Below are 115,343 nucleotides of genomic sequence, written 5' to 3'. Positions count from 1 at the left end.
GAAGCCTCGGCACTTTTACTCGGCGATGAAACCGAGGCCACCGGCATGCCGATCGGCAAGGGGATCGCCGTCCGCCTCGAACGATGTTCGTCGCCGGCGCGCGATGCGAAGCAAGTTGCCGCCACATCGCCGATTGCTGATACTTCGCCGCGCGCACACGCGAGCTCACTCACGGTGCTGGAAGACGCCGTCTGCCCATTCTGCAGTTGCACGTGTGATGACCTCACGTTGCACGTGGCGCAGAACGCGGTCGTCGCCGTCGATCGGGCGTGCGAGCTTGGCCGCGCCGGCTTCCTGCACGCGGCAAAACTACTGCCGGCCGACGACGAGCCGGCCTGTCTCGTGCGCGGCAAGCCGGCGTCGCTCGACGAAGCCATCGACGCGGCCGCCGCCATTCTGGCCGACTCGCGCTACCCGGTGGTCTTCGGCCTGGGCGACACGAACTGCGAGGCACAACGCGCCGCCGTCGCGCTGGCCGATCAACTGGGGGCGAATCTCGATACGACGACCAGTCTCTGCCATGGACCGTCGGCCGTGGCCCTGCAAAACATCGGCGAGCCGACGGCCACGCTGGGCGAGATTCGTCACCGCGCGGACCTGGTGATCTTCTGGGGGTGGAACCCGGCCGAAAGTCATCCGCGCCACTTCGAGCGCTATAGCCTCGATCCGGCGGGCAATTTTCTCCGCGATGGTCGCCGCAGCCGCACCGCCGTGCTGGTGGACGTGCGCCGGACGCCGACGGCGGAGGCCGTCGATCGCTTCCTGCGCATCAAGCCGCATCGTGATTTCGAGGCCCTGTGGACTCTGCGCGCCCTTGCGCAAGATCTACCGCTCGACGCCGAGCAGGTCGAACGCGACACGGGCATTTCGCTCGCCGAATGGCAATCGCTGATGTCCCAGATGCGCCGCGCACGTTTCGGCGTCATTCTCTTCGGCCTGGGCCTGACGACCACTCGGGGCAAGCATCTGAACGTCGAGGCGATGATGGCCCTCTCGCGCGACATGAATCGCCACACGCGATTCATCTGCAAACCGATGCGCGGCTACAGCAACCTGACCGGCGCCGACAACGTGCTCGCCTGGCGCTGCGGTTTTCCCTTCGCGGTGAATTACGCGCGCGGTTATCCCCGTTTCGGACCAGGCGAGTTCACCATGGCCGATCTTCTCGCACGCCGCGAAGTCGACGCGGCGCTCGTCGTCTCGGGCGATCCGCTGACGCAATACAACGCCGAGGCACGCGAGCACCTGCGCGGCATTCCCACCGTCGTGCTTGATCCTCGCGAGACGGAGACCTCGCGCGCGGCAACCGTCTCGTTTCGTACCGCGATCTTGGGCGTGCAGACAGGGGGCACAGTTTATCGCATGGACGAAGTTCCCTTCACGCTACGTGCCGCCACCACGTCGAAGTTGCCGAGCGATCACGAGGTGCTCGTGCGCCTCGAGCGTCGCCTGCAAGAAGGGCGCGCCGAGCCAAGGCAGGTGGCCTGTCCATGACGACGTCGCTGCTCAAGATCGCCGGCGGCACCCTCTACGACCCGGCGAACAACATCGATGGTGAAGTACGCGATCTCTGGATCCGCGAGGGGCGCATCATCGCCGCGCCGCAGGACCCCAGCACGCGGGCCGACCGCACGATCGACGCACGCGGCATGGCCGTCATGCCGGGGGGCATCGACATGCACTGTCATATCGCCGGGCCGAAGGTGAACATGGCCCGCAAGCTGCGCCCCGAGGAAAAACGCCGCGGCGTCGCCGTGCCTCGTACGGAGCGAACGCTGAGCGGCCTGCTGGGAAGTTCTCCCACCACGTTCGCGACGGGCTACAAATACGCCGGCCTGGGTTACACCACCGCGTTCGACGCGGCGATCCCACCCCTGTTCGCGCGCCACGCGCACGAGGAGCTGGCCGACACCCCCTGCCTCGACAAGGGCTTCTTCGTCCTGGTGGGCAACAACCATTACGTGATGGAGTCGCTCGCCGCCGGTGAATACGAGCGCACGCGCGCTTACCTCGGCTGGCTGCTCGGCGCCACGAAAAGTTACGCCTGCAAGCTGGTCAATCCCGGCGGCGTCGAAATGTGGAAGCAACACGCCTCGGGCAACGTCGAGGGGCTCGATACCGTCGTCGATCATTTCAACGTCACGCCGCGAACGATCCTGCGCGAGGTGGCGCGTGCGGCCGATGAATTGCGACTGCCGCATCCCGTTCACATCCATGCCAATAATCTCGGCTTGCCTGGCAACTGGAGCACGACGCTCGAAACGATGCGGGCGTTGGAAGGTCACCGCGGCCATCTCACGCACATTCAGTTCCACAGTTATGCCGGCGGCGAAGGGGACGAGACGACCTTCGGCTCGCGCGTCAAGGAGCTGGCCGAGTACGTGAACGCGCACCAGAACATCACGGTCGACGTCGGACAAGTGATGTTCGGCGAAACGACGAGCATGACCGGCGACGGCCCGCTCGGCTATTACCTGCACCAGGTCTACGGCACCAAGTGGTTCAGTGCCGATACGGAACTCGAGGCGGGCTGCGGTATCGCGCCGATCGAGTATCGCCAGAAGAGCCTGGTCCACGCCTGGCAATGGGCGATCGGTCTCGAATGGTTTCTGCTGGTGGACGATCCGTGGCGCGTCGCGCTGAGCACCGACCACCCCAACGGCGCGTCGTTTCTGGCCTATCCGCAGATCATTCGTCTGCTGATGGACCGCACCTATCGTCGCGACGCCCTGGCGCAAGTGAACCCCAAGATCCGCGCCGGCAGCGTACTGGCGGAACTGGATCGCGAGTACACGCTGGGAGAGATCTGCACGATCACCCGAGCTGCGCCTGCCCGCATGTTGGGCTTAAAGCACAAGGGGCATCTCGGACCGGGCGCGGACGCCGATATCACGATCTACACGCCGCACGCCAACCGGGAGGTGATGTTCTCCTTGCCGCGGCTCGTGATGAAAGCGGGGCAGGTGATCGTCGAAGAGGGGGACATCCGGGCTCCCCTGGCCGGACGCACGCTCTACGTAGCGCCGGACTACGATCGCGAGGCGGAGCGCGAGATCGCGCGTTGGTTCGACGAGCACGCCACGATGCGCTTCCGTAATTACCCCGTCGCCGACAGCTATCTGCACGGGGCGGAAGAGATCGACTGCCGGGCGGAATAGCCCCGCGCAACGATAAGCCCGTCGGCTGCGTCTCAACGCAGCCGACGGGCTTTGTGGGTCTCCGAGTTGGAGTTTCCTGCAATCTCGTGAGTATCGTGGGTTAGCGAACCGAGGGACGCCAGTCGTCGCCGGTGGCCGTGTTCGCGCTCGTGGTCGGGGTGGCGCGCTGCGACTGCAACCAGGCCGGCACGTCGGCCGGGACCGCATTCGAAACCGGACGCACCATCCAGGCACGCTGCACCGGCGCCGACGTCGTACGCGACGAGTCGGGGGGCGTGATGCTGGGGCCGAACGTCGCGCCACTCGTGCTGCTGCTCGATTGCGGAATGGGCGACAGCGGAGCGTTGGGATCGATCGTCGTGCTCGATTCGGGACGGCCCGATTCATACGTGCTAGGAGGCGTGGTCGTGTTGGGCGCGGTGGCCGGCGGCGAGCTCAAGGTCGGAGCCGGAGCCGAGTAGACCGGGGCCGGCGACGTCGGAGTTGCGTAAGTCGTGGCAGGAGCGCTATACGACGCGGGAGCCGCGCCGCCACCGCAGCAACTGCCGGTGCTGGGGGCGACCGTCGCCGGAGCCGACATGACAGCCGAGGTCGACGGTTGATAGTAGTAGGTCGAAGCGGCCGGCATCGCGGTCGCCAGCGGCGCGCCACAGCCCGTCGCACAGGGACTGGGCGTCGTGTACACGATGCGATAGGTCGTGTAGGGCACCATGCGCACTTGCTGCTGCATCACCGTGACGGGGCGCATCGTGGTCGTGGTCGTCGGGCACCAGGTGCAGGGGTTGCAGGGATTGCACGCGCTCATGCTGCACGAAGTGACCGGCTGAAACGTCGTCACCGGTACCGCAACGGTTTCCTGGCGATAGCACGTCGTGGGGACGTACTGCGCCGTCTGCGCGCCGCACGGATTGCAGTTCACCGCCGGTTGAATCGGCGCGTAGGTCGTCTGCGGACGGCAGCAGTTGCCGAACCAGTGGAAGATCGCCTGGCTCTCCGACGGCGTCGACAACACCGTGCCGATCACGCCACAGCAGATCACCGCACTTCGTACATAGGACTGGATCATCGGACTACTCTTTTTTTCTCGCGGGAAGAAAATGTCTTTGTAGATCTGTTAAACAGTTGCGTTTCGTGAGTGTCAACTAGTCGTGTGCGTGGCTGACCGATTTGGTAAAGCTTTTCGTCTGGGTCGTCTGTCACTGTTGCGTGCTTGCTAGCAATCGCGAAGTGTGTGCCTCATCCGCGCCAGCAATGCGGGCGCGCTCTCGCGCACCCTCAAGTCTCCGCAAATGTAGGTCGTGCTTTGCCGCACACGGCGCGCCCGCGATCAGAAAAACGCGCGCGATGCTAGCGGCCGTAGCGTCTGCCCCGCCGTGGCGCGAAAGACGGGGTCGTAATGATTGTAGCGCCTGGAACGATGGCGTCACGGGTGCGTTTGGCTGGCGCCGTCGCCGCGCGAATCAATGGCCCGACGGCCGCTCGCAGTGGTCGTACAGCTCGAAGAGCATCTCGCGCAGATCGCCCCCTTGCGCCGTGAAGGCGCGTTCGATCTGCTCCGGCGTCACGGCCTCGGGGCAACGCTCGACCAGCCGCGCGACAATCTCGCGCGCAAGCGCCAATGTGGGACGTGTTTCCCACAACAAAGGAAGACCGGCCGCCTGATGGCAGGTGACTACGAGCTGCAGCCCACGCCGACGCCGCCAGGCGGCCAATCGCCGACGATTCCACCAGCCAAGCTGTTCGTAGCCGTCGATCGCGACGAACGTTCCCCGCGGAGAGTTCTGCAGTCGCGCCGCGAACTCCGGCGGCAACTGACGTTGGCCGTCGTGCAGCTCGGCCAGCTCGACCAGGTGTCCCGCTGCGCGCAGCGCCTCGACCAGCGTCGCTAGCAGCGTCGATTTGCCGCTCCCGTGCGGACCGCGAATCTCGGCGCTGTCGCCCAGCTCGTGCAGGCGCGCCACCAGTTGCTCGGCACTGGCGCCGGGCGGAAAAAGAAACGGCAGCGCGCCGGGACGTATAAACCGGCTCGCGAACGGATTCGTGCGGCCGGCGTCACCGGGCAGGTCGGCGCTCATGGCAGCACCGCGCGCGCGGGCGCAACCAGGCCCAGGCGGAAGGGGCGCTCGGCGACGATATCCTTGCCCCGACCGTCGAACACGCGGATGCGCACGCACCAGCGAATCTTGACGATGACCCCTTCGTAACTGAGGGGCGAGTTCGGCAACTGCGTGCTGAAGCGACCCGAATGATAGGGCGTATGCGTGCCCACGCTCGAAATATCAAAGCGATTGAACAAGTGGACCGAGAGATCCTCGTCCCCCTTGCCTTCGGTGTGCCACAGCACGGAGACTTCGAGCGCTACGACGTCCGGCGTCTCGCTCATATCGAAGCGATACCCGCCCGAGAGGATCTCGCCCGGCTGATACGCCTCGCGATGGCCGTCGAAGTGGATTTCCAGCGTCGAGGGTTTCATGCGTCCCCCTCGCGTCCGTGGGGCGGATGCACGACGAGCGGAAAGTGCCGCTCGAAGTCGGGCCAACCTTGCACGTTGCCGCGCACGATCATGCGCCAGAACACTTCGTTATGGGGCGCCTTGAACGAGTGCATGGCGAGGGCCGGAATCTGGAATTTGAGTCGCGCCGCCAATGGGGCGCCGGGCAGAATCTCGAACTCCTCGTGGCGATGCAACTGTTCTTGATGCACGCGCCGCACCTCGGTGCGCGTGTTCGTCCCCTGCTGGAACGTGGCCTTCTCGTCGCACACCAGGAGCAGCTCGAGCAAGTTCATGCGCAAACGCCCCGCCTGCGAGAGATAAACCTCGTACTCCCGGCCGGGGAGTAGCGGATGATCGGAGATCTCGACCAGCGTCGGTCCCACGCCCGTGGCAACCAACACCTGCCGTGCCATATACACCGCCAGGAAGATGGCCACCGGCGTGCCGACGCCCGAGAAGAGCGTGAGCACCCAATCGTGATCTCCGGTGAAATGGCCATGAATGCCGACGAAGAGAAAGTAGATCGAGACGGCGCACGCCACGAGCGCCACCGCCAAACCGACCACGAGCGCCCAGGTGGGCGCCGTCTCGAGCGGGAGCCGAAAGGCCAGGGTCGTACCGGGACTGTTCGTGAGATTCGTATCGCGTGGCACGAAAGGATAGTCGCTCGCCGTGTCGCGCAGGGTGTCGAGAAAATCGAGACTTGATGAAATGCGGCCCGGCGCCGCGCGGCGTTCGGCCGACTTGCCGGCATTCAGCAGCGTATACGCCAAACCGCCCCCTCCCACCACGACAAAGCTGAGGGGCAGCAACAGCATCAGCCACGAACCCCAACTGTAGCCGCGCACCAGCACGGCTTGCGAGGGATCGTGCGGGTTGTACCAACAGGGATACTGCTGGCCGATCACGAAGCGATCGAGAATCTTTTGCTGCTCGTCACGGTTGCTCGCATAGTTGCGCGTGACGTCGTAGCTCCACGTCTCGTAGGCCTCGTCTTCTACCTGGTAGCGGATCAGGATCTCGGGCCGATAGGCGGCGTCCGCGCTGGTGCTCTCGCCGATGCGTTTCTTGAGCACCACGGCACGAGCTTCCAGAAACTGGTGGTTCGCGGCCCATTCCGGCAGGGCGATCTCGACCAGCAGCATGACGAACAGGCCGACTCCCACCGCAAACAGCGCAGCGAAGAAGAGCCCCAGCCCCAGGCCACCGAGCGCTGGCGAACCGGTCCGGCGGCCGCGCCGCTTCTTGACGTAGAAACGTGTTCCAAGCCAGCGGGCCAACGCAGTTACTTTCCCAGAATAAGAATCGCCTGATGTTACCGAAACGGCCAAGTCTACCGCACAGCCATCCCTGCCGACTATAATCCCCAGCCAGACAATCTGCCCCAGTGGCAGCGTTCCGCAGCAGTTCTGGTACTCGACCACCATGTCATTCTTGCCCCTGCGACGATGCCTCCTGCTCGTGGCAGTTGCGTTCGTCCTGTGCGGCGGCGGTTGCCACGAAGCGATGGAGCCTGTGGCCGCACCCGGCGCGCCCGCGCACGCTGGGGACGAGCCGACGCCGCAAGCGTCGCCACCAGCAGGGCATTCCGCCGAACGCCCCGCGACCTCCCAGGGTCAATGGCCCGGTTGGCGAGGACCTGGCGGACGAAGTATCGCCCCCGCGACGAAGCTTCCTGCCGAATGGCCCTCGGGCAAACTCGCGCCTCGCTGGAGCGCAGCGCTGGGCAGCGGCTGGTCTTCGCCCATCGTCGCCGACGGCCGCGTGTTCGTCACCGACCGCGAGGGTAATCGCGAGCGGACCTTGGCCTTCGATACCGATACCGGCGAGCCGTTGTGGGAATCGAGCTCGCCGGTCGATTTTGAACCGCACGACGTGGGGCAACGCCACGGCAACGGTCCCAAGAGCACCTGCTGCCATGCCGAGGGCAAGGTCTACAGCCTGGGAATCGCCGGACGGCTAAAATGCCTCGAAGCCGCGACGGGAAAGATCGTGTGGGAGAAGCTTCTTCCGGCGGAGTTTGGCCAGAAAGCTCCCCTGCCCCGCGGTCGCGCGTACGTCAACGGGACGGAAAACGTGATCGTGCCGATCGGTGATGGCCAGGGGGCGCCCGTGCCGCTGTTCGGTTACACCGGGTCGCCCACGATCGCCGGACGCCTGTTGATTCTCGAGGTGGGGGGCGCGCGGGGGGGCACGCTCATGGCCTTCGACCGCCACACGGGCGAAGTCGTCTGGAAGTCGCTCGAGGAGAATGTGTCGTACAGCTCGCCCATCGTGGCCGAACTGGCCGGCGTGCCGCAAGTGATCGCCATGACGGGCCCGCGCATCGTGGGGCTCGACCTGCGCGACGGTCGCCTGTTATGGAGCCATCCGTTTCAGATCCAATACGACGAGAGCATCAGCACCCCCGTGGCCGCGGACGACATGGTCTTCGTCACGGCCGATCATCGCCCGCTGACGGCGTTGCGCCTCGAGCGCGACGGCGACGGCATGCGCAAGAGTGTGGCCTGGGAAAACCGTGACCTGTCGAGCTACCTGTCGTCGATGCTGGCCCATGCTGGCCACATCTACGGCATGAACGACGGCGGCGAATGGGCCGCGGTTCGCATCGCCGACGGCAAGACCGCCTGGGTCGATGGCGACCACGGCTACTACTGTTCGCCCGTGTTGGCGGGCAACGTGCTGCTGGGGCTCAATGAAGATGCCTCGATCCAGGTGATCGCGGCCACGCCGGACAGTTACCAGGAACAAGGGGAGTTCATCGTGGCGAAGAAAGCCACCTGGTCGGCCCCGGCGCTGGTCGATGGCCGTCTCTACATTCGTAGCGAAGATACGCTGGCGACGTTCGACCTCGCGCCGTGAGAGGCGGGCTGTCATGGACTGACGCCTCGCCGTAGCGCGCGAGTTCTACCGAGTTGCTCTGTGATGCGGTATCTCTTCGCGGAATGACAACCCGAAGCGTCAGCGAGGGAGCTCTTTGCTCGATGTGCTTCGCAGGAATTGCCTCGCTGACGCTTCGGGTTAGGGTGGCCGATTCGCCGAGGAGCGAGAAACAAAAGCGGCCGGCGACACCGAGATGTCACCGGCCGCGGCGCTGGTCGTGTTGGAAGGAAGCGATCCGCCAGTCGTTCAGACGGCCATCGCGACGGCAGCACGGCGGGGTCGCAACGTGCGATAGAAGCCGATTCCTTCGAGCGACTTGTAGACTTCTTCCAGCGTCTTTTCGCCGAAGTTCGAGATGCTGAGCAAATCGTTCGGCGTGCAGTTCAACAGGTCTTCGACCGTAAAGATGCCGCGTTCCTCGAGGCAGTTGGTCGTGCGGACCGAAAGTCCGATCTCGGCCGTGCTCATCTCGAGGCGCATCTTCAGGCTGTGTTCGTCCCCCTCGCTGCGATTCAGCGGGATACGTGTCATGCGTGGGTTCCTTCCCGACAGACTACGATGCTAAACAGGCGACAGGCGCCACCGGCATTTACTCCCTGGCCGGCGGAAGCTGAGTATAACGAGCGGCCGGCTTTTTTCCAGGCATTCTGCGAGCGCCGCGCGAATTGTTCATCTCTCGGATACACAATTCGGCTGCTGTCTGCTGGCGCTAGCATGCATTGCTATCGCCCGCCTGCTATCGTTCGCGAGGGGCACGCGCGCGTCCCGCTCATGCGCCCCGCGCGGCCACCAGGCTTCGTCGCTCGAAGGGCTTTTGCCCGGAATAGTTCCGCGAAAAGGCGGGCCGGCGCTGCTCCCTCCCGGGCCGCGTGCATCTCCGTATACTTACGAGGAGAGACGCCGCATCCGCCGGCCGTCCGCTTTCCAGACCTGCCTGCAACCAACCCGTGGACGATCTGCTAGCACATCTCACCAGTGCCCAGCGCGAGGCGGCCGAGCATCGCGAAGGCCCCCTGCTCATCCTCGCCGGACCGGGCAGCGGCAAAACGCGCGTCGTCACGCACCGCATCGCGAACCTGTTGCGTTCGGGCGTGCCGGGCTGGCAGATCCTGGCCCTGACCTTTACGAACAAGGCGGCGGGTGAGATGCGCGAACGGGTCGAAGCGCTCGCCCCCGGTTCCGACGTCTGGACCAGCACGTTCCACCGCTTCTGCGCCAAGCTTCTGCGCAAGTACGCCTCGCACGTCGGCCTGCCCGAGAACTACACGATCTACGACACGGCCGACGCGGGCAAAGCCCTGCGCAACACGCTCGAGGACCTGCAGCTCGACGAGTCCCGTTTCACGCCCGACCAGGTGGCCCACGCCATCAGTTGGGCCAAGAACAACCTGATCTCGGCCGAGGAATACGAGCCCCGCCCCGGCCATCCGCTGGGGAAGATCGTGGCGGTCGTCTATCCCGCCTACCAGCAGAAGCTGCTCACGAGCGGGGCGGTCGACTTCGACGACCTGCTGCTCCACGTGGCCCGCATGCTGCGCGACAACGCCGAGTTGCGCGCCACGCTCGACGAACGCTTTCGCTACATCATGGTCGACGAATACCAGGACACGAACCTGGCGCAGTATGCGATCGTGCGCGCCATGTCGATCGATCACCCGAACCTGGCGGTGACGGGAGACCCCGATCAATCGATCTACGGCTGGCGTGGGGCGAACCTGAGCAACATTCTCGATTTCGAGCGCGACTACCCCGATGTACACGTCGTGCGGCTCGAGCAGAACTATCGCAGCACGAAGTCGATCTTGCGCGTGGCGGCGGCGCTGATCTCGCACAACCGGCGTCGGAAGGAGAAAGCGCTCTTCACCGAGAACGACGAAGGAAGCCTGGTCCGCTTCACGACCTATCCCACGCAGCGTGAAGAAGCGCTCGCCATTGCCAGCGAGATCGCCGACCAGGTGCGCGCCGGCCATCGTCGTCCGCGCGACTTTGCCATCTTCTACCGCATGAATGCGCTGTCGCGTTCGCTCGAGCTCGCCCTGCACGAAATGCACGTCCCCTACCAGATGGTCAACGGGCTCGAGTTCTACAAACGGCAGGAAATCAAAGACGTGCTCGCGTACCTGCAATTGTTGAACAACCCGCGCGATGAGATCGCCTTTACCCGTATGGTGAACACGCCCCCGCGGGGTATCGGCAAGTCGACGATCGCTCGGCTGCGCGAGCACGCGGAAAGGCGCGGCATCCCCCTGCTCGAGGCGGCCCGCGAAAGCGGACTGGTCGAAGGGCTGCCCAAGCGTGCCGCGGTGGCCGTGGCCAGGTTCGTGGCCATGTTCGATCGCTTCGCCCTGCTCGCCCAAGGACCGGTCTCCCGGTTGATCACCAGCGTCCTGGCCGAATCGGGCTACCGCACCAAGCTCGAAGAATCCGATTCGGAAGAAGACCAGGAGCGTCTGGCGAACGTCGAGGAATTGCTCACCGCTGCCCACGAGTTCGACGAGAACTACCACGGCGAGAATCGACTGGAGACGTTTCTTGAAGACGCCAGTCTCGTCAACGAAACCGACGCCTGGGAGGTGAGCGACGACCGCGTCACGCTGATGACGCTGCACGCCTCGAAGGGGCTCGAGTTTCCGGTCGTGTTCCTGCTGGCCGTCGAACAGGGGTTAATCCCCCACGAACGCAGCCAGGAACATCCCGATCAGCTCGAGGAAGAGCGCCGGCTGTTGTTCGTGGGCATGACCCGCGCCCAGGAAGAGCTTTGGCTGAGCCGTGCCGAGTTTCGCGACTTTCGGGGCCAGCGGCGGATGTCGATCCCCAGCTCGTTCCTGCTCGAGATTCCGCAGGACGCGCTGGAGTTTGCCGGGGCCACGCGGAGCGAATTGCTCGCGCCACCCCCCGCCTCGAAACTGGGCTCCGATCGCGCCAGCCTGCTGGCCACGATGGCGGCGCGTGGCACGGGCATACGCCTGACCACGGCGGCACAACTGGCCGGTGGCGAAATGGGCGAAGGTCCGCGCCACGATCCACTCGCCTTCGAACCAGGCATGCTCGTGTGCCATCCCGTGTATGGCTTGGGCACGATCGTCGATCTCAGCGGCCAAGGTCGCCATCGCCGCGCGGTGGTCGAGTTTGTGCCCGATGTCGGTCGGCGCAATTTCGTGTTGGTGAACAGTGATCTACAACCGGTGAAGTCTGGCGGTTCGTCCTGACATTGCGTCGGATCAGTTTGCCCGATCGGGCATTGCGTCCTCTTCTGCGGTAACCGGACAAGGCGTCGAACCATCGCAAGCGCGTCGTTGCGCTGGCGGAACTAGATAGTTGACGCCGTTTGTCGAGCAGGCTCTGGACTGGGCCTAGTGACCGTGTAGAATTGCGAGGTTTCCTCACAGCCGAATTCTTTGTTCGGCAAGGGTGCAGCTATTCGATCGAAATTGACTCAGCCCGCCCGCACGAAAACTCATCTGGATTGACAGGGAACGTGAATCCAGCTTCCGCGTCCTTGAACAACAGCATATTGCCCGGCGGTGGATAGTAACCGCCAAGCGATCGCGGTACGAAGGAAACTGTATTGGCAACACCAGATAACCACAATTGATAAACTGGGAAACATAGATAAAACACAGGCCATTCTGAGTCCTTCGGAGTTGGTCATTCGCGCGGCTGCGTGTCGGTTGCGTGAGAGTGAAATGAAATTGGTGTTAGAATTTGTTGGCCTTTGCTGCGGTGAGTGGAGATAATTGAGAGCCCAGACTGTGTTGCGTAACGAAGCCGTGCTTGCCATCCGGATGGCCGACGTCCCACCCACTGCCATCGGGGCACGGAGCAGTTCCTGCCGCGCGCACTCTCGTAGCCTCGTCTCCGTGGCGAAGCCCACCCCCCTGAACAGGTAATCTCCCCCCGGTTCACCTGAGGAGTGCAAACTTGTACGACGCCCTGTTGGACGACCTGGAAGACGAACGCACGCCCCACGCCGACGATTCGGAAGATGTTGTTGCCAAGAGCGATGACCTGACCGAAGCCGACGAGGATGCGGATGACCTCGACCTTGCGGTACGTGTTGACCTCGATGGCGACTCGGACCGCAATGGCGAAGAAGGCCCGTTGGCGGCCGAGTTCGAAGACAGTGAATCGTGGTCCGATGACCCGGTGCGCATGTACCTGACCCAGATGGGCGAGATTCCGCTCCTCACGCGTCAGGAAGAGATTTCGCTGGCCAAAGAGATCGAGATCACGCGGCGTCGTTTTCGCCGTATGCTGCTCGAGTGCGACTACGTGATCCAGGCCGCCGTGAAGGTGCTGCGCCGCGTGTTCAGTGGCGACCTGCCCTTCGATCGCACGGTGCAGGTCTCGGTGACCGATCGGTTGGAGAAGGACCAGATTCTGGGTCGCTTTCCCCACAACTTGAAGACGCTCGAGACGTTGCTCAAGCGGAATCGCCGCGACTACCGCATCGCCACGAGCAAGTCGTATCGCATGGCCGAGCGTCGCGCCGCCTGGCGTCGCCTGGGGCGTCGCCGCAGCCGCGCGGTGCGCCTGGTCGAAGAGCTCGGTCTGCGCACCCAGCGCATCGAGCCGATGATCAAGACGCTCGATGACTTCAGCCGCCGCATCGACCACCTCAAGGCCCGGATCGACGATCACCGCAAGCTGCGTGGCCCCGCCGCCGAGCGCGAACCGCTGGTGGCCGAGTTCCGCAACCTGCTCCGCGTCACGCAAGAGACCCCCACCAGCCTGCGAAATCGCGTGCGCAAGCTGAAGGAGATCTACTGCAAGTATCAGAAGGCGAAGCGGGGCCTGTCCGAAGGCAACCTCCGCCTGGTCGTGTCGATCGCCAAGAAGTATCGCAATCGCGGCCTCAGCTTCCTCGATCTGATTCAGGAAGGGAACGCCGGCCTGATGCGTGCCGTCGACAAGTTCGAGTATCGCCGCGGCTTCAAGTTCTGTACCTATGCCACGTGGTGGATTCGCCAGGCGATCACCCGTGCCGTGGCCGATCAGAGCCGCACGATCCGTATCCCGGTCCACATGGTCGAGACCATGTCGAAGGTGCGGAACGTTTCGCGCAAGCTGCTGCAAGAGCTCGGCCGCGAGCCGACGATCGAAGAGACCGCTCGCGCCGCGGGCACGGCCATCGACGAGACGCGCCGGGTGCTGGCCATGAGCCGCTACCCGATCAGCCTCGACCGGCCGGTCGGCAATAGCGAAGACAGCCACTTCGGCGATCTGTTGCCGGACGGTGCGGCCGAAAGCCCCGCCACCGGCGCCGCGCAAGAGATGTTGCGTGGCCGGATCAACAAGGTGCTCAAGACCCTCAGCTACCGCGAGCGCGAGATCATCAAGCTCCGCTATGGCCTGGGGGATGGTTACAGCTATACGCTCGAAGAAGTGGGACACATCTTCAAGGTGACCCGCGAGCGTATTCGCCAGATCGAGGCCAAGGCCGTCCGCAAGCTGCAGCAACCCAGCCGCAGCCAGGAATTGGCAGGCTTCCTCGACTAAGCGAACCCGATGAAGCTCGAAGTTTGACGCAGCGAGCCGGCGATCCCAACCAGGAAGCCGGCTCGCTGTGTTTTTGCGCCAGACAAGCTTCTCGCGCGATACCAGTAAACAAAGTGGCACAGGTCGCCGGCCTGTGCATTCTGTGTTCAATTGCATTCTGTGTTCAATTCCCCACCTCACCGGCTGGCAGCCGGTGCCACGGGATGGGTGGGCGAGAACGACACCATCGGGGCGCTCTACGGCATCAGCGCCGGGAAGGGATTCGGCATGAAGCACAGAATGGGAATCGAGATGCTCGACAACAGTCCGATCGACCAGCGCAGCGGACCGAGCTTTACGCGATCGTTCGCCGTCGGCGGGTGATCGCAGCCGATCAGCGTCACCAGGACGAACATCAGCGTCCAGGTGAAGTTGCCGCTGATGACGATGTACGCGCCCGAGAACAAGAGGAACCCACGGGCAATCCAGCGGCTCGCCGGGCCGAACAACGCATAGATCACGTGCCCGCCGTCGAGCTGACTGACCGGTAGCATATTCAGCCCGGTAATCAGCATGCCGACCCAGCCCGCCATCAAGAGCGGGTTCATGTACAATTCACTGTTCGCGGGCAGTTCCGGGCGCAAGAGTTTGATGAGCGCTTGAAAGATCAAGGGATCGGCGAAATCAGACGGTCGATTGGGATGGATGATCGTGTGGGCCGCGATCCAGACACCCACCATCGTGATGGGAATCGCCACCAGGAGTCCGGCCAGTGGCCCCGAGAGTCCAATGTCGAAGAGCTGCTTCCGATCGGCGCGCGAGCCGTGCATGCTAATGACGGCCCCCATCGTCCCAATGGGCGAAAAGGGCATGGGGATAAAGAAGGGGAGGCTGGCCGGCACGCGGTACCGCAGTGCCTGTAGGAAATGCCCCATCTCGTGGGCGAACAAGATGCCCATCACGGCCGCCATGTAGATCAGGCCGTCGATCACCCGCCCGACTTGCGTTCCCAGCCCAAAGGCGCGGCCGGCAAACGACAAGCTTCCACTGGCGCCGGCGATATAGGTCGAATAGCAGGTAGCCAGGAACAGGGCCAGGGGCAGCAGCACGCGGTCTAGTCGAAAGCCGGTGGGCTCGACCACGGCACTGGGGGCCGATTCGACCCCCGGGATTTCAGCCAATACCGGCAGACCGGTCGCATAAGGGTCGTCGCCGTGCGGTGCTGGAACAGGTTCGTGCGACATCAACGACCGAGGGGACCTATGCGACGGCAGGACAAACCAAGGGGCAGCGTGCGGAACCGTTCCGGAGTTGGCAGGACAGATTCTTCACCTGCCAGGATACCAAATCGTTCTACGGCTCGACCACGCCTAATGGCCGCTCGGCCGTAGACGAATTCTGCTGGGAGCTTGCGCTTCGACCGGCTAGATCTCGATGCTCTTGACGCTGTCTCCCCCGGAAGTGCGGGCCCCGTAGAGACAACGGTCGGCGGCGTCGACCAGCGACTGCGGTTGAAAGTTCCTGGGTGGTAGCGAAACCGTCGCCGCGCCCACGCTGACGGTGACGTCGGGCGAGTCCTCGCCGACTCCTGCCGGCGCCAGGCTCTGCACGGTACGCGCCACCTCGCGCCCCAGCCGAGCCGCCTCGCGCCGATCGCAATCGAGGAGCACGATGGCGAACCGCGCTTCGCGAATCTGCAGCGAGTTGGCGAGCGGATGGTCGATCCGCGCGCACACCTTGTGGACGCGATCGACGAGCTGTTTCGCACCGGTCAATCCGTGCTGAAACACGAGCTCGCTGTACTGGTCGATCTCGACCAGGAGCAGACTGAGGGGTTGGCGTGCCTGACGTGCCGCGGTGACGCCCGCCCGCAACCAGCCCCACAAGGCCGGATCGTCGTTCGTGGCTAGCGTCGGCGGATCGGACAGCCCCACACTGCCCGCAGACTGGCTGCTGCCCGAGTATTGTCCCCCCCCACCGACGTGGCTGGTCACCGCGGCATAAGAGGCGACCGGCATCGCGGCTCGCACGGGGGGAGCTACCTCGACTTCACTGGCGCGCCGGGCGATCGCCGCCACGGCGGCCGAGACGACGCGCATCTGCTCGACCGTGGCCGGATCGGCCACGCCAGGACCGCGCGCGGCAAGCTTCATCAACTCGCCGGCGGCGTCGGTCGCGGCGTCGATCAAACGCGTGTGCGCCGAGCGCAAGATGTCGTCGTAGCTCAGACCGATCGGCAACTCGAGCGATAGCACCTCGGCCAGTTGCTCGACTTTCGGACGCAAGGCGCCGATCAACTGGTCCCATTGAGCCTCGGTGATGCCGCGATACTGCTGGCCGAAGTAGAGCAGCGCCGGCCAGGCAAACTCCTGATGACCGGCCAGCAGCTCGGCCAACAACTCGGCCAAGTGCAGCACCTGCGCGAGCTTGCCCGTGCGGAGTTGATCTTCGAGCGCGTCGTCGGCATGCGCGCACACGGCGACCGCCTCGGAGAACTGCGCGGGGAGCCCCCAACGATCGAGCAGCCGCGCCGTCAGCTCGGTGTGGTTGAAGCCCATCGTCTGCTGCTCGAGATCGAGCAGGCTGTGCCGCTCGCCGGCGGCCACGCGGGCAAAGCGAATGTACGGGTCGCCCACGCTTTGCATCAGCACGAGCGAGCCCAGATCCTGCAGCAGCCCGGCAATGAACGCCTCGTCGGGGGGAGCGTGGATGAAGGTCTCGGCAATCTCGCGCGCGGCGACGGCCTTGGTGAGCGTGTGCTCCCAGTAGGCGTGCAAGACCTCGCCGGCAAGCTCGGCAAAGAGCCCGTCGGGCAGACTGAAGCCCAGTACGAGCAGCTTGAGCGGTTTGACCCCCAGCAGCGCCAGCGCCTGGTTCAGATCGGAGACTTCCTTCGACAGCCCGAACAGCGAGCTGTTCACGACTCGCAGAATCTTGCTCGTGAGTGCCGGATCGGTCTCGATGCAGTTCTTGAGGGCCGGGATGTCGATGCGCGGATTGTTCGTGAGGTCGAGCACTTCGACCACCACGGACGGCAGGGAGTAGAGCGAGACCATCTCGTCGACGAGGCGGTCGATCGCCCGGGCGGGATCGTAACTCATGGAAGTGCGCGCAGGGGGAACGCCATCGTGCGCGGCGTCGCGCCCAATCGGCGTCGAAGCTCGCCCCGCACGATATCTCAAGCCTAGCTCGCGCAGGGAGTTCCGGTGGTGCGCGGCAGGAACTGCGGCAAGATTCCTGCACCCCGCGCTCGTGGCACGGAGACGGCAAGGCCGCTACGGCCGGCGCAATCTGACGCACCAGAGGTGGGAAGTATCGTCGACCGGCTAGTCGAGCGCGACGGTTTTGTACTCGCCGCGGCACCAGCGGGGAATATCGCTCGTGTACCAGCCCGAGAAGCGGCTTTCGCTGGGGCCGCCCGGCAGATTCGTCTCGATGCGATCGGTGCCGAAGTCGGTCACGAAATGGTACGACGGTGCGAAGGTCGTCTCGCGTTTAGCCACCCGCAACAAGTGCCCCTGAAAGGGCGTGGCGTGACAGCCGGGCATGGGGAGATCGCCCGTGCTGAACCCCAGCGCCCAACCGACGAACTGGCCGCCGAAGAAGCGATTCGAAAAGCGGAAGGCATTCGTCACCGACCAGGGTTGGTCTTTCTCGCCCTGCAGCTTGAGCGCGGCGAGACGGATCAATTCCGCCTTGTCGCGCCCCTGCCACCAGAGCGATTCTTCCTGGGCCAACAGCCGATCGAGGCAGGTAATGACCATCGACGAATAGCCGACGCGCGAGCTGAGATACAGCATGCGTCGCCAGCCGATGCCGCTGTCGTGGCCAAAAATCTCGAGCAGCACGTTGCGATACAGCCGCGAGAAGAGCGTCGCCTCGAGACTCTCGGGCGTATAGCTGCAATCCCAGGCCGCCAGTCGCTTGCGCACGTCCCCCTCGGGCAGATGGGGCAGGAAGATCGCCAACAGATCGCGGGCCTGCAGGCTGACGACGTCGTACTGCAGTTGCTGCATATCGACGACGGTCGCATGCGGCAGTTCGTGCAGCCGCTCGTCGATGCGGCGTTTGCGATAATTGGGAACCGGCAACGTCACCAGTTGCAGCCCCGAGCCAGGGCTGATGTCTTCGTTGGCAGTCGCGACGAAGCCCTCGGGGGGATCGTAAAGGCGTGGCAAGTGGCGACTGGGAATCCAACCTTTCCAGTGGTTGGCCGGATCCCAGGCCGGCACCGGCAACAGACCCGAATTGCCGCTCCGCCGCTCGGGAAACCAGCCGCTGGCCTGCTGGCCGACGTGTCCCTCGCGGTCGGCAAAGATCCAGTTCAAGGTCGGCTGCGGGCATTCGCGGACGAGATCCATCGCCTCGAGCGTCGTGCGGCATTCGATCAGCCCCAACCAGGTGTGTATCGAACGGCCGACCCCTTCGTGGTCACCGGTCCAGGAGACGAGCAGGTGATAGCCCGGTCCGTCCTGGTCGGGATCGCCACTGAGGGTGCCCTGCTCGTTCGAGAGCACTTGCATGACTTCGGTCGGGCCCCCTTTGCGAATGATTCGCTCTTCGCGCAGTTGGAAATCGTACCACTGCTCGCTGCGGCGATACTGCCAGCCATTCGGGCCCTGGCGACAGTCTTCGATGAAGTAATCGCTGGTATCGCCCTTGAGATAGGTCACGCCCCAGGCGACGTTCTCGGTGCGTGCCACGCCGAACAGGGGACAACCGGGGAGCGTGGCCCCCATCACGTAGTGACCGTCCCACTGCAGGACCGCCTCGTACCAGATGGCGGGCAAGCGGTTCACCTCCAAGTGCGGATCGCTCGCCAACAGGGCGTGCCCCGTGGCGCTGCGTTCGGGCCGCACGGCCCAGGCGTTGCTGCCTGCCAGGCGCGGCAGATCGGTAATCAGCTCGAGTGCCTCGTCCGAGAGCTGGCTGGCGATCTTCACCTGCCGTAGCAGATCGAAATCGGCGTTGTCGAGCGAGGGGGCAAAGAGCTCGCGGAGCTTATCGTCGTCGATCCCGGCTTGAATCAACTCGAGCAACAGCCGTTCGTTCTGCTGCTGTCCGACGGCGAGCCCACCAAAATTGAGCAGGTTGCCGATCAACATGACCGACGTCTGGGTCCACGGCTGGGGCTGAAAGCCCGTGGCCCACATCGGCAGCGAACGACCGTAGTGGCGCAACGAGTCGTTCACCCCCTCGCAGTAGGCGGTGAGGTGGCCGAACGTGACGTCATCGAGCGCGTTCACCTCGCGGTCGAGGGGCAGGTAGAGGCCAACCTTGCGGAAGAATCGATCGGTTTCGAGCAGTTCGGGCTTGTCGGCAATGCGCTCGGCCGAACGGCCATATGCCAGCGCCCGCGCAAACAACATCTGCGTGGGGCGATCGAGCGCATGCAGAAACCCCAACCCATAGAGGGCATCGCGCCACGTCTGCGCCGAGATGTGGGGGACGCCGTTATCGTCGCGGGCAGCGGTAAAATGCCGCCTCGCATGCTTGATCTGCAGGGGCTTCATAGAAGAAAGGATAGATTATCGTGGGGGCCCCGCGGCGCGAAGCTCAAGCTGCGCCAGAGCCAATTCCCGCTAGCACTTGCGGCTGGAAAGAGGAGGTCGGGCGGTTCAGGTCAGGAGCTCGTCCACCACGCGGCCGTAGCTGAGGGGGAGCGGCCGGCCCTGTAAATCGTGCATGGTTTGCTGGGGGTCGATCCCCAGGGCGTGCAGCACGGTGGCCGAAAGATCGTCGGGACGCACGGGATCGGACGCCGGCAGACCACCATCGCGATTGCTGGCGCCATGCACGTAGCCGGCACGGATGCCGCCCCCCGCCAGCCCGATCGACTGGCAGAAGCCCCAATGATCGCGTCCCGCCAGGCGATTGATCTTGGGCGTGCGGCCAAACTCGCCAAACCAGGTGACGAGCGTTTCGTCGAGCAGGCCGCGCTCGGCGAGATCATCGAGCAGCGTGGACATCGCGCGATCGAATGCCGGCAGCAGATGCTTGCTCAAGCGGCGATGTTGGTCCTGGTGCGTGTCCCAACTCTGGTCGTCGGTATTGCGCGGCGAGTTCCAGTAGACCGTCACCAGCGGCACGCCCGACTCGACAAGCCGCCGCGCCAGCAGCAGTGCCTGCGCAAAATGGTGCTGGCCGTAGCGCTCGCGCAGCTTCGCGGGTTCGCGCGCAAGATCGAAGGCGGCTTCCGTGTCGCGCGACTGGAGCAGGTCGAGCGCACGGCGATAGTAGGCATTCACCGTGCGAGGTTCTTGAGCCCGGTCGAGATAGGCGGCCTGCGCGTCGATTACGTCGCGCAATCCCACGCGGGCAGAGAGCCGACCTCGCGAGACTCCGTTGGCGAGCGCCAGCGCCGGCACGCGAAAGCCCGGCTCGGTCAGGTCTCCCAGCACGGTGAAGGGCTCGTGTGCCTCGCCCAGGAAACCGGCCCCCTGCCCTGGCACGGGCAACCCATCGCCATCGTTGACGATCGACGGCAGATGGACGTACCCCGGCAAGTGTGCCGGATGCGCCAGGTACCGCGAGGCGCTCGCGCCGAGATTCGGCACATCGTCCGGCTCGGGATGCCGGAGCGTGCCGGGACTGCGATGCACGTGCCCGGTGAGCGCGTGGTAGGCGCTTGTCCCGTGATTGACGCCTTCGTGCGTGAAGCTGCGGACGATCGTATAGCGGTCGGCCCGCGCCGCCATCTGCGGCAGGTGCTCGCAATAGAACACGCTGGGAAGCGCCGTGGAGATCGGTCGAAAGTCGCCGCGGACGCCGTCGGGCGCGGCGGGCTTGAGATCCCACGTTTCTTGCCCACTGGGGCCACCCCACAAAAAGCACTGAATGCAGGCCTTGGCGGTAGGAGAACGTTTGCTCCGAGCCGAAACGTTCCCACGCTCGGCGGCCTGCAGCAGTTGGGGCCACGCGGCGCCCAGCGTGCCCAGCGCGCCGACCTCGAGCCAGCGGCGGCGCGTCAGCCCGTCGCAAAGCCGCACGCCCGTGTGCTCGAGCCGCAACATGGCACCCCACCACGGAAAGAGGCCGCGTGAAACCGTGGCCGCATTGTACGGGGGTGCCCCCCAGGCTACCAAGCAGTTTTCACCGTGTGGCCACGCGCGAAAAGACTAGGCGGCGTCGACCGGAATCAGCTTCGGCAGGCGATAGTGCGTGCCGTGGACCGTGGTATGGCGCCGGCACAACTCGTCGAAGTCGTGCCGCAAGAAGTCGAACGGCGCGAGGTCGGGCTTCCTCGCCAGCCAGCGATCGACCAGCCGCGCGACCTGGGCATCGAACGAACGCTGCGAACGCCCGTGGGCGAAACAACGCCCGGAAAAACGGCGCAGATCGCCGTTGAACTCCGGGCCGATGTGCCACATTTCGTGGACGATCGTCAGGAGCTTTTCCCGCCAGGGGTTCTCGCAGAAGCGTGGCAGGTAGAGACTCAACACGTAGAGCAGCTCTTGGCCCGACTCGTCGAGACAGCGCTCGACGCGATAGTGCCGCCCGCGACGCCGGCCGATGCGTGCGCCACCTTCGAAGCGTAGCGGCGTGAGCGTGGCCTGCAAACCGAAACGCCCTTCGGCGCGGCTACGGCAAAGACTGACCCCCACGCGCCGCATATCGATATGCGCAAGCTCGTCCACCTGGCGGGCGAGCTCGCTACAAAGACGGCGCACCTCGGCCGTAAAGTCGAGCCCGAGCGTTGCGCGTGCATTCGTCGAACTGGTGCGCGCCACGAGGTCCTCCTGACCAGGCCGACACCTCGTTACGAACGAGCGGGCAGAACTAGTTCTTGCCGGCCGGTTCTTCGCTGAAGCTGGGAGCCTGCGACTTCTGAGCCGTGCGATCGCGAACGCCCACGAACTCGATGATCGCACGCGTGCCGGCATCGCCCAGGCGGGGCTTGGCCAGACGCAGGATGCGGGTGTAGCCCCCCGGTCGATCGGCGAATCGGGGCGCCACGGTCGAGAACAACACGCGGACGGCCTGCTTGTTGCCGAGCAAGACCAGGGCCCGGCGACGAGCGGCCACCACCGGCGCCATGGCCTGTGCCCACTGGCGCCACTGCGGGCTCTTGCGCCATTCGCGCCACTGGCTGCTACCGCGCTCGGCCGTGGTGCCGAACTGGGCGGCGGCCTCCATCTGCGGCAGCGCCTTGCGGGCGATCGTGATGCACTTTTCCACGCGCGGACGGACTTCCTTGGCCTTTTCGAGCGTCGTGATGACGCGGCCACGGACCTTCGGCGCGCCGACCTGGTCCTCGTCCTCGAGTTCGGTCAGGAACAGGCTGCTGGCCAGATTCTTGATCATGGCCCGCATGTGAGTGGGAGTGCGGCCGAGAATGCGGCCTCGTCTGCGATGTCGCATGGCAGTTCTTGTCAGTGGCTAGTGGTCGGTAGTCTGTGGACAGTCAGGCACTTTTCTCAGGCCGACGACGACATGGACGGCAATCGCATGCCGAGACGCAAGCCGAGCTCGGAGAGCTTCTCGCGTACTTCGTTGAGCGTCGTCTCGCCGAAGTTGCGCACTTCGAGCAATTGATCTTCGGACCGGGAGACAAGATCGCGCACGGAGTTGATATTTTCCGACTCGAGGCAGTTCGTGGCACGCACGGAGAGACTCAACTCGGCAATGCTCATGTTGAGCTTGGCCTCGAGCGCCGCGTCCCCCGTGCCCGACAGGCCGCGGGCCTGCGTGTGGATCGACGAGCCGAGCTCGTGATACTGCACGAACGGATTCAGGTGCTTGCGGAGAATCTTGGCCGCCTCGACCAGCGCCATCTCGGGATGGACCGTGCCGTTGGTCCAGATCTCGAGCGTGAGCTTGTCGTAATTCGTCTTCTGGCCGACGCGCGTCTCCTCGATCTCGTAGCGCACGCGGGTCACGGGGCTGTACACGGCGTCGATCGGAATGATGCCGATCTCCTGCACGTTCGCGCTGTGCTCGGTGGCGGGAATGTAGCCGCGGCCGTTCTCGATCACCATGTCGATCTGCAATGGCACGTCGGCCGTCAGCGTGGCGATCACGTGATCCTTGTTGAACACCTTGACCGATTCGTCCTCGATCACGTCGGCGCCCGTCACCACGCCCTTGGTCTTGCGGTCGATCTGGATGACCTTGGTCTGCTCGCTGTAGTTCTTCACGATCAGCGACTTGATATTGAGGACCACGTCGGTCATGTCCTCGACGACGCCGGGCAGCGTGGTGAACTCGTGCTGCGCGCCGTGGATCTTGATCTGCGTGATGGAGCTGCCCTCGAGGCTCGAGAGCAGAATCCGCCGCAGACTATTGCCGATCGTCGCCCCAAAGCCGCGCTCGAAAGGCTCGGCAACAAACTTTCCATAAGTGGAAGTGAGGGTCGAACGGTCGCACGTCACGATACTGGGAAGTTCCAGACCGCGCCATCGAATACGCATGGAAAGCCTCCGTGAGCAAACAGCGGCTCAAGTAAAATCCACCGGTAAAGTCGGGCGGGGGGCCGGTGGCGATTCGTTCCTGTTTGTGGGCGGGTCGCGGCGCTCGCGCCACGTTCCCGTTGCGCCAGGGCGGCGCTACTGCGAGCAAAGCTCGATGATCAACTGCGTCTGCACGGCGATCGATACGTCGTCGTTCTCCGGCAGGCGGTTCACGCGACCTTCGGGCAAGTCTCCGTCGACCCGGCTGAGGAAGTCGGGCACCTGACGTTGACTCTCTGCCAGATTCGCGTGAACCAGATTCAAACTCTTCGTGCGATTCTTGACGCGGACGACGTCGCCCGGTCGCACCAGGTAGCTGGGAATATCGACGCGGCGGCCGTTCACCGTGATGTGGCCGTGCGACACCAATTGGCGCGCCTGGGCGCGGCTCTGGCCGAAACCCAAGCGATGCACCACGTTATCCAAGCGGCGCTCGAGCAGGCTCATCAGCGATTCGCCGGTGTTGCCCTTCGAGCGGCTGGCTTCCGCGAAGTAGAGGCGGAACTGCCGCTCGAGCACGCCGTAATAGTGCTTGACCTTCTGCTTCTCGCGCAGGTGGGTGCCGTAATCGGTCTGCTTGCCGCGGCGCGATTGCTGCTGTCCGGGGGGGGAGTCGCGGCGTTCAACCGCACACTTCGGCGTATCGCAACGCGTTCCCTTGAGAAACAGCTTGATGCCCTCGCGGCGGCAGAGGCGGCAGACTGCTCCAGTTTGTCGAGCCATGCGTAATTCCGGTTCGTCTCAGTGATCGTTTCTAGTGCGATTCCGTCAATGTGCTACAGCCAGTGTGCGGTCGCGGCGAGACCGCACGACCCTACACGCGCCGCTTCTTGGGGGGACGGCAACCATTGTGGGGCAACGGCGTGATGTCTTCGATCGATTTGATTGTCAGCCCGGCGCTTTGCAGGGCGGTAATGGCGCTCTCGCGGCCGCTGCCCGGCCCCTTCACCCTGACCTCGACCTCTTTGACGCCAAACTTCTGCGCCTTCTCGGCAGCCTGTTGCGCGGCGCTCTGTCCGGCGAAGGGGGTGCTCTTGCGGCTCCCCTTGAAGCCACTGGTGCCGGCGCTGGCCCAGCAGAGGGTGTCACCCTTGGTATCGGTGATGGTGACCGTCGTGTTGTTGAACGTCGCCTTGATGTAGGCGATGCCCGCGGTCACGTTGCGGCGTACTTTGCGGCGTTTGGCTTTACCCACGTTGGGCGTGCTCCTCGTAAATGAATTGGCGGGGGGGTCAGGGGGCGGGCCGGCGGACTAACGCAGGTCCTTCACACCCTTCTTTCCGGCGACCGTCTTCTTTGGACCCTTGCGGGTGCGGGCGTTGGTGCGGGTGCGCTGACCGCGAACCGGCAGGCCGCGGCGATGACGGACACCCCGATAGCAATTGATGTCGCGCAGGCGGGCGATGTTCTGCGCGGTCTGACGACGAAGCTGCCCCTCGACGACGTAGTCCTTGTCGAGCAAGGCGGCCAGACGGCCGAGCTCGTCCTCGTGCAGCTCGCGTGCCTTGGCCTGGGGGTTGACCCCGGCCTTGTGGCACAACTCGCGCGCGACCTTCGGGCCGACGCCATAGAGGTACGTCAGCGAAACGATCGTCGGACGATCGTTCGGAATATCAACACCCAACAAACGCGGCATGTTTAGAAATCCTGTACGTAATCTCTCGTCGAGGTAGCGACGAGTGGCGCCGGCGTGCGCGGTAGCGCGAACGGCGGAAAATCAGCCCTTCGGCGAGCCCGACCGAACCCAGGGGCGGGAAGCACACGCGTGGCAGATCATCCTTGGCGCTGCTTATGGCGGGGGTTTGAGCAGATCACGTAGACGACGCCCCGACGGCGCACAATCTTGCAGTGCTCGCAGACCCGCTTGACACTGGCGCGGACTTTCATGGCGGCTCTTCTGACTATCGCTTCCGAGTTTGGTCGAAAGCGCCTAAGTATAAGCGTCTTTGAGGCCGGTGTGCAAGCCACCCCCGGCACGGAATTTGCCCCGATTTTGGACCGCGGACGGCCCGTCCTCGTCGTTACACCTCTTCGCCCTCGCGCGGAGGGCCGGTCAGCACGAACGGCCCATCCTCGGTCATGGCGATCGTATGCTCGAAATGAGCACTGGGGAGCCCATCCTGCGTGGCTTGCGTCCAATGGTCGGACAGCTCCCGCACCCGCTTCGTGCCCATGTTCACCATCGGCTCGACCGCGATGACCAGCCCCGGCTCGATCCGGAAGTCGCTCGAATGCCGCAGCGAACTGCTGGCGAAATTCGGTACCTGCGGATCCTCGTGCATCTCGCGTCCGATGCCGTGGCCGACGAAACTCTCGACCACGCTGAACCCCGCCCCTTTGACGTACGATTCCATCTGCGCGGCGACCTCGCTCCAACGGCTCTTCTTGCCCATCAGATCGATCGCCAGCTTCAACACTCCTTCGGTGATCGTCAGCAGGTTGGCTACCTTCGGCTCGACCTGGCCCACCGGGTGCGTATAAGCCGAGTCGCCACACCAGCCGTCGAGACGGCAGCCCGTGTCGATGCTGATCACATCCCCCTCGCGCAGCACGCGCGGGCCGGGAATGCCGTGTACCACTTCTTCGTTGACCGAGATGCAGCTCACCGCCGGGAAGGGCACCTTGCCCGGCACCCCCTTGAACAGGGGCACCGCATGCTTCTCGGCAAAGAACTTCTCGATGGCGGCGTCGATCTCGCCCGTCGTGACCCCCGGACGCACCATCTGCGCGGCGATCTGGTGGGCGCCCCACACGACGAGGCCCGCCCTGCGCATCAGGCCGATTTCACGAGGAGAACGCAGATTCGTCACTTGGCGCCCTCTCCTCGCTCGTGGCTCTGCACCGCTTCGATAATGCGTTGAAAGACTTCGTCCGGCGTGCCGCCCCCGTTCACCGCCACCAGCAAACCGCGGTCGCGATAGTAGTCGGACAAGGGCTTGGTCTGATCGCGATAGGCGCGGAAGCGCTCGCGGATCACCTGCGGGTGATCGTCGGCGCGGCCGCGCTGCGCGAGACGTTCGAGCAATGTTTCCTCGGAGACTTGCAACTCAAGCACCAGGTCGAGCGGTGTTTTCAAATCGGACAAAAACTTGTCAAGCGAAACAGCCTGCCCCTGCGTGCGGGGAAAACCGTCGAACAAATAACCCGTTTCGCAGTCGGGCTTCGACAGACGCTCGCCCACCAACTGCAGGATCAACGGATCGGGCACGAGTCGACCGCTCGACAGGTACTCGGTCGCCAACGAACCGATGCGTGTCTTCTGTTGAATCGCCGCCCGCAACATGTCGCCGGTCGAAATGTGCGGAATGCGAAGATGGCGGACGATCCGCTCGGACTGCGTCCCCTTGCCAGCGCCCGGGGGACCAATAAGCACGATACGCATCGTCCGAGTCTCCGCCGCAGCGCGGCCGGGGAACTCCCGCGCCCCCCGGCTCCCAGCTTGTCTGGGCGTCACTTTTCCAAGAGGCCACGATAGTTTCGCATGACAAGGTGGCTGTCGATCTTCTGCACGAGGTCGAAGGCAACACTCACCGCGATCAGCAAGCCCGTTCCACCGTAGAAGCTGGCCACCAACGGATCGATGCCCATCGCCGCCGAAACGATCGTCGGCGTGATGGCCACGAGCGCCAGGAAGCCCGCCCCCACGTAAGTAATGCGCACGGTGACTTTTTCCAGGTAATCCGCCGTCCGCTTGCCGGGCCGATAACCGGGAATGAAGTTGCCGAAGTCCTTCAGATTGTTCGCCATATCCTTCGGATTGAAGGTAATCGCGGTCCAGAAGTAACAGAAGAAGTAGATCAGCAACACGTACAACAGGTTGTACATGAACGACGTGCCACGCGAGAAGGAATCGGACAGCGTCCGCCAGATCGGCGAAGCCGTGTAGTTGGCCAACAGCGTGAAGAGCATCTGGGGGAACATGAGCAGACTGCTGGCGAAGATGATCGGCATCACGCCGGCCTGATTCACCCGCAACGGCAGATACTGGCGTCCGCCCGAACCGAACACCCGGCGTCCACGCACGTGCTTGGCGCTCTGCATCGGAATGCGACGCTGGCCCTGGGTGATGAACACCACCCCCACGACCACCGCCACGAACAACGCGGCCAGGACGAGCAAGGTCTCGGGGCCAACCCCCGTGCCCCCCAACTCGAAGCCTTCCTTCACCAGCGGGCCGATCAAGCGCCAACCGGCGGCCGGCATCTGAGCCAGAATGCCCGCCATGATCAACAAGCTGATGCCGTTGCCGATGCCATACTCGTCGATCTGCTCGCCCAGCCACATCAAGAAGACGGTGCCGGCGGTCATCGTCAGAATGGCGACGATCCACCAGGGGAACCAGAGGCCGCCACTGGCGTTGAGGAACATGTCATCCTGGCGGATGAGCTGATAGTCCTGCAGCCACTTCACGTAGAACCAGCTTTGCCCCAGGCAGATCACCACCGTGGCATAGCGGGTATATTCATTGATCTTCTTGCGCCCCGTCTCGCCTTCTTTCTGCAACTGCTCGAGCGGCGTCCAGACGCTGCCCAGCAACTGGAAGATAATCGAGGCCGAGATGTAGGGCATGATGCCCAGGCCGAAGATGGTGGCCTGATTCAACTGCGTGGCGCTAAAGACCGCCACCTGTTGCATCATCGCGCCGAGACCCTGGTTGGCCTGCGACGAGAAGAGGGCCTTCATGGCCGCCGGATCGGCGACCGGCAGCGGTATCCACCAGCCGACCCGATAGATGGCCAGCAGCATGAGCGTCAGCAGGATCTTCTGCCGCAACTCGGGAATGGTAAAGACGACGCGAAGTTTCTCGAGCATGAGTCGATCCGTCCTGGGGCCCTCTGGCCGAAACCGCAAAACGCCATCCGTGCCGTGGCGAAATCCGGCCTAAGTGTAACCGCTCACGGCCCTTGTCGAAAAGGCGACTCCGCCCGTCGATTCAGACTCTCGTCCCTGCCAGACTGCCTGTCTGGAATTCCAGGTCTGGAACTACTTCTTGGCGGCCGCCTTGCGCTTCTCCCCCTTCACGACCGGGGCGGCGCCTGGCAACTCGATCACCTCGCCCCCCGCCTGCGCGATCTTGTCGCGGGCCGATTGGCTGAAGCGATGGGCCGAAATCTTCAATTTCTTCTTCAATTCGCCGTTGCCCAGGATCTTCAACTGGTCGAAGCGCCCCGTGGCCAGCCCCTGCTCGCGGACGGCGTCTGGGGTCACCTCGGCGCCCTGGTCGAAGGCGGCCTCGAGTTGGCTGACATTCACCGCCGCCACGACCAGCGCCCAACGGTTGTTGAAGCCGCGCTTGGGAATCCGCCGAGCCAGGGGGAGCTGACCGCCTTCGAAGGCCGGGTGCTGGCTCCAGCCGGCAAGCTGGCCCTGACCCTTGTGGCCGCGCGTGCTCGTCTTGCCACGGCCCGATCCCGTGCCACGACCGATGCGCTTGCGACGCTTGTGCTTTTTAATACCGCGATGGACTTGATCCAAATTCATGACAAGCTGACTCCGCGCAGGCGTTCCACTTCCTGGCGGGTACGCAATTGCTGCAGGGCGGCAATTGTCGCTTTCACCAGATTGACCGGATTGCTACTGCCAAAACTCTTCGTGAGAATATCGTGGATACCGGCCGCTTCGCACACGGCGCGAACGCTGGCGCCGGCAATCACGCCCGTACCCGGGCTGGCCGGCACGAGCACGACGCGAGCCGCGCCGTACTGTCCCTTGACGATGTGGGGAATGGTGCCCCCTTCGAGGGCCACCTCGAACATATTGCGGCTGCCGTCCTTGACGGCCTTTTCGACCGCCGGCGGCACTTCGTTGGCCTTGCCGTAGCCCCACCCCACCTTCGCCCGGCCGTTGCCGACGACCACCATCGCCGCGAAGCTGAAGCGGCGACCACCCTTGACCACGGCGGCGCAACGCTTGATCTTCACGACCTTGTCAATCAACTCTCCGCGGTTCGATTCGCTCGACACGATTGGATGGCTCCGCAAAATAGGGCGATCGCCGGGGGCGCTCGCCTGGTCTGGCCGCCCGTCACCGGGCCGCCGGGGGGATACGTCTTAGTTCTCTTCAGGTAATTCGTCGTCCCGTCGGGCTGCTTAGAACGACAAACCGGCGCCGCGGGCCGCATCGGCCAGCGCGGCCACGCGGCCGTGGTATTGATATTCTCGGCGGTCGAAGCAGACCTGCTTCACGCCCGCGGCCAAGGCCTTCTCGGCGATCGCGCGACCGACCACTTCCGCCGCCGCCTTGTTGCCGCCGTACTTCAACGTGCCACGCAACGAGCCATCCTGCGTGCTGACCGACATGAGGGTCCGCCCCTCGCTGTCGTCGATCACCTGCGCCGCGATGTTCTTGTGGCTGCGATACACGGCCAGGCGGGGACGTTCGGCGGTCCCCTTCAGGCGCTTGCGCACTCGAAAACGGCGTCGCTTGCGTTGCCGGAAAATCGTCTTGTCGTGATTCACTGGAGTCGCCTCGTTGTCGTCGGGGCTCGTGCGACGCCCACCGGCGTCGGGCCGCTCGAACGTCGGGATCGATTGCTTACTTCACCACTGCCTTGCCGGCCTTGCGACGGACCGCTTCGCCTTCATAACGCACGCCCTTGCCCTTGTAGGGCTCTGGCTTGCGAATCGAGCGAATCTCGGCCGCAAACTGACCGACCAACTGCTTGTCGATGCCCTTGATCAGCACGTGCGTCTGATCGGGGCAGGTCACCGTCAGCCCCGGTGGAATCTTCGTGTGGACTTCGTTCGCGAAGCCGACACGCACCTGCAGCACGTCCTTCTGTACGGCCGCCAAATAGCCGACCCCCACGATCTCGAGCCGCTTCTCGTAGCCCTGCGTGACGCCGACGATCATGTTCTGGATCATGGCGCGAGTCAGGCCGTGCAACGATCGCGAGAGCCGGTCCTCCGACTTGCGCGAGACGCGCATTTCGTTCGCGCCGGCGTCGGCCTCGACCGTCACTTCGGGACGGAACTCCCAGGAGAGCTTCCCGAGCGGACCTTCAATCGAGACGGTGCGTCCCTCGATGCCGGCCTTGACGCCGCCGGGAATGGAAACCGGTTTCTTGCCGATACGGGACATGACGAATGAGCCTTGTCGTTACGTGTTCGTGTTTGCTACAGGCGGGTGCGTGCTGCTGGCAACTAGTACAACTCGCACAACACTTCGCCCCCCAGCTTGCGCTGTCGCGCCTCGCGGTCGCTGATCACGCCGCGGCTGGTGCTGATGATCGAGATGCCCAGGCCGTTCAACACCGGCCGCAGCGTGCCGTGGCCGCTGTACACGCGGCGCCCCGGCTTGCTGACGCGGCGAATGTGCCGAATGACGCGCTCGCCGTTCGGTCCGTACTTGAGGTGAATGCGCAACTGCTTCACCGGCTGGGATTCGACTTCTTCCCAGTCCCAGATGTAGCCTTCGCGCTTGAGCACCTCGGCGAGGCCGCGCTTCACTTTGGAAACCGGCATCTCGACATGAGGGCGTTCGACGCGCACCGCATTGCGGAGACGGGTCAACATGTCGGCAATCGGGTCGGTCATCATCGTCGTGCGGTTCCCTTACCAACTGGCCTTCTTCACGCCCGGAATCAGGCCATCGTTCGCCAGATTCTTGAAGCAGATGCGGCAGATTCCGAACTTGCGATACACGGCACGCGGCCGGCCGCACAACAGACAGCGACGCACGAGCCGAGTGGAAAACTTCGGCTTCCGCTTCGCCATCGCGATTTTCGATTTGCTGGCCATCGAATGTCCTGTTCGTCGTTATGTCCCGCGGCCGCCATTCGACCCGGGCAAGTCAGTGATTTCGCTCACGCGCTTCCGCCACTCAGGCGGCGCCGGCCTTTTGACCCTCGGGCGCCTTGAAGGGCATGCCAAAGCCGCGGAGCAATTCCCGCGACTCGTCGTCGCTATTCGTCGAGATGACCATCGTGATGTTCATCCCCTGCACGCGGGTGTACTTGTCCGGATTCAATTCCGGGAACACGAGCTGCTCGGACAGCCCCATGTTGTAGTTCCCCCGGTGGTCGAAACCGTCCGGATCGAGACCGCGGAAGTCGCGCACGCGCGGGATCGCGACCGAGATCAGTCGATCGAGGAACTCGTACATCCGGGCGCCACGCAGCGTGGCCTTGCAGCCGATCTGCTGGCCTTCGCGGAGTTTGAACCCGGCGATCGAGGTGCGGGCCTTCGTGATCACCGGCTTCTGACCGACGATCTGTGTCAGGGCCGACACCGCGTCCTCGAGATGTTTCTTCTCGCTGATCGCGCTGCCCACTCCCATATTGACGACGATCTTCTGCAACCGGGGCAGCGAATGGCGATTCGTGCGGCCCAGCTTCGTGGCGAGCGCCGGAAGCAGTTCCTTCTCGTAGCGTTCTTGCAGACGTGGTTTCATGGCTTATCTTTCGCCGGCGCGTCGGCCGGCCGCGCTTCCGCGTTCCTACTTTTTCTGGGCGTGGGCAGCACGAGCGGGAGCAAGCTGCCCCGCCGCGGCTCCGCACTTCTTGCAAAATCGTTCCTTGCTGCCGTCGGCCAGGTAGCGGGCACCGGTCCGACTGGGCTTGCCGCACGAGGGGCACACCAGCAGCACGTTCGACAGCGAGATCGGCATCTCCTTCGAGAGCCGCCCTCCCTGCGGATTGCGCTGGCTGCGACGGACGTGCTTGTACACGCGATTCACGCCCTCGACCACCAGCTTGCCCGCCGCGCGATCGACCACGAGCACCTTGGCCCGGGCGCCGCGATCGTCGCCGGTGATGACTTCGACGGTATCGTTGACTCGAATATGCATGGTTAAATCACCTCGCTCGCGAGGCTCACAATCTTCATGAAATTGCGTTCACGCAGCTCGCGGGCCACCGCGCCGAAGATGCGCGTGCCACGCGGGTTCTGGTCGTTGTCGATCAGCACCAGGGCATTACTGTCGAAGCGGACGTAGCTGCCGTCGGGCCGACGCGTCGGCTTGCGGCAACGCACGATCACCCCCTTGACCACGGCACCTTTTTTGATGTCGCTGCCGGGAATGACGCTCTTCACGCTACAGACGATGATGTCCCCCAGCCCCGCCGTGCGACGGTGGGTACCGCCAAGGACCTTGATGCACATGACTTCCTTGGCACCGGTGTTGTCGGCCACGGTAAGCCGCGTTTGCATCTGGATCATGGTTCACGCACCTAAACTCTTCGTATCGTTCTTGCCTGCTCGCACTCGCCGCGAGGCGAGGAGCGCACGTCCCGCTATTTCTGCTCGGCCGCCGCTGCTGCTGCCGCCGCCGCCTCGGCCTTGGCCGCGGCACGCATGGCCGCGATATCGACCGCCCGGCTCTTGCTCACCACGCGTACCAGCTCCCAGCGCTTGTTCGCCGAGCGGGGCCGGCACTCGACGATCTCGACCGTGTCGCCCAGGTGCGACTCTTCCTGCTCGTCGTGAACGTGGCAGCGCGTGCGGCGACGCATGTACTTGCCGTACTTCGCGTGCTTGACGAGCCGCTCGATCGAGACGCGCCGCGACTTCGGGGCACTGTCGCTCGTGACGACTCCGATGACGACTTTCTTCGGCATGGTGATTCTTTCCTGCACTCTCGGGCATCGACCGGCAGCGGAGAGGCCACCTGTCGCCGACGCGACACGCTAGTTGCTGCTCGCCGCCTTGGCGGCACGCTGGCCTTGAATGGTCTTGATCCGGGCAATCAATCGACGGTAGGAACGCTTCTCGCTCGAACCGCTGGTCCGTTCGGTGTGCGAGCGCACCCGCAGGCGAAACAAATGCTCGACCGCATCCTTGAGCGTCAGCCCCAGTTGCTCGTCGCTCATGTCCCGCAATTCTTTGGCCTTGGCCATCGCTTCACACTCACTCTCGAAATCTGTCTCGTCTCGTCGTCCGGTCCCGCCGGCCTGGCCTACACGGCCCGCCGCCGCACGAATCGCACGCGCACGGGCATCTTGTGCGCCAGGCGCTGGAAGCACAGACGCGCGGCCTCTTCCGCGACCCCGGAGATCTCGAACAGCACGGTGCCCGGCTTGATCACCGCCGCCCAGAACTCCGGCTCCCCCTTACCCTTACCCATGCGGGTTTCGAGCGGGATCGACGTGATCGGCTTATGCGGGAACACGCGGACGTAGAGCCGGCCCTCGGTGCGCAGGTACTGCTGCGCCGCGATACGACCCGCCTCGATCGTCTGGGCGCTCAGCCATCCGCCCTGCGTCGCCTGCAAGCCGAAGTCGCCAAACACCACGCGATTGCCGCGCTGGGCTTCACCTCTTATACGCCCTCTTTGGCTTTTTCGGTGCTTGACTCTCTTGGGCATCAGGGCCATCGAGCGTCTCCTGATCTTCGTGATACATGCCTTGGTTGACCCACACCTGGACGCCAATGTGTCCCTGCGCGGTCTTCGCCTCGGCGAAACCGTAATCGATCTTGGCGCGGAGCGTCGAAAGCGGGATCGAGCCCGCATTCTGCTTCTCGCACCGCGACATCTCGGCGCCACCCAGGCGGCCAGAGAGCTGAATCTTGATCCCCTTGGCGCCCGCTTCCATCGTCTGCTCGAGCGACCGTTTCATCGTCCGGCGGAAGCTGGCTCGCTTGCCCAACTGCTCGGCGATGTCCTCGGCCACGAGCTGACCCTGAATCTCGGGTCGCGCGACCTCTTCAATCTTGATGTTCACGCGGCGGTGAATCAGCCCCTGCAAACGCTCCTGCAGACGCTCCACTTCCTGCCCCTTGCGGCCGATGATCACACCGGGCCGGGCCGTGAAGAGCACCACCTTCACCTCGTCCCGCGTCCGCTCGATCTCGATCTTCGGAATGCCCGCGTAGCGGTATTCCTTCTTGATGAACTTGCGGATCTTGTGGTCTTCGACCAGCAGTTCCGCGAATTCGCGCTTCGACGCGAACCAGCGGCTCTTCCAGCCCACCATGATGCCGGTGCGAAAACCAACGGGATTGACTTTTTGTCCCATCGAACTTGTTCCTGGCGGTTCACCCGGTGCGAGACCGGGCTCGACTCATTCTTGATCGGGCTCACCCACGGAAACACGAATGTGGCACGAACGCTTCTTGATGAGAAACGCCATGCCTCGCGCTCGCGGACGCACGCGCTTCAGCATCGGACCACCATCGACGCGGGCGTCGGTGACGATCAGGTTGTTCACGTTCTGGGCGCGGCGATCCTCGGCGTTGCCCAAGGCACTCTTCAGCACCTTCTCGACCAATCGCGCCCCTCGCTGCGGCTGATAACGCAGCAGATCGAGCGCCTCGTCGGCATGCTTGCCGCGAATCAGATCCGCCAGCGGACGCACCTTGCGGGCACTCATCCGGGCGAAGCGATAGGTCGCTGTGTAGGCCATGGCTTTCGTCCTTACCGAATCGACTGACGTGTATTCCAACCGGCCGGACCCCAGCCCGGCGCGCGCCCCGCGCGACTAACGCTTGCCCTTGCTGCCGTGACCACGGAAAGTGCGGGTCGGGGAAAACTCGCCCAGCTTGTGCCCCACCATCTCCTCGGTCACGAAAACGCGCTCGTGATTTCGGCCGTTGTGGACCATGAACGTATGCCCGACGAACTCCGGCACGATCGTGCAGGCGCGAGCCCAAGTCTTGATCGGTTCCTTCGCCCCCGTTTCGTTCAATCGCTCGACCTTGAGGTAGAGCTTCGGGTCAACGAACGGTCCCTTCTTGAGCGAGCGTCCCATCGGTTGTGCGACTCCGCCGATCTTGCGACCGGCCACAGGTTCTCGTTGGTTCCATCGCGGGCAGCCGGATGGCCGCCACGAACTTCATTCTCGTTACTTGATCAGCTTCAACAGGCCATAGCGGCGCGAACGGCGACGACGCACGATCGCGGCATTCGATGGCTTGCGGCGGTTACGCGTGGCACCACCCTTGGCCGACTTGCCGGTCGGACTGACCGGGTGACGCCCACCCTTCGTACGGCCTTCACCACCACCGTGCGGATGGTCGATCGGATTCATCGCCGTGCCACGCACGTGCGGGCGGCGACCGAGCCAACGCGTGCGGCCCGCCTTGCCCAACACCACGTTCATGTGGTCGGCGTTGCCGACGACCCCGATCGTGGCGCGGCAGTTGGCCGGCACGCGACGAATTTCGCCGCTCGGCAGCGTGATCTGCGCCCAGTCGGCATCGCGGGCAGCCAGCGTCGCCCCCACACCCGCCGAACGACAGAGACGAGCACCGCGACCAGGCTGCAGCTCGATGTTGTGAATGGCGATCCCCAACGGAATGTTCTTCAGCGGGAGGCAGTTGCCCACCGACGGGGGCGCCTCGGGACCGCTCATCACCTCGACGCCGACCTCGAGACCCACCGGGGCGACGATGTAACGCTTCTCGCCGTCGACATAGTGCAACAGGGCGATTCGGGCACTGCGGTTCGGATCGTACTGGATCGAGGCCACGCGGGCCGGCACGCCATCCTTGTTGCGGCGGAAGTCGATCAGGCGATACATCCGCTTGTGACCACCACCACGATGACGCGCGGTGATCTTGCCCTGGTTATTGCGACCCCCCGTCTTGCGCTTCGGGACGAGCAGGCTCTTCTCCGGGCGCGCGCCCTTGGTAATCTCGGCGAAGTCACTGACCGAAGCGCCGCGTCGTCCGGGCGAGGTCGGGTTGTAGCGTCGAATTCCCATGGCACTCTCGTTTCAAATCCGTGTGTTCTGCTTGCGGCTATCCGGCATCGAACAGCCACTCTTGGCCCCGCCGGCGCTTCACCGGCTTAGAAGAAGTCGATGCGATGCTCCGAATCGAGCTTTACGATCGCCTTCTTCCAATCGCGGGTGCGGCCGGCGCGAAACCGGCTGCGGCGAGCCTTGCCCTTGCGGTTCTGCGTGTTCACGCCGATGACCTTCACCTCGAACATCTCTTCGACGGCGCGGCGGACATCGTCCTTCGTCGCCAGTCGATTGACCTCGAAGGCATAGGCATTGTGCCGCGACGAGCGATGCACACCTTTTTCGGTCACGAGCGGACGGACCAGCACCTGGTGCGGCTCGAGCGTGAGACTGGTTTCATTGACTTGGCGGGCCATCGTTCTTCCTCTGCGTGCCCAGGCGGCACGGCGTAGCCATTTTCGTTATGCCTTCGACTTCGCACGCAGCGCGTCGAGCGCCGCCTTGGTGACCAGCATGCGGCGGGGGGACAACACATCGAGGGCATTGAGCTCCGCAGCCGGCGAAACCGATACCCGGGCGATGTTGCGAGCGCTGCGATAGACGTTCGCGTCGTGCGCCGCCGTGGTGACCAGCAGGCTGCCACCTTCGAGCTTCAGGGCCTTGATGATCGCGGCCATGTCCTTCGTGCGCGGCGTCGAGAACGACAAATCGTCGATCACCGTCACCTGCTGGCTGCGAAGCTTCGAAGCAACCGCCATCCGCGTCGCCGCCTGCAACATCTTGCGCGGCAGGCGATAGCTGAAATCGCGCGGACGCTTGGCGAAGATGTGACCGCCGCCACGACGAACACCGCTGCGACGCGAACCGGCCCGGGCATTGCCCGTACCCTTCTGGCGATACATCTTCTTCGTCGAGCCGGCCACCTCGGCACGGCTCTTCGAGCGGAACGAGCCCTGGCGGAGATTCGCCTGGTACATCACAACCGCATCGTGCAGAAGCTGCTTGTTGATGCGCGGAGCGAATTCGGCGGGGTCGAACTCGTAGCGACCCACCTCTTTGCCCGCTCGATCGAAGACTGGCAAGCTGACCATGATTTCCGTCCAGTGCCCGGGGCACCCAATTTCTCGTTCGCTGCGGCCCACTCGGGGCACGACCCTGGCCACACGCCTGGCGGCGAAACTACACCTTGTTCGTCGTGCGAATGACCACAAAACCGCCGTTCGGCCCGGGCACAGCGCCGCGGACGAGCAGCAAATTATTTTCCGTATCGACCCGCACCACCTTGATGTTGCGCATGGTGCTCTTGGCATTGCCGTAGCGACCGGCCATGGGATGGCCCTTCTGCACTCGGCTAGGGAAGGCACTGCGGCCAATCGAGCCCGGCATACGGTGACACTTCTTCACACCGTGGGTAGCCCGCTGACCGGCAAAGTTATGCCGTTTCATGACACCGGCGGTACCGCGCCCCTTGCTCGTGCCGGTGATGTCGACCGACTTGACGTCTTGCAGAACGCCGACACCAACCTCTTGGCCCACGGCAAGCTCCCCCGCCGCGCCGCGAATCTCGCGGACAAAACGCTTGGGCTCGCAATCCGCCTTGGGGAGCAACTCGACCCCCGCGGCGCCACGCTTCTTGGTCCGCTTGCTGTCGAGCTTGGCGACATGACCGCGCTGGCTGCGAATCGCCAGGCGACGAGGCTTGTCGGCGAAGCCGAGCTGCACGGCCTCATAGCCGTCGCGCTCGGCAGTGCGAATCTGGAGCACATGGCAGGGGCCGGCCTCGATCACCGTCACCGGGACGACATGCCCTGCTTCATCAAATATCTGAGTTGTCCCGACCTTGCGGCCGAGTAGTCCAATCGCCATCGCCATTCTCGTCTTGGTCTGTCGCCAGGTGGGATTCCGAAGCCGAAAGGCCTCGCACTACCCACATGGCATCCGTGACATAGCTCTCTTCCAAGTCAAACTGCGCGTGAAACGCCACCCCAGCAACGGAGCGACGACAACCGCAGGACGCGAGCCCCGGCAGCTACTAATGCCGACTCGACGCCTTGATCTTGATATCCACCCCCGCCGGCAAGCTGAGCTTGTTCAGCGCCTCGATGGTCTTGGCCGTCGACTGCACGATGTCGATCACACGCTTGTGCGTGCGAATCTCGAACTGCTGCCGGGCCTTCTTATCCACGTGCGGACCCGAGAGCACCGTGTAGCGCTCGATGCGGGTCGGCAAGGGGATCGGTCCGTGGACCTCGCTGCCCGTACGCTTGGCCGTATCGACGATTTCCGCCGCGCTCTGGTCCAAGACCGCATGATCGTAAGCTTCCATGCGGATGCGGATCGTTTCACTCGAATGACCAGACACGCTGCAACCCTCGCTCGACGACGCTCAAATGCCAATTGCACAGTCAACTCGCCCGGAAAGGGGCGAACCGAAGAATTTAGACCGATTCCGACCCCGTGTCAACGGGGCCTCTCGCGACTTTCCTGCCAGAAAACTTTTCTGAATGTGGCCGGCGAGTTCAGGGCCCCGTCGGCGCGCGCCATGAAGTTGCTTCCACCTAAAAGAAGCTCTCCAGCACCTCTGGTGGGGCCGGACCGTACGCGGCCGGCTCCATCGAGCAGCTCGCCCTGCCCTGGCTCAGGCTCCGCATCGCGTTCGAATATCCGAACAAGTTCGCCAGTGGCGCCTCGGCCTCGATCACCGTGTTGCGTCCGCGCGCCTGCGTGTCCTGAATAATCGCCCGACGCTGCTGCAAATCGCTGACAAAATCGCCCAGATTTTCCTCGGGCGTGACGATCTCCAGCCGCATGATCGGTTCCAGGAGCACAATGCCCGCCTCCTGCAAACCCTTCTGAAACGCGTCGGCCGCCGCATGCCGGAAGGCCAACTCGGTCGACTCCCCTTCCCGCGTTTCGCCCCCCAAAATGGTGAACTTCGCCTTCATCAACGGGAACCCCAGCGATCCGCCGCCGGCGGCCTGCTCACTGAGCACCTCCAGGGCCGCCTTGAGGAAGTTCTCTCCCAGCTTTTCGCCCACCTTCGGCTCGGCCGTCACGAGAACCGGTTTGTCGGGGGACTCGAACGGCTCGATCCGCACCCGCAGCTCGGCAAAGTGCATGGCGCCGGCCAACTGCCGATGGCATTCGCCCGTGACCTCGACCCGCTTGCCGACCGTCTCGCGGTAGCTGACGCGCGGCTTGTGAACGCGCACGTTCAGGTTGAAGTCGCGCAAAAGCTTGTTCTTGATGATCTCGAGATGCAGCTCCCCCATGCCGCTAATCAGCGTCTGGCCGGTATCCTCATTCTCGCGGGCCTGAAACGTGGGATCCTGCCGCTTCATCATCTCGAGCGTTTCGGCCAGCTTCTTGCGTTCGGCCGAACTCTCGGGCTCGATCGCCATGGCGATCACCGTCTCGGGGAAGGCGATCGATTCGAGCAGGATCGGGTGCTGAGCGTCACAAATCGTGTCGCCGGTGACCGAGCTGCGCAGCCCGATCACCCCCACGATATCGCCCGCCTCGACGCTTTCGACCTGTTGCCGGCGATCGGCCTGGATATGCCAGAGCTGGCTGATGTTTTCTTTCTTGTCCTTGCCCGGGTTGTAGACGCGTTTGCCCGCCGCCAGCTCGCCCGAATAGACGCGCACGAAATGCAAGTCGCCGTGCTTCTCGGCCTCGATTTTGAAGACCAGTCCGCAAAAGGGCTCGCCGACGCTCGGCTTGCGCTCGATGACCGCCTCGGCCTGCTTCGACTTCGGGTTCTTGCCTTCGACCGGTGGCACGTCCGCGGGGCTCGGCAGATAGCGCGCCACGCCGTCGAGCAGCGGCTGAATACCCACGTAGTCGAGCGCCGAGCCGCAGAACACCGGCACGATCAATTGGTGCAGCGTCGCCTCGCGCAGCACGCGGATCATCAACTCCTGGGGCACCGGCTCTTCGGCCAGCATCAATTCGGCCAGCTCATTGCTGTAGTTGAACAACTGGTCCAACATCTGCGAGCGCCACAAGTCAGCTTCATCGGTCAACTCCGGCGGAATCTCGCTAACCTGGATATCCTTGCCCAACGATTCCTTGGGGAACGTGAGCAATTTCATCCCGACCAGATCGACGATGCCGCGGAAATGCTCCTTGAGGTGCGGCGGCCCCGCGCCGACCGGGATCTGCACGGCAATCGGATTCGACTCGAGTCGGGTGCGAATCTCCTCGAGCGTGCGTTCGAAGTCCGCCCCCTCGCGATCCATCTTGTTGATGAAGGCGATGCGCGGCACGTGGTACTTGTCGGCCTGGCGCCAGACCGTCTCGCTCTGGGCCTCGACCCCTTCGCGCGCGCTGAAGACGACCACGCCGCCGTCGAGGACGCGGAGGCTACGTTCGACCTCGGCCGTGAAGTCGACGTGCCCCGGCGTATCGATCAGGTTGACGACCACGCCCCCCCAGGTGAACGTGACGCACGCCGCGTAGATCGTGATGCCGCGCTGCTGCTCTTCGGGGTCGAAGTCGGTGTTCGTCGTCCCCTTGTCGACCTCGCCCATCTTGTGGCTGGCGCCCGTGTAGTAAAGCATCCGCTCGGTGACGGTGGTCTTGCCGGCATCGATGTGGGCGATGATGCCGATGTTGCGCAGGTTTTCGAGCTGGCGAGCCATCGCAGGAGCTCTTCGGCAGGACGTTGTCGGGGGGCGGGTCGGGTGGGCGCAAGACAACGCCGCACCGGACCAACCGTGTCCGGCGCGGCGGTAGTGTTCGTTCGTCGGGTTACCAGGCGAAGTGAGCGAAAGCCTTGTTCGCGTCGGCCATGCGATGCACGTTCTCGCGACGGGTGACGGCGGCGCCTTCGCGGTTGTAAGCGGCCACCAGCTCGTCGGCCAGCTTCTCCTCCATGGCGCGTCCCTTCTTCTCACGCACCGCCAGCAACAGCCAACGAATGGCCAGCGACTGCTGTCGCGTGCGATTCACCTGCATCGGCACCTGATACGCGGCGCCACCGACGCGGCGTGAGCGGACTTCGACCGACGGCTTCACGTTCTCGACCGCCTGGGTGAAGACCTCGATCGGCTCGACGCCGGGCACGCGCTCGCGGACACTTTCGAGCGCGTTATAGAACACGCTCTGGGCAACGCTCTTCTTGCCGTCGTACATCAGGCAATTGATGAACTTGCTCGCCAACAGCGACCCGTAAAGTGGATCGGGCGTAAGCTGTTTGCGACTGGCGGTAATACGACCCATGTTTCGCTGGTTCCCTTCTGCAGACCGGCGAGCCGTGCGGGGCCCGCGCCCGGTCCGATGCTGATCTTCCGGTTAGCTCTTCTTGGCGCCGTACAGGCTGCGCGATTGCTTGCGATTGGCCACGCCCAGGCAGTCGAGCGTGCCGCGGACGATGTGGTAACGCACGCCCGGCAGGTCGCGGACACGGCCGCCGCGCACGAGCACGATCGAGTGTTCCTGCAGCGTGTGACCTTCGCCCGGGATATAGACGGTGACTTCCTTCCCGTTCGAGAGCCGCACGCGCGCGATCTTGCGGAGCGCGGAGTTCGGCTTCTTCGGGGTCATCGTCTTGACCTGCAAGCAGACGCCCCGTTTTTGCGGACACTTGTCCAAGACGGGCGACTTGCTGAACTTGCGCGGCTGGCGACGGCGATTCCGCACCAATTGATTGATCGTCGGCATAATCTCTCTCACACGCGGCGGCGCCGGCTCACACGAGCGGGCACCCCGCGCTCCATTGGCTGTGGGGTGGAACCCCTTAAGCTACAGGGTCACCGTGGGTTGTCAAGCCGACCAGACCCCAACCGCCGGCACTCTTTTCGAGCCGGGCAGTCGGAGCGGGGTCGAAGGCTGTTTTCCGTCGAATCGTTACTCGCTGGCCCCCTCGCCCCCCAGCAGGGCGTCGAGCGAGCTGGGCGTGGCCGGAGCCGAATCGCTCCGTTCCGCCGGGGCGGGGCCACCGTTCGTTTCGCCGTGGGCCCCCTCGGGAGTGGCGGAATCGAGCAGCGGGAAGGCACGCGTGAGCACCCTCTGCTTCTCGACCGCCAGCGCCTCGAGCGCCTCGGGTCGAATGCGGACTTCGGCCTCTTGGAAGGTCCGGAAACCGGTACCGGCCGGCACCAGGTGCCCCAGGATCACATTCTCTTTCAGACCCACCAGGCGGTCGACCTTGCCGGCCAACGCCGCCTCGGTCAGCACCTTGGTCGTTTCCTGGAAGCTGGCCGCCGAGATGAAGCTCGAGCTTTGCACCGCCGCCTTGGTGATGCCCAACAATTGCGTGCTGGCCGTGGCCCCCTTGGGCTTCGTCCCGCGGGCCGCCTCGCCACCGAGCGCCTCGATCTGGGCGTTCACCTGCTCGAGCGCGTCTTTCGGCACGATCGAGCCGGCGGCAAAGTCGCTGTCCCCCTTCTCCGTGATCCTCACGCACTTGAGCAGGTCCTGGTTCACCTTGCGGAACTCGAACCGGTCCATGATGCTCCCCGGCAACAGGCCGGTATCGCCCACCGACTCGATCCGCAGCTTCCGCAACATCTGGGCGACGATGATCTCGATGTGCTTGTCGTTGATCTCGACGCGCTGGCTGCGATAGACGTTCTGAATCTCGCGGGTGAGGTACTGCTGCACTGCTTCTTCGCCCGAGATGCGCAGAATGTCGTGCGGCACGAGCGGGCCATCGACCAGCGCCTCGCCGGCCCGCACGAAGTCACCCGCGTGGACGCGCAAGTGCTTGCCGTGCGAGACGAGATGTTCGCGTTCGATGCCGCTTTCGCTGCGGACGATGATCGTACGCTTGCCGCGGCGTTTCTCGCCGAGCAACTCGACGACGCCGTCGATCTCGGCGATGACCGCCGGTTCCTTCGGCTTGCGTGCCTCGAAGATTTCCGTCACGCGCGGCAGACCGCCCGTGATGTCCTGCGTACCGGACGCTTCGCGCGACTGCTTCGCCACCAGCGTACCGGCCGAGATCAGATCCCCCTCGTTCACCTCGATGTTGGCTTTTTCGGGCAGGTAGTAGAAGTCGAGAATCTTGCCCGAGGTGTCTTCGATGATGATCTGCGGATGCAGGTCCCCCTTGTGCTCCATAATCAGGCGCCGCACGTGACCGCCCGGATCCTTCTCGAGACGCATCGTTTCGCCTTCGATGACATCTTCGAAGCGGACCTTACCGGCCACCTCGGCCAGGATCGGGATGCTGTGCGGGTCCCACTGGCAGAGGACGACGCCGGGCTTCACCTCGGAGCCTTCCTCGACCATCAGGTTCGCACCGGCTGGAATCTCGTACTTCTCCAGCTCGCGCCCCTTCGGATCGAGCAACAGGATTTCGCCGTTGCGGCTGAGCACCACCTGCTGGCCGGCGTCGTTGCGCACCACCTTCAAACGGGTACACTGCACGACACCACCCTTCTTGGCGCGGATCTCGCTCTCTTCCACCGCGCGGGCGGCCGTGCCACCGATGTGGAACGTACGCATCGTAAGCTGGGTACCCGGCTCGCCGATGCTCTGGGCCGCGATGATGCCCACGGCCATCCCCTCTTCGACCAGCGAACCGGTCGAGAGATCCATGCCGTAGCACAAGCGGCAGCAACCGAGCGAGGCGTCGCACGTCATCGGGCTGCGAACCTGAATCTTTTCGAGACCCAGTTCCTCGATGCGGCGGCCGATCTCGATCGTGATCAGATCACCTTCTCGCACGATCACCTCGTCGGTGATCGGGTTGACGATGTTCGTACGGCTGACGCGGCCGCGAATCGAGTCGGCCAGACGTACCTCGACCTTTTCGCCGCGGTAGATGACCCCCTTCGTGATGCCTTGCGTCGTGCCGCAGTCTTCCATCGTGATCACGACGTTCTGCGCCACGTCCGCCAGCTTGCGGGTGAGGTAGCCCGAGTCGGCCGTCTTGAGGGCCGTATCGGCCAGACCCTTGCGGGCACCGTGCGTCGAGCTGAAGTACTCGAGCACCGAAAGGCCTTCGCGGAAGTTCGCCTTGATCGGCGTTTCGATGATCTTGCCCGACGGCTTGGCCATCAAACCACGCATGCCGGCCAACTGACGAATCTGCTCGACGCCACCGCGGGCACCGGAGTGCGCCATCAGGTAGATCGAGTTCACGAAGCCGGGCCGGCGGTAGTCGGTCTCCAGCTCGCTCATCATTTCAGTCGTGATGCGCTCGCGGGCATGCGTCCAGGCGTCCAGCACCTGGTTGTAACGCTCCCCTTCGGTGATCACGCCCTTCTGATAGAGCTTGAGAATCTTGAGCACCTGGCGCTCGGCCTCGCCGATGATCTTCCCCTTGTTGGCCGGGGTGATCAGATCGTCCGTGGCGAACGACAGACCGCTGCGGGTGCTTTCGCGGAAGCCCGTGCGGTTGAGCTCGTCGAGCAGGTCGATCGTCGCGCGGCGACCGAGCAACTGGTAGCAGTCCGAGATGACGCGCGACAGCTCGCTCGATCGCATCGGGATGTTGTAGAAGGGCATTCCCTTGGGCAGCGTCGAGTTGAACATGACGCGGCCGACGGTCGTGTTGATGATGGCGCCCGGCGCGGAGCCCTCGGAGTCGCCATCTCCCTTCAAGCGGCGATGCGGCGGCAGCTTGACCTTGATCTTGGCGTGGGTGCCGATCTTGAACAGCGAGTAGGCGAGTTGCACCTCGTCCATCGAGCTGAAGATCATGCCATCTCCCCGGTCCTCGGGCAGCGACATGGTCATGTAGTAGCAACCCATCACGATGTCCTGCGAGGGACTGATGATCGGCGCGCCGTTGGCGGGGCTGAAGATGTTGTTCGTCGACATCAACAGCGTGTGCGCCTCGACCTGCGCCTCGATCGACAGCGGCAGGTGAACCGCCATCTGGTCGCCGTCGAAGTCGGCGTTGAAGCCCTTGCACACGAGCGGGTGCAGCTTGATCGCGTTGCCTTCGACCAGCACCGGCTCGAAGGCCTGAATGCCCATGCGGTGCAGCGTGGGAGCACGATTCAACAGCACCGGGTGATTGTGAATCACCTCTTCGAGAATATCCCAGACTTCCTCGTCCTTCCGCTCGAGCATCTTCTTGGCGCTCTTGATGGTATCGGCGTGGCCGAGTTCCTTCAGGCGGCGGATGATGAACGGCTGGTACAGCTCGAGCGCGATCTTCTTCGGCAGGCCGCACGAGTGCAGACGCAGGCTGGGACCCACGACGATCACGCTACGGGCCGAGTAATCGACGCGCTTGCCGAGCAGGTTTTCGCGGAAACGGCCCTGCTTGCCCTTGATCATGTCGGTCAGCGACTTGAGCGGGCGGTTGCTCGAACCGAGCACCGGGCGCTTGCAGCGGTTGTTGTCGAACAGCGCGTCGACCGACTGCTGCAGCATGCGCTTTTCGTTGCGAATGATCACTTCCGGCGCGTTCAGATCGACCAGCTTCTTGAGCCGGTTGTTGCGATTGATGATGCGGCGGTAGAGATCGTTCAGATCGCTCGTGGCAAAATTGCCCGAGTCGAGCAGCACGAGCGGACGCAGATCGGGGGGAATGACCGGGATGACGTCGAGCACCATCCACTCCGGCTTGTTGTCGCTGTCGCGGATCGACTCGACGATCTTCAGCCGGTTGATCAGGTCCTTTTGCTTCTGCTTCGAGCCGGTCGTGTTGAGCTCCTCGCGCAGGTCCTTCGACAACTGCACCAGGTCGAGCTCCATGAGCAGCTTGCGGACCGCCTCGGCCCCCATGTCGGCTTCGAACGAGCCTTCGCCGTGCTGCTCGCGCGCGGCACGGTACTCTTCCTCGGTCAGCAGTTGGCGCTGCTTGAGGGGCGTATCCCCCTGCTTCGTGACGACGTAGTCCTGGAAGTAGATCACCTTCTCGAGACTGGTCGTCTTCATGTCGAGCAGATTGCCCAACCGGCTGGGCATCGCCTTGAAGAACCAGATATGCACGACCGGCGCGGCCAGCTCGATGTGGCCCATGCGTTTGCGGCGCACGCGGCTGTGCGTGATCTTCACGCCGCAGCGATCGCAGATCATGCCCTTGTACTTCATGCCGCGGTACTTGCCGCAGGCGCACTCCCAGTCCTTCTCCGGACCGAAGATGCGCTCGCAGAAGAGGCCGTCCTTTTCCGGACGGTACGTACGGTAGTTGATCGTCTCGGGCTTCTTCACCTCGCCGAACGACCAGCTACGAATGTCGTGCGGTCGCGCAAGGCTGATTTTGACCGAGGCGTAGTCGTTGATGCGATCGTAGGAGGTTTCGCCGACGCTGCTCACTATGCACACTCCTTACCGGGGGCAAGCCAGGGAAGTTGGAATCGCGATCGAGACTGGCTCGACGCCACCGCTGCGGGACGGTGGGCGCCGCTCGATCGCCGAGCCGACACGCCTTACCTACACGTGACGTTTCTCCAACTGCATGTTCAGTCCCAAGCCGCGAATTTCGTTGGTCAAGACGTCGAAGCTGGCCGGCGTTCCTGCTTCGAGCGTGTTCTCGCCCTTGACCATCGATTCGTAGATCTTCGTCCGTCCCTCGACGTCGTCGCTCTTCACCGTCAGCAGTTCCTGCAGGATGTAAGCGGCGCCGTACGCCTCTAGTGCCCACACTTCCATTTCGCCAAAACGCTGACCGCCGAAGCGGGCCTTGCCACCAAGCGGCTGCTGCGTGATCAACGAGTACGGACCTGTCGAACGGGCGTGGACCTTGTCGTCGACCAGGTGGTGCAGCTTCAGCATATAGATGTAGCCCACCGTCGTTTCCTGCTCCATCGCAATGCCCGTGCGTCCGTCGAAGAGTTGCGCCTTGCCGTGCTCGGGCAGACCCGCGTCGCGGAGGCACTGGCGGATGTCTTCTTCCGACGCCCCGTCGAACACCGGCGTGATGGCCTGGAAGCCCAGCTTCGCGCCGGCCCAACCCAGGTGCGTCTCGAGAATCTGGCCCACGTTCATACGGCTGGGCACGCCGAGCGGGTTGAGCATGATCTGCAGCGGCGTTCCGTCCGCCAGGAAAGGCATATCCTCCTGCGGCAGGATCTTGGCGATCACACCCTTGTTCCCGTGGCGCCCGGCCATCTTGTCGCCGACCGAGATCACGCGCTTCGCCGCGACGTACACCTTGACCATCTGCAGCACGCCGCTGCGCAACTCGTCGCCGCGCTTCATCGAGTTCAAGACCCGATCGCGGGCGTCGATGGCATTCTCGACCGCCGGCCAGTGGGTTTTGTAGACCTTTTCGATATCGGCCTTGCGCTGCGGACTGCGGACGTCGAGCGCCTCGACGCGGAAGCGCTGCGCCTGCTCGGCGACGAACTTATGCTCCTGATCGCGGACCAGGGCGTTGCCGTCCTCGTCCGTCAGCGTCTTGCCGACGATCTTCTCGATCTCCGACACCAACTCGCCGAAGGCGGTGGCAATCTCGGCGTTGCCCGACGTCTCCGCGTCCTTGAGATCCTTTTCGAACGTGCGGCGTTCGTCGTCCGAAAGGCTCATGCGGCGCGAAAACTTCTGCGTGTCGATCACGATGCCTTCCACCCCGGACGGCACCTCGAGCGAATCGTTTTTCACGTCTTCGCCGGCACGGCCGAAGATCGCGTGGAGCAACTTTTCTTCCGGCGTGAGCTCGGTCTTCGACTTGGGCGAAACCTTGCCCACGAGGATGTCGCCCGGACGCACGAAGGTGCCGATCCGCACGATACCCGTCTCGTCGAGATTGCGGAGCGCCTTCTCGCTGACGTTGGGGATATCGCGGGTGAACTCCTCGCGACCGAGCTTCGTCTCGCGAATTTCGATGTCGAACTCTTCGATGTGGATCGACGTGTAGGTATCGTTCTTCACCAGCTCTTCGCTGATGATGATGGCATCCTCGAAGTTGAAGCCGTCCCAGGCCATGAAGCCCACGAGCACGTTGCGTCCCAGGGCCAGCTCTCCGCGGAAGGTCGCGGCGCCGTCGGCGATGACTTCGCCCTTCTCGACCTTCTGGCCGACCTCGACGATCGGCTTCTGGTTCTGGCAGGTGCGCTCGTTGAGGCCCACGAACTTGCGGAGCGGATAGATCTCGCTGCCGACCTCGATCCGCGTCGCGTCGACGTAGGTCACCGTGCCGCGTTGCCGGGCACGCACGAGCATGCCCGAGTTGCGGGCCACGTCCACCTCCATGCCCGTCGCCACCAGGGGGGGCTCGGTCACGAGCAAGGGGACCGCCTGTCGCTGCATGTTCGAACCCATCAACGCGCGGTTGGCGTCGTCGTGCTCGAGGAACGGAATCAAACCGGCCGACACGCCCACCATCTGGCTGGGGGCCACGTCGATGTACTGAATCTTGTCGACCGGCACGAGCGCGAAGTCGGCACGGTTGCGGGCGATGATCGTGTCGCCCGTGATGCGCCCCTTGTCGATCGGGGCATCGGCCGGCGCGACGAAGGCCTCGCTCTCTTGATCGGCACGCAGCCAGACGACCTCGTCCGACAGCTTACCCTTGACCACCTTGCGATAGGGCGTGATCAGGAAGCCGTACTCGTCGACCGCGGCGTAGATGCCCAGGCTCGAGATCAAACCGATGTTCGTACCTTCCGGCGTCTCGATCGGGCAGATGCGGCCGTAGTGCGAAATGTGTACGTCGCGCACTTCGAAGCCGGCACGCTTGCGATTCAAACCGCCGGGGCCGAGGGCCGACAAACGACGCTCGTGCGTGAGCATCGAGAGGGGGTTCGTCTGGTCCACGACCTGCGACAGCTCGCCGCGGCCGAAGAAGTACTCGATCGCCGCCGAAATGCTCTTCGGATTGATGAGGCTGCGGGGCGTCATGTCCTCGACGTCCTTCAGGCTCATCCGCTCCTGCACCGTGCGACGCAGCTTGAGGAAGCCCTTGCGCAGCTCGTCGCAGGCCAGCTCGTCGATCGTGCGCAGGCGGCGGTTGCCCAAGTGGTCGATATCGTCCACTTCGGCCTCGACGTCGTTCTCGCGCAGACGCAGCAGGTAGTTGATCGCGTTGATCAAGTCCTCGGGGCGGAGGGTCATCTCCGACTCGGGCACGTTCTGCCGCAACTTGCGGTTGATGCGGAAGCGGCCCACCTTGCCCAGGCGGTAACGGTTCGTGTCGTAGAACTTCTCGTGGAAGAGGGCGCGGGCCTTCTCCAACTGCGGCGGGTTGCCCGGGCGCAGTCGCTGGTAGATCTTCAGCAACGCCTCTTCGTGGCTCGACGTGGCGTCTTCCCCCAGGCTGGCCAGGATCAGGTTGTCGCGGGCATCGTCGGTCACTTCGACCGAGGTGAGCCCCGACGTGCAGATCAGTTCCGCGGCATTCTTCGTGATCTTGTGGCCGGCCTCGACGATGATCTCCCCCGCCCGCTCGCTGTTGTGCGGGTAGACGATGTCGTTCACCGCGATGCGGCCTTCGACCTTGCCGACGCTGCGGCCGTCGACGATCTTCTCGACCGCGGTTTTGTAGAAGCAACGCAGCAGGTCGGCGTCCTGGCCGTACTTCGGATCCATCGCCCGCAGCAACGTCATCGCCGAGAACTTGCCGCTCTGGTCGATACGGACCCCCAGCGTGTCCTTCTTCGTGACGTTCAATTCGATCCAGCTACCGCGCTCGGGAATGATGCGGCAACTGTGCATGCGCCGCTCGCCCCCTTCGATCTCGCTGACGAAATCGACGCCCGGGCTGCGGTGCAACTGGCTCACCACGACGCGCTCGGCGCCATTGATGATGAACTCGCCGCCGCCGAGCATGATCGGCATATCGCCTAGGTAGACTTCCTCCTCGATCGGCTGCTCTTTGGTGAGCCGCAGCCAGACGCGGAAGGGACGACCGTAGGTGAGTCGCAACTGACGGCACTCGTCCGGCTCGTAGCGCGGTTTGCCCAGTTCGTAGCGCACGTACTCCAGGCGCAGGCTCTTGTCGTAGCTCTCGATCGGGAAGATCTCGCGCAAGACCCCTTCGATGCCTTGATCCTTGCGTTTCTCGGCGGTGACGTCGCGCTGCAGAAAGGCGTCGTAACCGCGGGTCTGGATCTCGGTCAGATCGGGAATTGCGAACGGTTCGCGCCCGGTGCCAAATTGGCGGCGTTCGGCGGGGCGGAGACGTCGTTCTGCCGTGGTGGCCATAAGAGATCGTGCTCCTTCCAGGTTCTCAGGAGATGGGCCGGCGCGAGCGACTACCTGCCGACGCGGCGCAGATCTGCGCGCGGGAATGCGCAGACCGATTTCGGCAAGGCGCGTTCCAAGCGCCGACAGCAACGCAGGACGGACGCCGAACGTCGCCGGCACATGACGCGCTTGCGCACGCCCTGGCCGATCGTCGCCGCGTCTCGTTCACGCAAATCAGTGGCGAGCTCAATCCAATTCCATCCGGGCGCTGCGAGCCGCCACGTCTCGCGCGAGACGCGGGCGACTCGAGGATTCGCAACACCACGCCCATGGCGCGCAAGGCGCCACCGGCGCGGCCCCATTCGATGGACGCTACTTGACCGACACCGTGGCGCCGGCCGCTTCCAACTCGGCTTTGAGCTTGGCGGCGTCTTCCTTCGAGACCCCCTCCTTGACCTTGGCAGGCACGCCTTCGACCAGGTCTTTGGCTTCCTTCAGACCCAGGCCCGTGACGGCGCGGATCACCTTGATCACGGCGATCTTGTTGTCGCCGAAACCTTCGAGGACGACGTTGAATTCGCTCTGCTCCTCGGCCGGGGCAGCGGCACCCCCGCCAGCAGCCGGACCGGCGACCATCACCGCGCCACCCGCCGCCGGCTTGATGCCGTGGACTTCTTCGAGGTAATCACTCAGTTCCTTCGCTTCCTTCAGCGTCAGTGCGACGATCTTGTCGCCCAGTTCCTTCGAGGAAGTCGAGAACTCTCGCGTTGCTGCATCGGTGGCCATTGCTGTCGCTATCCTTTCTCACTTGGCGGCGGGCCGGGTCGAACGTCAAGCTCGGCCGCCGCGAATCAGACGTTGTGGTTGGGTGGGATGAAAACTCGTGATTCGTGCTTTGCGGGTTGCCCGCTGATGACTTAAGCCGAGGGGGCTTCAACTGCTTCCTCGCCGTCCTCTTCGCCCTGCTGTTTGATCTGGCTCGCCAGAGCGCCGCCGACGCTGGTCAACTGGCTGGCCAGGTTGGCGCCCGGCGACAGGATCTGGCCGACCAGGATGCTGAGCTGCTCTTCGCGGCTCGGCCACTTGCTGACCTGTTTGACGTCTTCGCTCGTCAGGGTCTGTCCGTCCAGCACGCCGCCACGCATGGCGAAGGGCTGAAATTCCTTGTCCTCGGACAGCTTCGTGATTTCCTTGGCCAAGGCGACGACGTCGTCTCCCCCCCAGACCAGCGCCGCCGGCCCTTCGATGTTCTCGAAGGCCGCCGCCAGCGGGGTATCCTTGGCCGCCAGACGGGCCAGGCTGTTCTTGATGACCAGCAGATGCATCTTCTTCGCACGAAGCTGCATCCGCAGGCGGTGGTTGCTGCCGGCGTTCATGCCCGCCACGCTCACCAGGAAGGCGTCGTTCACGCCGCTGAGGCGCTCTTTCAAACTGTCGGTGACCAACTCTTTGACGTACTTGCTCATCGTAAAACTCGCGCGGCTCGGGCGGCCTGGTCAGGTTTGTGTGTGGGAGGGGCGGGGGGCATCTCGTCGGCGATCAGGCGGCCACGTGGACGCCAGGGCTCATCGTCGCACTGAGCGTGATGCTCTTCACGTACTGCCCCTTGACCGTGTTCGGCTTGATCGCGTTGATGTGGTTGATAAAGGCCTGCACGTTCTCCAGCAGCTTGCCGGCATCGAAGCTTATCTTGCCGACCAGGGCGTGTACCACGCCGCCAGCATCGTTGCGAAACTCGACCTTACCGGCCTTGTATTCCTTCACGGTGCGGCTGATTTCGGGCGTGACCGTGCCGGCACGCGGCGACGGCATCAACCCGCGCGGACCGAGCACGCGCCCCAACGGACCGACCAGGCCCATCATGTCGGGCGCGGCGATGCAGGCATCGAAATCGGTCCAGCCGTCCTTGATCTTCTTGGCGAGATCCTCGCCGCCGACTTCGTCGGCACCGGCCTGCTTGGCCTGCTCGGCCAGGTCTCCCTTGGCGAACACGACTACCCGCAGGCTCTTGCCGATGCCGTGCGGCAGCACGATCGAACCGCGCACGATCTGATCGGCCTGCTTGGCGTCGACGCCCAGCCGCATCGCGATCTCGACCGACTGGTCGAACTTCGTATTGCCGAACTGCTTGATTACGGAGACCGCCTCACTGAGCGGCACCGGATTGGCCGGCGCCTTGGCGACCAGGGCCTTCATCCGCTTCGACTGTTTCGCCATGATTTCCCGTCTTTCTCTCGTGAACTCTCGAGTTGCTCGTGCGTTGTTTCGTGCGGCGCCGCCGCGGGGGCTGCTAACCTTCGACGACCAGCCCCATGCTGCGGGCGGTCCCCTCGACCATGCGCTTGGCATGCTCGACGTCGCGGGCATTCAGGTCGGCCATCTTCAGCTTGACGACCTCTTCGACCTGCGCGGCGGTGACCTTGCCCACCTTCTCACGGTTCGGCACGCCCGAGCCCTTGGCGATGCCGGCCAACTGCTTGAGCAGGGCGGCGGCCGGAGGGCTCTTCGTCACGAACTCGAAGCTGCGGTCGTTGAACACCTTGACGACCACCGGAATCGGCATGCCGCCGGCATCCTTCGTGCGCTCGTTGAACTGCTGCACGAATTGCCCGAGGTTCACGCCGTGCTTACCGAGCGAGGTACCGACCGGCGGAGCCGGGGTGGCTTGCCCGCCCGGCACCTGAAACTTCACTTCCGCCACAAGCTGCTTGGCCATGGTTTGCTATCGCCTTCTCGCGGGGCCGCGGGGGCGCCGCTCGTTACTGCTTACACCGATTCGATTTGCCAGTATTCCAATTCGACGGGGGTCGATCGTCCGAAGATGTTGATCATCACCGTCACGCGGCCATTGGCCTCGTCGATGGCGTCCACATCGCCCTCGAAGTTCTCGAACGTCCCTTCGTTGATCTTCACGCGATCCCCGGCCTTGAAGCTGATCTGCAGCTTCGGCGCGTCGGGGGTCTTCTCGTCCTGCTTGGCCAACAGCCGATTGACCTCATGCTCCTGCATTGCAATCGGCTTGCCGCCGGCGCCGGTGAAATCGCCGATGCCGGGGGTGTCGCGCACCAGGAACCAGGTGTCGTCGTTGACGCTCATGTGGATCATCAGGTAGCCCGGGTAGAGCTTCTTCTTGACGACCCGCTTCTTGCCGTTTTTGAACTCGGTGACCATCTCCGTGGGGATAATGATCTGATCGAAGTAATCCTCGAATCCCGCGATGGCCACGCGACGCAGCAGTGCATCGCGAATCGAGTCCTCGCGGTTGCTTTGCACCTTGAGGATGTACCAGCACTTGTTCGAGGGATCGGGACGCTCTTCGCTGAGCAACTCGACCGGATGTCCTTCGCCAACCTCCTCCTCTTCCTCGGCAACGGGCTCCTCTTCCTCGGCAACGGGCTCCTCGGCCTCCGACACGTCGCTGGCGACTTCGTCCGCCACCTCGGCCGCGACCGCCTCCTCTTCCTCGCGCTGGAGCTCGCCGTGAGTCGCATCCGCGCCGACTTCGTCGACCGGTTCCGCTGGCGCAGCTTCACCCGCACCGCCGACCGGCACTTCCGGCTCCGCGCCGAGCGAGTCGGCGTGCGGATCGTCCGTCGGATGGTTCGGCTCGTTCATCACCGCAGGTTCCCTTTTTCACGTGCCGTGGATGCCGCGCCCGGGGCGCCCAGCCACCTACCGCGCGTCAGCCGCTGATCCCTAACAGGCTCAACAACTGACTCCAGATCATGTCGTACAAGAACAGGACGGCGGCCAGGGCGAAGATGACGAACATCACCACCGTCGAGCTGCGAAACAGCACGTCGCGCGTCGGCCACGACACCTTGCTCATCTCGGCCTCGACCGAAATGAGAAAGTCGGCGAAGCGCGGCACGTTCACCGCTCGAAACGCCAGCCAGCATCCCACGACCGCCAGAACCAACGGCACGCCGTAGGTTCCCGTCGGACCGTAGTCCATCAGACTCCGGCCCAAACGCCACGCTCCCAGCACCGCCACCAGCGCAATAGCCGCGAACGTCACCTGTCGGGTGACGCGCCCCTGCGTGCGCTTGTAGACGTCGAACCGAAACAGCTCGCCCAGCCATGGGCCCATGGCAGCCTCTCGTTTGTCTTGCACAGCCATTGCGTGTCAACCACCTTGTCGACAAGCCGCCCCACCGCGGACGACCGACGCCGGGGTGGCGGCCCGAATTAAAATGGCAGGGGCGGCGGGAATCGAACTCGCAACCTCTGGTTTTGGAGACCAGCGCTCTGCCAATTGAGCTACACCCCTGTGTCGCGAGCCAGTCGCCACGCCTTCGCGGCACGACACCCGACCCACAACCAAACATCTTGTTCCGCGCCGGCCGGCTTGCCGGCGCTCTCGTTACGCCAAAATCTTCGTCACAACACCCGAACCGACCGTGCGGCCACCTTCGCGAATGGCGAAGCGGACACCGTCGTCCATGGCGATCGGGCTGATCAACTCGATGCTCAACCGGGCGTTGTCGCCAGGCATGCACATCTCGGCGTCCCCCATCAACTGAGCCGTGCCCGTCACGTCGGTCGTGCGGAAGTAGAACTGCGGACGGTAACCGCTGAAGAACGGCGTGTGCCGACCACCTTCATCCTTCGACAGGACGTACACCTCGGCCTCGAATTTGGTGTGCGGCGTGATGGAACCGGGCTTGGCCAGCACCTGACCGCGCTCGATTTCCTCGCGCTTGACACCACGCAGCAGACAGCCGACGTTGTCCCCCGCCTGCCCTTGATCGAGGGTCTTGTTGAACATTTCGACGCCCGTGCAGGTCGTCTTGGCCGACTTCTCCTTGAGACCGATGATCTCGACCTCGTCGCCGACCTTGACCAACCCGCGCTCGATACGACCGGTGCAGACCGTGCCGCGACCTTCGATCGAGAACACGTCTTCGATCGCCATCAGGAAGGGCTTGTCGACCTCGCGGACCGGCTCCGGAATGTACGCGTCGACCGCGGCCAGCAACTCGGCGATGCACTTCGTGGCTTCGGGGTCTTTCGGGCTGTCGTAAGCCGGACGAGCGGCGCCGCGGATGATCGGAATTTCATCGCCCGGGAAGCCGTAGTGGGTCAGCAGCTCGCGCAACTCCAACTCGACCAGCTCGAGCAACTCCTCGTCGTCGACCAGGTCGCACTTGTTCAAAAACACCACGAGGGCCGGCACACCGACCTGGCGAGCCAGCAGGATGTGCTCGCGGGTCTGCGGCATCGGGCCGTCGGCGGCCGACACGACCAGGATGGCGCCGTCCATCTGGGCGGCACCGGTGATCATGTTCTTGATGAAGTCCGCGTGGCCCGGGCAGTCGATGTGGGCATAGTGGCGGTTTTCGGTTTCGTATTCGACGTGGCTCACGGCGATGGTGACCGTCTTCGTTTCGTCGCGGACCGTACCACCCTTGGCGATATCGGCGTACGACTTGAAGTTCGCCAACCCCTTGGCGGCCTGCACCGACAGCAGGGCGCCGGTGAGGGTCGTCTTGCCGTGATCGATGTGCCCGATCGTGCCAATATTCACGTGAGGCTTCGTTCGGTTGAAGTTTTCCTTAGCCATTCTGTTTCTATCTCCCTGCGTGCTAACGAACAGGCGTGTTGCTAACTTGACTAGTGCGTATGCTGCGGCCGCCAACGGCCCTGATTCTCAAAAGCTGCTGATGGGACTTGAACCCATGACCTCGTCCTTACCAAGGACGCGCTCTACCAACTGAGCTACAGCAGCACGACTTAACTTGCCACGACCCCAACCGGCTAAAACCACACGCCGCCAGCCACTGGAACCAATCACTCCAGCTACTGGCCTCGGCTCGTGAGCCTCTCACCTCTGGGTGAACGCCGAAGGAGGGAGGGCGCCACCCGCTTCCGGGCCGCGCCGCCTGGCAGGTCCCCCCCTCAGACACTCGCGTCGGTAACTTGCTCGCTCAGCTTGCCGCCACCCGGCTCGGCGACGCCGTGCGTCGCGGGCCAGAATTCTCGGCTACTCTCCTTTCGGACGGTCGTCCGATCTTCAGGCTGGTTCGTATTGTTTCGCGAGAGCAGCCACTCGAGCCACAGCCGCGACCTGATGTTCTTTCGCCTACAAAGCGGGTGAAGGGAATCGAACCCTCGTCTTTAGCTTGGAAGGCTATTGCTCTACCATTGAGCTACACCCGCGCTGGCCGCCTTCCGCCACAGACCACCGTCCACTTCGCGGCGAGCAACCCGACACAGGCCGGGCACATCTTCACTTCTCGTGCGAAATCTCGACTCCCCGATCCACTCCTCCGCCACCTCGCCTCGACCGACTCATCCACTCCTGGTTCTTCGCAATGGGGGGTGCAGGATTCGAACCTGCGAAGGCATTGCCATCAGATTTACAGTCTGACCCCTTTGGCCACTCGGGTAACCCCCCGGTCTTGGCGACTGAACTTCAGTCGCCTGCCGGCGTATCCATTCCGCATTTCCTGGGGGACCACCCAGCTCGATCCGAAGTTCGCTCGATTCCAGCACTCGCGCCACCGACCGCCACAAGCGCCGACCGTTCAATGAGAGCCTGGGGTTGCGCCCGCTCATATGAGCTAGCGGAGGGACTTGAACCCACAACCTGCTGATTACAAATCAGCTGCTCTGCCAATTGAGCTACGCTAGCCTGCCGGGGCCCGCCATGAAAACCACTAAATATAAGGAACCGCAAGACTAACGCAAGACGACTGGTGGCGAAAAACTTTTCGCCACCAGTCGCTGGTTGGTCCGTAGCGTGCAATAAAAAACGAGAGGCGCTCGAGGGCACCGAAAAGACCGCCGGGCCCGCCGCCACCCCACCTACGCGGGGCTACAGCACCCAAACCGCCTTTTCCGAGTACCTCTACGCCTCCCGTTGAGCTGGATCCCCTGACTCGGGGCACCTGCGTTACTGTCTCAATTCAGTTTTCGGCGGAGAGCCGGCACCTGCACGATCAAAGACCGATCAGGTCGACCTTGTCTTCCTGAGCCGCGCGACGCAACTTTTCGAGCGCCCGGGCCTCAATCTGGCGAATCCGTTCCTTGGTCACCCCCATCTCCTCCCCTACCTCCTTCAAGGTGAGGGGCTCGTGAGAGTGCTCCAGGCCGAAGCGACTAATAATAATCTTCTGCTCGCGCTCGTCAAGCCGCTCGAGCATCTTCTCGACCTGCTCATGACGCATCGCCTGGGCCGATTCCAGCTCGTACTGGTCGGTCCGCCGATCCTCGGTCGCCGTGAACGTCTCGTCCTGGCTCGTGCGGAACCGGTCCCGGCGGCGGTGCTCGTCCGGGATCGTCCGGGCAAAGTTCTTCATGATCGCCCAACTGGCGTACGTGCTGAACTTGTTCCCCCGAGCGAAGTCGAATCGCTCCACCGCCCGAATCAGCGAGATGTTGCCGTCGCTGACCAGTTCGAAGAAGTTGTCGGTCTGGGCCACGTGACGCTTGGCGATCGAGACCACCAGCCGCAGGTTGGCGCGGATGATCTGGTTCTTCGTCGCCACGGCCTCGTCGTACAGCCGCTCGATCTCGTCCATCAGCGAGCTCTTCGGACGCAACGGATCGAGCCCCTTGCGCAGCTCGCTGGCCTTGTACTTCAGGTAGTTGAACTTGCGGAACAGGTGGACTTCCTGCTCGCGCGTGAGCAAGGGCACCTCGTACAAACTGGCCAGGTAAGGGGGCAACCCGCTCGGCAGCCGAGCCGCCCGAGTGGGCAGGTCGCTGGCAGGCAGCGGCCCGAGAATCGTCTTCTCGGCACTGCTCCGCGAGAACATCGGGTTCGGCATGTGGTCGAGCGGCAGCTCGAGCAGGCGGCGCGCCCGCATCTCGCTGAGTACCCGGTAGATGCTCGTCTTGGTGCGGCAGTGCATCTTGGCCAGGGCATCGACCGCCACGCCGCGGCGATACTGCTGGTAGATGCGCGACTTGGTCTGATCCGACAGCGGTCCGCTCGTTTCGGGGAAAACAGCGCTCTCGGGATGGTCCTGATCGTAATTCTTCAGCGTGTAACGGATTGTTTCCACGCTGCGTCCCATGTGCTTCGCCACGCGGCGGGTGACCTCGGCGGGGCAACCGCCCGCCCGGGCCAGGCGACGGGCGCGTTCGATGGCGTCCTGCCGCTCTTCGTCACTCAATTGGCTGAAACGACCGCCGCGGCGGACGCGTTCCTGATTCTCGGCCACGAAACGCTCGACCGAGCTCTGCAGGAAGCCAACTCGCTTGCGGCCATCGAACAGAAAGCGGCGGCTGACCAGACCTTGCTGGCGCCAGCGCGAAATCGTCTTGGTCGAGACGTCGAGGTTTTTGCTCAGTTCCTCGACCGTGAGCACGCGCTCGCCGGCGGCATCGGCCGAGACATTCGCCGCATCGGAAACGTCTTCAACGAAGAGACGCAGGTCGTGCTGTGCATCGCCACCGCTGAGCCGCAAGTCGGGGTAGGACTCGGGCCGGTAATCGGTGATCCGATAGCAGAGATATTCGTACGTATACGTCTTCTTCGGATCGAGCTCGGTCAAAAGACGTTCGGCCCGATTGGCTTGATCGATTTTCTTGTCGCGCGGTGCGAAACGGACCTGTTGATCGCAGAGCTGACGCAGCGCGGGGTTGCGATAGTCGGTATGCATGGCAGACACCTCTTCCAACACCAACCTGGCAGCGTTCCCTGCGCTTCCATCGCTCTGCGAGGTTGAACTTCCTGGGTGGTCCACCTTGGGCGTCGCCAGCAATCATCGCGGCGTCCGCCCGTGGGGTTCACTCCCGTCGGTAGCCCGTCGATCGAAGCTCCGACTCACACAAGTTGTACGTAGCAAAGTGTCCAATTGTCCAAGAAAAGTTCACTTTATAAGGCTGGAATCAATGGATTCCCTCCATGGAGGGATGGCCGAGACACAGAACTACCATCTGTATCTCCCTGAAATATAACACGTTATGACCCTTCCTGCGGCTAACCTGCGACTTCCATACCAATGGAGGGAAGGGAGCCGCGAAACATACCCAACCAACGGGTGGATGGAAAGCTCTTCCCGACCCGGGCGACCGGCACAGATTGACTGAACTCGGCTCTCTTGGTGGACCGATGAACCGACAGCGGCCCATTCCCCGCCCGGACGCCTGTTGCGATCCACAAGATCGATCCAACGTTCCGGTCCGTCAGCTGGTTCTCTAAGTGGTCTGGTCTCTTCGAGGTGTTCGCCATGCGTGTTTCGCGCTGGTCGATGTGGGTGCTGTCGACCCTGTTGCTCGCCGTTGGGCTGTCGTTGGTTTCAGCGGACGCCGCCGATTCGCCGGGCAGTGCGGGCAAGACGTATCGCCTGGTCTCGTCGCGAACCAAGGGAGAGACGACTCACGTCGAAACGCTGCTCGAAGTGGCCGGCGACCTGAGCCTGGTCGAAAGCGAGAAGGTGGCCAAGTTACCCCTCGTGGTGAATGCCAAGCTGGTCTATGACGAGAAGCTCATCGACGGGGCCCCCAACTCACTGGCCTCGCTCCGGGCCCTGCGTCACTACACCCAGGCGAATGCCGATATCAAAATCGAGAAGGGGTCCGTCCATCCGGAGTTGCGTGGCGAGCGCCGGCTGATCGGGGTCGCGATGGGGAAGTCGGGGGCCACGGTTTTCAGCCCCGACGGCCCCCTGCTCCGCGAAGAACTCGATCTGATCGACGTCCAAGGCAACAGCCTGGCGATCGAGGCGATCCTGCCCACCGCGCCCGTCAGCCAGGGTCAACGCTGGCCACAGAGCGCCGAGTCGCTGGCCCTGCTCCTGGGCCTCGAGGCCACCAGCGCCACCGACGTCGAAAGCCTGCTCGTCGACGTCAGCGATAACGCCGCCAAGGTCGAATTGAGCGGCACCGTCCATGGGGCGATTCACGGCGTGGCCTCGGAAATCGAACTGCGAGCCAAGTACAAGTTCGATCTCGGAATTGGCCGCATCACCTGGTTCGCCATGGCCATCAAAGAGCGCCGCTCGATCGGCCATGTCGATCCGGGCATCGATGTCGTCGCCAAGCTGCAGATGAAGCTCACGCCCGGCGTCACGAGCGCGTCACTCGAACCGGCCGCCTTGAAGCTGACGAATCAGTCCTTCACGAACATCGATACTCGTTTGAGCCACGAATCGTTCGGCGGCAACTACGGTGTCCTGTACGACCGCCGTTGGTTCATCATGAACGACGAGGGCAAATCGACGGTGTTTCGCTACATCGATCGGGGCGAGTTGATCGCCCAGTGCAACATCTCGGTGCCCGCGCAGAATGGCCCGCAAAACGTCCCTTCGCTCGAAAAGTTCCAGCACGAGATCGAGCAGAGCCTGGGGAGCCACTTTGGCCAGTTCGTGCGGGCCAGCGAAGGACACGACCCGCTCGGACGCCGCCTTCTGCGCGTCGACGCCACCGGCACCGCCTCGGAACTGCCGATTCAGTGGAGCTACGTCCACGTGACTGACGAGACGGGCAATCAGGCCGTCTTGCTGTTCACCGTCGAAGAGGCCCTCGTCGAACGCTTTGGCGAGGCGGGCAAACGCCTGGCCGATACGGTCTACTTCCTGAAAGCCTTTGACAACCTGCCCGAGCCGACCCCCGCGGGCGCCACGGCAGCGCAGGAGAATGCCCCCGCGAGCCCCGCCGGTCCTCCCTTGCCAGGGCAGAGCACGAAGTAAGACGGTGCTTGAGAGTCGCCTCTCCGGTCGCATAGAATCGCGCGGGTTGCTGGGGCATCCCGTCGCGGTATCGTCGTGCCGCGGTTCCTCGATATTCCCGCGCTGCCGATGATTCGCCGCGACGCGACCGATGCGAATGGCCAGCCGGCCTGGATTCTCGTTTCCCAGGTCGAGCACGCCCGGCTCGCTGCGCGCATCGCCGAGGCTTGGGGGAACGCCCCCTTCGAACCGCTCGTTCCGCGCGGCGAGGTGCTGGCCGGCATCGAACACCACGACGACGGCTGGGCCGCCTGGGAGCGCCGCCCCACGGTCGACCCGCAAACCGGCCGACCGCTCGATTTCACCGAGGTGCCGATCGAGGTCTGGTTGCCGATCTGGCAGGGCTCGATCGACGCGGCAGCACAACAGGGTCCGTTGCCAGGTTGCATGGTGGCGGGACATTTCACCGCGCTGCTGTTGCGATTCAGCTCGCGGTGGAGCGAGATCCCCGCGCATCGCCAACTCGCCCTCTCGTTTCAGGCGCGGCAAGAAAACGCCATCTCGACCTGGCTGCGCCAGTGGTGCGTCATGCACGGCGCCACGGCCGCGGAAGCCCAGGCCACGGCGGCCCGCAGTCTGGCAGAGCTGCAGTGGTTCGATCTGTTGAGCCTCTGGTTGTGCTGCAGCCAGCGCACCGAAAGCGTCACGTTCGACACCCCCTCGGCGAAGCTCTCGCTCACGCCGCAACCGGGCGGACGCGTGCTGCTGGCCCCCTGGCCGCTCGCGGTGAGCGAACTGGAAATCTCGACGCCGGGTCGGCAAGTGGCAGCGAAGCATTACGCTTCGACCGATGAGTTGGCCGCGGCCGATTCGAGCGACGTCACGCTGCGCTGGACGCTGCTCCCTCAAGCAACAAACTAATCCACAGAACTTCTTTCACCTTGGAAGCACCACACCATGCGACTTTCCGGCAAAACGGCACTGGTAACGGGGGGCGGAAGCGGAATCGGACTGGCCACGGCCGTGGCCCTGGCGCGCGAGGGCTGCCGCGTGGTCATCGCCGGCCGCGACGAAGCCAAGCTCAAGGCGGCAGCCGCGGAATATGCCTCGGCAGGCAAGATTCTCTGCCATCCGGTCGAAGTGGCCTCGCGCGAGAGCGTGCAGAAGCTCGTCGCCTGGACGGAGAAGGAACTCGGCCCGATCGACATCCTGGTCAACAGCGCCGGCACGAACGTGGTGAAACGATCGCTGGCCGAACTCTCGCCCGAGGATTGGCAGCGCATGCTCGATGTGAACGCCACCGGCGCGTTCCATGCCATGCAAGCGGTATTGCCGGGCATGCGCGAGCGCCACGACGGGCTGATCGTGAACATCGGCTCGATCGCCGGCAAGCGAGCCGGGCTGCTGGGCGGCGTGGGCTACAACGCCTCGAAGTTCGCCCTGGCGGCGCTCGGCATCACCGCTTCGCTCGAAGATGGCCAGCGCGGCATCCGCGTGACGACGGTCCATCCCGGTGAAGTCGATACGCCAATCCTGAAGAACCGCCCCGTGCCCGTTACGGAAGAACATCGCGCCAGAATTCTGCAATCGGAAGATGTGGCCGCGGCGGTGCTGATGGTGGCCTGCCTGCCGCCCAGGGCGCACGTGCCGGAACTGGTCATCAAGCCGACGAGCCAGGATTATGTGTGAAATAGAGCTGGGAATATGAGGGCTCGCTAGGCGAGCCACACGGCATGGAGCCGAATTTCGTTCCCAACTCTAGAGGAAGCTTGCCTCGGGACTGGACCAACTTCAACGATAGCCGTAATGGCGAACCACCGTCGATGAACCGAAGTCAGCTTTACGCGTTCACCGCGCCGGGGGCGAGCAGGTCTTCGGAGATGTAGCGCAGGATGTCGCGGACCGAGATGACCCCCACGACCTTCTCGTTATCGAGGACGGGGATGTGGCGGTAGCCCCCCAGGTCCATCTTGTGCAGCGCGAAGGCGATGCGATCGGTCATCGTGACCGTCTCGGGATTCGACGTCATGAACTCGCGGATGGGGCGCGGCGTGAGCGCGGCGTAGTTCGCCCCCAGACGCATCAGGGCGTCGCGTTCGCTGAAGATGCCCGCCGCCTTGTCGTTCTCGACGATCAGCACGCAGCCGATTTTCTTCTCGACCATGATCTGGAGCACCTCGGCCACGGGCGTGGTGGGGGCCACGATCAGCGGCTTGCGCGGACAGAGGGCCGCGATCTGGTCTTTCAAAATGCTGCGTTCGATCCACGATTTCGGCTGCGGCTTGCTGAGAAACTCCATCGGCGATTCGCAACGTTCGCACGTGTCGACGCCGTCGATGTTCTCGTATCCACAAGCGGGGCAGTTCGCCATGCCGCGTTCCTCGTCAGTCGATGCCGCACCGAGTGCGGCGCGTCTGCGTCTGGTTTTCGTCCGAAGTAACTCAGGCCACGGTCCAGGTGTCGCCCGAGTTGAACAGCTTGTCGAGGTCGCCTTCGCCACGTGCTTTCTTGGCCTCGGCCACCTGACCGTTGAGCATCTCTTCGTAGCGTGGAGCGTCGACGGCACGGAGCACGCCGATCGGCTCCGGGAATTCCGGATAGCGCATGCGGCTGAGCAGGTAGGCCAGGCTGGGCTCGGGAGCCTTTTCGTCGTGGAAGAGCAGGTCGTCCTCGCTGATCCCCTTGCCCAGCTCGACCACCTCGGGGTCCATGCCGTGCAGGCGGATGCCCTTGTTGCGATCCTTGCCGAAGATCAGCGGCTTGCCATGCTCGAGCTCGAGCGTGGTGTCGGCCTTCGTCTCGCGGTCGGTGGCGAAGTTATACGCCCCGTCGTTGAAGACGTTGCAGTTCTGGTAGATCTCGACGAACGAGGTGCCGCGATGCTCGGCCGCGCGGTGCAACACCATCTCGAGGTGCTTGATATTCACGTCGATCGAGCGGGCCACGAAGGTCGCCTCGCAACCGATCGCGATCGAAAGCGGGTGCAACGGGTTGTCGATCGCGCCCATCGGCGTGCTCTTGGTCACCTTGCCCAAGGGGGAGGTGGGAGAGTATTGCCCCTTCGTCAAACCGTAGATGCGGTTGTTGAAGAGGATGATGTTCATGTCGAGGTTGCGGCGAATGGCGTGCATCAGGTGGTTGCCACCGATGCTCAGGCCGTCGCCGTCGCCCGTGATGACCCACACGCTCAGGTCGGGGCGGACCGTCTTCAAACCGGTGGCCACGGCCGGGGCACGACCGTGAATCGAGTGAATACCGTACGTATCGACGTAGTACGGAAAGCGGCTCGAACAGCCGATGCCGGAGATGAAGACCGTGTTCTCGCGCACCGCGCCGATGCCCGCCAGCACCTTCTTCATCTGGGCCAGAATCGAATAGTCGCCGCAGCCGGGGCACCAGCGCACGTCTTGATCGCTGGCGAAGTCGCCCGGGGTCAATACCTTCAACGCAGACTCTGTACTCATGGTGTGCTTCGCTTACGCGAGTAGCTCCTTGATCTTGTCTTCCACTTCTCCGACCGTGAACGGCTTGCCCTGGACCTTGTTCAGGCCCACGGTTTCGACCCCGTACGTGCCTTGCAGCAGCAGGCGCAACTGGCCGAGATTCAATTCGGGCACCAAGACCTTGTCGTAACTTTTGAGGATTTCTCCCAGGTTACGCGGCATGGGGTTGAGGTATCGCAAGTGGCAGTGGGCCACCGCGCCTCCCGCGGCACGTGCCTTGCGCACGGCCGTGGCGAGCGCGCCGTAAGTGCCCCCCCAACCGATGACCAGTAGCTTGCCCTTTTCCGGGCCATCGACTTCCTGCAGCGGAATGTCGTTGGCGATGCCCGCCACCTTGTTCGCCCGCAGATGCACCATGTGCTCGTGATTCAGTGGATCGTAGCTGACGTTCCCCGTGATGTCCTGCTTTTCCAGGCCACCGATGCGGTGCTGCAATCCGGCCGTGCCGGGAACCGCCCAAGGACGCGAGAGACGCTCGTCGCGCTGGTAGGGGAGGTACTTGTCTCCGTTGGTGATCGGGCCCGGGTGCGTCACCGTAATCGACGGCAGCGAATCGACCTCGGGAATGCGCCACGGTTCCGAGCCGTTGGCGATGTACCCGTCGGTCAGGATGAAGACCGGCGTCATGTACCGCACCGCGATCCGCCAGGCCTCGAGCACGACGTCGAAGCAATCGGCGGGGCTGCGGGCGGCGATGACCGGCGCGGGGCACTCGCCGTTGCGGCCACAAACGGCCTGCAGCAGGTCGGCCTGCTCGGTCTTCGTGGGGAGCCCCGTGCTGGGGCCGCCACGCTGGACGTTGATCACCAACATGGGCAGTTCGGTCATCACGCCCAAGCCGATGCCTTCGCCCTTGAGCGCGATCCCGGGACCGCTCGAACCGGTCACCGACATGGCCCCGGCAAAGGCGGCGCCGATCACCGACGTGATGGCGGCGATCTCATCCTCGGCCTGGAACGTGCGCACGCCGAAATTTTTGTGCTTGGCGAGCTCGTGCAGGATGTCGCTGGCGGGCGTGATCGGGTACGTGCCGTAGAACAGGTCGCAGTCGCTGCGCTTCGACGCGGCCAGCAGCCCCCAGGCCGTGGCTTCGTTGCCCGTGATGTTGCGATACTTGCCGGGAGTCAGCTTGGCGGGATTGACGCGGAACTGGCTGGCAAAGGCCTCGACCGTTTCGCCGTAGTTGTAACCGGCGTGCAGGGCGCGGCGATTCGCCTCGGCCACGTCGGGACGCTTGCCGAACTTGGCGTCGATATACCGCAAGGTGGTGTCGAGCGGACGATCGTAGAGCCAGAAGGCCAACCCCATGGCGTAGAAGTTTCGGCATCGATCGGCTTCCTTGACGCTCAACCCCAGCCCTTCGACGGCCAAACGGGTCAAGCGGGTCATTTCGACCGAGAAGAGCTGAAAGGCCTTGAGGGTGCCATCTTCGAGCGGGCTGCCGCTATAACCGGCCAGCTTGAGGCTCTTTTCGTCGAAAGCATCCTTGTTGACGATCAGGATGCCGCCGGGAATCAGATCGGCGAGGTTGGTCACCAGCGCGGCTGGATTCATCGCCACCAGGGCGTCCACGCGGTCGCCGGGCGTGAAGATCTCGGTATCGGCAAAGTGGATTTGGAAGCCAGAGACGCCTGCCTTCGTACCGCGCGGAGCACGAATCTCGGCCGGAAAGTCGGGGAACGTGGCGATGTCGTTACCGATCAGCGCCGACGTGTTGGTCATCTGCGTCCCCGCCAACTGCATGCCATCGCCCGAGTCGCCACAGAATCGGACCGTGGCGGAGTGAACTTCGATGATGGGCTTGTGAGTTTCGACGGAGGTCGTGGTGCTAGCCATCTTGGATCTAGATTCCTCTACGTGATGATATCGGTCGCGGTGGGTGGGAGAGCAACCGAGGCGGCGGGCGTTTTTACGCGCCTTCACGCTCCTGTGTGGCGGCGCGGGCGACGGGGGGTTGGTTGTAGACGGCTTTCGGGAAGTGCTGGACCAGGTAGTGGACGATACCCGACACCTTGACCAGACCGACGGGCCGTTTCGCGACATCCACGATCGGCAGACGACGGTATCCGCCCCCCGACATCTGGCTGATCGCCTGTCCGACCTTGGCATCGGCCGGCAGCGTGGTGACGTTGGTCGTCATGACCGACGAGATGGGCGCGTCGAGATTGGCGTTGGCCGCCATCAGTCGCAAGGCATCTCGCTCGGTGAAGATGCCGGCCAGCACGCCCTCGCGGCAGATGATGGCACTGCCTGTCTTGCGAGCCTTGAGCAGTTCCAACAATTCGCGCACGGTCACGTTCGGCTCGACGCAGCATGGCTCGACCATGCCGGCATGAGCGACCGTTTCCGTATTCAGATTCAACTCGATGTCCACGGCCCAAACTCCGAACGCATAGTTCGGCGGCACGGTGAGCAACCGCTCGACCCGCGTGCCAGCGGGGCGACGGCTCCAAGCAGTGGTGCGGACTCGGTCAGGCGGGTAGGCGACGGCGAGTCGAGGCCAAAGACGCGGACACGTTGCCGCGCGGCAATGCCTCTCCTTGCAACGTTAGCACCGGCCGCCGCCGGTCGCAAGCGTCCTGTCCGTTCGTGTCCGCCCGATCGTCAAGATTGTAACGACGACCGCAATTTAACACGTATCCGCCGGCGGTTGAACGTCAAATTCAAGCGATTTTTTGCCAATCTGACGACAAAGTCAGGCAGGCGGGAGCTTCCCCGGGAAATCCCTTTACAAGTCGCGGCGACGTCACAGCGACTCGTTCGAGCGTCGCCAGGAACTTAGGCTGCGGCATTGACTCCGCATATGAACCGGTCGAAACCAACTCTTCCAATGTCGGGTGATGGACAAACTCTGCCCGAATCGCTTTGTCATCAGCAACCTCTGAGCCCGTGCGCTTTCGCTCACGGAAGATTCGTTCGTATCGCATAACGTCACCCTACTCCGCCTCGGGCGGCAGGCCTTGCTGGTAGAACTTCGACAGGTCGATACCCCCCTTTTGTTGCTCCTCTTCGATGAGCCGCAGCCGCGATTCGAGCCGCTCGATGCGCCGGACCAACGAGGGCAGCAACTGCCTTTCCTCAGGCTCGGGCTTTGGTCGGGGTACCGTGGGATAACCCAGATGACGCTCGAGCGCCGCGAACAGCAGCAGCGGATCCTTCCGGCGATTGGCGAGCGCGATTTGCCCCTCCTTCTCGCCGAACAAAACGGCCGCGGGGGAGTCGTCGTTCGAGAGGCCCTGCGCCCTCTGCTGATTGACATAATGCTGACTGCGAACATAGAGCAGGTCGGCAAAGTCGATAATGCCGATCTGTCGTCGCACGACGTGGATCCACTCGCGCCACACGGCGTCGAAAATCGGATCCTTGGCCACCGCGTCGAGCCCTGCATCGTAGCCTAGCCGGTTGCGGCTCAGCGTCTCGAACTGAAACAAGAAGATGCCCTGAATCGTGGCCCCTTCGGCGCGATACTTCGCTTCGCGAGCGAGCACGTCGAGCGCTGTGCGAAAGTCGAATCGCGCGCGCTCGTCCTCGGAAGCGACCACCAAAAACGTCTGAAAGGGCGTGAAATAATGCCCCAGCTTGGCCATGGCGGTACCGAAGACGCCGTGGAACTTCAACTCGGCCGCCAGAAAGTCGATGGCCATGGGCAGCTTTGTCGTGGCGAGCACCTCTTCGCGTAGTGTCCCCAGCAGTTCCTGGACCGACAGGCCCGCAGAAATACGCTCCGCCAGAGTCCGGAAGAAATAGGCCTGCTCGACGTACTCCTCGCGTTCCAGCGGCATGCACAGCTTTCGACGTTGGAGGTCCTTGCGCGAATCAGGTTCGGCGCAAGGTAAACTTGATCGGGAGACGGTCCGGGATCTGCCGTAGCGCACCGCTGGCAGGTCTCCCCGACTCGCCTATAATAACGAAAACCTAGCCACACCACACAGTTGCGCCCCCCGTGGCGCGGAGTTCCGCCGGTGCATCGCCCGTTTTCTACCATTGAAGCCGCCGTCGAAGCCCTGGCCCGCGGCGAAGTGGTCATCGTCGCCGACGACGAAGATCGCGAGAACGAAGGGGACTTCATCTGCGCGGCCGACAAGGTCACGCCCGAGATCGTGAACTTCATGATTACGCACGGGCGAGGCCAGTTGTGCATGCCGATCCTGCCCGAGGTGTGCGATCGGCTGAAGCTCAACCCGATGGTCGACTCGACGCTGAACAACGCTCCACTGCAGACGTCGTTCACCGTGCCGATCGATCATCGCACCTCGCGCACGGGCATCACGGCCAAGGAACGGGCCACCACGATCCAGGCCGTCCTCGATCCGCAAAGCCGGCCGAGCGACTTCGTGCGTCCCGGGCATCTCTTTCCGCTGATGGCCAAAGAGGGGGGCGTTCTGCGGCGCGCCGGCCATACCGAGGCCGCCGTCGATCTGGCCCGGCTGGCAGGCCTCGCTCCGGCGGGCGTGCTGTGCGAGATCCTCGATCCCACCGGCGACCGCGCCGACCGGCGGCGTTTGCTCGAACTGGCGGCCGAGCACAAGCTCGAGATCATCACCATCGAGGAGTTGATCCGCTACCGACGCCGTAGCGAGAAGCTGGTCTACCGCGAGGCCGAGGCTGAATTGCCCACCAAGCATGGCCAATTCAAGATCATCGCCTACGGCGTGAAGTACGAGTCGCAGCAGCCGATCGTGCTGGTGCGCGGCGACCTGACGAAGGCGGCCGCCCCGCTCGTCCGGCTCCATTCATCCTGCTTCACCGGCGACCTGATCGATTCGCTGCGCTGCGACTGCGGAGATCAACTGCACATGGCGCTCGACATGATCGCCAGTGAAGGCGCCGGCGTTTTGGTCTACCTGCAGCAAGAGGGACGCGGCATCGGACTGATGAACAAGATCAAGGCCTATGCCCTGCAAGACCAGGGGCTCGACACGGTCGAGGCCAACCTGGCGCTCGGCTACAAGGCCGATACCCGGGATTACGGTGTCGGCATTCAACTGCTCAAGGACCTGGGCCTGACCAAGGTCCGCCTGCTGACGAACAATCCCAAGAAGACCGATGCCGCCATCTACGGCGGGTTCGACCTGGAAGTGGTCGACCAGGTGCCGATCATTCCCCCCGTCAACGAGCACAACGCGCACTATATCGCCACGAAGCGCGAAAAGATGGGGCACCACCTGCCCGAGGTGGAATAGGCGAACCGGTGCAAAAGTCGGCCAAATCAGGCGATTTCCGCAACCTATAGTTGCCGTGTGAGGTGTTTCGCCCTCACCACGAGCAAGTCCGTCGTCCGCAGGTCAGGTACGCGCGTACCTGACAAAACCCGACGGTGGGCATTGCCAGTAAATCCATCGCGGCCGGCCGATGCGAACGCTTTCTCAATCACCGTGGGGACCTCTGGGCGCCACTGGCTCCGCCAGTGCCGCGCGGCGCACGATCGTGGCTGCGCTGTGCGCTTTTATCGTGGCACTTTCCACGACTGGACTTGCACGCGGCGCGACACTCCCCTCAAGTTCACACTCCCGGCAAGCTCTTCGCCAACAACGGCAGGCCCACGACGCGCTCGATACGCTTCGACGAGCGATCGTCGCCAGCGGAGAAATGAGCTCGGAGGAACTTGCTCGATACTCGGCCACTTTTACAAAACTAGCCACCGAGTTGGATCGTTCGCTCGATCGATCGTGGCCGACACACGAGCAGGCACGATTCATCCTCGCCTTTCTGCACCGGCGCCTGCTCACCGGCGGCTACGACGCCGCGTGCCACGATCCGCGCCGCGCGTTCGATCGTGGCGAGTTTAATTGCGTCGGCTCGACCCTGTTGTTCCACTGCCTGGCAGCCCACTGCGGGCTGGAATCTCACGCCATGCTCATCACCGGGCACGTCTGGTGCCGCGTCGACTCGCGTGAACACTCCTACGACGTCGAAACGACGAACGATCGCTGGCGGCCAGAAGACAAACTCAGCAGCAACATCGACTTGCACGAGGTCCGGGCTCTCGACACCGACGGGATGGTCGCGCTGGTGTACTACAACCGCAGCGTTGTGGAACTCGAGCAGAGAGACTATCTGGCAGCGATCGAGGCGTGCCGAGCAGTGCTCGAACTCGATGCCGAAGCCGACATTGCCCGCGACAATTTGACAGCAGCCTACAACAACTGGGCCGTGCAAAACTCCGAAGAAGGGCACCACCCGGAGGCCTTGAAGCTGCTGGCCGAGGCACGGGCCATCGCCCCGCACGACGAACGATTAAAGGCCAACGCCCGGCGGCTGTACGCCCGATCGTACGAAGCCCACCTGGCCGCCGGCGAATATCTCGCAGCCAGCGAGATCGTGGCCGCCGCGGTGACGGAGTTCCCGGACGATGATTACTTCGTGGCGGCACGTTCGCAACTGCTTTCCAAGCGTGTGTTCGAGTTGCTGCAATTTGGCAACGCGGTTCCGCTGCCGCAACCTGGTGTTTGAGCGGGGTAGAACGAGCTGACTAGATCCGCGTAACCGAACAGGCTCCAACTTCCCTTACTCACGTCCCCCGATTTGCCTCCCCGGTTTTTCTGAGCTAGGGTTCTGTTGGCGTCGAGTTCGCGCGACGCTGGCGGTACACATCTCCTAGCGAACGGGTCGTTCCGAAGCACTCAGGCGTGCGCGTGTCGATTCTGGCGAGCGCGGGGTGATTCTGCCGAGCGGCAAGCACAACATTTCTGTAGCTATTTCGACTTGCACGGCGGCCCCTTCCTCTCGTGCCGTCGCACGAATACCCGTTGAACATTCCGCGCGCCAAGGCGACGTTCGTTCGCGCTGCGCGCGGCCCCTTTTTTACTTGCGCCCCACCGATGAGCACCACGAATTCAGGATCCGAAGGTATGAGCTTTGCCGCCAGCGGTACGTTTGCTGTCCCGACCTCCACGCCCGAGTTGGCGACTCCGCCCGGCCTTTCACCGCCGCCGGAGTTCGCCACCGCGGGTAACACCGCCACCGACGACGAAGTCTGCGCGCTGGTGTGGGGGCTGCTGACGCGGCTCTATCCGCGCGGTCGGGCGGTGGAACGGCGCCGCGAGCTGCGCTACCCGTTCCCTCACCTGGTCACGCTTACGCCCGTGAATGAAAACGCCACCGAGCGTCTGGGCGAGAGCTTGTCTGTCGTGGGGCGGCACTTGTCGGAACGGGGGCTGGGCTTCTTCCACCAGGCCCCCCTGCCCTATCGCCACGTTGTGGCCACGCTCGAAACCGAGGATGGCCGCAGCATCTCGCTCCTGCTCGACGTGAGCTGGTGCCGCTTCACCCGCGCCGGTTGGTACGAGAGTGGCGGGCGATTCTTGAAGGTCGTGCGGCCGAATGCTGCTTGACAGTCGACCTCGAAGCCGCTCGGATGATTTCGTCGAGTGGCACGTGCGCTCGTTCCACTGCGACACGTTTGTCGCGCGAGCGCTACCTTATCGAGGAAAGGGGCACTCTTATGGGCATGTGTGGTGCGATCTATGCGCTATCGCCGCAGGAATATCAGAAAGTATGTTCGGACCCAGGTGTCTGGGAGACGCTAACCGACTGGTCCCGTCCTCAAGTCCCCTGCTGTGACCTGCAAAAGTCGTGGCATGGCTTGCATTACTTGCTGACCGGAGAAAGTGCCGACGCTCCACTGCCTTTGGGGTTCATTTTCGCAAGCGGAGAGCCCATCGAAGAACTCGATGCCGGCTATGGAGCACCTTGCTGGATTTCACCAGAACAAGCGCGCGAAGTACACTTCGCGTTAGACCGTCTTTCCGATGAAGAACTCTGGGCGCGCTTCGATCCTGAAGCCATGAATCAAGCGGGTATTTACCCAATGATTTGGGACGAAGGCGAAGGCGATCTGCGCGAAGAGTACACCATGTACTTTCACGAATTGAAGAAACTCGTCGCCGACGCAGCCGAGAAGAACAAGGGACTGGTATCCCATCTAAGTTGAGCGAATAATGCATCGCTCCGTCGAAAAGATTAACTGCATCGGTGGCAAGAACCACTGCTGGGCAAGCCAGTGGTGTCACACTTTGCAGAAACACTACGAAGCGAGAAACCGAGCGAGTTTTTCTTTCGTCGCCGGCGATTGCAACTCGCTCTTGCCGAAGCCCGGCTCGGCCCCCTCGGCCACGGCGCGGGCCTGATACTCGGGGTAGTTGGTGACCAGCATCACGGGTATGGAGGCAAGGGAGTCGTCGGCCTTCATCGCGCGGATGATGTCGAGGCCGTCGCTGCCGTCTAAATCGAGCAGGCGGTTCACGAGCACCAAGTCGTACTGGTTCGCGCGAAGCTGGGCGAGCGATTCGGCGAGATCATCGGCGCCGTCGATCCGCGCGGCAAAGTGCCCGGCGATCAAGCGGCTGATCGCGCCGTGATCCATGCCGCACTGACCGATATTCAGGACGCGGCGCGTCAATTCTCGCTCGCCTCGTCGGCGCCCTCCTCGGGCACGATGGCGAACAGGTGGCTCTTGTTCGCGATGTAGAGCACGCCGTTGGCAATCACGGGCGTGCTGTAAACCGAATTGCCCATGTTGATCTCGGAGATGATCTCCAGCTCCTTGCCGTGCTTGAGCACGGTGATGTCGCCGTCTTCGTCGCCGATGTAGACCTTGTCGTCGACGATCAGGGGCGAGCCCCACGCCGCGGCGAGCATGTCGTGCGTCCAGTAGGGCTGGCCGGTCTTCGCGTCGAGACAGTGGAACAGGCCGCTGAAGTCGGCCACGTAGAGGATGTCGTCCTTGATCGCCACGGTGCCGCAGGTGCGGTGCATCGTCTCTTCGAACTCGAGCTTGCCGTCGCCGTCGCTATCGACACCCGTGTAGTGCCACACGGCGGCGGAATTCGGATTCGGACGAGCCACTTCGCCCTCTTCGGCGTTCACGGCCTGGATGCGGCGGTGGGGGATGGGGGTCTTGAGATCCTTGAGATTGAAGGCCAACTCGGGACTGACGTCGCCGCGCTTCGTGGGGTCGATGCACCAGAGGTGTCCGGCCCCTTCGCCGTGCTCGGGGTCTTCTCCCACCCCGATAAAAACCAACCCGTTGTAAATCACCGGCGTGCCGATGATGTGATTGCGCGTGGCGCGCTGCAGGGCGTATTTCGATTCCTTGGGATTGCAGTCGAACTTCCAGAGCAGCTCGGGCTTGCCGTCGGGGGTGGCCTCGCCCCGGAAGCTGTAGAGCCAGCCATCGCCGGCGCCGAACAACACCTGCGGCACGCCGTCGATCACGGCAAAGGCCGGCGACGACCACTGCCCGTGCAGTACGTTTGCCCCGGGCGAGTTGTCGGTCCACAGCACCTTGCCGGTGTTCTTGTCGAGACAGAGGAACGTGGGGGCCGAAGGACTCGGCAGCACGGCGTGGCCTTCATCAACGCCGTTCGACGTATTCACGAAGAGCAGATCGCCGGCCGAGGTGACGGAGCAACTGCACATGTTGTGCTGCGACACGCCTAGCTCGCTCATCATGTCGAGCTTCCAGACGATATCGGCCTCGTCTTCGGCGACGTGGGTCTCGCTCGTGTAGGGACCGTCGTTCTCGCCGTTATCGCGGAAGCCCTCCGTGTCGAGGCAGACGACCTCGCCACGGCTGGTGACGAACCAGAGCTTGTCCCCTTCGACGAGCGGAGCGCAGCAGATGCCTTGCAGGGGCCAGTCGTGAACGCGACCCGTGGGGAGCTTCTCGCTCGAGTGCTGCCAGAGAAACTTGCCGTCGGCCTCGTTGAAGCAGAGCAGCACGCCCAGATCGACGGTCGCCGGGTAGCGTTTCAGGTAGCCGGCGCCATTGTTCGAGCCCACGTATACCTTGCCGTTGGCAATCACGGGATTGCCGTAGCTTTGCGAGCCGAGCCGCGCGGCCCATTTGATATTTTGCCCCGAGCCGGGCGTCCACTCCCCCGTCTCGTCGTCGATCTCGCCCACTTCCCACTCGCTGGGAATGTTCTTGGCCTCGGGCGTGTTGTTCTTGATGGTGCTGCCCCCCCATTGAGCCCAGTCCTTGTCTTTGACGCCGACGGGCTTGGGGGCTTCGACCTTGTGTGCGTTGGCTTCGTTGGCGCGCGTATGGCCATTCGCAAGCAACAGGAACAGCCCGCTGGCCAACAGCGACGATGCGAGTTTGGTCTTCATCGGAAGCGTCTTCTCCATGTAGGTCAGGTACGGGCGTACCTGACAAAACCGTCGTTCTGATTCCTGTCAGGCACGTGAGGGGTGCCTGAGCTACGGTGCGCTAATTCGGCGTCACCTGGATGTTGTCGAGAAAGATCTCGGCGTTCGTCGCATTGCCGAATAAGCCTGGGCTACCGACGAGGTTGGGGGCGTTGTCGGTCGCCTCGATCTGCCATTCTTGCGGCTCGGGCGTACCACGTTCCCAGACCTTGCCGCGCAAGACGGCCTTGTCCCCCTGGGCCTCGGCGCGGAACTTGAGCGTGTACCACTTGTCGGGCTCCCATTTCAGCGGAACCGTTTTCGAGAAGCGGCCCAACTGCGACGTCCAACTGCGGATCTGCAGCTCTTGTTCGACGCCCCGCAGGTCGAGCGTGTAGCGCTGCGCGATCAGCCCGATGTCGGGCAGCTTGTCGCCACGCATGGCGCCGCGGATATCGGCCTGAATCGTGTAGTCGTGCAGGTCGGTACGCCCCATCCATGCCTGGCTGCGCGTCCCCTTGGGAATCGTGGTGACCTTGACCATCACTGGGTCGCCATCCAGCTCGCGCACGATGTGGCGATAGCGGGCACCGACCCAGGGGAGCGGTACCTCGCCATCCGAGATATCAAACGACCAGGGGAGATCGGGAATGATCCGCACGCGGGCCATCCCCTGCAGATCGCCCACCTGGGCCGTGACCGTCGAGGCCGTGTGCTGCGCCGAGCTGTCGGCCAGGTACTCGCCGTCGGGCGAGATCGTGCCGTGGGCATCGACGCTGAACTCGGCCTTCGACTTTTTGAGGAACTGGCCGTTCGAGTTGAACAGGCGCACCTCGAACTGCACCTTCTCCCCCGGCTTCACCTGGGCTTCGACCGGCACCACCTGTACGAACGCCGGCTGTGGATCGTTCGAGACGGGAGTCTCGGCCGGCAGTTGCTGCACGTCGCCGCTGGAGTTCTTCGCCTCTTTGTCGCCGATGCAGTAGAGCGCGGCGGTCGTCGGCAGATAGATGCGCCCATGGGCGATAATCGGCGAGCCGTAGACCTCCTCGCCCTGCGGCAGACGCAGACGATGCACGATATCGCAACCCTTGTCGCTGGGCTTCAGCACGTAGAAGCGGCCGTCGACCGAGCAGGCATAGAGCTTGCCATCGCCGTAGATCAGGCTGGCACGCATCATCGTGCCGAGCTTTTGCTTCTTGCCGATCTGCTTGCCATCGGCGGCATTGAACACGTACAAACCGCCCGAGTCGTCCAGGGCGTAGACGCGACCGTCGATCACCACCGGCGAACACTTGCCGATGCCGATCTCCTTCTTCAGCCACAACGTATTCGTCTGCGTAATGTTGCGTCCCAGCTTCACCGCGGGGGGCGCGCCAGGGGGCGCCGGCTTCGGCGCGGAGGGGGGCTCTTCCGGGGGCAAGCCCTTCAGGCTTCCCTGGATGGCGGCCACGGCCCCCATCGTCGTGTTGTCCATGTTCTCTTCGCTATGGCCACAGTAGACGATGCCGTCGACCACCACCGGCGACGTATTAATGCCACGACGCGAGAAGTTGTACTTCCAGACGGGCTTGCCCGTGCGAGGCTGGAAGGCGTGCAGGCCGCCATCGCCGGAGCCAAAGATCATCAGCGCCTCGCCGTCGATCACCGAGATCACCGGCGTGCTGTAGGTCGTGTCGTCGGGTAGGGGCGAAGTGCCGTTGAACCAGACCACCTCGCCCGTGTTCTTATCCATCGCCAGAAAGCGATGCGCCGGACGGGCCATATCGCCCCAACCGATAATCACCGCGCTCGTGATGACGAGATCCTCGAACAGGATCGGCACGTTCGTGCGGCCGCCGTACGTGCTGAGCAGCCCGAACTCTTCGCTCAACGAACGAGTCCAAAGGGGCTTGCCGGTCTCGCCATCGAGACAGCAGAAGTAACCGCAGACGCCCATCGCGTAGACACGTCCCGTGGCGGGATCGCCCACGACCGACGACCAGGCCACGCGTTCGGCGGGCACGTCGGTCAGGTAGACGTTGAACTTGTGTTCCCAGATCTTCTTGCCGGTGTTCGCATCGAGGCAGACGACCTTTTCCCCCTCGCTGGGCGTTTCGATCGCGTCGCGCGACAGCAAGTAGACCTTGCCGTGCATGACGATGGGGGTCGAGACCGTGCTGATCTCGGTATTCTTCCAAAGCACGTTCTCGCCTTCGGGATCCCAGCGATCGATGAGCCCCGACTCGCGCGAGATGCCGTTCTGCTCCGGACCGCGCCAGTTGGGCCAATCGCCAGGGTCGGGCTTTTCAACCGCCTGGGCCGTTCGATCGACGGCACTCGCCAACAAGAGAAGCAAGAGAGTAAATACACGAGCCGGGATCCGTTGCATGGCGAAGAGTCCGGTTCCGAGGGCGGGGCAAGGATGGCAGGCAAAGCAGCACGCTGCAGGACGGAAGACGGCTCGCGCCGCTCCGCGCGCTGGAAAACGTGGCGTGGACCACGTCTCTGTCAGGATACGACGCCACGTAGGGTCGGGCAAGCCGCGGGGACCTTGCGGAGGGGGATCACACCAGCACCCCTTTGGTCGATGCAGAAGACCACAACTACTGGCAGACTCGCGGTTTTGGCCGTGTCGACCCGGCTGCCGGGCGCGAGCGACGAACGCTACTGCTTAATTGGGCAGTGGGAAGAGGCTGGTGTCGGTTTCCGTCTCTCCCGGCTCGTGATCGGCGAGGATGTCCTCGAGCAGGTTGTAGAGGAACCAGTCGAGATCGGTGGCACCGCCGGTGAGATGGTCGATTTCGCCGTCGTCGAAGAGCGTGGTGCCGGGGATGAGATAGATCGTGCCATTCGCGCCGCCGGGCGTGCCGGTGAGATGCGCGATGCGATCTTCGTAGCTCCCCGCCGAAGTCCACTCGTTGTGAATGGCCAGTAGCGCGGCGGCGTTCAAGTCGAAGATGGTCTTGTCCGAGATCAACAGGTCTTCGCCCGCTTCTCCCGCCAGCGTGTCGAGTCCCATTCCGCCGATAAGGATATCGTTACCCGTCCCTCCCGAGATGCTGTCCTTGCCCGAGCCACCGCTGAGCACGTCGTGGCCGGCGCCGCCGAGGAGGGTGTCGTTCCCTTCGCTGCCGTCGCCGCCGGTAAGCAGGTCGTCTCCGTCGCCGCCGTCTAAAAGATCGTGGCCATGGTGGCCGAAGATCTGGTCGTTACCATCCTCGCCAAAAAGACGATCGGCGCGGCCTTCGGCGCCATCGCTGCCATCGCCCAGGATGGTGTCGTTGCCGGCGCCACCGTAGACGGTGTCTTCGCCTCCTTCGAGGCCGTCTGCTTCGATCAGGTCGTTGCCGGGACCGCCGATGAGCGTGTCGTTCCCTTCGGCGCCATCCCCCTTCGCGCCAACGAACTCGCCGCGGAGGATGTCGTCGGCGTCGCCGCCGATGAGCGTATCGTTGTGCCGGCCCCCTTCGAGCGTCGCGGAAATGGTCGAAAGCGCGGCGGCGTCGAGCACATCGTTGCCGGAGTGACCCTTGCCGATCACACGGCCGGTGACGCCAGTGAATACCGTGACGAAATTGGTCGTGAAGCCGCCGATCCTGGTAGTGTGAACTTCCACCTCGGTCGCGCTGGTTTGTATGAACTGGACGGAGTCGGCGCCTCCCGACCCTTCCCACTCGATGTTTTCGCCGACCTGCGCGAGTCGCCAGACGTGTACGGTGCGCGTGGCGGGGGCACTAACGCCGCCATCCTTGTCGGTGGCGCGGACCTGTACGTTATAGGACGCCGGCGTGTTGAACGTGTGACTGACCACCGTGCCATTCGGACCGACGACGGTTTCGTCGATCTCGCCATCTCCGTTCCAATCGATGGTAAAGGTGTAACCGGCGGCACGGTCGGCCGCCGAGGGATCGTTGGCCAGCAGCACGAAGTTCTGCGAGACCCCGACGTGCGAGACATTGACCCCCGTTACGTTCGCCGTCGGCGGGGCATTGCCGATGGTGATCGTCGCCGTATCGGTGGCGACGCCGCCAGGGCCCGTCACGCGCAAGCGGACGGTGTACGTGCCCTCTTCGGTAATGATCCAGTTGAGATTCTTGCCCGTCGCATCGTAGGAACCGTCGTCGCCGAGATCCCATTCGTAAAGGGAAATCACACCGGTGCCACTTCCCACCAGCGCCACGGCCACGCCTTCGATGCTGGTGTAGGGTCCACCGGCGATCGCCGTGGGCGGAATCGCCACGACGTCGGCCGACAGCACGATTTCGTACGAACTGCCCGCTGCTCCCAGATCGGCGCCAACGTCGGTCGAGAAGGTCAGCGTGGCCGTGCGCAGGCCCACCGGCGCGGTGGGGAGCACGTGGATGGTGAGCGAGGCGAGCGAGCCGGCGTCGATCTTCATGCCGGGGGTAAAGCCCGTGACGCTGAAGTAAGAGGCGTCCACACCACTGAAGGAGAACGAACGGAGCGACAGCGCGGTCAGGTCCCCCAGGTCGCCATCGGTGGTGATGTTCGAGATCTGGATGGGCAGCGGCGTATTGGCGCCAAGCTCGGTCACGCCGAAATCGAGCGAGCTGATGCTCGAATAGATCGGCCCGACGCCCGTGCCCGTCAACTGGGAGATCTTGTTGCCCGCGGCACTCGTCACGGTCACCTGCTGCGTGTCGGGCAGGCGATCGGTCGGCGTGTAGCTGATGGTCGACGTGACGCTGTCGCTACCGAGCGTGGGATCCTTGAAGAGCCAGGCCAGCGAGGCGGCGCTGCCCGTGAAGCTGCCGGTGATCGTGGGAATGCTCACGTTGGCCAACTTGGTGAAGTTGGGCCCCATGTTGAAGGCCTGCAAGTCCTGGGTCGCCGTCGCGCCGATGCGCACCGCGCCAAAGTCGACGTCGGGGGCCGCGAGGACGGCCGGCAGGAAGGCCGTATTGAAAAAGGTGTTGTAGGCGTGCTGGGCGACGATCGAATACCCCGCCGCATTCAGGTGGATCGCATCTCCCGCTGGCTTGTGCGACATGGGGGCGGGCAAATCGGTGTACGCCTGATTCGGAAATCCGGTGGGGCTTCCCAACGCGCCCAGCGCAGAAAAGGTACCCAGGTTGCCGGTGTAACCGACCGTGGTCGAGACGATACCGAAATTCGAGACGTAATGAATGCGCCGCGAGTCGAGCCCGATATCCTCGAACTCGACTTCTCCCGAACGCATCTCGGCATTGATCACCCCACTTTGTTGCAGACGTTCCGCAGGATCGTTCGTGGGGGTAACGCCGAGCAGCAGACGAATCAGGTCGCCGTTGGTGCCGATGTCCCAAACGTTGGGATAGTCGTAGCCCACGAACAGGATCTGAATGTCGGGGCGTACATTCAGGATCGTATTCATGACGGTGACGAGATCTTCCTTGATCGTCGCGAAGAGCTGCGAGTTATCTCCGCCCAGGGTGAATCCCCCGTTCTGTGCGGCCTGCAGAAAATCGTTCCCCCCCAGGCAGATGAGCACCACGTCGGCATTGGGATGCGCTTCGATGCGCGAGATCACGCTCGCCGGATTATCGGCGTCTTGATAGGCGCGCCGGCCACCGATCGCCTCGCCATACACCGGCAGGCCCCCCAGCAGATTGTTCGACATCGTCTGGGTCGGGGCCCGCATGCCCACGCCCCAGCTATCGCCGAACGCGATGATGCCCGCGAGCAGTCGCCGTTCCTCGAGCTGATCGACCGCCAGGCGGCGTCCACGCTGCACCAACGCAGCACGCGTGCGCGGAGAACGCCGGGTGGTCTTCCAGAGACTTGCTGACTTGGAACGAGGCTTCATCATTCGCGCTCCCATGCATCGATCGAACAGGGTCCCCTCCGCTCGGGCAGCCAATTCCTGCCTGGCTATGCACCTGAACAACACGCGAAATCAGAAATCGTTTCGCTTTTTCGCTAATTGTCCTGTTCGGCAGGGAGAGAAAAAACCTGAGAAAACAGCCTAAGCCCCCAAAATGGCCACTTCTGCAATCCACTTTGGCCTCGCTCGCCCTATAATGGGGCGGAAGGTCGCGTGTATCCGTGGGGGATGCGACCAGGGGAAAATCGCCACCGGCCATGAGCTTGCATCGCTTGCCGCGCCGCCGAGGGCGTATCGTCCAGGAATGAAGTCTGTGAGTAACACCTTGCCTCCCGTTCCGCCGGCTCCCATTGATGAGCCCGGGGGAGAGTCGAATCCATTGACGCCCGCGGTCAGCCGGCGTCGCATCAACGATCTGATCGAGCAAATCAAGGAATCGGCTGAGAAGCTGGCCGGCGACGAGCCGAGCCGTGGCGACTTGAAGCTCTTGAGCCGCACGTTGCGCGAGTTGCGCTACGCCTTCAAGGTCTTCACCCCCTATCGCTCGGTGCGCAAGGTGACCGTGTTCGGTTCGGCTCGTACTCCGCCGGGGGTGCCCAGCTATCAGCAAGCGGTCGACTTCGGCCGCGCGATGGCCGAGCAGAACTGGTTGATCGTGACCGGCGCCGCCAGCGGCATCATGGAGGCGGGACACGTCGGCGCCGGGCGCGAGCACTCGATGGGCCTCAACATCATGCTCCCCTTCGAGCAAGAGGCCAACCCGATCATCGCGGGGGACCCGAAGCTCGTCCACATGAAGTACTTCTTCACGCGCAAGCTGATGTTCGTGAAGGAATGCGATGCCGTGTGCTTGCTGCCGGGGGGTTTTGGCACGCTCGACGAAGGGCTCGAGGTGCTCACGCTGCTGCAGACCGGCAAGCGCGACATCGTGCCGGTGGTCTTTCTCGACGAGCCAGGCGGAACGTTCTGGAAGCGCTGGCACGAGTTCGTCGTCGAATGCCTGCTGAAGCACGCGCTGATCTCGCCCGAGGATCTCTCGCTCTACAAGCTGACCGATCGAGTGGACGAGGCGGTGGAGGAAATCATCAATTTCTTCCGCGTCTACCACAGCATGCGCTACGTGCGGAACAAGCTGGTGTTGCGTCTGCAATCGGCGCCCGGTCCGGAGTTGCTCGCGGAGATCAACGAGCAGTTTCAAGACATTCTGCTCGAGGGGGAGTTCACCGTTCGCGAGGCCTTGCCCGAGGAGAAAGACGAACCCTCGCTGGCGAAGCTGCCACGACTGGTCTTCCGCTTCAATCGGCGCAATCTCGGCCGCTTGCGGCAGTTGATCGACTGCTTGAATCGCGGCGCCGTGCCGATCGAGGCCGAGCGCACCTGAACGCCGGGGGACTATGCGCTGCCGAGCATTCGCGAGGCCGCTTGCTCGCCACTGCGAATGCAGTTCGGCACGCCCACACCATGATAGGCGTTGCCGGCGAGCGCCAAGCCCGGGTGCGTGCTGGCGCGCTCCAGAATTCGAGCCACGCGCTCGACGTGCCCCAGGTGATACTGCGGCATGGCGCCGCTCCAGCGACGCACGAGGCTGAACGCGGGCGCGCCGCGCAGGCCCAAGAGCTCGCGCAGCTCGCGTGTGGCGATGCGTTGCAATTCGGCATCGTCGAGCTGCTCGATCTCGGGATGGCAGGCGCCCCCAAGAAACACGCGCAGCAAGATTTCTCCCTCGGGGGCGCGGCCAGGAAACTTCTGACTACTGTAGCTGCAGGCGATGATCTGTCGCCGTTCGATCTCGGGCACGACAAAACCAAAACCAGAGGGGGGCTGGTCGAACTGCTCGCGACGATAACCGGCCAAGACGATCGCACAGCCGGCGTATTCGATCGTGCGCAGATCGGCGGACAACGGCGCATCGACGGCAGCGAGCAATCGCGACGCGGCCGGGGCCGGCAAGGCCACGACGACGGCATCGGCGATGATCGGCGCGGGCTGCGACGTTGCCAGGTCGAGCACGTCCACGCGCCAGGCGCCGTCTGCTTGCCGCGCGATCGATTCGACGCGAGTCCGCAGCCGTACGCTCGCGGCCGGTAGCCGCGCCACGATGGCCTGTACGAGACTTTCCATTCCGCCGCGCGGCGCCGCAAAGAGGCCATAGCGCGCGCCGCTTTCGTGCTCGCCGGCGGCGCCTCGTGCGCGGCGCTCGGCAAGCGTGCCGCGAATGAGGCTGCCGTACTTGTGCTCCATCTCGACAAAGCGCGGGAGCGCCGCCTGGACGCTCAAACGCTCTGGATCTGCCGTGTAGATGCCGCCGACGAGCGGTTGCACGAGGCGTTCGAATACTTCGCGTCCCAGGCGACGGCGCGCGAAGGATGCCAGACTCTCGTCTGCCAGGTCGCGCCGCGGCGACACGAATCGCTCCATTGCCAGACGCAGCTTGCCCGCCGGACTCAAAATCGGCGTGGTGAACATCGGACCGAGCCGCGCGGGGGCCAGGAGCGCAAACCCCTCGGGCACCGGCTGAAGCCTTCCGCGATGCACGACAAACGCGCGCCGCTGGGCATCGTTCGTCTGCAACAGTTCATCGCCCAGCCCGACGCGACGACAGAGATCAATTGCCCAGGGGACGTTGGTGATGAAATTGTCGGCACTGGCTTCGAGCAGATAGCCGTGCTCGTACTTGGTTTCGAGCACGCCACCCACGCGTGCCGCGGCTTCGACGAGCACGACCTCGACGTGGGGCGCGAGCTCGTGTACGCGATGCGCAGCGGCGAGCCCCGTGATTCCGCCCCCGAGGACGACGACCTTTCGCACGGCGGTTGGCAAGTTTGGCGCGGCCGCAGGGGCCGATCGGGTTAGCGGAGAGGACGAGAACTGAGCTCGCGGACGGCTTCGATGAGCGCGAGCACGTGCTCGACGGGAGTCTGCGGCAAGACGCCATGCCCCAGATTGAAGATGTGTCCGGGCCGGCCGGCCGCCTGATCGAGAATGAGGCCCGCGCGGCGGCGAATCTCCTCGGGCGTGGCCAGCAGCACGAGCGGATCGAGATTGCCCTGCACGGCGTGTTGCGGCCCAACGGCCTTCCAGGCCTCGGCCAGCGAGATGCGCCAATCGATACCGATCACGTCGCCCCCCGCTTCGGCCAGCAGGGGCAGCAGCGCGGGATTGCCCGTCGCAAAGTTGATCACCGGCGCGCCGGGCGTGATGCCGTCGATGATCGCGCGGGTGTGGGGTAGCACGTACTGTCGATAGTCGTCGGGACCGAGGCAGCCCACCCAACTATCGAAGATCTGCACGGCTTGAGCGCCCGCGGCGAGCTGGGCATTCAGATAGCGCGTGACGCCGCGAGCAAGCCGGCCCAGCAACTCGTGCCAGGCGCCGGGGTCGCGATACATCAGGGTCTTCGTGTGGAGGTACGAGCGGCTCGCGCCCCCCTCGATGGCATAACTGGCCAGCGTAAAGGGCGCGCCGGCGAAGCCAATCACCGGGATGAGTTCGGGCAGGCCGGCTCGCGTCTCACGCACCGTCTGCATGACGAAGTCGAGCGCCTCGACACTCTCGAGCTCGATCATCCGCTCGACGTCATCCCCCTCGCGGAGCGGATTGTGAATGACGGGCCCTTCGCCGGCCGAGAACTCGAGCTCGAAACCCATCGGCTCGAGAATGGGCAACAGATCGGAAAAGATGATCGCCGCATCGACCCCCAACCGCTCGACCGTGCGAATCATCACCTCGGCCGAAAGGCCAGGATTCTTGCACAACTCGAGGAAGGTCGTCTTCGAGCGGATCTCGCGATACTCGGGCAGATAGCGGCCGGCCTGGCGCATCAGCCAGATCGGCGTGCGCTCGGTGGGTTCGCGCCGGCAGGCTCGAAGAAAAACACTGTCGTCCCAGGCGCGGCGTGGCCGATCGGCGGCGAGCGACGCATCGCGGACGCGGGGCGATGACGCCAGCGATTTCATTTCGGCAGCCAGCCGACGTTTGCGCGCGAGCAGCTCGGCGGCGTGGCGCGTGAGGGCGACGACCAGGTGCCCCATCTTGGGATGCTCGGGCTCGAGATCGACGGGCCAGTCCCGTTGGCGCAAGGTCTCGCTGGTCGTCGGGCCGATCGAGGTGACCAGCACGCGATCGAGCGCCGCGCGCAACTCGTCGGCGAACCCCAGCCGCGCGGCAAGCTGCTCGACGTGTACGACCTGCTGCGCCGACGTGAACAGCATCGCGTCGATCCGACCGGCCACGATCTCGCGAAGCGTCTGCTCGAGCGGCGCGGTATCGAGGGGCAGATCCCACTGGTAGACACGCACGCACGTGACGCGTGCGCCGCGGGCCTCGAGGCCGGCAATCAGGCTCGGGTTCGGCTGACCGTACTCCTGCAGGGCGACCGATTGATTCGCCAGCGGCACCGCCGTGTCGAGCGTTTGCAACAGTTCGCGCCAGGTGTTGGGCTCGGGCACGCGATGCGTCGGGTCGAGGCCCAATTCCTTCAGCGCCGCCACCGGCTTGGGGCCACGTGCCACGGTGACCACATCGGACAGGGCATGCAAGAAGCGTTGCCGATCGACATGCCGCTCGACGGCCGACACGAGCAATCGCGTGCCCACGCCGGTCATGAACAACACCACGTCGATCTGACCGGTGATCAACAGGTTGGCAAAGTCGATCGCCTCGCGATGGTCGTCGAGGGGGACTTCGCGCAGCGAGGGGCCAATGACAGGCACGCCCCCCGAGCGGCGAATCAACTGTGCCATCTCTTCGGCGCGGCGGCTCTCGAAGGCGGCGACTCGCAGACCGGCAAGATCAGTGGTGGGCGCGGACAAAGGAGGGCCTGCATCGTTGAGAGGAAGTCACGAGGAAACTCTTCCGGTCGGCACGGCCGGCGACTCCGGCGAAACTTCCGATCTCGCTCGATCGAGCGTCCGTAGTTGGGCGATGGCTCGTCGACGGCGCCGTGGCGGAACGTGCTAGATTCATGCTACTCGGCAAGGGGATGGTTCAAAAGGGGAAGATACCGGACTGTAGTGTGGGGGTGGTTGCTTTGTTACGATTGGTCGTTTCGCGAATGCCCTGTCCTCGCCCGATGAGAGATCATGTCGGACCGCACGTTTGAGCGACTGGAACAAACCCTGGCTGCCGAGGGGACCGGTCCGATGCTGGCACGGCTCGCCGACGAACTGGCGGTGGAAAAGCGCTTTCACGAGCTGTTCGACGCCCGGCTGTTGGCGGCACGGCACGAGCTTGGCCTGCCGCCGATTCTCGCAGGCTCGCTCGACGAGCTGCCCGAGGCGGAACGCACGCAGCTCGAGGAGCGTTACGTCGAGGCCTGCCGCGAAGTGGGCCAGCGTCTGCTCGAGGAAGGTCTCGTCCGCGAGGCGTGGATGTATCTGCGTCCCACGGGGGATCGCGCGACGGTCGCCGCCGCGCTAGACCGACTGGCCGAGGCCGACGATCTGCTCGAGCGCCAGCAGCTCGAACCGCTGGTCGAAGTGGCCTTGCACGAAGGAGTTCATCCGGAGCTGGGCTACCGGCTCGTGCTCGATCATTACGGCACCTGCAACGCGATCACCATGCTCGAGGGCATCGTCTTCGAGCGCCCCCGACCGCAACAGCAGGCGTTGGTCGGCATCCTGATCCGGCGCGTTTATCGCGACCTGCGCGCCAACGTGCTGGCCGATCTCGAACGGCGCGGAATCGCGGCGCGCGAGGAGGGTTCGCTGGTGGAGTTGCTCACCGGGCACGACGAGTTGCTCGCCGACGACAACTACCATCTCGACACGTCGCACCTGCACGCGACGGTCCGCTTTGCGCGGCTGGTCGAGGACCGCGAATCGATCGACCTCGCGTGGCAGCTCACCGAGTATGGTCGCCGGCTATCGTCCCTCTACCAGTTCGCCGGGGAACCGCCTTTTGAAGAGGCGTACGTCGCCCACGGACGATTCTTCGGGGCACAGTTGGGCCACGCGGTGGAAGAGGCGGTCGCCTACTTTCGTGCGCGGGCCGAAGAGGCCCCCGCCGAGCAGCGCGGCACGTTTCCGGCCGAGGTGTACATCGTGCTCCTGCTGCGCCTGGGGCGGCGCGAAGCGGCGCTCGAGGCCTCGCTGGTGCTGCTCCCGCCAGGGCTGCCGACGGCACGTTTTGCCCCCGGGGCGCTCGAGCTCGCCCGGCTGGCACGCTGCTACGAGCCGGTCTTGTCTTCGAGTCGCGAGCGGAGCGATCTGCTCAGCTTTGCCGCGGCGCTGGCGCAGCGCGAGCACGAAGCACGCGCGCCGCGATAGCGCCCGTTCGCCCGGCAAACGGCACGCGCACCAAAGAAACAGGCGGCCGGACCACGAGGGCCAGACCGCCTGTTATGCGTAGTCGTCTCATGTCGTGCGGCGCGGAGCGGAATCCATCGTGGTCCCGCTTCGTGCCTTGTGGCCGCCGTGCTACGCCTGTCGGCGGTCCACGGGTTTCGACCCAGCCAGTTCGTTCAATCGAATCTCGTGGGGTGTCGTTCTCGTGCCTCCCCGGCGTCGGCTCCGTGCGAGCGGAGAGCGGTCACCGGCCGCGAAAACGACCGTGGCCTGCCCGGGCTACTGGCAGCCCGGGCAGACCGACGGATAAGTGACTACAGACTAGCGATAGTGACGACGAACGACCGTGTGGTTGGCGTTCGTGTTGACGATGCGACGCTTGCCCTGGACCGAGGCCGAAGGATCAGCCATGGGAGCGGGGGGCATGGGGGCCGAATCGTCACCAGCGGCGGCGGGAGCCGCTTCGCCGGAGTGACCACCGCAGCAGCTATTGCCGCCGCAGCAGGTGTCGCCACCGCAGCACGAGTCGCCACCGCAGCAGCTAGCGGCTTCGCAGCAGCTCGGCTCGCAGCACGACTTCTTCTTGCAGCAAGACTTCTTGCAGGCGAAGAGGTCGAGCAGACCACCGCAGCGCTTCTTGCAGCAGCTCTTCTTGCAGCACGAGGCGGCTTCGCAGCAGCTCGGCTCGCAAGCGTTGCCGCAGCACGAGTCGCCACCGCAGCAGCTAGCCGCTTCGCAGCAGCTCGGCTCGCAGCACGACTTCTTGCAGCACTTGTTGCAATCGAACAGACCACGCAGGCCGCCGAACAGATCGCAGTGCTTCTTGCAGCACGACTTCTTGCAGCACGAGGCGGCTTCGCAGCAGCTCGGCTCGCAGGCGTTGCCGCAGCACGAGTCGCCACCGCAGCAGCTATCCGCTTCGCAGCAGCTCGGCTCGCAGCAGGCATTGCCACCGCAGCAATCGTTCGCTCCGCAGCAGTCCGCGGCCTCGCAGCAGCTCGGCTCGCAGCAGGCGGACGCTTCGCAGCAGCTCGGTTCGCAGCAGCTCGATCCGCAGCCACCGTGGTGGTGCAGGCCAAGCATGCGATCGAGCAGCTCGAAGCCGAAGCTCTGGGTACACAACCCGGCGCTGATCACCAGCGCTCCCAAGACCATGTGCCATTTCATCGAGCAACGTCTCCTTAAATAGAACTGGGGTAGCGCATCCCCACTCTGACGCAGGCCAATTTCGAAGCGACTTGTGCCGGGTCGGCGCAAGCAGGTGCTTCTGACTTCAGGCAGGGTTCTCAACGGGTGAGAACGGCAATCGGTGTGCTGAGGGAAGGCGTCGGGTGGGGATGGTGGGTCGAAACCCGCAGTTCGGCCGTCGTATCGCGCCAAAGCTGCTGAGCCGATCCTTCGGCTCGATTCGGGGACGCAGTCCCTGGCGCTATCTGTCTCGTGCCGTGGCCGGCACGCGTTCCTCTACGAGGGACAGATAGCGTATCGTCCGCGTTTGGAGAGGGCCTTGAGGGCTCGGAAGTAATTTTCTACAAATGATTTACCGCTCTTGTTACGAAGACTTTGCCGCGCTCGTAAGTTGGCCAAACCTTGCGGCCTCTAGGGGAGCCCTAAGGTTTTCCTAGACCATAGCCCAGGCAGAATTTCCGCCCGAATTGGCCTCGGGCGGGCCACTTAGGTATGGTGAAAGCCTATGGCCACCCTCTCGCCCACCCCTCCCTCGCAGGATGAACCCCACCGCACAGGCTGGGAGATGATCGACTTTGCCCAGCTCGTTGGGGTCTCCTGCCCCTGCGGTACCAGTCGCCGGGCGCTGGTCGAAGTGGCAGATTTTCCAGGCTCGATCCACCAGGTCGACATTTCGCTCGACGCGCGGCTCCACTATCACAAGGGGCTCACCGAGACCTATTACTTCCTCGAGTGCGGGCCAGATGCCCGGATGCAGCTCGACGACGAGATCGTTCCCGTGCGGCCGGGCATGTGCATCATGATTCGGCCGGGCGTGCGCCACCGGGCCCTCGGCCGGATGCGCGTGCTGAACATCGTCTATCCGAAGTTCGATCCGGCCGACGAGTGGTTCGACTGAACCGACTGCCTAAGCATCATTGCTCTAAGCGCCGCTGAGCCGGCCCAGGTCTTCTTCGACCAGTTGGACCGATTGCCGGGCCTCTTCCAGCTTCTTGTCGATCGGCTTCGTGTAGTAGGCCCGCTTGGCCAGGTCCTGAAACACTTCGTCGAATCGTCCGACCAGTTGCAGCGCCGAGGGGCATTCCTGCAATTCTTGCATGGCGCGAGCGGTCTCGGCCGCAAAGTGCTTGGCCAGCAGACCGTCGTTCTCTTGCTGCAGGGCGCAGAGCCGGTCGGAGAGCTTGCTCCCTTCGCGATCGCCCAAGAGATAAAGGCCCACATCCGCCTTGCAGACGCCGGCATTGCAGACGGCGTTGCCGACGATCGATTTCTTGCTGGCCCGGGCGGTGCAAACGAACGTACACCAATCGGCGCGCCACGCCCGTGGCACGATGGCGAGAAAGCTGAATTCTTTCGAGCCTTCGAGGGAAGCGGCGTTCGAGGGGCGCAGCTTGAAAAAGACGCCGTGCCCTCGATTCATCGTGCCGCTGGCCAGCACCAGGGCCTTGGGGGCGATGCGTTCATACTGATTCTGCTCGGTCTTGCGGCTGAGCTGATTCTTGACCGCGTTCAAGGAGAAGATCGAGTAGCCGACCTGCGCGTCGATGCTCTTGGCGTCGCTCTCCTCGATGATGTCGGCGACGACGATGCGGTCGTCGGTGTAGCGGCTTTCGAGCGTGGTGTTGGGCAGGAAGTCGAGGATCTTCAGACGTAGCTTGGGACTGCTGATCATGTAGGTGAAGTCGACGACCTCGGCCTCGGTGCCCGCCGCCACGCTGGCCGAGACGCGAAACTTGGCCTCGATGACCTTGAGGTGGGGGTGCGTCGCCGCACATTTTTCGGGCGTGACGTCGTGGCACTCGATCTTGTCGGGCACGTCGAACAGGATGCGCACGTCTTCGGCCGCGACGTGCCACGTGCTGGCAGCGCTCGATGTCAGCCCAAGGGCGAGGAACGCCACGGCGCGCGGTGCTAGCTGACGGAGCATCGTTCGTCCTCCTGAGTTACGACATCCCGGGGAGCGGAATGTTAGCAGGAGTAGCAGCTTGCCAAAAGAACGGTTTTCGGCGTCGGCAAGGGGCAATACGGCCGGACTACTGGGGGAGTCGCGCGATGGGACGAGCGACCGCCGCGGGGGCAGACGGATCGCCAGCGCAGAGCGCAAAAAAAAACGGCCGCTGGTGGGGCAGGGACCAGCGGCCGCGGACAAGGCAAGGTTACCCAAGCCAAGCCCATGTCCAAGATAACGCCACTCGGCAGGGATGCAATTGGGAATGGGCCGAAAAGAGACCCTCGTGCTGGAGTTTTCTGGCATTCCCCCCCGCACGACGGGATCGCCGGGCAAAATTTGGTAATGCCATACGACCAGAAAATGTCGCTAGCACCTCGCCTTTAGTACAAAAGAGTGGTACGCCGCTGCCCCGCTGCCCGTCAATCGGCCAGCGACACCTGCTCGAGCGACATCAAGTAAGCGAACAGATCGCGGACCTCTTCGGCGGACAAGTTCTGCAGCAATCCGTCGGGCATCATCGAGTTATCGCTTGTGGCCAGCTCGTCGATCTCGGTGCGATCGATCGTGACCGCTTCCTGGGCGGTTTGCAGTGTCAGGGTGCGTTCGGTCTGTTGGCTAAGGACGCCCGAGATGAGGCGACCGTCGGCGAGTGCGATGTTCACCGCGCGGAAGTCCGTGCCGACGCTGGCACTGGGGTCGAGCACGTTCTCGAGCAGGTAGTCGAGATTCTTGCGGTTCGAACCGGTGAGATCGGGTCCCAGCTTGCGGCCGACGCCGAACAGCACGTGGCAGTTGGCGCACAATTTATTGAAATGCGCGCGACCGGCCTGAGGATTGGCCGATGCCAGAAAATCACTCGACAAGCGCGAGCGCCACTCTTCGATCATGGTGCGTTTTTCCGCGGCCGAGGTGCGCACCTCGCCCCAGACCTCGGTCAGGCGGCCCGTCAGTTCCTCGTCTTCAAAGGCTCGCATCTGCCGCGCATGAAAGGCCGAAATCTCATCGGTGGCGATCTGCCCGCTGGCCGCCGCGTCAAGGAGCGCGCGGGCATAAGCGGGGCGCGAAGCGAGCGTGTTGACCATCTCGCGGCGTGCCTCGGGCGTGTAGTAGTTGATGTGCCCGACGATCTGCGCCGGCGTGTCCGGATGATCGTAGAGGGCCAAGCCGCGCAATGCTTCGGTCAGCACCGCTCGATCGCCCAGCAAGTCGTGCAGCATCGGTACGGCATCGGAGGGGCGTCCGGCCAGCAGTGCCCGCAACGCCTGCTGTCGCGCGGCGGGTTCGGCGGCGGCGTCGAGGATGGTGGTGCGCAAGTCGTCGAGCGCGCGACCAGCGCCGAAAACGACATTGAGCTCCTGCAAGGCGCGAATCGCTTCGGGGGGCGCACCTTGCGCCAGCCGATCGGTAATCGTCGGCCAATCGGCCGGCGCCGGGGCCTGACGCCAGCCGCGCAGCGCCTCGGCCATGCCCGCAACGATGTCTCCCGACCGCGCACTTGCAGGATCCTGCTGGGCCAAGGCCAGCAAGTCGGCCACCGCCTGAGGCTGGCTTTCGATCTCGACCGTGAGGCGGCGGGCAACATGGCGGCGCAAGAGCCCCACCGGAGACGACGCCACCAGGGCGATCGCTCGCGAGGGATCGCGCGGCACGGCCGGCTCGATGCCATACCACAGCAGGTGCGGAAGCAGGCGATCCTGGGCCCAATCGCCGCGACGGGCCAGGGCCTCGGCCAGGGGCCAGCGATCGACGACCGGCAGTCGCTGCAAGGCAGAGGCCAGATATAAGGACACGATACCGGCCGGATCGTGCCGCGCATGGCGCACGAGCGCCTGTTGCGCCGCTGGCGAGAGACCAGGGCTCTCCGGCGTAGACGAATCGACCAGCAGACGCACGCCCCAGGCGCGAACCTCGGGCGCCGGATCGTCGAGCGCGGCGAGCAACTGCGGTTCGTCGAGTTGGTCGATCGCGGCGAGCCCCCAGAGGCGTTGCAAACGGCGTTGGGCCGTATCGCCTTCCTGGGCCGGCAGGGCGTTCAACCACGCGGCGACATCGGACATCTTCTGGCCGGAGGCCGCGCGCGCCCGCCACTGTTGCAGCACCTGGCGCGGCCACCAGGCATTGGCCGCGGTGAATTGCTCGCACAGTTCAAGATTCGTCCGTTGCGCGAGATCGAATGCGGCGAGCGCGGGAGGCGTCTCGTAGGTAAGTTTGTAGATGCGGCCACTCGTGCGGTGGACGCCGTCGTGATCGTGGCACTCGCCCGTGTCGGACCAATCGGCGATGAAGACGCCACCATCCGCGCCGGTGATGAGATCCATGCCCCGATACCAGGGATCGGCGATAAAGCAAAGATCGGGCCCATGCTTGGCGGTGAAGCCGGCGCCGGCGGGCTCGAGAATATCGCTGTTGATGCGTTGCCCGTGCAGGTTGAGCGTATAGACGCGACCGCGATACTCGGCGGGCCAGTTGTCTCCCTGATAGATCATCAGGCCGATATGAGCATGGCCGCCGCCGGCCGCGTTGGTTTTATCGGTGATTCCGTGACGAATGTCGTTCCACTTCTCGCCGGTATCCCAATGGACGTGATCGGCCGCCTGAGCCATCAGGCTGTAGACGTGCGGGTTGAGATCGATGCCATACATCCGCTCGACGTGCGAGCCCGGCACCAGGTGCCACAGATGGCCGATGACCGTATTGATGACGTACATCTCGCCCTGTGCGTCGTAATCGAAGCCCCAGGAATTGGTCATGCCGTGCAGGACGGTCTCGACGGTGCGTCGCGTGGGATGGTATCGCCAGACGCCGGTGTTGATCGCCACGCGTTGTGAGTCGCTCGTGCCGGGGGCGCCGATGCGCGACGTGGCCTGGATGCCGTGCCGCGCGTAGAGCCAGCCATCGGGTCCCCACTTCAAGCCATTCGCCGGCGTGTGACCCACGGCCTGCTCGTCGAGCCCCTCGAGCACGATCCGCGGTGGGCCATCGGGCACGTCATCGCGATTGGCGTCGGGAATGAACAGCAGGTTGGGCAACGCGAGTACCCAGACGCCGCCGTAGCCCACTTCGACGCTGGTGACTTTGTGCCCCTGATCCCAGAACACGGTGCGTTGGTCGTGCCGACCATCGCCATCGCGGTCGGCGAGGATGACGATGCGATCTTTCAACGAGGTGTCGTAGTTGCCAAAGCTCGCCCCCGACCAGGTATAGTTCTCGGCCACCCACAGGCGGCCCCGTTCGTCGGTCGTGATGGCAATCGGGTTCTGCACGTCCGGTTCGGCGGCAAAGACGGAGAGCTTGAAGCCGGGCGGCAGCTTCGCCGTGCGGACCACTTCCTCAGGGGGCATGGGGGCCGTCGTGGCTTTTTCTGAGTTGTACGGCTGCGGAAAGTCATCGGCGCAAGCTCCCGACCCGATCGCTTGCAGGAGACCGACGGCGAAACCAGAGATAACAGCCATCGCCTTGCGCGTGTGCATTGTGCTGGACCCACAACCACTGGGGTTCGACCCGGTGCCTCGTGCTATCAGATAGCCGGCCAGTATAACCGGCAGTCGAGGACGAGACTCGTGGAATCGACTTTGCAAGTTTGCCAGGTTGGCGAGGCGGTGGATGATCGCGGATCTTGCTGCGTATAATCGGGCCATTGCTCGACGCATGCATCCCGATCCTCGGTGAATCTTCGGCTATGATGAACCACTTCATTCCCCGGCCCGCTTTCCGCTGCACCGTCGCTGCCCTGATGTTGTTGCTTGGCAACTCGGCCGCCACGGCGCTCGGCGTCGACAACTGGACGAATTTTCGTGGGCCGACCGATCAAGGACGCGCCGACGAAGCGAAGCTGCCCATCAAGTGGAGCGAGACGGAAAACGTCGTCTGGAAGACCCCGGTCGAAGGCAAGGCCTGGTCGTCGCCCGTCGTTTGGGAAGACCGCGTCTATCTGACGAACGCGAATCCCGAGGGGACGCGTCTCTCGGTCGTCGCGCTCGACAAGAACACCGGCGAGGTGATCTACGATAAGCTGCTGCACACGGTGGTGCTGCCGCAGTATTGCCATCCCTTCAATTCGTACGCCTCGCCGTCCCCCGTGATCGAAGATGGCCGGCTCTACGTCAGCTTCGGTTCGCCCTACAACGCCTGCCTCGACGCGGCGACCGGCGACGTGCTGTGGCAGCGGACCGATTTCGTCTGCAATCATTTTCGTGGGCCGGGCTCGTCGCCCATGCTGTTCGAGGATCGCCTGATCCTGCACTTCGACGGTAGCGATCTGCAGTACGTCGTGGCGCTCGACAAGCAGACGGGCGAGACGCTGTGGCGCACCGATCGTACAGTGAACTACGACGACGTCGACGCCGCCACCGGGCAGATCAAGCTCGAAGGAGACATGCGCAAGGCGTACTCGACGCCGATCGTGATCGACGTGCAGGGCGAACCGCTGCTGGTGAGCCTCGGCTCGATGGCCCTCTACGGCTACAGCCCGCGCGACGGCCAGGAACAATGGCGCGTCGACTTTGTGGGGAGCCACTCGGGGGCCTGCCGGCCGGTGCTGCACAATGGTTTGATCTACTTTTCGACCGGCTCTGGGGGTGAGTTGTGGGCGATCAAGCCCGACGGAGCGGGTGTGCTCGACTCGTCGCACGTCGTCTGGAAGCAGAAGCGAGCCGTGCCGAAGCGTTCGTCGATTGTCATCGTTGACCACCGGCTCTACATGGTCGACGACATGGGGGTCGCCTCGTGCGTGAGCACCGAGACGGGAGAAGAACTCTGGCGCGAACGGCTCGGGGGCAACTTCTCGGCCTCGTTGATTCACGCGGATGGGCGGATCTACTTCTTCGATCAAGAGGGGCAGACGAACGTCATCAAGACGGGAGACGAGTTCGAGGTGCTAGCGACGAATGAACTGGAAACAGGACTTTATGCTTCGCCCGCCGTATCGGGAAGGGCGTTGTTCGTCCGCACGCCGACGCATCTGTACCGGTTGGAGGATCGTGTGGGGAAGAACTGAGTGTGATTTGTTCGGTTTCGGGTAGCAGATCAATGAGTGCGAGTTATACGATCGACCCTGGGCGATTGAATCGGGAAGTTCCCTGGTGGAGGCACACACCAGAAGAAGTCCGGCGGCAGATTCTGTCGCTTATCCAACAGGGCAAGTCGGTATCAGCTATCACACTTTATGGACAGTCTCACGCGATTTCCCTAAAGCGCTCGAAGCAAGCCATAGAAGTACTTTTGGGAATAGTTTACGAGCTGCCTCCGTGTCCGCACTGTGGCAAATTGCTACGAACGCAACGTGCCCAACAGTGCTTCGCTTGTGGAGCTGACTGGCATCGAGCAACCACTCAAAGCGATTAACGGCGAAAGTTGGAGGAAGAACGTCGACTCACAAAGGCGAATAGCTCTATACTGTGCCTCGCAACAAACGCCAGGATTACCGCGCGATGCTGACCCTGTTCGACCAGACATCTCGAGGTACGCGGCGCCACTTTCTCCGCGTGGGAAGTTTGGCACTGGGGGGACTGTCGTTGCCCTCGCTGCTGACGGCTCGGGCCGCCGCTTCGCCGGCGCTGCTGCACGATCGGGCCGTGATCTTTCTCTTTCTGCACGGCGGACCGAGTCAGTTCGAGACGTTCGATCCCAAGATGTCGGCGCCCGCCGATATTCGCGCCGTGAATGGCGAGATCGCCACGGCGATTCCGGGCGTCACCTTCGGCACCGACTTTCCGCGCCTGGCCACGCTAGCCGATCGATTGACGATCGTGCGCTCGTTTACGACCGGTGATGCCAACCACGACATCAAGCCGGTGGTGTGCCGCGACACGGCCGGGGCCAGTATCGGGGCGATCTATGCCCGTGCCGCCGGCAATACCGATCCCCGCACCGGCATGCCACGCTCTGCCATGTTGTTTCCGCGTGCCGTCGACGATTCGACCGGTGCGCCGATCACGCAGTTCGGTCGGCTGGAATCGACCGGTGCGCTCGGCAGTACGGCCGCTCCGTTCGTGCCGGGCGCGGGAAGCGACTTACAGCAAGACATGCAGATGAATCTGCCGATAGCGCGTCTGAGCGACCGGCGGACGATTCTCACCGGCCTCGACCGCTTGCGCTATGCACGCGATCGCGCATCGCAACTGGGATCCATAGACACGCTGCGCGAGCAGGCCTTCGAGACGGTGATCGGTGGCGTGGGCAAGGCGTTCGATCTTTCGCGCGAGGATGCCCGCACGATCGAGCGTTACGACACCGCCCCGCTGGTGCGGCCCGATCAGATCGACCGCAAGTGGAACAACTACGAGCATTACTGCGACAACGCGAAGTCGCTCGGCAAGCTGCTGCTGCTCGCGCGGCGGTTGTGCGAGTCGGGCTGCCGCTTCATTACGGTGACGACGAGCTTTGTTTGGGACATGCATGCCGACGTGAACAACGCGACGATGGAAGAAGGCATGTGCTACATGGCGCCGCCGCTCGACCATGCCGTGTCGACCTTGGTCGAGGATCTGGCCGAACGCGGGCTGACCGACCGCATTCTGCTCGTGTGTTGCGGCGAAATGGGGCGCACGCCCCGTTTGAATGCCAACGGCGGCCGCGACCACTGGGGGAATCTTGCTCCGCTCTTGCTGCACGGCGGCGGATTGCCGATGGGACAGATCGTTGGTCAATCGGCCCGCGATGGCTCGGCGCCACAGACGAACCCGGTGACGAATCGCCACCTGATCGGCACCGTCCTGCAACGTCTCGTCGATCCGGCCGAGTTGCGGCTGGTGCGCGGCATGCCCAATGAGGTCGTGCAGGCGGCCAGCTACGATCCGATTCCAGGCTTGGGCAGTTGATGCTTTGACTGCTGACAAGCCCAGCCGGTTCAGAAGCACATTGCTGGGCAAGTCAGCAGTGCCACACCGTCTTGAAGGGGGAGGGACGTCGGTGAGCCGCTATTCGATCGAAGAGTTCGTCGAAAAAACCGCGCAGCGCGATCGGGGACAAGGGCTGTTCGAGCTCGAGAACGACCGCGTGCTCGAGATTAACTTGAACGGCACCGTCTGGACGAAGATGGGCTCGATGATCGCCTATCGCGGGCAGGTGAAATTCAAACGCGAGGGGGTACTCGAACACGGCGTCGGCCGGCTGCTCAAGCGCATGGTAAGCGGCGAGGGGGCTCGGCTCACCAAGGCCGAAGGTCGAGGCAAGATCTACCTGGCCGACGGCGGCAAGAAGATCTCCATCATCGAGCTCACCAGCGACGCTATCGTCGTCAACGGCAACGATCTGCTCGCCTTCGAACCCGTGATCGGCTGGGATATCAAGATGATGCGCAAGATGACCGCCATGGTAGCGGGCGGATTGTTCAACGTGCGGCTCGAAGGCTCGGGCATGGTGGCCATCACCACGCATCACGATCCGCTGACGCTGCGCGTACAGCCGGGACAGCCCGTCTCGACCGATCCGAACGCCACGGTCGCCTGGTCGGGCAATCTTTCGCCCGAGTTCAAGACCGACATCAGCTTCAAGACCTTCGTCGGCCGGGGGAGCGGTGAATCGATCCAGATGCACTTCGACGGAGATGGCTTCGTGGTGGTGCAACCGGCCGAAGAACTCACGTTTCAGCAAGCGCCCGCGTGAACGAATCGATGACCACTGGAATCGATCCGATTGATGCTGGAAAGGATGCGCAGCGCGGTCCGCTGGGAATCGTCGGATTGGGGTTGCTGGGCAGCGCGCTCGCAGCGCGAGCGATCGCCGGCCATTGGAGCGTGCTGGGCTACGACGTCGTAACCGATCGGCGCGAGGAGCTGCGCGCGATCGGCGGCACACCCTGCGATGCCGCCGCCGAGGTGGCCGCGCAATGCTCTATCCTGTTGTTCGCACTTCCGCACGATGGGATCACACGCGACGTAATCGACTCGCTCGGCAGGTCATTGTTACCCGGCACGGTGATTCTCGACGCCACCACGGGGGATGCCGACGCCACGGCTACCTTGGGTGCAGAGCTTGCCTCGCGCGGCGTCACCTATCTCGACGCGACGATCTCCGGCAGCAGCGTGCAGGTGCGCGACGGCGAGGCGCTCTTCATGGTGGGGGGCCCACGCGAGACGTTCGAACGCTGTCGACCGCTGCTGGCCGTTCTTTCGCGGCAGGCGATTCACACCGGCCCCTGCGGCAGCGGCGCGCGGATGAAGCTGGTGACGAATCTCGTGCTCGGGCTGAATCGTGCGGCCCTGGCCGAAGGGCTCGTGCTGGCTCGGACGCTCGATCTCGACCCGGCGCAGGCGCTCGAGGTATTGCGGGCGAGCATGGCCTACTCGCGGGCGATGGACACCAAGGGAGAGAAGATGATCCGGGGGGACTTCGAGCCGCAGGCACGCCTCTCGCAACATCTCAAAGACGTACGGCTCATGCTCGCCGCCGCCGAGCGGCAGGGCCAACGCCTGCCGTTGAGCGAAACGCATCGCCAGTTGCTGGAATTGGCCGAACACCTCGGCCTGGGCGAACAGGACAATAGTGCTGTCCTGCGAGCGATTGAAGCCACGCGCCGCAGCAACACCAGTAAATAATGGCTACGCTCGACCGGCATTTCCAGAGACAACATGCGGCCTGCCGCGAACCTTCGCCGCATGGTTGGTATCGTATTGATGGCTGCGTGGCAAGTGAGCCCTGAAGTATTGATCACTGGCACGCCGGCCGTGTTCCCGTTGGTCGCCCTGGGTTCATTGGCAGCGCAGGGGGAAAATAGTTCGATCGGCCCCAGTCTGCCGCAAACACATGCCAACTGCTCGATTCTCGTCATGAAGCCTCGCGTGCATAACAGCGCCAACTTGATCTACTCGGTCGGGACGCAGGTCGTCGCGCTGAAGGAGGTCCAGGGTTCGCACGGGCGCAAGGTTCATCCGGCCGGCGCCGTTGGCGTGGTTGTGGCCGCGCCGGCGGATCGTTCGCACGCATATCGGATTCGCTTCGTTGATGGTTTCGAGGCTCCCTTGCACCACCATCAACTCAGCCTGCTGGCCGAGTACCAGCAGGGGGCCGTGCATGACTCGGACGAGGTACTCTCGCGACACGGCTTGTTCGATCGGGTTATCTATCGTTGCGTGATCGGCTCGCGGGCCTTTGGACTCGCCGGTGAGGAATCGGATACCGACCGGCGCGGCATCTATTTGCCCCCGGCCGAACTGCATTGGTCGCTCTACGGCGTGCCCGAGCAACTTGAAAACGACGCGACGCAAGAGGCGTACTGGGAGCTGCAGAAGTTTCTGGTGATGGCGCTTAAGGGTAATCCCAACGTGCTCGAATGCCTGTATACGCCGCTGGTCGAGTATGCGACGCCTGTGGCGCAGGAACTGCTCGAGCTGCGCGAGATGTTTCTCTCGCGTGTCGTGTATCAGACCTACAACGGCTACGTGATGTCGCAGTTCAAGCGCATGCAGGCCGACCTGAAGAATCATGGCCAGGTGAAATGGAAGCACGTCATGCACCTGCTACGGCTTCTGCTGGCAGGCATCGAAGTGCTGCGTGAGGGGTACGTGCCCGTTCACGTCGGCGAGCATCGCGAACGACTGCTGGCGGTCAGGCAAGGCCTGTTGCCTTGGGACGAAGTCGAGGCGTGGCGTCTCGATCTGCACGCGCGCTTCGATCAGGCGTACGCGCAGACGAGCCTGCCCGAGCGTCCCGACTACGAATGTGCGAACGACTTTCTAGTAAAATCGCGGCGGCTTGCCGCCAGCGAGGCATTGCCGTGATCGACTACGCCAAACTGCAACGCCAGGTTGACGCGCATCCTTATCCGCTCGTGTTCGCGACGATTAGCGGCGCGCACCTTTACGGTTTTCCGTCGCCTGATTCCGACGTTGATTTGCGCGGCATTCATGTCCTGCCGCTGGAGCAAGTAGTCGGGCTCGACGCCGACAAGCATGACACGGTCGAGCGATCGGGCATTCACGAGGGGCTCGAGATCGATCTTGTAACGCACGATGTCAAAAAGTTCGTGGGACTGATGCTGCGCAAGAACGGCTATGTCCTCGAACAACTGCTGTCGCCACTGGTGGTGGCCTCGACACCGTTCCACGAAGAGCTCAAGGCGATCGCGCCGGCTTGCATCACTCGGCACCATGCGCATCACTACCTGGGCTTCGCCGCCACGCAATGGAAGTTGTTTCGCAAAGAAGAACCACCGCGGGTCAAACCCCTACTGTACGTCTATCGCGTGCTGCTGACCGGAATTTACTTGATGCGCAGCGGCCAGCTCGAGGCCAATCTGCTCAAGCTCAATGAGCAGGTTGGCTTGCCCCACATCGACGATCTTGTCGCCCGGAAGCTGGCCGGCCCCGAAAAAGGAAAACTGGAGGCGGCCGATCTCGAATTCCACGAACGAGAGTATGCGCGCCTCGTCGGAGAATTGGAGGAAGCATCGCGGCAATCGAGCCTGCCGGAACACAGCAGCGGCAAGGCGCAACTCAATGATCTTGTCGTGCGACTGCGACTCGGAGCAGCGGGCTAAACGCCGGCGTGTAAGATCCTCGCTATTCCGCTGTCTCTTCGACCAGCACCAGTTCATCTCCCTGGAGCGCGATGTAGTGGAGCGCGCCGTTGGGATCGAGGTGGATCTTGCCACCTTGGAAGTTGATGATCTCGTCGTAGGGCTGGCCCTCCACGCCATTGACGATCAGCTTTTGCTTCTCGCCGTCGAGGGCCACGTAGGCGACTCGCTGGTTGTCGTCGCTGAAAACGAAGCCACCGAGGATGTCGGTGTAGGATTTGCCGGGCTGGCCGTTGTCGACGATCTGCCAGGTATCGCCGGTGCGCGCGGCGTAGACGAGTCGCGATCCATCCTGGTTGTAGAACGGCGGACCGACTTCGTCGTAGGCCTGCTGCGGTTGCCCACCAACGACGACGAACTGCTTGCCGCCGTCTTCCGCCCAATAGGCGGCCGACTTGCCATCGGGGCTGAAGACGGGCATGCCTCGATCGTCGTACGCCTTGCCTTCGCGACCGTCGACGACCGAGAAGACCCGCCCGTTGGCCACGGCGAGATAACCCACCCGTTTGCTGTCGGGGCTGTAGACCGGCCCCGTCACTCCGTCGTAGACCTTGCCCTCCTGCCCGTCGAGCACGACGAAGTACTTGCGGAAATCCTTGACGGCATAGCCGAAGTGCTTGCCGTCGGGACTGATGGCGAGGCTGCCTGCGAGGATATCGTTGTAGACCCTACCCCGTTTGCCCTTGTGGACGACCGCGGCGCGGAAGCTCGCCGGTTCACCAAGGTAGGTCAGATGCTCGCCATCGTCGCTGAGGAAGATGTCGTCGATGACGATTTCTTCCAGCCGCACCGGTTCTTCCTGGCCGTTGTAGACGACGAACTGCTTGCCCTCTTTTTTGGCGAGGTAGCCCAATTGTCCCTGCGGACCGCGGAAGAAATTGCCGGTCAGCTTTGCCGGACCGTGATCGCGTTGGATACGTGGCTGAGAACCATCGATAGAATCCTCTCGCATCACGTACGCATCGTCGATCTCGACGGCGTACACCATACGCTGGCTGTCGGCCGTAAAGGCAACTTCCCAACTGAAATCCTCGGCGGGCTCCCCTTCGCGTCCGTCGATCACCGGCACTTCGTCGAACGAGGAAGCACGCAGCCGCGCGATGCAGCCATAGTGCTTGCTGTCGGGGCTGAACGTGAGGCCCGAGACGTGCGAATAGATCGTTTCGCTCGGCTGCTCGTCGATGACGATCACGCTGCCGGCTCCGTGGTGGGGCACGCGCGCGGCATAGGCCGTGTGCTGGCTATCGGGACTGAACGAAAAACTGTTGTCCCCGATGCCGAACTCGTAATCGTGCTGGCGTCCGTCGATGTTGATACCTTTCTCCGTGAGAAACGCGTAGCGGCGGCCATCGGGACTGATCCAAAAGCTGCGTTTCTCGGCCTCGAACAGCGCGCGGTCGATCTTGCCCAGCGGCGTTTCCTTGGCGCTACGAGACGGAGCCTCGACGGCACATGCAACGCCACTCCCCAACATCACGACCACGATCGACGCGCACCAGGTGGCAAAGCCGACACGAATCATGCGGACCTCTCCTGAGTTATGCCGTCGATCATTGCGTGTGCTACTCGACGGCGACGGTCGCTTCTTCTTTCAAACGAATGGGGCCAAAATGTTCGGGAAACTTGGCAGTGGCGCCGCTGTAGAACGCGCGGATGCGATCCATGTCGGCCTTCAAGTCGCCCGATGGAATAAAGGCTTCGTAGAGTCCTCCCACCTTGCGGCGAAAGTCGAGCAATCCCAACACGAGCGGCACGCCGGCCTCTTGGGCGATGTGGTAGAAGCCGCTCTTCCAGTATTCAGCACGGCTGCGGGTACCCTCGGGGGTGATAAGGATGCAGAGCTCGTCGCGACGCGCGAACTCATCGACCATCTGCTGCACGGCATTGTGTCGCGCACGGCGATCGACCGGCACGCCGCCAATCCAACGCATGAAGGGTCCCAGCGGTCCCTTGAAGAGCGAATGCTTGCCGATCCACGACACGCGAATGCCGTAGATGTACGACATCGACAACATCAGGGGGACATCCCAGTTGCTCGTGTGCGGTGCGGCGAGAATGACGTATTTCTTGAAGGGCGGTTTTTCCCCCTCCATCTTCCAGCCACGAAGCCATAGATAGAAACGACCCAACCAACGTTTCATGCGCGCTTTCTGTTCCGAGAGGGGGGCCAGCGGCGAGCCGGCCACACCACGGCAGCCTGACACGTCGCCAAAGGGCCGATTCTCGCCCCCGCCGGAACGAATTGCCAGTGCTTGCCTGCTATTACGGAAAAGTCGCCTCGATGCTGCTCCTCTCAGCGTGAGCTCGCGCCCGTTGTTACGCGTGAATGGGAATACGCGCTTCGATCGAGTGACGGATGAACCGAAGCTTCGCTCGGGCGATCTCGCGCATCTGCAGCGCAAAAACGAAGCCGATCCCCACTCGGCCGCGTATCCGCTGACCGGGCCGGGATCGGCTCTTGTTGCACGTGAAAGGCCGTACTGGCCTAGCTATTGCTGATCGGCAGTCTTCGACCGCGTCGCCGCCAACCGATCAACCCGACACCGACCGTGCCGAGCATCGCCACCAGATACGTCGACGGCTCGGGCACGGTCGTCAGCGTGCCTTGAAAATCGAAGACAAACTGATCGAACGGCTCGTCGCCCGTCGTGGGATTACCCGAGGCATCGACGTAGAACCGGTTGCCCGACACGTTGAACGTGCCGAGGTTATCGATGGTGACCGTGCCAAGGTTGATGCGCAGGTTGATATCGCTCACCAGGTCCATGGCGGTGGGCACACCATCGACGACCGTTACCGTGCCGTTAAAGCTGTGGACCAACGTATCGATCGTCCAGCGTGCATAGTTCATGTAGGACGGATCGAGCGGATCGACGGTCACCCCCAGGTTCAGCGCCGTAATGGTGGCCACGCCGCTGCCGCCGACGAGATCGGCGTCGTTGTACGTGACCGATCCCATGCGGAAGAACTCGTCGTGCGGAAATCCGTCGAAGGCAGGATTGCCGAACGTGACGCTGGGGTCGCTGATGGCATGAAAGCGCTGTTGCGACGTGCCAGGGTCGGGCAGATCCATGCGGAAGAAAGCGTCGGAGTTGTATTCGTAATAGGTGCTGTCGCCGTCGGCGATGCCGTGCAGCAGGACTATGCCGGCCCAGGCGTTGACGGGCGAAAGAGCAATACCGGACAACAGAACGAGCAAAGCGGTCAAACGCAGATACATGAAAAAAGCTCCCAAGAGAACGAGTGAAATCGGTACCGACGATTACTTGCCTTCACTGGCGTCCTCCTGGGCAAGGTGTCGGATGACGAGGTCGCGCAAGCGTTCGGAGGGGCTCGACCCGTCCTTGGCGTTCGACAGATTGGCGAGCACGACGAGCGTGAGATCGCGCGCGGGGAGATAGCCCATGTAGGCGGCGAAGCCCGGCACGTCCCCCAAGTGGCCAATCGCCTCGTGTTGCTTGCCGATGCAGAAGCCGTATTCGAGGCCGGCCTGCGTCGTGGGGACCCAATGGTGCAGTTCCTCGCGCGCGGCGGCGCTGACGAGCGTCCCCTTGGCGATCGCTTCGCCGGCGCGGAGCAGGTCGTCGACCGTGGAATACATATTGCCGGCGGCGCCAGTCCACGCGGCGCTGTAGGGCGTCACGTTGTAGAACGTATCGCCGTAGCCGAGCCACTTGTGCTTGTACCCGTTGCGATAGGCACTCGGCGCCGGTGCAGGCGGACCGGGCGTAGTGGCGAAACCGGTCTGCCGGAGCCGCAATGGTTCGAGCACGTGCCGCTCGATCGCGCGCTCGTACGACTCGCCGGTGGCCTTCTCGATGGCCATGCCCAGGAGCACGGCGTTCGTATTCGAATAGCGCCACGCGGCCCCCGGCTCGTTGTAGACCGGCTGGGAGGTGGCGAAGGCGAGGATCTCGGTATCGCGCCAAACGCGTTGCGGCTCGGCGACGATCGCGGCCTGGAATTCCTTGTTTTCGATGCCGTTGAAGAGACCGCTGGTGTTGTTGCCCAATTGACGCAGCGTGATGGCATCGCCACCAGGCACGCTGGGCACATACTGCTCGATGGGATCGTCGAGCGAGAGCTTTCCTTCATCGCACAGTTTCAGGACGGCGGTTCCCAAAAATGGCTTCGTGACGCTGGCCACGCGCATGTGAAAATCGCGCTGCATGGGGGCCTTGGAATCGACGTCCGCCATCCCGAGCACGAAGACCTGCGGCGCGGCGTTCCCTTGGACGAAGCCGACGATGGCGCCGGGACACTCGATCGCGGCCAACTCGGCCTCCAATGCCTGACGTAGTGGCTCCGAGGCAAGCAGAGGAGCGGCAATCTCGCCGCAGGCGATCATCGCCAGACACGACACGATTCGAAGCAAAGGGGTCATCAACCGATCGTCTCCATTCCTAACGCTCACGGGAATCTGAAGGTCGACACGCAGGGCACCGGTGCGTTGCACGGCTACTGCTACGTGAATCAGAGCATGCCGCCGAGCCGTTTCGCCCGAGTCAAACCGAGGGATCGTCTCCGCCGGGGAACCTCACCGCGCGGTCGCGTGCAGCGACCGAGTTCAGATCGACGTCGGCCCGGGAAGCGCGTTGGCCGGGCGGCAAGAAGAAGAGACGATGCGCCGAACGGCATCGGCACCGCGGATGATGGCAGAAACGCGGTGACGATCTGTTGAACGTCGTCTCAAGAAATGGTCATTAGCAGAGCAGGTAGAGCCAGGATGTGCAGATCTGCCCGTTGCCCCAGCAGGGCAAAGTTCGTGCCAGCCTGCCAACAACGCACGAAGTGCAAAAACCGCGTGTTTTTGCCCCCACTTTCGGCGACCGCTTGCGCTGCATGTCGAATGTGTCGACACAGCACGTCGACTCGATCGACAACACCCCCTCGGACGAAGGAGACCGAGACACAGGCACAAATGCTTGTTCGTGGCCACCCGTGGGGGGTATCCTAGAGGTCTCTCATACATGCCACCTGCCCATCTTGGCCCTTGCCCACCTTCGAGGAGAGACTTGCGTGTCTCGTGCGAGTTTCATCCTGCCGGGAATCGTCGCCGTAGCGTTGTGGGCCAGCGCCGCGCCGCCCCGTGTTGGCGCGGCGCCGCCGGTCGACTACCTGCGCGATGTGCGTCCGATCCTGGCGCGAAACTGTTTCAACTGCCACGGACCGGATGACGGCTCGCGGCAGGCCGGACTGCGACTCGACGATGCCGAGCATGCCGGCGCCGAGTTGCCGAGCGGCGAGCGGGCAATCGTGCCGGGCAAGCCTGACGAAAGTGAATTGCTCGCCCGGATTACCGCGAACGACACCTCACTCGCGATGCCCCCCGAGGAGATGGGGCGGCGTCTGACGGAGTCGGAAGTCGAGACCTTGCGGCGCTGGATCGCCGCCGGGGCCCCCTATGCGAAGCATTGGGCCTATGTCGCGCCGGTGCGACCTGCGCTGCCGCACGTCCGTCACGAACAATGGCCGCAGGGAGCGATCGACGCGTTCGTCCTGGCCCGGCTCGAAGAGGAAGGGCTCGCGCCGAGCGAACCGGCCGATCGCTCGACCTTGTTGCGGCGAGTGACGCTCGACCTGACGGGCCTCCCTCCGACCCCCGAAGAGGTAACCGCCTTCGACGGGGATGCGAGCGACGACGCCTATGAAAAGGTGATCGATCGTCTCCTGGCCTCGCCCGCGTACGGCGAACGCTGGGGGGCGCTCTGGCTCGATCTGGCACGCTACGCCGATTCGCAGGGCTACGCCCCCGACGGTCCGCGCACCATCTGGCGCTGGCGCGACTGGGTGATCGAGGCGCTCAACGCGAACATGCCGTACGATCGTTTCACGCTCGAGCAACTGGCGGGCGACCTGCTGCCAGGGGCCACCACGTCACAGATCGTGGCGACGGGATTCCATCGCAACACGCAACTCAACACCGAAGGGGGCGTGAATCTGGAAGAGTTCCGCCACGCCGCCGTGGTGGACCGCGTGAACACCACGTTTGCCGTGTGGATGGGGACGACGATGGCCTGCGCCCAGTGCCACAATCACAAGTACGATCCCTTCTCGCAGCGCGAGTATTACCAGGTCTTTTCGATCTTCAACAACACCGACGATTTCAACACCGACGAACCGACGATCGAAGTGGCCGCGGCAGGAAGCGACGCGGAGTTCGCGCAGACGAAGAACGAGCTCGCCGTCGCGCAGGCCGCCTGGGATGCCGCCACCCAGGTGCGCGACGAGCAACAGCCGGCCTGGGAGCAAGCGGTGGCGGCCGATGTGCTTCCCAAGGAAATCGGCGAGATTCTCGCCATTGCGGCGGATCAACGAGACAAGGCCCAACGGCAAAAGCTCCAGTCGCATCACCGCGAGTTGTCGGAAGAATGGAAGCAGCTCGACAAACGGCTCCGTGCGGCGAAGAAGCAGCACGCCACGGTCAGCACAACGGTGCCCATCATGCGTGACGGGACGCCGCGTCCCAGCTTCGTTTATCACCGCGGCGAGTTTCTCAGCCCCGGCGATCCGGTGACCCCCGGCACGCCTGCCGTGCTGCACGCGGCCCCGGCCGAGACGAAGCTCGACCGCCTGGGGTTGGCACAGTGGATCGTGTCGCCCGACAATCCGCTCACGGCGCGCGTCGCGGTGAATCGACTCTGGCAGGAGTTGTTCGGGATCGGACTGGTCGAAACGGCCGAAGAATTCGGCATGCAGGGAGATCCGCCGTCGCATCCCGAGTTGCTCGACTGGTTGGCGGTCGAGTATCGCGAGAGTGGCTGGGACACGAAGCGTCTGCTCAAGCAACTGGTCATGTCGGCGACGTATCGGCAATCGTCGAAACTGCATCCCGAGCTGGCCACGCGCGATCCTTACAATCGCCTGCTTGCGCGGGGACCGCGCGTGCGTCTGGCGGCCGAGACGATCCGCGATCAGGCCCTGGCCATCTCGGGCTTGTTGAGCAAGAAGATGTTTGGCCCGCCCGTCCAACCGCAGCAACCCTCCTTCGGACTGGCGGCCGCCTTCGGCAGCAGCACGGATTGGGAGACGAGCCAAGGCGAGGACGCCCATCGCCGCGCGATCTACACGCGCTGGCGGCGCAACCTGCCTTACCCTTCGCTCGTGGCGTTCGACGCGCCGGAACGAAACGTCTGCTCGCTGCGCCGCATGCGCACGAACACGCCACTGCAGGCGCTTGTCACGCTGAATGACCCGGTGTTCGTCGAGTGCGCCCAGGCGCTGGCTCGCCGCGTGCTGGCGGATACGGGAGCAACCACGGCGGAACGCACCGCTCGCGCGATCCGGCTCGCCGTCGGTCGCGCGGCCACCCCGGAAGAGACGGACCGACTCGTGGCGCTCTTCGACCAGGCGCAGGCGTCACTTGCAAGTGATGAGGCCAAGGCCACGGCGCTGGCCACGAATCCGATGGGGCCGCTGCCCGCGGGAATGAATCCCATCGAGGCGGCCGCCTGGACCGTAGTGGCAAACGTGGTGCTGAATCTCGATGAAACGCTGACCAAACCGTGAGAGACGCGATGCACCCTCTGGCGATCGAACAACTGGCCGCGCGGACGCGCCGGCACTTTCTGCGCGATTCGGCCTGCGCCCTGGGGAGCATCGCCCTGGCCCTGCTCGAAGCAGGGCCCGTTCGCGCCGCGACGCTCGATGCGGCCGACGAAGTCGATCCCTTTCTGCCGAAGCCGGGACACTTCGCACCGCGAGCGAAGAATGTGATCTTCCTCTCGATGTCGGGGGGGCCACCCCATCTCGATCTGCTCGATTACAAACCGGAACTCGTCCGCCGCGACAGCGAAGATTGCCCCGAGTCGCTCACCAAGGGGAAGCAATTCGCCTTCACCTCCGGCACGCCGAAGTTGCTCGGCACGCGGCAGAAGTTTGCGCAGCACGGCCAGAGCGGCGCGTGGTTCTCCGCGGCGCTGCCGAAGATCTCGGCCATCGCCGACGAGCTGACGATCGTCAAGTCGGTCTGGACCGAGCAGTTCAACCACGGTCCGGCCGAGCTCTTGCTGTACACGGGTTTCCCCCGGGCGCAGGGGCGGGCGTCGCTCGGCTCGTGGGTCACGTACGGTCTCGGCTCGGAGAATCGCGATCTGCCCGGCTACATCGTGTTCGTCTCGGGTCGTTCGCTCCCCAGCGCGGGCAAGGTGGCCTGGGGCAGCGGATTTCTGCCGTCGGTGTATCAGGGGGTGCAATGCCGCACGGGGGGCGATCCCGTACTGTACCTGTCGAATCCCGAGGGGATGGATCGCTCGCTGCGGCGGATGAGCCTCGACGCGCTGGCCGAATTGAATCAGATCGAGGGGGCCAGACTCGGCCAGCCCGAGACGCAGACGCGAATCGCCCAATACGAGATGGCCTACCGCATGCAGACGGTGGTGCCGGAGACGATGGACATCAGCCGCGAGCCGGCGCACGTGATCGCGGCCTACGGGGCCGAGCCCGGCGCGGCGAGCTTCGCGAACAACTGCCTGCTGGCCCGGCGTCTCGTCGAACGGGGCGTGCGTTTCGTGCAGCTCTTCGACTGGGGTTGGGACTTCCACGGCACGAGCGCCGACCAGGAAATCGAGGGGGGGCTCATCAAACGTTGCCAGCCCATGGACCAGGCCGTGGCCGCGCTGATTACCGATCTCAAGCAGCGGGGACTGCTCGACGAAACGCTCGTCGTCTGGACGGGCGAGTTCGGCCGCACCCCCTTCCGCGAGGGACGCACCAAGGACGGCAAGCTCCTGGGACGCGACCATCACCCCTTTTCGAATTCGATGTTCATGGCCGGCGGTGGGCTGAAACGGGGCGTTTCGTACGGAGCCACCGACGAACTCGGCTGGGCGCCGGTCGAAAAGCCGGTCCACCCGCACGATCTGCAGGCCACCATCTTGCACCTGCTGGGCCTCGACCACACGCGGCTCACCTACCGCTTCCAAGGTCGCGACTTCCGCCTGACCGACGTCCGCGGCGAGGTGCTGCACGAGTTGATCGCGTAGCTTACCCCCACGAATGGTAACCTGGGCAAGGAACTCATCTTGCAACTCGCCCGCCACTCGGAGAGTATTATCCCTAGCTGCGCGGCAGAGGTTCTTGGCGCAGCGACCGACATTCGTCTGTCGGGTAACCGCTCGTCGCTCTGCGGTCCCCTCGCTGTTCGCGGAGTTCGAAGAGCGGCGGTTCCTCTTCGCCCCATTTCTCCCACCACTCGGGTGTGATCCATGAAGACGATGCACGGATTGGCGTTCCTCGCGTTGTTCGTTGCGACTCCGGCCTGGGGCGCCAAGCCCGAGACTGTACCGCCTGCGGCTGGCAAGGCCGATCTGCGGTTTTATAAGCCGCTCGATCTGGCGGGCAAGACGGTCTCGCTGGTCGAGAATGAGCGCCGCGCCGGCACCGCGTTTGTCTTCATCTCGTCCGAGTGCCCCATCGCCCGGCAGTACATTCCCGAGCTGAATCGCATCGCGGCCTCAGCCGCTGCCGAAAAGGTACACCTGATCGGCGTTCTCTCCGATCGCTCGGTGAGCCGTGCTGCTGCCAAGGCGTTTGCCGACGAGTTCAAGATCGGCTTTCAGGTAGTCTTCGACGCGTCGGGCGAGCTGGCCGAAATGCTACGGCCGACGCACGTGCCGCAGGCCTTCGTGATGAACCCGAAGGGTGAGATCGTCTATCGCGGCCGCATCGACGATCTTTATGCCGCCGTCGGCAAGCGACGTCCCGCCCCCACCACGCATAACCTGCTCGATGCGATGACGGCGCTGGCTGAAGGCCAGACGATCGCGGTCGCCTCGACCGAGACGATTGGCTGCCCCTTCGAGAAGCGAGCCACACTGCCCGCCGACGGCGCCGTGACGTACAACCGCGACATCGCGCCGATCCTGTTCGCGCAGTGTGCCGAGTGTCACCGACCAGGCGAAGTCGCTCCCTTTCCGCTGCTGACCTATGACGACGCCGCCAAGCGGGCCGACTTTCTGGCCGAGATCACCAGCGCCGGCACCATGCCTCCCTGGCAGGCCGAACTGGGACATGGTGCCTTCCTCGACGAGCGCCGGCTGACGGAACGCGAGATCGAGCTGCTCAGGACCTGGGCCTCCTCGGGCACTCCGCGCGGCGACGAGGCCGACCTGCCTCCCCAGCCCGAGTTCGCCAGCGGCTGGCGGCTGGGCACGCCCGACGTGGTGCTCGAAGCGCCCACCACGGTGACCGTGCCGGCCGACGGGGGCGATCTCTTCCATCACTGGGTGCTGCCGATCGAGATCCCCGAGGACAAGACGCTCGTGGGCATCGAGTTCCGCCCGGGCAATCCCGCGGTTGTGCATCACGCGATCATCGGGCTCGACACGACGGGGGGCTCGCGGCGCCGCGACGAGGAGACGCCCGAGCCGGGCTATCGTTCGTCGGGCTCGATCGAAGGTTCGATGTCGGCCTTTCTGGGCGTGTGGACGCCGGGGATGACCCCCCGTTTTTATCCCGAGGACGTCGGCTATCGCATTCCCCAAAAGTCCGACGTGCTCTTGCAGCTCCACCTGCATCCCAGCGGCAAGGAAGAGGTCGACCAGTCGCGCGTCGGCCTGTACTTTGCCGACAAGCCCAAGGAAAAGATGAAGACGCAGTCGATGTTCGTCACGGGCTCGCTGGTCGTGGCGATTCCACCGGGCGAATCGCGGCACAAGATCGAGACCTCGTTCAAGCTGCCGACCGACCTGACGTTGAACTCGGTCTTCCCCCACCTGCATCTGATCGGCAAAGAGGTAAAGGTGACCGCCACGTATCCTTCGGGCGAAACGGAATCGCTGATCTGGATCAAGGACTGGAAGTTCTATTGGCAGGACGTCTACGTCTACAAGGAAGCCAAGGTGCTGCCCAAGGGGACCGAGGTGCAGATCGAGGCCTGGTACGACAACTCGGCCGATAATCCTCACAATCCGAGCACGCCGCCGAAGGAAGTCCTCTTCGGCAACGACAGCGACGACGAGATGTGCTTCATCCTCTTCCAGACGGTGAGCGAGGATGACAACATCATGCAGAAGCTCGCGCCGGCGATGATGATGAGCTTCATGAAGCAGTGGCGCAACGCTGACCTGACGGAAGAGCAGCGTGCGCACATCGCGGACGAAGCGGTGAAGCTCTTCGGCGGCGGGGGCGAAACGGGCCCAGGGCAAGGCCGCCGCGGCGGCGAAATGTTCCGCCGCCTGCTGATGCAAGACAGCGGCAAGAAGGACACGCAAGAGAAGTCGGAAAAGCAGCAGGATGAGGCCCAGTCAGAGCCAAGGGCGGAAGCCAGCGGGGGCTGAGCGTTATCTCATCAACTCCTCTGCCCGTGCGATCTCGCCGCACGCATAAAGCGCAACGCCGACGAAGATCGCGAGGCAGCGACTCGAGAAGTTCCGCATGGGACTTTGGCTGCGTTTAGGCCGTGTGCAACACCGGGCTGCCCGATTCGACGACGAACGAGGCGCGGGTTACCAGCGGGGCGCCTGGTTTGTTCGTGTAGTCCACTCCCTGGTAGTCGGTGCGCCATTGCTGCGGCGTGACCTGGCAACTGACGTAGCCGCGCTGCTGATTGTGGTACTTGACGAAGGGATTCTCGGCGTAAAGCGCCGGCAGGTACTTGGGCGTGGGATCGCCGTTGCCGCTCGACGAGATCGACGTGCCGACGAACTCCGTGCCGACGACGGCCGAATCGAGATCGTCGAAGTCGGCGATCAGCTCGTTCGCCCAACTGCTGTGAATGTCGCCCGTCAGCACGACCGGGTTCTTGACCTTGCTGTCGTAGAAGTGCTTCAGCACGCGGCGGCGATCCCCTTCGTAGCCGGGCCACTGATCCATGGCAAAGATGCGTTCTTCGCCGGGCCGGCGGTCGGCGCGGGCCATCATCACCTGCTGCGCCAGGATGTTCCAATTCGTCGGCGAAGAGGTCAGCCCCTCGAAGAGCCACTGGCGCTGCGCTGCGCCCAGCATGGTGCGGCTGGGATCGAGGGCCTCGGGGCATTGATCTTTGCCGCCGTCGCCGCACGGTTGGTCGCTGCGATACTGCCGCGTGTCGAGGATCCAGAAATTGGCCAGGTCGCCGAAGGCCACCTGCCGGTAAAGGGACATCATGGGCCCCTCGGGCAACGACGACTTGCGCAAGGGCATGTGCTCGTAGTAGGCCTTGTAGGCACGTGCCCGCTGCGCGAGGAAGTTCTCGACCGTGGTCCCCTTCTCCGAGATCCCGTCGGCGTAGTTATTCTCGACCTCGTGGTCGTCCCAGGTCACCAGCCACGGCGCGGCGGCATGCATGGCCTGCAGGTGGGGATCGGTCTTGTACTGAGCGTGGCGGTTGCGATAGTCGCTGAGCGAATCGAGCTTGGGTCCCACGTGCTTGCGAACACCGCCGTCGCGGCCGGGCCCTTCGTAGATGTAGTCCCCCAGGTGAATCACCAGGTCGAGGGGCTCGCGGACCATGTGCTCGTAGGCGGTGTACAGGCCCGACTCGAAGTGCTGGCACGACGCGAAGGCGAAACGCAGTCGTTCCGGCGTCGTGCCGACGGCGGGGGCGGTGCGCGTGCGCCCCTTCGGGCTGGTGTCGTTCCCCACCTTGAACTGGTACCAGTACCAGCGATCGGGCTGGAGGCCGTCGACCTCGACGTGGACCGAGTGCCCCCAGTCGGGCACGGCCGGGGTCTTGCCTTCTTGGACGATCTTCGTCATCTGCTCGTCGTCCGCCACCTGCCACGAGACTTCGACCGCCTCGTCCGGCATGCCGCCCCCTTCGAGCGGTTTCGGCGCCAGCCGCGTCCAGAGGACCACACCGGTCGACGAGGGATCACCCGAGGCGACGCCCAACTGGAAGGGATGATCGGCCAGCTTCGGAAAGCGTCGCGTGACGCCCGTCGCGCGCGACGACCAGAGTGCGGCGGCAGAAAGTGAACCGGTGGCGAGCAGAAACGAACGACGATCCATGTGGCGATACTCCAGTGCGATCAAGTCGCGGCGTTACGGTGGCGCTGTCCCGCCGCTACGAGGTTCTACCGTCGAAAGAGTTGGGCAATGGTGGCAGTTCTAAGGCACCCCACGGCGGCTGTCAAAAAAACAGACGTGCCCCGACAGCGTAACGGGACCACGTCAAGAAACGATGAAGCGAATATACGCTGGCACTCATTTTTACTCGGGCCGATCTCTCGTGCGGCGTGCAGGTCACTGTGGCACTTTGATGAGCCACACCTCGGCGATCTGACAACCGCGTCCCGGTCCGCCACGTCCTGGCTCGGCCGTCCAGACGAGCGTGAGCGAGCCCAGGGCCGTGGCCGCGGGGGGAATATCGAACTCGAGCGGCTTCAACGGATTCGGCTTGGCAAGGTAGGGATGTATCTCGACGCCATCGTCGGTGGCAAGCTGCACCTTCACCGTGCGATTTTCGCCGCCGTAGACGACACGCACTTTGTAACGCGCCTGCGGATCGAGCGTCGGGTAGTGCATTTTCACCTGCGTGTCGTACAAGCCATCGACATGGGTACACCACGAAAGGCGCCAGTTCGGCAGGTTGTGGAAGCCGACGGTCGTATGTTCGAGGAAGCCGGGATCTTCGGCGTACTTATCCTCGCGCACCACATGGGGCATCTGCTGCGGATTGCCCGTGTCGTCGTAGAAACCGCCTGGGCCTGGATCGGTCCAGTGGACGAGCCCGTCGATCGCCTCGAGCCGCTCGCGTTCCCCCTCGAGCAGGCGGATTTCGGCGAACTGCTCGGCGAGCCAGAGGCGGTTGTTCAGCGGCACGTCGATCGTATCGAGCGAGGCCCCGCGACCGACGTCGATCGCCTGATAGCGTTCGACGGAAAGCTGCATGCGAATGCTCTGGAAGAGGGCCTCGGCCAACTCGTACACGCGGGCGCGCAGGTCGGCGGCCACCGGTTCGGTAACGGCACGCGACAGGATGGCCTCGGCGCGGTCGAGTGCGGCCGCACTGCCGACGGTGCGCGCCGTAGCGAGGGCGGCCGTGGCCTCTTCTTCGAGCAGTGTCTCGTAAGTTAGTCGCCGATGCAGGTAGGCATCGTAGTAGGCGCGGTACAGCGCCTGCTGAAAACGCCAGTTGGCGCGCTGTGCGGGCGACGCGCGGCGTTCCATGTCCTGGAACTGCGCCAGCGTATTCAACACGTTGTCATTCACCAGGAGCGGGCCGCGCCAGTTCTGCTCGAGCGCGAGCAACCCCTGGGCAAAATCGTTGGCCATGTCGGGGCCGATGAAATAGCGGCCAAAATCGCGCAGCGTGGCGCCGACATTCGCCTCGGGATCCCAGCCCAAGATGCTCCACACCGCCTTGTTCACGTCGTCGTTGCAACCTTCGGAGTAGGTGATGAAGCCGATCGATTCACTCAGATACGCGCGGAAGATGGTCGCTTCATCCTGCGGACGCGGGTTGATCGGCTCGCGCGCGAGTGTCCGCGCGTACGCAAGATCCCAATCGGGCACGGGATACTCGCAGCGCATGCTGTGCGTGATGTCGGGATAACGGCGAATCGGGTAGCGCGAGGGAAGCGCCGCGCGGAGCTTCGGCAGGCTGACGCGCGTCTGCGGGCCGTAGACCACTCCGGCCAGCCATTCCGGCTCGGCTGCCAGCAGCTTCATCAAGTCGTCCCATGCTTCCTGGGTGAAGCTTTGCACGGAGATCCACGTCTGTGCGCCGGGGTGCAGCTTGCGCAACTGCGCGCTTTGCTTTTCGAGGAGCGCCAGGAGTTCTCGCGGCGGCGAGTCGCCCGGATCGCCGGTGGGCACCATGATGGCGTCGACGCGCGGCAGGCTGCCAAGCACCTCGCCCCATTCCTGGAGCGAACGCTCGACCACCTCGGGCTGCGAGTAATCGCCGTCGAGCGCAGGATACCAGATCCACACGTCCAGCCCATAGTCGGCGGCAAGCTGCGACATGCCGGCCATCATCTCGAGCTTGGGCCGAGGGAAATGGGGACCGTCGTCGTCATCGTCCGAGCGCGGCGGAATCAACTCGATGGCATTCGCGCCGAAGATGGCCAGATCGCGAATGTACTGCTCCCATTGCGGCAGATCCCAGGCATCGTAGGAGTTCGTTTTCGGTCGATAGCCGAGTTGATGGCCGCGAATCGGATAGGCCGGGGCCGTGGTGACGTTGAGCGGCAGGGGGAGCGTCACGCTGCCACGCCGCATCTCGAGCGAACGCAGCAGATGCCCGACGCCGAATAGGACACCACGCGAATCGTTGCCGGCGATGATGACTTGAGCCGCCGCGTCTG

96 protein-coding genes and 5 tRNA genes (2 of these 101 only partly in view) are annotated in these 115,343 nt (G+C 63.7%); 24 read left to right on the top strand and 77 right to left on the bottom strand.

Going from position 1 to position 115,343, the window contains the following annotated elements; genetic code table 11:
- Window positions 1–1,494: the 3' portion of a formylmethanofuran dehydrogenase subunit B gene (locus tag KF708_03830; GenBank protein ID MBX3411823.1), read on the top strand. 252 nt of this gene lie to the left of the window's left edge; the window shows 1,494 of its 1,746 coding nt (coding positions 253–1,746); the start codon falls outside the window, past its left edge; its stop codon occupies window positions 1,492–1,494.
- Entirely contained in the window at window positions 1,491–3,158 is a 1,668-nt protein-coding gene (locus tag KF708_03825; GenBank protein ID MBX3411822.1) for a formylmethanofuran dehydrogenase subunit A, read from the top strand. Before KF708_03830 ends, KF708_03825 begins: the two co-directional genes overlap by 4 nt.
- Before the next feature lie 100 nt (window positions 3,159–3,258).
- Here KF708_03825 and KF708_03820 read toward each other — a convergent pair whose 3' ends face one another.
- The 4 genes from KF708_03820 to KF708_03805 form a co-directional block, all read right to left on the bottom strand.
- Complete coding sequence (locus KF708_03820) at window positions 3,259–4,224, bottom strand: hypothetical protein (protein MBX3411821.1); 966 nt, start codon at window positions 4,222–4,224, stop codon at window positions 3,259–3,261.
- A gap of 394 nt (window positions 4,225–4,618) precedes the next feature.
- The gene (locus tag KF708_03815) at window positions 4,619–5,233 is read right to left on the bottom strand and encodes a hypothetical protein (GenBank protein MBX3411820.1); all 615 of its coding nucleotides are present in this window, start codon (window positions 5,231–5,233) and stop codon (window positions 4,619–4,621) included.
- The gene (locus KF708_03810; protein MBX3411819.1) at window positions 5,230–5,631 is read right to left on the bottom strand and encodes a hypothetical protein; all 402 of its coding nucleotides are present in this window, start codon (window positions 5,629–5,631) and stop codon (window positions 5,230–5,232) included. Before KF708_03810 ends, KF708_03815 begins: the two co-directional genes overlap by 4 nt.
- Window positions 5,628–6,932, bottom strand: a complete 1,305-nt coding sequence (locus KF708_03805; protein MBX3411818.1) for a DUF3592 domain-containing protein — start codon at window positions 6,930–6,932, stop codon at window positions 5,628–5,630. The genes KF708_03810 and KF708_03805 overlap by 4 nt, the downstream gene beginning before the upstream one ends.
- Window positions 6,933–7,113: 181 nt before the next feature.
- Here KF708_03805 and KF708_03800 point away from each other — a divergent pair, with 181 nt between their 5' ends.
- The gene (locus tag KF708_03800) at window positions 7,114–8,514 is read left to right on the top strand and encodes a PQQ-binding-like beta-propeller repeat protein (GenBank protein MBX3411817.1); all 1,401 of its coding nucleotides are present in this window, start codon (window positions 7,114–7,116) and stop codon (window positions 8,512–8,514) included.
- A gap of 267 nt (window positions 8,515–8,781) precedes the next feature.
- Here KF708_03800 and KF708_03795 read toward each other — a convergent pair whose 3' ends face one another.
- Window positions 8,782–9,066 (bottom strand): DNA-directed RNA polymerase subunit alpha, encoded by a 285-nt coding sequence (locus KF708_03795; protein ID MBX3411816.1) that lies wholly within the window; start codon window positions 9,064–9,066, stop codon window positions 8,782–8,784.
- Between the two features lie 416 nt (window positions 9,067–9,482).
- On the opposite strand from KF708_03795, the gene KF708_03790 reads away from it, so the two are divergent.
- Both KF708_03790 and KF708_03785 read left to right on the top strand, forming a co-directional pair.
- Complete coding sequence (locus tag KF708_03790; GenBank protein MBX3411815.1) at window positions 9,483–11,744, top strand: UvrD-helicase domain-containing protein; 2,262 nt, start codon at window positions 9,483–9,485, stop codon at window positions 11,742–11,744.
- A 736-nt stretch (window positions 11,745–12,480) separates the two neighbouring features.
- On the top strand, window positions 12,481–14,034 hold the full coding sequence (locus tag KF708_03785) for a sigma-70 family RNA polymerase sigma factor (GenBank protein ID MBX3411814.1): 1,554 nt from the start codon (window positions 12,481–12,483) through the stop codon (window positions 14,032–14,034).
- A gap of 236 nt (window positions 14,035–14,270) precedes the next feature.
- Here KF708_03785 and KF708_03780 read toward each other — a convergent pair whose 3' ends face one another.
- The 52 genes from KF708_03780 to KF708_03525 all read right to left on the bottom strand — a co-directional run bounded on the left by KF708_03780 (window position 14,271) and on the right by KF708_03525 (window position 58,724).
- Entirely contained in the window at window positions 14,271–15,257 is a 987-nt protein-coding gene (locus KF708_03780; protein ID MBX3411813.1) for a site-2 protease family protein, read from the bottom strand.
- 180 nt (window positions 15,258–15,437) lie between these two features.
- Window positions 15,438–17,114, bottom strand: coding sequence for an HDOD domain-containing protein (locus KF708_03775; protein MBX3411812.1), 1,677 nt, complete (start codon window positions 17,112–17,114; stop codon window positions 15,438–15,440).
- 225 nt (window positions 17,115–17,339) lie between these two features.
- A complete protein-coding gene (locus KF708_03770) occupies window positions 17,340–19,526 on the bottom strand; it encodes a penicillin acylase family protein (GenBank protein ID MBX3411811.1) in 2,187 nt (728 codons plus the stop codon).
- Between the two features lie 105 nt (window positions 19,527–19,631).
- Complete coding sequence (locus KF708_03765) at window positions 19,632–21,026, bottom strand: DUF1501 domain-containing protein (GenBank protein MBX3411810.1); 1,395 nt, start codon at window positions 21,024–21,026, stop codon at window positions 19,632–19,634.
- Between the two features lie 105 nt (window positions 21,027–21,131).
- Window positions 21,132–21,743 carry a hypothetical protein gene (locus tag KF708_03760; GenBank protein ID MBX3411809.1) on the bottom strand — a complete coding sequence of 204 codons (612 nt, stop codon included), beginning with the start codon at window positions 21,741–21,743 and terminating at the stop codon, window positions 21,132–21,134.
- 49 nt (window positions 21,744–21,792) lie between these two features.
- The gene (locus KF708_03755; protein ID MBX3411808.1) at window positions 21,793–22,374 is read right to left on the bottom strand and encodes a 50S ribosomal protein L17; all 582 of its coding nucleotides are present in this window, start codon (window positions 22,372–22,374) and stop codon (window positions 21,793–21,795) included.
- Window positions 22,375–22,430: 56 nt separating this feature from the next.
- Window positions 22,431–23,423: a DNA-directed RNA polymerase subunit alpha gene (locus KF708_03750; GenBank protein MBX3411807.1), complete on the bottom strand. Its 993-nt coding sequence runs from the start codon at window positions 23,421–23,423 to the stop codon at window positions 22,431–22,433.
- A gap of 135 nt (window positions 23,424–23,558) precedes the next feature.
- Complete coding sequence (rpsD, locus tag KF708_03745) at window positions 23,559–24,185, bottom strand: 30S ribosomal protein S4 (protein MBX3411806.1); 627 nt, start codon at window positions 24,183–24,185, stop codon at window positions 23,559–23,561.
- Window positions 24,186–24,276: 91 nt separating this feature from the next.
- A complete protein-coding gene (gene rpsK, locus KF708_03740) occupies window positions 24,277–24,657 on the bottom strand; it encodes a 30S ribosomal protein S11 (GenBank protein MBX3411805.1) in 381 nt (126 codons plus the stop codon).
- Between the two features lie 57 nt (window positions 24,658–24,714).
- The gene (rpsM, locus tag KF708_03735; GenBank protein ID MBX3411804.1) at window positions 24,715–25,098 is read right to left on the bottom strand and encodes a 30S ribosomal protein S13; all 384 of its coding nucleotides are present in this window, start codon (window positions 25,096–25,098) and stop codon (window positions 24,715–24,717) included.
- A 137-nt stretch (window positions 25,099–25,235) separates the two neighbouring features.
- The gene (gene rpmJ, locus KF708_03730; protein ID MBX3411803.1) at window positions 25,236–25,349 is read right to left on the bottom strand and encodes a 50S ribosomal protein L36; all 114 of its coding nucleotides are present in this window, start codon (window positions 25,347–25,349) and stop codon (window positions 25,236–25,238) included.
- 134 nt (window positions 25,350–25,483) lie between these two features.
- Window positions 25,484–26,236: a type I methionyl aminopeptidase gene (map, locus tag KF708_03725; GenBank protein MBX3411802.1), complete on the bottom strand. Its 753-nt coding sequence runs from the start codon at window positions 26,234–26,236 to the stop codon at window positions 25,484–25,486.
- Between the two features lie 32 nt (window positions 26,237–26,268).
- Complete coding sequence (locus KF708_03720) at window positions 26,269–26,844, bottom strand: adenylate kinase (protein ID MBX3411801.1); 576 nt, start codon at window positions 26,842–26,844, stop codon at window positions 26,269–26,271.
- 68 nt (window positions 26,845–26,912) lie between these two features.
- A complete protein-coding gene (secY, locus tag KF708_03715) occupies window positions 26,913–28,274 on the bottom strand; it encodes a preprotein translocase subunit SecY (protein ID MBX3411800.1) in 1,362 nt (453 codons plus the stop codon).
- Between the two features lie 171 nt (window positions 28,275–28,445).
- Entirely contained in the window at window positions 28,446–28,943 is a 498-nt protein-coding gene (gene rplO / locus KF708_03710; protein MBX3411799.1) for a 50S ribosomal protein L15, read from the bottom strand.
- A complete protein-coding gene (gene rpsE / locus KF708_03705; GenBank protein ID MBX3411798.1) occupies window positions 28,940–29,428 on the bottom strand; it encodes a 30S ribosomal protein S5 in 489 nt (162 codons plus the stop codon). The genes rplO and rpsE overlap by 4 nt, the downstream gene beginning before the upstream one ends.
- A gap of 123 nt (window positions 29,429–29,551) precedes the next feature.
- Window positions 29,552–29,920: a 50S ribosomal protein L18 gene (rplR, locus tag KF708_03700; GenBank protein ID MBX3411797.1), complete on the bottom strand. Its 369-nt coding sequence runs from the start codon at window positions 29,918–29,920 to the stop codon at window positions 29,552–29,554.
- 76 nt (window positions 29,921–29,996) lie between these two features.
- Window positions 29,997–30,542 (bottom strand): 50S ribosomal protein L6, encoded by a 546-nt coding sequence (rplF, locus tag KF708_03695; GenBank protein MBX3411796.1) that lies wholly within the window; start codon window positions 30,540–30,542, stop codon window positions 29,997–29,999.
- Window positions 30,543–30,604: 62 nt separating this feature from the next.
- On the bottom strand, window positions 30,605–31,000 hold the full coding sequence (rpsH, locus tag KF708_03690; GenBank protein ID MBX3411795.1) for a 30S ribosomal protein S8: 396 nt from the start codon (window positions 30,998–31,000) through the stop codon (window positions 30,605–30,607).
- Between the two features lie 15 nt (window positions 31,001–31,015).
- A complete protein-coding gene (locus KF708_03685; protein ID MBX3411794.1) occupies window positions 31,016–31,201 on the bottom strand; it encodes a type Z 30S ribosomal protein S14 in 186 nt (61 codons plus the stop codon).
- Between the two features lie 82 nt (window positions 31,202–31,283).
- Window positions 31,284–31,853, bottom strand: a complete 570-nt coding sequence (rplE, locus tag KF708_03680) for a 50S ribosomal protein L5 (protein ID MBX3411793.1) — start codon at window positions 31,851–31,853, stop codon at window positions 31,284–31,286.
- 45 nt (window positions 31,854–31,898) lie between these two features.
- Complete coding sequence (gene rplX, locus KF708_03675; protein ID MBX3411792.1) at window positions 31,899–32,249, bottom strand: 50S ribosomal protein L24; 351 nt, start codon at window positions 32,247–32,249, stop codon at window positions 31,899–31,901.
- A gap of 2 nt (window positions 32,250–32,251) precedes the next feature.
- Window positions 32,252–32,620, bottom strand: a complete 369-nt coding sequence (gene rplN, locus KF708_03670) for a 50S ribosomal protein L14 (protein ID MBX3411791.1) — start codon at window positions 32,618–32,620, stop codon at window positions 32,252–32,254.
- A gap of 74 nt (window positions 32,621–32,694) precedes the next feature.
- Entirely contained in the window at window positions 32,695–33,018 is a 324-nt protein-coding gene (gene rpsQ / locus KF708_03665) for a 30S ribosomal protein S17 (protein MBX3411790.1), read from the bottom strand.
- Window positions 33,019–33,087: 69 nt separating this feature from the next.
- Entirely contained in the window at window positions 33,088–33,297 is a 210-nt protein-coding gene (gene rpmC, locus KF708_03660) for a 50S ribosomal protein L29 (protein MBX3411789.1), read from the bottom strand.
- A gap of 59 nt (window positions 33,298–33,356) precedes the next feature.
- Entirely contained in the window at window positions 33,357–33,773 is a 417-nt protein-coding gene (gene rplP, locus KF708_03655) for a 50S ribosomal protein L16 (GenBank protein MBX3411788.1), read from the bottom strand.
- The gene (gene rpsC / locus KF708_03650) at window positions 33,712–34,416 is read right to left on the bottom strand and encodes a 30S ribosomal protein S3 (protein ID MBX3411787.1); all 705 of its coding nucleotides are present in this window, start codon (window positions 34,414–34,416) and stop codon (window positions 33,712–33,714) included. Before rpsC ends, rplP begins: the two co-directional genes overlap by 62 nt.
- 45 nt (window positions 34,417–34,461) lie before the next feature.
- Window positions 34,462–34,803 carry a 50S ribosomal protein L22 gene (gene rplV, locus KF708_03645; protein MBX3411786.1) on the bottom strand — a complete coding sequence of 114 codons (342 nt, stop codon included), beginning with the start codon at window positions 34,801–34,803 and terminating at the stop codon, window positions 34,462–34,464.
- A gap of 75 nt (window positions 34,804–34,878) precedes the next feature.
- A complete protein-coding gene (gene rpsS, locus KF708_03640) occupies window positions 34,879–35,148 on the bottom strand; it encodes a 30S ribosomal protein S19 (GenBank protein ID MBX3411785.1) in 270 nt (89 codons plus the stop codon).
- A 93-nt stretch (window positions 35,149–35,241) separates the two neighbouring features.
- Window positions 35,242–36,102, bottom strand: a complete 861-nt coding sequence (rplB, locus tag KF708_03635) for a 50S ribosomal protein L2 (GenBank protein ID MBX3411784.1) — start codon at window positions 36,100–36,102, stop codon at window positions 35,242–35,244.
- Between the two features lie 86 nt (window positions 36,103–36,188).
- Entirely contained in the window at window positions 36,189–36,500 is a 312-nt protein-coding gene (gene rplW / locus KF708_03630) for a 50S ribosomal protein L23 (protein ID MBX3411783.1), read from the bottom strand.
- Between the two features lie 45 nt (window positions 36,501–36,545).
- Entirely contained in the window at window positions 36,546–37,175 is a 630-nt protein-coding gene (gene rplD / locus KF708_03625; GenBank protein ID MBX3411782.1) for a 50S ribosomal protein L4, read from the bottom strand.
- An 88-nt stretch (window positions 37,176–37,263) separates the two neighbouring features.
- The gene (gene rplC, locus KF708_03620) at window positions 37,264–37,950 is read right to left on the bottom strand and encodes a 50S ribosomal protein L3 (GenBank protein MBX3411781.1); all 687 of its coding nucleotides are present in this window, start codon (window positions 37,948–37,950) and stop codon (window positions 37,264–37,266) included.
- A gap of 166 nt (window positions 37,951–38,116) precedes the next feature.
- Window positions 38,117–38,446 carry a 30S ribosomal protein S10 gene (gene rpsJ, locus KF708_03615; GenBank protein MBX3411780.1) on the bottom strand — a complete coding sequence of 110 codons (330 nt, stop codon included), beginning with the start codon at window positions 38,444–38,446 and terminating at the stop codon, window positions 38,117–38,119.
- Between the two features lie 196 nt (window positions 38,447–38,642).
- Window positions 38,643–40,727, bottom strand: a complete 2,085-nt coding sequence (fusA, locus tag KF708_03610) for an elongation factor G (protein ID MBX3411779.1) — start codon at window positions 40,725–40,727, stop codon at window positions 38,643–38,645.
- A 109-nt stretch (window positions 40,728–40,836) separates the two neighbouring features.
- A complete protein-coding gene (gene rpsG, locus KF708_03605; GenBank protein ID MBX3411778.1) occupies window positions 40,837–41,307 on the bottom strand; it encodes a 30S ribosomal protein S7 in 471 nt (156 codons plus the stop codon).
- 72 nt (window positions 41,308–41,379) lie between these two features.
- Window positions 41,380–41,748, bottom strand: coding sequence for a 30S ribosomal protein S12 (gene rpsL, locus KF708_03600; protein ID MBX3411777.1), 369 nt, complete (start codon window positions 41,746–41,748; stop codon window positions 41,380–41,382).
- 186 nt (window positions 41,749–41,934) lie between these two features.
- On the bottom strand, window positions 41,935–46,305 hold the full coding sequence (rpoC, locus tag KF708_03595) for a DNA-directed RNA polymerase subunit beta' (GenBank protein MBX3411776.1): 4,371 nt from the start codon (window positions 46,303–46,305) through the stop codon (window positions 41,935–41,937).
- Window positions 46,306–46,422: 117 nt separating this feature from the next.
- On the bottom strand, window positions 46,423–50,133 hold the full coding sequence (rpoB, locus tag KF708_03590) for a DNA-directed RNA polymerase subunit beta (GenBank protein MBX3411775.1): 3,711 nt from the start codon (window positions 50,131–50,133) through the stop codon (window positions 46,423–46,425).
- 354 nt (window positions 50,134–50,487) lie between these two features.
- Window positions 50,488–50,901, bottom strand: coding sequence for a 50S ribosomal protein L7/L12 (gene rplL, locus KF708_03585; GenBank protein ID MBX3411774.1), 414 nt, complete (start codon window positions 50,899–50,901; stop codon window positions 50,488–50,490).
- Window positions 50,902–51,032: 131 nt separating this feature from the next.
- Complete coding sequence (gene rplJ, locus KF708_03580; GenBank protein MBX3411773.1) at window positions 51,033–51,581, bottom strand: 50S ribosomal protein L10; 549 nt, start codon at window positions 51,579–51,581, stop codon at window positions 51,033–51,035.
- A gap of 73 nt (window positions 51,582–51,654) precedes the next feature.
- On the bottom strand, window positions 51,655–52,332 hold the full coding sequence (gene rplA, locus KF708_03575) for a 50S ribosomal protein L1 (GenBank protein ID MBX3411772.1): 678 nt from the start codon (window positions 52,330–52,332) through the stop codon (window positions 51,655–51,657).
- Between the two features lie 73 nt (window positions 52,333–52,405).
- A complete protein-coding gene (gene rplK / locus KF708_03570) occupies window positions 52,406–52,831 on the bottom strand; it encodes a 50S ribosomal protein L11 (protein MBX3411771.1) in 426 nt (141 codons plus the stop codon).
- A 50-nt stretch (window positions 52,832–52,881) separates the two neighbouring features.
- Entirely contained in the window at window positions 52,882–53,730 is an 849-nt protein-coding gene (gene nusG / locus KF708_03565; protein ID MBX3411770.1) for a transcription termination/antitermination factor NusG, read from the bottom strand.
- Window positions 53,731–53,797: 67 nt separating this feature from the next.
- Window positions 53,798–54,235, bottom strand: a complete 438-nt coding sequence (gene secE / locus KF708_03560; protein MBX3411769.1) for a preprotein translocase subunit SecE — start codon at window positions 54,233–54,235, stop codon at window positions 53,798–53,800.
- Window positions 54,236–54,309: 74 nt separating this feature from the next.
- Window positions 54,310–54,385 (bottom strand) — tRNA-Trp (locus KF708_03555).
- Window positions 54,386–54,478: 93 nt separating this feature from the next.
- Complete coding sequence (gene tuf / locus KF708_03550) at window positions 54,479–55,678, bottom strand: elongation factor Tu (GenBank protein ID MBX3411768.1); 1,200 nt, start codon at window positions 55,676–55,678, stop codon at window positions 54,479–54,481.
- 92 nt (window positions 55,679–55,770) lie between these two features.
- A tRNA-Thr gene (locus tag KF708_03545) sits at window positions 55,771–55,843 on the bottom strand.
- 360 nt (window positions 55,844–56,203) lie between these two features.
- Window positions 56,204–56,274 (bottom strand) — tRNA-Gly (locus KF708_03540).
- Window positions 56,275–56,430: 156 nt separating this feature from the next.
- Window positions 56,431–56,512 (bottom strand) — tRNA-Tyr (locus tag KF708_03535).
- Window positions 56,513–56,676: 164 nt separating this feature from the next.
- Window positions 56,677–56,749: transfer RNA gene (locus KF708_03530), tRNA-Thr, on the bottom strand.
- 307 nt (window positions 56,750–57,056) lie between these two features.
- Window positions 57,057–58,724 (bottom strand): sigma-70 family RNA polymerase sigma factor, encoded by a 1,668-nt coding sequence (locus KF708_03525; protein MBX3411767.1) that lies wholly within the window; start codon window positions 58,722–58,724, stop codon window positions 57,057–57,059.
- 570 nt (window positions 58,725–59,294) lie between these two features.
- Here KF708_03525 and KF708_03520 point away from each other — a divergent pair.
- The 3 genes from KF708_03520 to KF708_03510 all read left to right on the top strand — a co-directional run bounded on the left by KF708_03520 (window position 59,295) and on the right by KF708_03510 (window position 62,423).
- Complete coding sequence (locus KF708_03520; protein MBX3411766.1) at window positions 59,295–60,755, top strand: hypothetical protein; 1,461 nt, start codon at window positions 59,295–59,297, stop codon at window positions 60,753–60,755.
- Between the two features lie 75 nt (window positions 60,756–60,830).
- Window positions 60,831–61,655 (top strand): DUF3891 family protein, encoded by an 825-nt coding sequence (locus KF708_03515; GenBank protein ID MBX3411765.1) that lies wholly within the window; start codon window positions 60,831–60,833, stop codon window positions 61,653–61,655.
- 36 nt (window positions 61,656–61,691) lie between these two features.
- Entirely contained in the window at window positions 61,692–62,423 is a 732-nt protein-coding gene (locus tag KF708_03510) for an SDR family oxidoreductase (GenBank protein ID MBX3411764.1), read from the top strand.
- Between the two features lie 151 nt (window positions 62,424–62,574).
- Here KF708_03510 and KF708_03505 read toward each other — a convergent pair whose 3' ends face one another.
- The 5 genes from KF708_03505 to KF708_03485 form a co-directional block, all read right to left on the bottom strand.
- Window positions 62,575–63,105, bottom strand: coding sequence for a CBS domain-containing protein (locus KF708_03505; protein ID MBX3411763.1), 531 nt, complete (start codon window positions 63,103–63,105; stop codon window positions 62,575–62,577).
- Between the two features lie 70 nt (window positions 63,106–63,175).
- Window positions 63,176–64,198, bottom strand: a complete 1,023-nt coding sequence (locus tag KF708_03500) for a 2-oxoacid:ferredoxin oxidoreductase subunit beta (protein MBX3411762.1) — start codon at window positions 64,196–64,198, stop codon at window positions 63,176–63,178.
- 12 nt (window positions 64,199–64,210) lie between these two features.
- Window positions 64,211–66,073 (bottom strand): 2-oxoacid:acceptor oxidoreductase subunit alpha, encoded by a 1,863-nt coding sequence (locus KF708_03495; protein MBX3411761.1) that lies wholly within the window; start codon window positions 66,071–66,073, stop codon window positions 64,211–64,213.
- Window positions 66,074–66,146: 73 nt separating this feature from the next.
- Window positions 66,147–66,611, bottom strand: coding sequence for a CBS domain-containing protein (locus KF708_03490; GenBank protein MBX3411760.1), 465 nt, complete (start codon window positions 66,609–66,611; stop codon window positions 66,147–66,149).
- 562 nt (window positions 66,612–67,173) lie between these two features.
- Window positions 67,174–68,019: a hypothetical protein gene (locus tag KF708_03485; protein ID MBX3411759.1), complete on the bottom strand. Its 846-nt coding sequence runs from the start codon at window positions 68,017–68,019 to the stop codon at window positions 67,174–67,176.
- Window positions 68,020–68,199: 180 nt separating this feature from the next.
- On the opposite strand from KF708_03485, the gene ribA reads away from it, so the two are divergent.
- The 4 genes from ribA to KF708_03465 all read left to right on the top strand — a co-directional run bounded on the left by ribA (window position 68,200) and on the right by KF708_03465 (window position 72,170).
- A complete protein-coding gene (gene ribA / locus KF708_03480) occupies window positions 68,200–69,420 on the top strand; it encodes a GTP cyclohydrolase II (protein MBX3411758.1) in 1,221 nt (406 codons plus the stop codon).
- A gap of 406 nt (window positions 69,421–69,826) precedes the next feature.
- Window positions 69,827–70,690, top strand: coding sequence for a tetratricopeptide repeat protein (locus KF708_03475; GenBank protein MBX3411757.1), 864 nt, complete (start codon window positions 69,827–69,829; stop codon window positions 70,688–70,690).
- 398 nt (window positions 70,691–71,088) lie between these two features.
- A complete protein-coding gene (locus tag KF708_03470) occupies window positions 71,089–71,571 on the top strand; it encodes a hypothetical protein (protein ID MBX3411756.1) in 483 nt (160 codons plus the stop codon).
- Complete coding sequence (locus tag KF708_03465) at window positions 71,568–72,170, top strand: YfbM family protein (protein MBX3411755.1); 603 nt, start codon at window positions 71,568–71,570, stop codon at window positions 72,168–72,170. The genes KF708_03470 and KF708_03465 overlap by 4 nt, the downstream gene beginning before the upstream one ends.
- Window positions 72,171–72,263: 93 nt before the next feature.
- Here the strand turns inward: KF708_03465 and KF708_03460 are convergent, their stop codons facing one another.
- From KF708_03460 to KF708_03445, 4 genes are all read right to left on the bottom strand, one after another.
- Window positions 72,264–72,578 (bottom strand): response regulator, encoded by a 315-nt coding sequence (locus KF708_03460; protein ID MBX3411754.1) that lies wholly within the window; start codon window positions 72,576–72,578, stop codon window positions 72,264–72,266.
- A 56-nt stretch (window positions 72,579–72,634) separates the two neighbouring features.
- On the bottom strand, window positions 72,635–74,368 hold the full coding sequence (locus KF708_03455; protein ID MBX3411753.1) for a PQQ-binding-like beta-propeller repeat protein: 1,734 nt from the start codon (window positions 74,366–74,368) through the stop codon (window positions 72,635–72,637).
- Window positions 74,369–74,450: 82 nt separating this feature from the next.
- Window positions 74,451–76,739 (bottom strand): PQQ-binding-like beta-propeller repeat protein, encoded by a 2,289-nt coding sequence (locus tag KF708_03450; protein MBX3411752.1) that lies wholly within the window; start codon window positions 76,737–76,739, stop codon window positions 74,451–74,453.
- Window positions 76,740–77,021: 282 nt separating this feature from the next.
- Window positions 77,022–80,159 (bottom strand): PKD domain-containing protein, encoded by a 3,138-nt coding sequence (locus KF708_03445; protein ID MBX3411751.1) that lies wholly within the window; start codon window positions 80,157–80,159, stop codon window positions 77,022–77,024.
- A 319-nt stretch (window positions 80,160–80,478) separates the two neighbouring features.
- Here KF708_03445 and KF708_03440 point away from each other — a divergent pair, with 319 nt between their 5' ends.
- Entirely contained in the window at window positions 80,479–81,555 is a 1,077-nt protein-coding gene (locus KF708_03440) for an LOG family protein (GenBank protein MBX3411750.1), read from the top strand.
- 11 nt (window positions 81,556–81,566) lie between these two features.
- On the opposite strand, the gene hemG is transcribed toward KF708_03440, so the two are convergent.
- On the bottom strand, window positions 81,567–82,982 hold the full coding sequence (gene hemG / locus KF708_03435) for a protoporphyrinogen oxidase (protein MBX3411749.1): 1,416 nt from the start codon (window positions 82,980–82,982) through the stop codon (window positions 81,567–81,569).
- Between the two features lie 41 nt (window positions 82,983–83,023).
- Window positions 83,024–84,985 carry a uroporphyrinogen decarboxylase gene (gene hemE, locus KF708_03430; GenBank protein MBX3411748.1) on the bottom strand — a complete coding sequence of 654 codons (1,962 nt, stop codon included), beginning with the start codon at window positions 84,983–84,985 and terminating at the stop codon, window positions 83,024–83,026.
- A 270-nt stretch (window positions 84,986–85,255) separates the two neighbouring features.
- On the opposite strand from hemE, the gene KF708_03425 reads away from it, so the two are divergent.
- Complete coding sequence (locus KF708_03425; protein MBX3411747.1) at window positions 85,256–86,440, top strand: hypothetical protein; 1,185 nt, start codon at window positions 85,256–85,258, stop codon at window positions 86,438–86,440.
- Between the two features lie 339 nt (window positions 86,441–86,779).
- Here the strand turns inward: KF708_03425 and KF708_03420 are convergent, their stop codons facing one another.
- Window positions 86,780–87,625 (bottom strand): hypothetical protein, encoded by an 846-nt coding sequence (locus KF708_03420; protein ID MBX3411746.1) that lies wholly within the window; start codon window positions 87,623–87,625, stop codon window positions 86,780–86,782.
- 526 nt (window positions 87,626–88,151) lie between these two features.
- On the opposite strand from KF708_03420, the gene KF708_03415 reads away from it, so the two are divergent.
- The gene (locus tag KF708_03415) at window positions 88,152–88,544 is read left to right on the top strand and encodes a cupin domain-containing protein (GenBank protein ID MBX3411745.1); all 393 of its coding nucleotides are present in this window, start codon (window positions 88,152–88,154) and stop codon (window positions 88,542–88,544) included.
- 24 nt (window positions 88,545–88,568) lie between these two features.
- Here KF708_03415 and KF708_03410 read toward each other — a convergent pair whose 3' ends face one another.
- Together KF708_03410 and KF708_03405 are read right to left on the bottom strand one after the other, a co-directional pair.
- A complete protein-coding gene (locus tag KF708_03410) occupies window positions 88,569–89,573 on the bottom strand; it encodes a hypothetical protein (GenBank protein MBX3411744.1) in 1,005 nt (334 codons plus the stop codon).
- A gap of 443 nt (window positions 89,574–90,016) precedes the next feature.
- Window positions 90,017–93,049: a c-type cytochrome gene (locus KF708_03405; GenBank protein ID MBX3411743.1), complete on the bottom strand. Its 3,033-nt coding sequence runs from the start codon at window positions 93,047–93,049 to the stop codon at window positions 90,017–90,019.
- A 227-nt stretch (window positions 93,050–93,276) separates the two neighbouring features.
- Here KF708_03405 and KF708_03400 point away from each other — a divergent pair, with 227 nt between their 5' ends.
- From KF708_03400 to KF708_03375, 6 genes are all read left to right on the top strand, one after another.
- The gene (locus tag KF708_03400; protein MBX3411742.1) at window positions 93,277–94,593 is read left to right on the top strand and encodes a PQQ-binding-like beta-propeller repeat protein; all 1,317 of its coding nucleotides are present in this window, start codon (window positions 93,277–93,279) and stop codon (window positions 94,591–94,593) included.
- 433 nt (window positions 94,594–95,026) lie between these two features.
- Entirely contained in the window at window positions 95,027–96,415 is a 1,389-nt protein-coding gene (locus tag KF708_03395) for a DUF1501 domain-containing protein (GenBank protein ID MBX3411741.1), read from the top strand.
- Complete coding sequence (locus KF708_03390; protein ID MBX3411740.1) at window positions 96,363–97,202, top strand: AIM24 family protein; 840 nt, start codon at window positions 96,363–96,365, stop codon at window positions 97,200–97,202. The genes KF708_03395 and KF708_03390 overlap by 53 nt, the downstream gene beginning before the upstream one ends.
- Before the next feature lie 8 nt (window positions 97,203–97,210).
- A complete protein-coding gene (locus tag KF708_03385) occupies window positions 97,211–98,134 on the top strand; it encodes an NAD(P)-dependent oxidoreductase (protein MBX3411739.1) in 924 nt (307 codons plus the stop codon).
- A gap of 231 nt (window positions 98,135–98,365) precedes the next feature.
- Complete coding sequence (locus KF708_03380) at window positions 98,366–99,316, top strand: nucleotidyltransferase domain-containing protein (GenBank protein MBX3411738.1); 951 nt, start codon at window positions 98,366–98,368, stop codon at window positions 99,314–99,316.
- Window positions 99,256–100,074, top strand: a complete 819-nt coding sequence (locus KF708_03375; protein MBX3411737.1) for a nucleotidyltransferase domain-containing protein — start codon at window positions 99,256–99,258, stop codon at window positions 100,072–100,074. Before KF708_03380 ends, KF708_03375 begins: the two co-directional genes overlap by 61 nt.
- A gap of 22 nt (window positions 100,075–100,096) precedes the next feature.
- Here the strand turns inward: KF708_03375 and KF708_03370 are convergent, their stop codons facing one another.
- The 4 genes from KF708_03370 to KF708_03355 all read right to left on the bottom strand — a co-directional run bounded on the left by KF708_03370 (window position 100,097) and on the right by KF708_03355 (window position 104,497).
- Window positions 100,097–101,635, bottom strand: coding sequence for a PD40 domain-containing protein (locus KF708_03370; protein MBX3411736.1), 1,539 nt, complete (start codon window positions 101,633–101,635; stop codon window positions 100,097–100,099).
- A gap of 40 nt (window positions 101,636–101,675) precedes the next feature.
- Window positions 101,676–102,254 carry a lysophospholipid acyltransferase family protein gene (locus KF708_03365; GenBank protein ID MBX3411735.1) on the bottom strand — a complete coding sequence of 193 codons (579 nt, stop codon included), beginning with the start codon at window positions 102,252–102,254 and terminating at the stop codon, window positions 101,676–101,678.
- Between the two features lie 344 nt (window positions 102,255–102,598).
- On the bottom strand, window positions 102,599–103,333 hold the full coding sequence (locus KF708_03360; GenBank protein ID MBX3411734.1) for a PEP-CTERM sorting domain-containing protein: 735 nt from the start codon (window positions 103,331–103,333) through the stop codon (window positions 102,599–102,601).
- Between the two features lie 42 nt (window positions 103,334–103,375).
- A complete protein-coding gene (locus KF708_03355; GenBank protein ID MBX3411733.1) occupies window positions 103,376–104,497 on the bottom strand; it encodes a beta-lactamase family protein in 1,122 nt (373 codons plus the stop codon).
- 635 nt (window positions 104,498–105,132) lie between these two features.
- Between KF708_03355 and KF708_03350 the strand changes: the two genes are divergently transcribed.
- The 3 genes from KF708_03350 (at window position 105,133) to KF708_03340 (ending at window position 111,392) form a co-directional block, all read left to right on the top strand.
- Complete coding sequence (locus KF708_03350) at window positions 105,133–107,622, top strand: PSD1 domain-containing protein (protein MBX3411732.1); 2,490 nt, start codon at window positions 105,133–105,135, stop codon at window positions 107,620–107,622.
- 8 nt (window positions 107,623–107,630) lie between these two features.
- Window positions 107,631–109,097, top strand: coding sequence for a DUF1501 domain-containing protein (locus KF708_03345; protein MBX3411731.1), 1,467 nt, complete (start codon window positions 107,631–107,633; stop codon window positions 109,095–109,097).
- A 222-nt stretch (window positions 109,098–109,319) separates the two neighbouring features.
- Window positions 109,320–111,392, top strand: coding sequence for a redoxin domain-containing protein (locus KF708_03340; protein MBX3411730.1), 2,073 nt, complete (start codon window positions 109,320–109,322; stop codon window positions 111,390–111,392).
- A gap of 115 nt (window positions 111,393–111,507) precedes the next feature.
- Here KF708_03340 and KF708_03335 read toward each other — a convergent pair whose 3' ends face one another.
- Together KF708_03335 and KF708_03330 are read right to left on the bottom strand one after the other, a co-directional pair.
- A complete protein-coding gene (locus KF708_03335; protein ID MBX3411729.1) occupies window positions 111,508–113,043 on the bottom strand; it encodes an alkaline phosphatase D family protein in 1,536 nt (511 codons plus the stop codon).
- A gap of 234 nt (window positions 113,044–113,277) precedes the next feature.
- Window positions 113,278–115,343, bottom strand: partial view of a hypothetical protein gene (locus tag KF708_03330; protein ID MBX3411728.1) — the 3' portion only. It continues 379 nt past the right edge of the window; the window shows 2,066 of its 2,445 coding nt (coding positions 380–2,445); its start codon lies off the right edge, out of view — the gene reads right to left on this strand; the stop codon is at window positions 113,278–113,280.

The sequence above is a fragment of the Pirellulales bacterium genome (assembly GCA_019636335.1).
GTDB lineage: Bacteria > Planctomycetota > Planctomycetia > Pirellulales > JAEUIK01 > JAHBXR01.
Note: the sequence above shows the minus strand (reverse complement) of the source record. Positions and strands in the feature narration are given on the sequence as shown.

Excerpts from the sequence above, each read along its gene's own strand:
- KF708_03825 (MBX3411822.1), top strand. The coding sequence starts at position 1,491 with ATGACGACGTCGCTGCTCAAGATCGCCGGCGGCACCCTCTACGACCCG.
- KF708_03820 (MBX3411821.1), bottom strand. The coding sequence starts at position 4,224 with ATGATCCAGTCCTATGTACGAAGTGCGGTGATCTGCTGTGGCGTGATC.
- KF708_03815 (MBX3411820.1), bottom strand. The coding sequence starts at position 5,233 with ATGAGCGCCGACCTGCCCGGTGACGCCGGCCGCACGAATCCGTTCGCG.
- KF708_03810 (MBX3411819.1), bottom strand. The coding sequence starts at position 5,631 with ATGAAACCCTCGACGCTGGAAATCCACTTCGACGGCCATCGCGAGGCG.
- KF708_03795 (MBX3411816.1), bottom strand. The coding sequence starts at position 9,066 with ATGACACGTATCCCGCTGAATCGCAGCGAGGGGGACGAACACAGCCTG.
- KF708_03780 (MBX3411813.1), bottom strand. The coding sequence starts at position 15,257 with ATGTCGCACGAACCTGTTCCAGCACCGCACGGCGACGACCCTTATGCG.
- KF708_03775 (MBX3411812.1), bottom strand. The coding sequence starts at position 17,114 with ATGAGTTACGATCCCGCCCGGGCGATCGACCGCCTCGTCGACGAGATG.
- KF708_03770 (MBX3411811.1), bottom strand. The coding sequence starts at position 19,526 with ATGAAGCCCCTGCAGATCAAGCATGCGAGGCGGCATTTTACCGCTGCC.
- KF708_03765 (MBX3411810.1), bottom strand. The coding sequence starts at position 21,026 with ATGTTGCGGCTCGAGCACACGGGCGTGCGGCTTTGCGACGGGCTGACG.
- KF708_03755 (MBX3411808.1), bottom strand. The coding sequence starts at position 22,374 with ATGCGACATCGCAGACGAGGCCGCATTCTCGGCCGCACTCCCACTCAC.
- KF708_03750 (MBX3411807.1), bottom strand. The coding sequence starts at position 23,423 with ATGCGTATTCGATGGCGCGGTCTGGAACTTCCCAGTATCGTGACGTGC.
- rpsD (MBX3411806.1), bottom strand. The coding sequence starts at position 24,185 with ATGGCTCGACAAACTGGAGCAGTCTGCCGCCTCTGCCGCCGCGAGGGC.
- rpsM (MBX3411804.1), bottom strand. The coding sequence starts at position 25,098 with ATGCCGCGTTTGTTGGGTGTTGATATTCCGAACGATCGTCCGACGATC.
- rpmJ (MBX3411803.1), bottom strand. The coding sequence starts at position 25,349 with ATGAAAGTCCGCGCCAGTGTCAAGCGGGTCTGCGAGCACTGCAAGATT.
- map (MBX3411802.1), bottom strand. The coding sequence starts at position 26,236 with ATGCGCAGGGCGGGCCTCGTCGTGTGGGGCGCCCACCAGATCGCCGCG.
- KF708_03720 (MBX3411801.1), bottom strand. The coding sequence starts at position 26,844 with ATGCGTATCGTGCTTATTGGTCCCCCGGGCGCTGGCAAGGGGACGCAG.
- secY (MBX3411800.1), bottom strand. The coding sequence starts at position 28,274 with ATGCTCGAGAAACTTCGCGTCGTCTTTACCATTCCCGAGTTGCGGCAG.
- rplO (MBX3411799.1), bottom strand. The coding sequence starts at position 28,943 with ATGAATTTGGATCAAGTCCATCGCGGTATTAAAAAGCACAAGCGTCGC.
- rplF (MBX3411796.1), bottom strand. The coding sequence starts at position 30,542 with ATGTCCCGTATCGGCAAGAAACCGGTTTCCATTCCCGGCGGCGTCAAG.
- rpsH (MBX3411795.1), bottom strand. The coding sequence starts at position 31,000 with ATGATGACCGACCCGATTGCCGACATGTTGACCCGTCTCCGCAATGCG.
- KF708_03685 (MBX3411794.1), bottom strand. The coding sequence starts at position 31,201 with ATGGCCAGCAAATCGAAAATCGCGATGGCGAAGCGGAAGCCGAAGTTT.
- rplE (MBX3411793.1), bottom strand. The coding sequence starts at position 31,853 with ATGAAACCACGTCTGCAAGAACGCTACGAGAAGGAACTGCTTCCGGCG.
- rplX (MBX3411792.1), bottom strand. The coding sequence starts at position 32,249 with ATGCATATTCGAGTCAACGATACCGTCGAAGTCATCACCGGCGACGAT.
- rplN (MBX3411791.1), bottom strand. The coding sequence starts at position 32,620 with ATGATCCAGATGCAAACGCGGCTTACCGTGGCCGACAACACCGGTGCC.
- rpsQ (MBX3411790.1), bottom strand. The coding sequence starts at position 33,018 with ATGCCGAAGAAAGTCGTCATCGGAGTCGTCACGAGCGACAGTGCCCCG.
- rpmC (MBX3411789.1), bottom strand. The coding sequence starts at position 33,297 with ATGGCCAAGGCCAAAGAATTGCGGGACATGAGCGACGAGCAACTGGGG.
- rplP (MBX3411788.1), bottom strand. The coding sequence starts at position 33,773 with ATGGCCCTGATGCCCAAGAGAGTCAAGCACCGAAAAAGCCAAAGAGGG.
- rpsC (MBX3411787.1), bottom strand. The coding sequence starts at position 34,416 with ATGGGACAAAAAGTCAATCCCGTTGGTTTTCGCACCGGCATCATGGTG.
- rplV (MBX3411786.1), bottom strand. The coding sequence starts at position 34,803 with ATGGCCTACACAGCGACCTATCGCTTCGCCCGGATGAGTGCCCGCAAG.
- rpsS (MBX3411785.1), bottom strand. The coding sequence starts at position 35,148 with ATGGGACGCTCGCTCAAGAAGGGACCGTTCGTTGACCCGAAGCTCTAC.
- rplB (MBX3411784.1), bottom strand. The coding sequence starts at position 36,102 with ATGGGAATTCGACGCTACAACCCGACCTCGCCCGGACGACGCGGCGCT.
- rplW (MBX3411783.1), bottom strand. The coding sequence starts at position 36,500 with ATGGCCCGCCAAGTCAATGAAACCAGTCTCACGCTCGAGCCGCACCAG.
- rplD (MBX3411782.1), bottom strand. The coding sequence starts at position 37,175 with ATGGTCAGCTTGCCAGTCTTCGATCGAGCGGGCAAAGAGGTGGGTCGC.
- rplC (MBX3411781.1), bottom strand. The coding sequence starts at position 37,950 with ATGGCGATTGGACTACTCGGCCGCAAGGTCGGGACAACTCAGATATTT.
- fusA (MBX3411779.1), bottom strand. The coding sequence starts at position 40,727 with ATGGCTCGCCAGCTCGAAAACCTGCGCAACATCGGCATCATCGCCCAC.
- rpsG (MBX3411778.1), bottom strand. The coding sequence starts at position 41,307 with ATGGGTCGTATTACCGCCAGTCGCAAACAGCTTACGCCCGATCCACTT.
- rpsL (MBX3411777.1), bottom strand. The coding sequence starts at position 41,748 with ATGCCGACGATCAATCAATTGGTGCGGAATCGCCGTCGCCAGCCGCGC.
- rpoB (MBX3411775.1), bottom strand. The coding sequence starts at position 50,133 with ATGGCCACCACGGCAGAACGACGTCTCCGCCCCGCCGAACGCCGCCAA.
- rplL (MBX3411774.1), bottom strand. The coding sequence starts at position 50,901 with ATGGCCACCGATGCAGCAACGCGAGAGTTCTCGACTTCCTCGAAGGAA.
- rplJ (MBX3411773.1), bottom strand. The coding sequence starts at position 51,581 with ATGAGCAAGTACGTCAAAGAGTTGGTCACCGACAGTTTGAAAGAGCGC.
- rplA (MBX3411772.1), bottom strand. The coding sequence starts at position 52,332 with ATGGCGAAACAGTCGAAGCGGATGAAGGCCCTGGTCGCCAAGGCGCCG.
- rplK (MBX3411771.1), bottom strand. The coding sequence starts at position 52,831 with ATGGCCAAGCAGCTTGTGGCGGAAGTGAAGTTTCAGGTGCCGGGCGGG.
- nusG (MBX3411770.1), bottom strand. The coding sequence starts at position 53,730 with ATGAACGAGCCGAACCATCCGACGGACGATCCGCACGCCGACTCGCTC.
- secE (MBX3411769.1), bottom strand. The coding sequence starts at position 54,235 with ATGGCTGTGCAAGACAAACGAGAGGCTGCCATGGGCCCATGGCTGGGC.
- tuf (MBX3411768.1), bottom strand. The coding sequence starts at position 55,678 with ATGGCTAAGGAAAACTTCAACCGAACGAAGCCTCACGTGAATATTGGC.
- KF708_03525 (MBX3411767.1), bottom strand. The coding sequence starts at position 58,724 with ATGCATACCGACTATCGCAACCCCGCGCTGCGTCAGCTCTGCGATCAA.
- KF708_03520 (MBX3411766.1), top strand. The coding sequence starts at position 59,295 with ATGCGTGTTTCGCGCTGGTCGATGTGGGTGCTGTCGACCCTGTTGCTC.
- KF708_03510 (MBX3411764.1), top strand. The coding sequence starts at position 61,692 with ATGCGACTTTCCGGCAAAACGGCACTGGTAACGGGGGGCGGAAGCGGA.
- KF708_03505 (MBX3411763.1), bottom strand. The coding sequence starts at position 63,105 with ATGGCGAACTGCCCCGCTTGTGGATACGAGAACATCGACGGCGTCGAC.
- KF708_03500 (MBX3411762.1), bottom strand. The coding sequence starts at position 64,198 with ATGAGTACAGAGTCTGCGTTGAAGGTATTGACCCCGGGCGACTTCGCC.
- KF708_03495 (MBX3411761.1), bottom strand. The coding sequence starts at position 66,073 with ATGGCTAGCACCACGACCTCCGTCGAAACTCACAAGCCCATCATCGAA.
- KF708_03485 (MBX3411759.1), bottom strand. The coding sequence starts at position 68,019 with ATGCCGCTGGAACGCGAGGAGTACGTCGAGCAGGCCTATTTCTTCCGG.
- KF708_03475 (MBX3411757.1), top strand. The coding sequence starts at position 69,827 with ATGAGCTCGGAGGAACTTGCTCGATACTCGGCCACTTTTACAAAACTA.
- KF708_03470 (MBX3411756.1), top strand. The coding sequence starts at position 71,089 with ATGAGCTTTGCCGCCAGCGGTACGTTTGCTGTCCCGACCTCCACGCCC.
- KF708_03455 (MBX3411753.1), bottom strand. The coding sequence starts at position 74,368 with ATGGAGAAGACGCTTCCGATGAAGACCAAACTCGCATCGTCGCTGTTG.
- KF708_03450 (MBX3411752.1), bottom strand. The coding sequence starts at position 76,739 with ATGCAACGGATCCCGGCTCGTGTATTTACTCTCTTGCTTCTCTTGTTG.
- KF708_03445 (MBX3411751.1), bottom strand. The coding sequence starts at position 80,159 with ATGATGAAGCCTCGTTCCAAGTCAGCAAGTCTCTGGAAGACCACCCGG.
- KF708_03440 (MBX3411750.1), top strand. The coding sequence starts at position 80,479 with ATGAAGTCTGTGAGTAACACCTTGCCTCCCGTTCCGCCGGCTCCCATT.
- KF708_03425 (MBX3411747.1), top strand. The coding sequence starts at position 85,256 with ATGTCGGACCGCACGTTTGAGCGACTGGAACAAACCCTGGCTGCCGAG.
- KF708_03420 (MBX3411746.1), bottom strand. The coding sequence starts at position 87,625 with ATGAAATGGCACATGGTCTTGGGAGCGCTGGTGATCAGCGCCGGGTTG.
- KF708_03415 (MBX3411745.1), top strand. The coding sequence starts at position 88,152 with ATGGCCACCCTCTCGCCCACCCCTCCCTCGCAGGATGAACCCCACCGC.
- KF708_03410 (MBX3411744.1), bottom strand. The coding sequence starts at position 89,573 with ATGCTCCGTCAGCTAGCACCGCGCGCCGTGGCGTTCCTCGCCCTTGGG.
- KF708_03405 (MBX3411743.1), bottom strand. The coding sequence starts at position 93,049 with ATGGCTGTTATCTCTGGTTTCGCCGTCGGTCTCCTGCAAGCGATCGGG.
- KF708_03400 (MBX3411742.1), top strand. The coding sequence starts at position 93,277 with ATGATGAACCACTTCATTCCCCGGCCCGCTTTCCGCTGCACCGTCGCT.
- KF708_03395 (MBX3411741.1), top strand. The coding sequence starts at position 95,027 with ATGCTGACCCTGTTCGACCAGACATCTCGAGGTACGCGGCGCCACTTT.
- KF708_03390 (MBX3411740.1), top strand. The coding sequence starts at position 96,363 with ATGAGGTCGTGCAGGCGGCCAGCTACGATCCGATTCCAGGCTTGGGCA.
- KF708_03385 (MBX3411739.1), top strand. The coding sequence starts at position 97,211 with ATGACCACTGGAATCGATCCGATTGATGCTGGAAAGGATGCGCAGCGC.
- KF708_03380 (MBX3411738.1), top strand. The coding sequence starts at position 98,366 with ATGAAGCCTCGCGTGCATAACAGCGCCAACTTGATCTACTCGGTCGGG.
- KF708_03375 (MBX3411737.1), top strand. The coding sequence starts at position 99,256 with ATGTGCGAACGACTTTCTAGTAAAATCGCGGCGGCTTGCCGCCAGCGA.
- KF708_03370 (MBX3411736.1), bottom strand. The coding sequence starts at position 101,635 with ATGATTCGTGTCGGCTTTGCCACCTGGTGCGCGTCGATCGTGGTCGTG.
- KF708_03365 (MBX3411735.1), bottom strand. The coding sequence starts at position 102,254 with ATGAAACGTTGGTTGGGTCGTTTCTATCTATGGCTTCGTGGCTGGAAG.
- KF708_03360 (MBX3411734.1), bottom strand. The coding sequence starts at position 103,333 with ATGTATCTGCGTTTGACCGCTTTGCTCGTTCTGTTGTCCGGTATTGCT.
- KF708_03355 (MBX3411733.1), bottom strand. The coding sequence starts at position 104,497 with ATGACCCCTTTGCTTCGAATCGTGTCGTGTCTGGCGATGATCGCCTGC.
- KF708_03345 (MBX3411731.1), top strand. The coding sequence starts at position 107,631 with ATGCACCCTCTGGCGATCGAACAACTGGCCGCGCGGACGCGCCGGCAC.
- KF708_03340 (MBX3411730.1), top strand. The coding sequence starts at position 109,320 with ATGAAGACGATGCACGGATTGGCGTTCCTCGCGTTGTTCGTTGCGACT.
- KF708_03335 (MBX3411729.1), bottom strand. The coding sequence starts at position 113,043 with ATGGATCGTCGTTCGTTTCTGCTCGCCACCGGTTCACTTTCTGCCGCC.